At 70.5% G+C, this 113,640-nt stretch carries 107 protein-coding genes and 2 pseudogenes (2 of these 109 running past the window's edge); 66 read left to right on the top strand and 43 right to left on the bottom strand.

The genetic code is table 11. The features are described 5' to 3' along the window. Positions 1–833: the 3' portion of a hypothetical protein gene (locus BLU81_RS46500; protein ID WP_092558622.1), read on the top strand. Its footprint begins 109 nt before the window's first position; 833 of the gene's 942 nt are visible here — the last part of the coding sequence; its start codon lies off the left edge, out of view; the stop codon is at positions 831–833. 6 nt (positions 834–839) lie between these two features. Here the strand turns inward: BLU81_RS46500 and BLU81_RS46505 are convergent, their stop codons facing one another. From BLU81_RS46505 to BLU81_RS46525, 5 genes are read right to left on the bottom strand one after another with little or no spacing between them, the layout of a single operon-like run. Continuing rightward, positions 840–1,139 carry a metal-sensitive transcriptional regulator gene (locus BLU81_RS46505; RefSeq protein ID WP_092556042.1) on the bottom strand — a complete coding sequence of 100 codons (300 nt, stop codon included), beginning with the start codon at positions 1,137–1,139 and terminating at the stop codon, positions 840–842. Further along, positions 1,136–1,816, bottom strand: a complete 681-nt coding sequence (locus BLU81_RS46510; RefSeq protein WP_092556044.1) for a 4'-phosphopantetheinyl transferase family protein — start codon at positions 1,814–1,816, stop codon at positions 1,136–1,138. Before BLU81_RS46510 ends, BLU81_RS46505 begins: the two co-directional genes overlap by 4 nt. Next, complete coding sequence (locus BLU81_RS46515) at positions 1,813–3,246, bottom strand: alkaline phosphatase family protein (RefSeq protein ID WP_092556046.1); 1,434 nt, start codon at positions 3,244–3,246, stop codon at positions 1,813–1,815. Before BLU81_RS46515 ends, BLU81_RS46510 begins: the two co-directional genes overlap by 4 nt. Next, a complete protein-coding gene (locus BLU81_RS46520) occupies positions 3,243–5,168 on the bottom strand; it encodes a P-loop NTPase family protein (RefSeq protein ID WP_157752099.1) in 1,926 nt (641 codons plus the stop codon). The genes BLU81_RS46515 and BLU81_RS46520 overlap by 4 nt, the downstream gene beginning before the upstream one ends. Positions 5,169–5,203: 35 nt before the next feature. After that, the gene (locus tag BLU81_RS46525) at positions 5,204–6,037 is read right to left on the bottom strand and encodes an IniB N-terminal domain-containing protein (protein WP_092556050.1); all 834 of its coding nucleotides are present in this window, start codon (positions 6,035–6,037) and stop codon (positions 5,204–5,206) included. A gap of 244 nt (positions 6,038–6,281) precedes the next feature. Here BLU81_RS46525 and BLU81_RS46530 point away from each other — a divergent pair, with 244 nt between their 5' ends. Genes BLU81_RS46530 through pdxY form a run of 5 tightly spaced genes read left to right on the top strand, consistent with a single transcriptional unit; the run spans position 6,282 to position 13,144 of the window. Then, on the top strand, positions 6,282–7,310 hold the full coding sequence (locus BLU81_RS46530) for a hypothetical protein (RefSeq protein ID WP_092556052.1): 1,029 nt from the start codon (positions 6,282–6,284) through the stop codon (positions 7,308–7,310). Continuing rightward, positions 7,310–9,832, top strand: a complete 2,523-nt coding sequence (locus BLU81_RS46535) for a LuxR C-terminal-related transcriptional regulator (protein ID WP_157752100.1) — start codon at positions 7,310–7,312, stop codon at positions 9,830–9,832. The genes BLU81_RS46530 and BLU81_RS46535 overlap by 1 nt, the downstream gene beginning before the upstream one ends. Continuing rightward, positions 9,829–11,490 carry a sensor histidine kinase gene (locus BLU81_RS46540; RefSeq protein WP_157752101.1) on the top strand — a complete coding sequence of 554 codons (1,662 nt, stop codon included), beginning with the start codon at positions 9,829–9,831 and terminating at the stop codon, positions 11,488–11,490. The genes BLU81_RS46535 and BLU81_RS46540 overlap by 4 nt, the downstream gene beginning before the upstream one ends. After that, positions 11,487–12,248, top strand: a complete 762-nt coding sequence (locus BLU81_RS46545; RefSeq protein WP_092556058.1) for a cellulose binding domain-containing protein — start codon at positions 11,487–11,489, stop codon at positions 12,246–12,248. Before BLU81_RS46540 ends, BLU81_RS46545 begins: the two co-directional genes overlap by 4 nt. A gap of 44 nt (positions 12,249–12,292) precedes the next feature. Further along, entirely contained in the window at positions 12,293–13,144 is an 852-nt protein-coding gene (gene pdxY, locus BLU81_RS46550) for a pyridoxal kinase PdxY (RefSeq protein ID WP_092556060.1), read from the top strand. Between the two features lie 45 nt (positions 13,145–13,189). Here the strand turns inward: pdxY and BLU81_RS49015 are convergent, their stop codons facing one another. Beyond that, positions 13,190–13,411, bottom strand: a complete 222-nt coding sequence (locus tag BLU81_RS49015) for a hypothetical protein (protein WP_157752102.1) — start codon at positions 13,409–13,411, stop codon at positions 13,190–13,192. Positions 13,412–13,798: 387 nt separating this feature from the next. On the opposite strand from BLU81_RS49015, the gene BLU81_RS46555 reads away from it, so the two are divergent. Both BLU81_RS46555 and BLU81_RS46560 read left to right on the top strand, forming a co-directional pair. After that, positions 13,799–14,830 (top strand): neprosin family prolyl endopeptidase, encoded by a 1,032-nt coding sequence (locus tag BLU81_RS46555; RefSeq protein ID WP_231953857.1) that lies wholly within the window; start codon positions 13,799–13,801, stop codon positions 14,828–14,830. Between the two features lie 122 nt (positions 14,831–14,952). Further along, a complete protein-coding gene (locus BLU81_RS46560) occupies positions 14,953–16,503 on the top strand; it encodes a GGDEF domain-containing protein (protein ID WP_231953858.1) in 1,551 nt (516 codons plus the stop codon). A 71-nt stretch (positions 16,504–16,574) separates the two neighbouring features. Here the strand turns inward: BLU81_RS46560 and BLU81_RS46565 are convergent, their stop codons facing one another. Further along, complete coding sequence (locus tag BLU81_RS46565; RefSeq protein WP_092556064.1) at positions 16,575–18,338, bottom strand: metallopeptidase domain-containing protein; 1,764 nt, start codon at positions 18,336–18,338, stop codon at positions 16,575–16,577. 145 nt (positions 18,339–18,483) lie between these two features. On the opposite strand from BLU81_RS46565, the gene BLU81_RS46570 reads away from it, so the two are divergent. The 5 genes from BLU81_RS46570 (at position 18,484) to BLU81_RS46590 (ending at position 21,853) form a co-directional block, all read left to right on the top strand. Then, positions 18,484–19,296: a transporter substrate-binding domain-containing protein gene (locus BLU81_RS46570; protein WP_231953859.1), complete on the top strand. Its 813-nt coding sequence runs from the start codon at positions 18,484–18,486 to the stop codon at positions 19,294–19,296. Further along, on the top strand, positions 19,293–20,087 hold the full coding sequence (locus tag BLU81_RS46575; RefSeq protein WP_092556068.1) for an amino acid ABC transporter permease: 795 nt from the start codon (positions 19,293–19,295) through the stop codon (positions 20,085–20,087). Before BLU81_RS46570 ends, BLU81_RS46575 begins: the two co-directional genes overlap by 4 nt. Before the next feature lie 5 nt (positions 20,088–20,092). Beyond that, the gene (locus BLU81_RS46580) at positions 20,093–20,869 is read left to right on the top strand and encodes an amino acid ABC transporter ATP-binding protein (protein WP_092558625.1); all 777 of its coding nucleotides are present in this window, start codon (positions 20,093–20,095) and stop codon (positions 20,867–20,869) included. Between the two features lie 215 nt (positions 20,870–21,084). Further along, positions 21,085–21,393 (top strand): hypothetical protein, encoded by a 309-nt coding sequence (locus BLU81_RS46585; RefSeq protein WP_092556070.1) that lies wholly within the window; start codon positions 21,085–21,087, stop codon positions 21,391–21,393. A 94-nt stretch (positions 21,394–21,487) separates the two neighbouring features. Next, a complete protein-coding gene (locus BLU81_RS46590) occupies positions 21,488–21,853 on the top strand; it encodes a hypothetical protein (protein WP_157752103.1) in 366 nt (121 codons plus the stop codon). Positions 21,854–21,941: 88 nt separating this feature from the next. On the opposite strand, the gene BLU81_RS46595 is transcribed toward BLU81_RS46590, so the two are convergent. Continuing rightward, positions 21,942–25,103, bottom strand: coding sequence for a LamG-like jellyroll fold domain-containing protein (locus BLU81_RS46595; protein WP_092556074.1), 3,162 nt, complete (start codon positions 25,101–25,103; stop codon positions 21,942–21,944). Between the two features lie 210 nt (positions 25,104–25,313). Between BLU81_RS46595 and BLU81_RS46600 the strand changes: the two genes are divergently transcribed. From BLU81_RS46600 to BLU81_RS46610, 3 genes are all read left to right on the top strand, one after another. Continuing rightward, a complete protein-coding gene (locus BLU81_RS46600) occupies positions 25,314–25,793 on the top strand; it encodes a glycine zipper family protein (RefSeq protein ID WP_157752104.1) in 480 nt (159 codons plus the stop codon). A gap of 302 nt (positions 25,794–26,095) precedes the next feature. After that, a complete protein-coding gene (locus BLU81_RS46605; protein ID WP_231953860.1) occupies positions 26,096–26,902 on the top strand; it encodes an ABC transporter transmembrane domain-containing protein in 807 nt (268 codons plus the stop codon). A gap of 17 nt (positions 26,903–26,919) precedes the next feature. Continuing rightward, positions 26,920–27,933: an LLM class flavin-dependent oxidoreductase gene (locus BLU81_RS46610; RefSeq protein ID WP_092556078.1), complete on the top strand. Its 1,014-nt coding sequence runs from the start codon at positions 26,920–26,922 to the stop codon at positions 27,931–27,933. A gap of 71 nt (positions 27,934–28,004) precedes the next feature. On the opposite strand, the gene BLU81_RS46615 is transcribed toward BLU81_RS46610, so the two are convergent. The 3 genes from BLU81_RS46615 to BLU81_RS46625 form a co-directional block, all read right to left on the bottom strand. After that, the gene (locus BLU81_RS46615; RefSeq protein ID WP_092556080.1) at positions 28,005–28,658 is read right to left on the bottom strand and encodes a LuxR C-terminal-related transcriptional regulator; all 654 of its coding nucleotides are present in this window, start codon (positions 28,656–28,658) and stop codon (positions 28,005–28,007) included. A gap of 227 nt (positions 28,659–28,885) precedes the next feature. After that, on the bottom strand, positions 28,886–31,330 hold the full coding sequence (locus tag BLU81_RS46620) for an FtsX-like permease family protein (RefSeq protein WP_092556082.1): 2,445 nt from the start codon (positions 31,328–31,330) through the stop codon (positions 28,886–28,888). Continuing rightward, positions 31,327–32,076 carry an ABC transporter ATP-binding protein gene (locus BLU81_RS46625; protein ID WP_197686074.1) on the bottom strand — a complete coding sequence of 250 codons (750 nt, stop codon included), beginning with the start codon at positions 32,074–32,076 and terminating at the stop codon, positions 31,327–31,329. The genes BLU81_RS46620 and BLU81_RS46625 overlap by 4 nt, the downstream gene beginning before the upstream one ends. A 126-nt stretch (positions 32,077–32,202) precedes the next feature. Here BLU81_RS46625 and BLU81_RS46630 point away from each other — a divergent pair, with 126 nt between their 5' ends. Together BLU81_RS46630 and BLU81_RS46635 are read left to right on the top strand one after the other, a co-directional pair. Beyond that, the gene (locus BLU81_RS46630) at positions 32,203–33,339 is read left to right on the top strand and encodes a sensor histidine kinase (RefSeq protein ID WP_092556084.1); all 1,137 of its coding nucleotides are present in this window, start codon (positions 32,203–32,205) and stop codon (positions 33,337–33,339) included. Then, positions 33,336–33,995, top strand: coding sequence for a response regulator (locus BLU81_RS46635; protein ID WP_092556086.1), 660 nt, complete (start codon positions 33,336–33,338; stop codon positions 33,993–33,995). Before BLU81_RS46630 ends, BLU81_RS46635 begins: the two co-directional genes overlap by 4 nt. A 51-nt stretch (positions 33,996–34,046) precedes the next feature. Here BLU81_RS46635 and BLU81_RS46640 read toward each other — a convergent pair whose 3' ends face one another. Continuing rightward, complete coding sequence (locus tag BLU81_RS46640; protein ID WP_092556088.1) at positions 34,047–34,346, bottom strand: MerR family DNA-binding transcriptional regulator; 300 nt, start codon at positions 34,344–34,346, stop codon at positions 34,047–34,049. Positions 34,347–34,671: 325 nt separating this feature from the next. Between BLU81_RS46640 and BLU81_RS46645 the strand changes: the two genes are divergently transcribed. The 11 genes from BLU81_RS46645 (at position 34,672) to BLU81_RS46695 (ending at position 43,581) form a co-directional block, all read left to right on the top strand. Next, complete coding sequence (locus BLU81_RS46645) at positions 34,672–35,481, top strand: ABC transporter ATP-binding protein (protein ID WP_092556090.1); 810 nt, start codon at positions 34,672–34,674, stop codon at positions 35,479–35,481. Next, positions 35,478–36,281 (top strand): ABC transporter permease, encoded by an 804-nt coding sequence (locus BLU81_RS46650; RefSeq protein ID WP_092556092.1) that lies wholly within the window; start codon positions 35,478–35,480, stop codon positions 36,279–36,281. The genes BLU81_RS46645 and BLU81_RS46650 overlap by 4 nt, the downstream gene beginning before the upstream one ends. Before the next feature lie 57 nt (positions 36,282–36,338). Beyond that, complete coding sequence (locus tag BLU81_RS46655; protein WP_092556094.1) at positions 36,339–37,406, top strand: ABC transporter substrate-binding protein; 1,068 nt, start codon at positions 36,339–36,341, stop codon at positions 37,404–37,406. A gap of 23 nt (positions 37,407–37,429) precedes the next feature. Next, positions 37,430–38,479 carry an LLM class flavin-dependent oxidoreductase gene (locus BLU81_RS46660; RefSeq protein WP_092556096.1) on the top strand — a complete coding sequence of 350 codons (1,050 nt, stop codon included), beginning with the start codon at positions 37,430–37,432 and terminating at the stop codon, positions 38,477–38,479. Continuing rightward, positions 38,476–39,117 (top strand): cysteine hydrolase family protein, encoded by a 642-nt coding sequence (locus tag BLU81_RS46665; RefSeq protein WP_092556098.1) that lies wholly within the window; start codon positions 38,476–38,478, stop codon positions 39,115–39,117. The genes BLU81_RS46660 and BLU81_RS46665 overlap by 4 nt, the downstream gene beginning before the upstream one ends. Beyond that, entirely contained in the window at positions 39,114–40,448 is a 1,335-nt protein-coding gene (locus BLU81_RS46670; protein ID WP_092556100.1) for an NtaA/DmoA family FMN-dependent monooxygenase, read from the top strand. The genes BLU81_RS46665 and BLU81_RS46670 overlap by 4 nt, the downstream gene beginning before the upstream one ends. Beyond that, on the top strand, positions 40,448–41,653 hold the full coding sequence (locus BLU81_RS46675) for an MFS transporter (RefSeq protein ID WP_092556101.1): 1,206 nt from the start codon (positions 40,448–40,450) through the stop codon (positions 41,651–41,653). The genes BLU81_RS46670 and BLU81_RS46675 overlap by 1 nt, the downstream gene beginning before the upstream one ends. Continuing rightward, positions 41,650–42,048, top strand: coding sequence for a riboflavin kinase (locus BLU81_RS46680; protein ID WP_092556103.1), 399 nt, complete (start codon positions 41,650–41,652; stop codon positions 42,046–42,048). Before BLU81_RS46675 ends, BLU81_RS46680 begins: the two co-directional genes overlap by 4 nt. 41 nt (positions 42,049–42,089) lie before the next feature. After that, a complete protein-coding gene (locus BLU81_RS46685; RefSeq protein ID WP_092556105.1) occupies positions 42,090–42,512 on the top strand; it encodes a hypothetical protein in 423 nt (140 codons plus the stop codon). Positions 42,513–42,623: 111 nt separating this feature from the next. Next, positions 42,624–43,103 carry an NADPH-dependent FMN reductase gene (locus BLU81_RS46690; RefSeq protein WP_092556107.1) on the top strand — a complete coding sequence of 160 codons (480 nt, stop codon included), beginning with the start codon at positions 42,624–42,626 and terminating at the stop codon, positions 43,101–43,103. Then, positions 43,096–43,581: a flavin reductase family protein gene (locus BLU81_RS46695; protein WP_092556109.1), complete on the top strand. Its 486-nt coding sequence runs from the start codon at positions 43,096–43,098 to the stop codon at positions 43,579–43,581. Before BLU81_RS46690 ends, BLU81_RS46695 begins: the two co-directional genes overlap by 8 nt. Positions 43,582–43,634: 53 nt before the next feature. Here BLU81_RS46695 and BLU81_RS46700 read toward each other — a convergent pair whose 3' ends face one another. After that, positions 43,635–45,434, bottom strand: a complete 1,800-nt coding sequence (locus BLU81_RS46700; protein WP_092556111.1) for a glycoside hydrolase family 35 protein — start codon at positions 45,432–45,434, stop codon at positions 43,635–43,637. 76 nt (positions 45,435–45,510) lie between these two features. On the opposite strand from BLU81_RS46700, the gene BLU81_RS46705 reads away from it, so the two are divergent. The 8 genes from BLU81_RS46705 (at position 45,511) to BLU81_RS46735 (ending at position 54,311) form a co-directional block, all read left to right on the top strand. Further along, positions 45,511–46,515: a LacI family DNA-binding transcriptional regulator gene (locus tag BLU81_RS46705; protein WP_092556113.1), complete on the top strand. Its 1,005-nt coding sequence runs from the start codon at positions 45,511–45,513 to the stop codon at positions 46,513–46,515. Between the two features lie 113 nt (positions 46,516–46,628). Next, positions 46,629–47,918 carry a carbohydrate ABC transporter substrate-binding protein gene (locus BLU81_RS46710; RefSeq protein WP_092556115.1) on the top strand — a complete coding sequence of 430 codons (1,290 nt, stop codon included), beginning with the start codon at positions 46,629–46,631 and terminating at the stop codon, positions 47,916–47,918. Between the two features lie 44 nt (positions 47,919–47,962). Continuing rightward, a complete protein-coding gene (locus BLU81_RS46715; protein WP_231953861.1) occupies positions 47,963–48,853 on the top strand; it encodes a carbohydrate ABC transporter permease in 891 nt (296 codons plus the stop codon). 12 nt (positions 48,854–48,865) lie between these two features. After that, positions 48,866–49,726: a carbohydrate ABC transporter permease gene (locus BLU81_RS46720; RefSeq protein WP_092556117.1), complete on the top strand. Its 861-nt coding sequence runs from the start codon at positions 48,866–48,868 to the stop codon at positions 49,724–49,726. Position 49,727: 1 nt separating this feature from the next. Continuing rightward, positions 49,728–49,892, top strand: coding sequence for a DUF6903 family protein (locus BLU81_RS49020; protein ID WP_157752105.1), 165 nt, complete (start codon positions 49,728–49,730; stop codon positions 49,890–49,892). Then, on the top strand, positions 49,889–51,202 hold the full coding sequence (locus tag BLU81_RS46725) for an alpha-L-fucosidase (RefSeq protein WP_197686075.1): 1,314 nt from the start codon (positions 49,889–49,891) through the stop codon (positions 51,200–51,202). The genes BLU81_RS49020 and BLU81_RS46725 overlap by 4 nt, the downstream gene beginning before the upstream one ends. After that, positions 51,199–52,071: a peptidylprolyl isomerase gene (locus BLU81_RS46730; RefSeq protein WP_092556119.1), complete on the top strand. Its 873-nt coding sequence runs from the start codon at positions 51,199–51,201 to the stop codon at positions 52,069–52,071. Before BLU81_RS46725 ends, BLU81_RS46730 begins: the two co-directional genes overlap by 4 nt. Further along, positions 52,068–54,311, top strand: coding sequence for a discoidin domain-containing protein (locus tag BLU81_RS46735; protein ID WP_092556121.1), 2,244 nt, complete (start codon positions 52,068–52,070; stop codon positions 54,309–54,311). The genes BLU81_RS46730 and BLU81_RS46735 overlap by 4 nt, the downstream gene beginning before the upstream one ends. On the opposite strand, the gene BLU81_RS49025 is transcribed toward BLU81_RS46735, so the two are convergent. Further along, positions 54,302–55,462, bottom strand: coding sequence for a branched-chain amino acid ABC transporter substrate-binding protein (locus BLU81_RS49025; RefSeq protein ID WP_157752106.1), 1,161 nt, complete (start codon positions 55,460–55,462; stop codon positions 54,302–54,304). The two genes, BLU81_RS46735 and BLU81_RS49025, sit on opposite strands and share 10 nt — an antisense overlap. Before the next feature lie 219 nt (positions 55,463–55,681). Here BLU81_RS49025 and BLU81_RS46745 point away from each other — a divergent pair, with 219 nt between their 5' ends. The 4 genes from BLU81_RS46745 to BLU81_RS52230 all read left to right on the top strand — a co-directional run bounded on the left by BLU81_RS46745 (position 55,682) and on the right by BLU81_RS52230 (position 59,283). Next, the gene (locus BLU81_RS46745; RefSeq protein WP_092556125.1) at positions 55,682–56,806 is read left to right on the top strand and encodes a GGDEF domain-containing protein; all 1,125 of its coding nucleotides are present in this window, start codon (positions 55,682–55,684) and stop codon (positions 56,804–56,806) included. A gap of 97 nt (positions 56,807–56,903) precedes the next feature. Beyond that, complete coding sequence (locus BLU81_RS46750; protein WP_092556127.1) at positions 56,904–57,593, top strand: type IV toxin-antitoxin system AbiEi family antitoxin domain-containing protein; 690 nt, start codon at positions 56,904–56,906, stop codon at positions 57,591–57,593. Beyond that, positions 57,590–58,489 (top strand): nucleotidyl transferase AbiEii/AbiGii toxin family protein, encoded by a 900-nt coding sequence (locus BLU81_RS46755; RefSeq protein WP_157752107.1) that lies wholly within the window; start codon positions 57,590–57,592, stop codon positions 58,487–58,489. Before BLU81_RS46750 ends, BLU81_RS46755 begins: the two co-directional genes overlap by 4 nt. 371 nt (positions 58,490–58,860) lie before the next feature. Next, positions 58,861–59,283 carry a Tc toxin subunit A gene (locus BLU81_RS52230; protein ID WP_092556131.1) on the top strand — a complete coding sequence of 141 codons (423 nt, stop codon included), beginning with the start codon at positions 58,861–58,863 and terminating at the stop codon, positions 59,281–59,283. Here the strand turns inward: BLU81_RS52230 and BLU81_RS46765 are convergent. After that, positions 59,168–59,890: a S1 family peptidase gene (locus BLU81_RS46765; protein ID WP_092556133.1), complete on the bottom strand. Its 723-nt coding sequence runs from the start codon at positions 59,888–59,890 to the stop codon at positions 59,168–59,170. The genes BLU81_RS52230 and BLU81_RS46765 overlap by 116 nt on opposite strands. A 161-nt stretch (positions 59,891–60,051) precedes the next feature. Here BLU81_RS46765 and eccCb point away from each other — a divergent pair, with 161 nt between their 5' ends. Next, positions 60,052–63,432 (top strand): type VII secretion protein EccCb, encoded by a 3,381-nt coding sequence (eccCb, locus tag BLU81_RS46770; protein WP_157752108.1) that lies wholly within the window; start codon positions 60,052–60,054, stop codon positions 63,430–63,432. Here the strand turns inward: eccCb and BLU81_RS46775 are convergent. From BLU81_RS46775 to BLU81_RS49035, 4 genes are read right to left on the bottom strand one after another with little or no spacing between them, the layout of a single operon-like run. Continuing rightward, positions 63,410–64,801 (bottom strand): sensor domain-containing diguanylate cyclase, encoded by a 1,392-nt coding sequence (locus BLU81_RS46775; RefSeq protein ID WP_092556137.1) that lies wholly within the window; start codon positions 64,799–64,801, stop codon positions 63,410–63,412. The two genes, eccCb and BLU81_RS46775, sit on opposite strands and share 23 nt — an antisense overlap. Further along, positions 64,801–65,949, bottom strand: a complete 1,149-nt coding sequence (locus BLU81_RS46780) for an FIST signal transduction protein (RefSeq protein ID WP_092556139.1) — start codon at positions 65,947–65,949, stop codon at positions 64,801–64,803. The genes BLU81_RS46775 and BLU81_RS46780 overlap by 1 nt, the downstream gene beginning before the upstream one ends. Continuing rightward, on the bottom strand, positions 65,946–66,137 hold the full coding sequence (locus BLU81_RS49030) for a diguanylate cyclase domain-containing protein (RefSeq protein WP_157752109.1): 192 nt from the start codon (positions 66,135–66,137) through the stop codon (positions 65,946–65,948). The genes BLU81_RS46780 and BLU81_RS49030 overlap by 4 nt, the downstream gene beginning before the upstream one ends. After that, positions 66,134–66,520 (bottom strand): hypothetical protein, encoded by a 387-nt coding sequence (locus BLU81_RS49035; RefSeq protein ID WP_157752110.1) that lies wholly within the window; start codon positions 66,518–66,520, stop codon positions 66,134–66,136. The genes BLU81_RS49030 and BLU81_RS49035 overlap by 4 nt, the downstream gene beginning before the upstream one ends. A 192-nt stretch (positions 66,521–66,712) precedes the next feature. Here BLU81_RS49035 and BLU81_RS46790 point away from each other — a divergent pair, with 192 nt between their 5' ends. Further along, a complete protein-coding gene (locus tag BLU81_RS46790; RefSeq protein ID WP_231953863.1) occupies positions 66,713–67,876 on the top strand; it encodes a cytochrome P450 family protein in 1,164 nt (387 codons plus the stop codon). Here the strand turns inward: BLU81_RS46790 and BLU81_RS46795 are convergent. The 5 genes from BLU81_RS46795 to BLU81_RS46815 all read right to left on the bottom strand — a co-directional run bounded on the left by BLU81_RS46795 (position 67,873) and on the right by BLU81_RS46815 (position 71,186). After that, positions 67,873–68,265, bottom strand: coding sequence for a nucleoside triphosphate pyrophosphohydrolase family protein (locus BLU81_RS46795; protein ID WP_092556145.1), 393 nt, complete (start codon positions 68,263–68,265; stop codon positions 67,873–67,875). The two genes, BLU81_RS46790 and BLU81_RS46795, sit on opposite strands and share 4 nt — an antisense overlap. Next, complete coding sequence (locus BLU81_RS46800) at positions 68,262–69,422, bottom strand: MAB_1171c family putative transporter (protein ID WP_092556147.1); 1,161 nt, start codon at positions 69,420–69,422, stop codon at positions 68,262–68,264. Before BLU81_RS46800 ends, BLU81_RS46795 begins: the two co-directional genes overlap by 4 nt. A 3-nt stretch (positions 69,423–69,425) precedes the next feature. Continuing rightward, complete coding sequence (locus BLU81_RS46805; protein ID WP_231953864.1) at positions 69,426–69,938, bottom strand: hypothetical protein; 513 nt, start codon at positions 69,936–69,938, stop codon at positions 69,426–69,428. Continuing rightward, the gene (locus BLU81_RS46810) at positions 69,938–70,453 is read right to left on the bottom strand and encodes an aldo-keto reductase family protein (protein ID WP_092556149.1); all 516 of its coding nucleotides are present in this window, start codon (positions 70,451–70,453) and stop codon (positions 69,938–69,940) included. The genes BLU81_RS46805 and BLU81_RS46810 overlap by 1 nt, the downstream gene beginning before the upstream one ends. 253 nt (positions 70,454–70,706) lie before the next feature. After that, on the bottom strand, positions 70,707–71,186 hold the full coding sequence (locus tag BLU81_RS46815; RefSeq protein WP_157752111.1) for a hypothetical protein: 480 nt from the start codon (positions 71,184–71,186) through the stop codon (positions 70,707–70,709). Between the two features lie 64 nt (positions 71,187–71,250). Here BLU81_RS46815 and BLU81_RS46820 point away from each other — a divergent pair, with 64 nt between their 5' ends. Further along, on the top strand, positions 71,251–72,222 hold the full coding sequence (locus BLU81_RS46820) for an ABC transporter substrate-binding protein (RefSeq protein WP_092556153.1): 972 nt from the start codon (positions 71,251–71,253) through the stop codon (positions 72,220–72,222). A 15-nt stretch (positions 72,223–72,237) separates the two neighbouring features. Here the strand turns inward: BLU81_RS46820 and dctP are convergent, their stop codons facing one another. From dctP to BLU81_RS46845, 5 genes are all read right to left on the bottom strand, one after another. Continuing rightward, positions 72,238–73,245 carry a TRAP transporter substrate-binding protein DctP gene (dctP, locus tag BLU81_RS46825; RefSeq protein ID WP_157752112.1) on the bottom strand — a complete coding sequence of 336 codons (1,008 nt, stop codon included), beginning with the start codon at positions 73,243–73,245 and terminating at the stop codon, positions 72,238–72,240. A gap of 28 nt (positions 73,246–73,273) precedes the next feature. Next, the gene (locus BLU81_RS46830) at positions 73,274–75,217 is read right to left on the bottom strand and encodes a putative bifunctional diguanylate cyclase/phosphodiesterase (protein WP_172890764.1); all 1,944 of its coding nucleotides are present in this window, start codon (positions 75,215–75,217) and stop codon (positions 73,274–73,276) included. Positions 75,218–75,304: 87 nt separating this feature from the next. Further along, the gene (locus BLU81_RS46835; RefSeq protein ID WP_092556159.1) at positions 75,305–75,904 is read right to left on the bottom strand and encodes a hypothetical protein; all 600 of its coding nucleotides are present in this window, start codon (positions 75,902–75,904) and stop codon (positions 75,305–75,307) included. Between the two features lie 84 nt (positions 75,905–75,988). Beyond that, on the bottom strand, positions 75,989–78,787 hold the full coding sequence (locus BLU81_RS46840; protein ID WP_092556161.1) for a helix-turn-helix transcriptional regulator: 2,799 nt from the start codon (positions 78,785–78,787) through the stop codon (positions 75,989–75,991). A gap of 12 nt (positions 78,788–78,799) precedes the next feature. After that, a complete protein-coding gene (locus BLU81_RS46845; protein ID WP_092556163.1) occupies positions 78,800–79,732 on the bottom strand; it encodes a TIGR03619 family F420-dependent LLM class oxidoreductase in 933 nt (310 codons plus the stop codon). Positions 79,733–79,899: 167 nt separating this feature from the next. Here BLU81_RS46845 and BLU81_RS46850 point away from each other — a divergent pair, with 167 nt between their 5' ends. Genes BLU81_RS46850 through BLU81_RS46860 form a run of 3 tightly spaced genes read left to right on the top strand, consistent with a single transcriptional unit; the run spans position 79,900 to position 81,518 of the window. Next, positions 79,900–80,562, top strand: coding sequence for a TetR/AcrR family transcriptional regulator (locus tag BLU81_RS46850; RefSeq protein ID WP_092556165.1), 663 nt, complete (start codon positions 79,900–79,902; stop codon positions 80,560–80,562). Next, positions 80,559–81,002 (top strand): acyl-CoA thioesterase, encoded by a 444-nt coding sequence (locus BLU81_RS46855; protein ID WP_092556167.1) that lies wholly within the window; start codon positions 80,559–80,561, stop codon positions 81,000–81,002. The genes BLU81_RS46850 and BLU81_RS46855 overlap by 4 nt, the downstream gene beginning before the upstream one ends. A 39-nt stretch (positions 81,003–81,041) precedes the next feature. Next, positions 81,042–81,518, top strand: coding sequence for a hypothetical protein (locus tag BLU81_RS46860; RefSeq protein ID WP_092556169.1), 477 nt, complete (start codon positions 81,042–81,044; stop codon positions 81,516–81,518). Here BLU81_RS46860 and ispH read toward each other — a convergent pair. Next, on the bottom strand, positions 81,498–82,454 hold the full coding sequence (ispH, locus tag BLU81_RS46865) for a 4-hydroxy-3-methylbut-2-enyl diphosphate reductase (RefSeq protein ID WP_197686076.1): 957 nt from the start codon (positions 82,452–82,454) through the stop codon (positions 81,498–81,500). The genes BLU81_RS46860 and ispH overlap by 21 nt on opposite strands. Positions 82,455–82,559: 105 nt before the next feature. Between ispH and BLU81_RS46870 the strand changes: the two genes are divergently transcribed. The 6 genes from BLU81_RS46870 (at position 82,560) to BLU81_RS51330 (ending at position 89,455) form a co-directional block, all read left to right on the top strand. Continuing rightward, positions 82,560–83,972, top strand: coding sequence for a family 2B encapsulin nanocompartment shell protein (locus BLU81_RS46870; protein ID WP_231953865.1), 1,413 nt, complete (start codon positions 82,560–82,562; stop codon positions 83,970–83,972). Beyond that, the gene (locus tag BLU81_RS46875; protein ID WP_092556174.1) at positions 83,972–85,045 is read left to right on the top strand and encodes a family 2 encapsulin nanocompartment cargo protein terpene cyclase; all 1,074 of its coding nucleotides are present in this window, start codon (positions 83,972–83,974) and stop codon (positions 85,043–85,045) included. The genes BLU81_RS46870 and BLU81_RS46875 overlap by 1 nt, the downstream gene beginning before the upstream one ends. Then, positions 85,042–85,887: a geranyl diphosphate 2-C-methyltransferase gene (locus BLU81_RS46880; protein WP_092556176.1), complete on the top strand. Its 846-nt coding sequence runs from the start codon at positions 85,042–85,044 to the stop codon at positions 85,885–85,887. Before BLU81_RS46875 ends, BLU81_RS46880 begins: the two co-directional genes overlap by 4 nt. 79 nt (positions 85,888–85,966) lie before the next feature. Then, a complete protein-coding gene (locus tag BLU81_RS46885) occupies positions 85,967–86,797 on the top strand; it encodes an alpha/beta fold hydrolase (RefSeq protein ID WP_092558632.1) in 831 nt (276 codons plus the stop codon). A gap of 4 nt (positions 86,798–86,801) precedes the next feature. Next, complete coding sequence (locus BLU81_RS46890; RefSeq protein WP_197686077.1) at positions 86,802–87,131, top strand: hypothetical protein; 330 nt, start codon at positions 86,802–86,804, stop codon at positions 87,129–87,131. A gap of 983 nt (positions 87,132–88,114) precedes the next feature. Next, positions 88,115–89,455, top strand: a complete 1,341-nt coding sequence (locus BLU81_RS51330) for a putative bifunctional diguanylate cyclase/phosphodiesterase (protein ID WP_231954908.1) — start codon at positions 88,115–88,117, stop codon at positions 89,453–89,455. On the opposite strand, the pseudogene BLU81_RS50090 reads toward BLU81_RS51330, so the two are convergent. The 3 genes and pseudogenes from BLU81_RS50090 to BLU81_RS46905 all read right to left on the bottom strand — a co-directional run. Further along, positions 89,419–89,646: pseudogene (locus BLU81_RS50090) on the bottom strand (S8 family peptidase); the annotation flags it as partial. The gene BLU81_RS51330 and the pseudogene BLU81_RS50090 overlap by 37 nt on opposite strands. Further along, complete coding sequence (locus BLU81_RS50095) at positions 89,640–89,915, bottom strand: protease inhibitor I9 family protein (RefSeq protein WP_197686079.1); 276 nt, start codon at positions 89,913–89,915, stop codon at positions 89,640–89,642. The pseudogene BLU81_RS50090 and the gene BLU81_RS50095, both read right to left, overlap by 7 nt. Positions 89,916–89,938: 23 nt before the next feature. Next, positions 89,939–91,270 (bottom strand): vWA domain-containing protein, encoded by a 1,332-nt coding sequence (locus BLU81_RS46905; RefSeq protein WP_092556180.1) that lies wholly within the window; start codon positions 91,268–91,270, stop codon positions 89,939–89,941. A 155-nt stretch (positions 91,271–91,425) separates the two neighbouring features. Here BLU81_RS46905 and BLU81_RS46910 point away from each other — a divergent pair, with 155 nt between their 5' ends. Next, positions 91,426–92,409, top strand: a complete 984-nt coding sequence (locus BLU81_RS46910; protein ID WP_092556182.1) for a hypothetical protein — start codon at positions 91,426–91,428, stop codon at positions 92,407–92,409. Between the two features lie 105 nt (positions 92,410–92,514). Then, positions 92,515–93,213 (top strand): Crp/Fnr family transcriptional regulator, encoded by a 699-nt coding sequence (locus BLU81_RS46915; protein ID WP_157752115.1) that lies wholly within the window; start codon positions 92,515–92,517, stop codon positions 93,211–93,213. On the opposite strand, the gene BLU81_RS46920 is transcribed toward BLU81_RS46915, so the two are convergent. After that, the gene (locus BLU81_RS46920) at positions 93,210–94,151 is read right to left on the bottom strand and encodes a hypothetical protein (RefSeq protein WP_157752116.1); all 942 of its coding nucleotides are present in this window, start codon (positions 94,149–94,151) and stop codon (positions 93,210–93,212) included. The two genes, BLU81_RS46915 and BLU81_RS46920, sit on opposite strands and share 4 nt — an antisense overlap. A 122-nt stretch (positions 94,152–94,273) precedes the next feature. Here BLU81_RS46920 and BLU81_RS46925 point away from each other — a divergent pair, with 122 nt between their 5' ends. Beyond that, entirely contained in the window at positions 94,274–95,020 is a 747-nt protein-coding gene (locus BLU81_RS46925; RefSeq protein ID WP_092556187.1) for a hypothetical protein, read from the top strand. Here BLU81_RS46925 and BLU81_RS49045 read toward each other — a convergent pair. From BLU81_RS49045 to BLU81_RS46945, 4 genes are all read right to left on the bottom strand, one after another. Beyond that, positions 94,943–95,188, bottom strand: coding sequence for a hypothetical protein (locus BLU81_RS49045; RefSeq protein ID WP_157752117.1), 246 nt, complete (start codon positions 95,186–95,188; stop codon positions 94,943–94,945). The two genes, BLU81_RS46925 and BLU81_RS49045, sit on opposite strands and share 78 nt — an antisense overlap. 79 nt (positions 95,189–95,267) lie before the next feature. Beyond that, the gene (locus BLU81_RS46935) at positions 95,268–95,885 is read right to left on the bottom strand and encodes a hypothetical protein (protein WP_092556191.1); all 618 of its coding nucleotides are present in this window, start codon (positions 95,883–95,885) and stop codon (positions 95,268–95,270) included. A 152-nt stretch (positions 95,886–96,037) separates the two neighbouring features. Further along, entirely contained in the window at positions 96,038–97,024 is a 987-nt protein-coding gene (locus tag BLU81_RS46940; protein WP_092556193.1) for a permease prefix domain 1-containing protein, read from the bottom strand. Further along, complete coding sequence (locus BLU81_RS46945) at positions 97,021–97,398, bottom strand: PadR family transcriptional regulator (RefSeq protein WP_092556195.1); 378 nt, start codon at positions 97,396–97,398, stop codon at positions 97,021–97,023. The genes BLU81_RS46940 and BLU81_RS46945 overlap by 4 nt, the downstream gene beginning before the upstream one ends. Positions 97,399–97,706: 308 nt before the next feature. Between BLU81_RS46945 and BLU81_RS46950 the strand changes: the two genes are divergently transcribed. After that, on the top strand, positions 97,707–98,171 hold the full coding sequence (locus tag BLU81_RS46950; protein ID WP_092556197.1) for an Asp23/Gls24 family envelope stress response protein: 465 nt from the start codon (positions 97,707–97,709) through the stop codon (positions 98,169–98,171). Between the two features lie 98 nt (positions 98,172–98,269). Then, complete coding sequence (locus BLU81_RS46955; protein ID WP_092556199.1) at positions 98,270–98,860, top strand: hypothetical protein; 591 nt, start codon at positions 98,270–98,272, stop codon at positions 98,858–98,860. A gap of 102 nt (positions 98,861–98,962) precedes the next feature. Here the strand turns inward: BLU81_RS46955 and BLU81_RS46960 are convergent, their stop codons facing one another. The 3 genes from BLU81_RS46960 to BLU81_RS46970 all read right to left on the bottom strand — a co-directional run bounded on the left by BLU81_RS46960 (position 98,963) and on the right by BLU81_RS46970 (position 100,528). Continuing rightward, positions 98,963–99,466, bottom strand: coding sequence for an RDD family protein (locus tag BLU81_RS46960; RefSeq protein WP_092556201.1), 504 nt, complete (start codon positions 99,464–99,466; stop codon positions 98,963–98,965). 25 nt (positions 99,467–99,491) lie between these two features. Continuing rightward, positions 99,492–99,884, bottom strand: a complete 393-nt coding sequence (locus tag BLU81_RS46965) for a DUF2752 domain-containing protein (RefSeq protein WP_092556203.1) — start codon at positions 99,882–99,884, stop codon at positions 99,492–99,494. 245 nt (positions 99,885–100,129) lie between these two features. Then, positions 100,130–100,528, bottom strand: coding sequence for a hypothetical protein (locus BLU81_RS46970; protein ID WP_157752118.1), 399 nt, complete (start codon positions 100,526–100,528; stop codon positions 100,130–100,132). Between the two features lie 309 nt (positions 100,529–100,837). Between BLU81_RS46970 and BLU81_RS51335 the strand changes: the two are divergent. From BLU81_RS51335 to BLU81_RS51340, 4 genes and pseudogenes are all read left to right on the top strand, one after another. Further along, positions 100,838–101,329, top strand: a pseudogene (locus BLU81_RS51335) (AAA domain-containing protein); the annotation flags it as partial. A gap of 85 nt (positions 101,330–101,414) precedes the next feature. After that, on the top strand, positions 101,415–102,950 hold the full coding sequence (locus BLU81_RS46980; protein ID WP_157752120.1) for a DEAD/DEAH box helicase: 1,536 nt from the start codon (positions 101,415–101,417) through the stop codon (positions 102,948–102,950). Between the two features lie 30 nt (positions 102,951–102,980). After that, positions 102,981–104,381: a protein adenylyltransferase SelO gene (locus BLU81_RS46985; RefSeq protein ID WP_092556209.1), complete on the top strand. Its 1,401-nt coding sequence runs from the start codon at positions 102,981–102,983 to the stop codon at positions 104,379–104,381. A gap of 10 nt (positions 104,382–104,391) precedes the next feature. After that, positions 104,392–104,856 (top strand): winged helix-turn-helix transcriptional regulator, encoded by a 465-nt coding sequence (locus tag BLU81_RS51340; protein WP_231953866.1) that lies wholly within the window; start codon positions 104,392–104,394, stop codon positions 104,854–104,856. A 179-nt stretch (positions 104,857–105,035) separates the two neighbouring features. Here the strand turns inward: BLU81_RS51340 and BLU81_RS46995 are convergent, their stop codons facing one another. Then, positions 105,036–106,424 (bottom strand): aminotransferase-like domain-containing protein, encoded by a 1,389-nt coding sequence (locus BLU81_RS46995; RefSeq protein ID WP_092556213.1) that lies wholly within the window; start codon positions 106,422–106,424, stop codon positions 105,036–105,038. On the opposite strand from BLU81_RS46995, the gene BLU81_RS47000 reads away from it, so the two are divergent. The 4 genes from BLU81_RS47000 to BLU81_RS47015 all read left to right on the top strand — a co-directional run bounded on the left by BLU81_RS47000 (position 106,423) and on the right by BLU81_RS47015 (position 112,023). Then, a complete protein-coding gene (locus BLU81_RS47000) occupies positions 106,423–107,412 on the top strand; it encodes a DMT family transporter (RefSeq protein WP_092556215.1) in 990 nt (329 codons plus the stop codon). The genes BLU81_RS46995 and BLU81_RS47000 overlap by 2 nt on opposite strands. 270 nt (positions 107,413–107,682) lie before the next feature. After that, a complete protein-coding gene (locus BLU81_RS47005) occupies positions 107,683–109,347 on the top strand; it encodes an N-6 DNA methylase (protein WP_092556217.1) in 1,665 nt (554 codons plus the stop codon). A 2-nt stretch (positions 109,348–109,349) separates the two neighbouring features. Then, entirely contained in the window at positions 109,350–110,957 is a 1,608-nt protein-coding gene (locus tag BLU81_RS47010) for a TM0106 family RecB-like putative nuclease (protein WP_157752121.1), read from the top strand. A gap of 40 nt (positions 110,958–110,997) precedes the next feature. Further along, positions 110,998–112,023 carry an aldo/keto reductase gene (locus tag BLU81_RS47015; protein WP_231953867.1) on the top strand — a complete coding sequence of 342 codons (1,026 nt, stop codon included), beginning with the start codon at positions 110,998–111,000 and terminating at the stop codon, positions 112,021–112,023. Here the strand turns inward: BLU81_RS47015 and BLU81_RS47020 are convergent. Beyond that, positions 111,974–113,640 carry the 3' portion of a putative bifunctional diguanylate cyclase/phosphodiesterase gene (locus BLU81_RS47020; protein ID WP_231953868.1) on the bottom strand. It continues 565 nt past the right edge of the window, so the window shows 1,667 of its 2,232 coding nt (coding positions 566–2,232); its start codon lies beyond the right edge, outside the window; its stop codon occupies positions 111,974–111,976. The genes BLU81_RS47015 and BLU81_RS47020 overlap by 50 nt on opposite strands.

Genomic DNA, 113,640 nt, shown 5'->3' on the forward strand with positions numbered 1-113,640 from the left:
CCCATGACCAGCACGGGGAACCCGCCGCGACCGCCGCCACGATCCTGCCGGCCGGGTTGCAGGTCACCCAGGACGGCTACCGGCTCCAGCCGATCAGCACCGCACTCGCCGTCGGCGCGGCCGAGCCGTTCCGGTTCCGGGTCCTCGGGCCGGACGGTGCGCCGGTCACCGGCTACACCCGCGACCACGACAAGGACCTGCACCTGATCGTGGTCCGCCGGGACCTGTCCGGGTTCCAGCACGTGCACCCGGAGATGGCCGCCGACGGCACCTGGTCGGTGCCACTGGCCGTCGCCGAGCCGGGGCAGTACCGGGTCTTCGCCGACTTCCGGCCCGCCGCCCACGACGACGGTCTGACCCTCGGCACCGACGTCCCGGCACCCGGCGACTACCAGCCCCGCCCGTTACCGGCGGCTGAGCGCAGCACCACCGTCGACGGCTACACCGTCACCCTCGCCGGCGACCTCGTCCCGGGTGACTCCGCGCGGCTGACACTGTCCGTCAGCAAGGCCGGCTCGCCGGTCACCGATCTGGAGCCTTACCTCGGCGCGTACGGCCATCTCGTCGCCCTTCGCGCCGGTGACCTGGCCTACCTGCACGTGCACCCGGACGACACGACCACGGCCGGGCCCGGCATCGTCTTCCACGCCGACGTCCCGTCCGCCGGGGACTACCGGCTCTACCTCGACTTCCAGCACGGCGGCACGGTGCACACCGCCGAGTTCACCGCGACCGCCGGTTCGCCACCGGTCGCGCCCAGCTCGTCACCGGAGGTCCCGTCGGCACAGCCGAGCGCCACCGGACACGACGCCGACGGCCACACCCACGACTGAGGAAGGTCAGGACTTCACCAGGCGGGCGATCGCCGCGCTCGCCTCCTTGATCTTCGCGTCGACATCGCCTTCCGCGGCGGCGTGCACGACACAATGCCGCAGGTGATCCTCCAGCAGGCCGATCGCCACCGCGTGCAGGGCGCTCTTCGCGGCCGAGATCTGGGTCAGGACGTCGATGCAGTAGGTGTCCTCGTCGACCATCCGCTGCAGGCCGCGGATCTGCCCCTCGACTCGTTTCAGCCGGGCCGTCAGGGCCTGCTTGTCCGCCGAGTATCCGTGCGGCCCGGCCGGTGTCGCCTCACTCATGCCGTGCAAGATACCGGGTGTCCCGGCACCACGACCGCGGTCACCACGAGGCCCCGGCTGACCAGGAACCTTCCGTTCAGCCGGGTCAACGGGGCGCCGCCGTCCAACCGGGTGCCGTCGATCCGGATGCCGGCGGTGAACCTCTCGTGCACCGGGTCGAGGTCCACCCGGGCCTCGGTGAAGTCCAGTTCCCGCCGGGTGAGCGGGTACCACGCCTTGAAGACCGACTCCTTGGCACTGAACAGCAGCCGATCCCAGTGCACCGCCGGGTCGGTCGTGCGCAGCCGGTCGAGCATGTCCCGTTCCTCGTCGATGATCACCAGCTCGCCGGCGTCGTCGGGCAGCGGGTCGTTCGGCTCGGCGTCGATACCGATCGCGGCCGGGTCGCCGGACCGGGCCACCGCCGCCGCCCGGTAGCCGGGGCAGTGCGTGATGCTGCCGACCACCCCGGCCGGCCACCCCGGTGCACCGCGCCGCGCACGCGGGATGGCCACCGGCGCGTGACCGATCTCGGCCAGTGCCGCACGGGCGCAGCGGCGCGCGGTGACGAACTCCCGCCGGCGGCTGTCGACCGCGCGGGCGACGAACTGTTCCTCACCGGGGAACACCGGCTCACCGGGGACGTCGCCGAACGCCTCCACCGCCACGACGGCGGACGGCAGCAGCCGCTCGATCACGACGCGGTGGCGGTCAGGTCCGCCAGGATCGCCTCGCAACTGCGCAGCACCACCGAGGCGGCCCGGCGCTGTGCCGGAGTCCGGTCGGCGAGGGCGGACTCGTGCCGCCAGCGGTCGGCACTGTCGCCGGCCACCGTCCAGATGTCGTCGGCGGTGGCCTCGGTCGGCAGGCCGAGACGTTCACCCAGGCTGGTGCCGGTGCCACCGAGCAGCCGCCGGGCCTCCAGCGCGGTCTCCGCCGGCAACTCCACCCGGCCGGACCGCAACGCCGACAGCAGCCGCAGCTCGGTGAAGTCGTGCGCCCCGGCCAGCAGTAACTCCAGCTCGGCCAGCAGTTGCGCCGACGGCGGCCGTACCTCGGTGCGCAGCAGCTGGTCGAGAACGATCAGTGCCGACCGGGCCTTGAGGGCGGCCCGGCGGGCGGTGAACAACTCCGCGATCGAGGTCTGCAGATCCTTCAGGCCGCTGTGTTCGTGCATCCGGTCCGCCAGGGCGGCGGCCGTGCCGGAACCGGTGCGGGCCAGCGCGAGAGCGAGCCGGATGCCACCCAGCCCGAACCGCCCCAACAGGGCCAGCCGCACCTGCTGGTCGACGGCGGGCAGCGAACCGGCGGCGGTGAACCGGTCGGTGGACAGCAGGAACGGGTCCGCTTCCGCCTTCGGCAGGGCGGCCAGCGCGGTGATCGCCCGGAACTCGTCGGCGCGCAGCGTGCGAGCGGCGTGCCCGATCAACGGGGAGACGGCCACGACGTCCTGGCAGAGTGCCCCGATCGCCGGGTCCCGCCGTCGGCGCCGGGCGATCCGGCGGGCCTCCAGCAACCCGCCGGGCAGCCCGTCACCATGGGTGTCGGCCTTGCTCAGGACCACGATCGCATGGATCGGTGCGGTGGCCGGGCCGCGCAGGCCCCGGCCGGCCCGCAGGAAGTCCAGTTCCGTCTCGCCGATCCGCGGCGCGAGCAGCAGGACCGCGTCGGCCTCCGGCAGCACCTGGCCGGGTGGCGCCGACGGCCCGGTGTCGATCAGTTCGGTGCGCCGCAGCACCCGGCTCGGCCACTGCACGACCACCCGCGGGGCCGGGCCACCGGCGGGTGCCGCGCCGTCCACCCCGAGCCGCAGTCCGCCGGGGCCGCGCGTGACCGGAACCTCGTACGGCCGGCCCTGCCCGGGATGACACCAGGCCCGGGGCTGGGTGCCGTCCCGGTAGGTGACGGAGTCAGCCGGTTCCACCGGTGCCAGATCCTCGCCGACCAGCGCGTTCACCAGTGTCGACCGGCCGGTCCGGGACGCCCCGGCGACAGCCAGGCGCAGCGGTCCGGTGAACCGGTCGAGAGTGTGCCGCAGCCGGCCGGCCGCCCGCGGATGATCGCGGTAGACGTGGGCTGCCTTGACCAGCAGGCCGTGGGTGCGCCGCTCCAATTCCTCGCTGGTCAAGCGCGGGCCCGATCACCCAGGGCCTGCGCCTGTGCGTGCAGTTCGGCCAGCCGGGTCAGTTCCGCGCGCAGGGTCCGGGCGCGGGACTCGCGGGCAGCCGCGTCCCGGTCGGCGGCGGCCTTGGCGTTGCGCAGCGACTCCATGGCTTCCTCCTGGAGATCCTCGGTGACGGCGGTGAAGTGGTCCCGCAACGCGCGCTGCACCCGCCGGACGCTGTCCCGGGCATCCTTGTTGAGTGTGGTGAAGATGTCGTCGACGTACTGCCGGACCGCGGTGCGCGCCTCGGCCTGGCGACGTTTCAGCAGCGTCTTGCTCTCGTCCCGGACGCTCTTGCCGCCGAACAGCGCACCGCCGCCGATCGAGATCGGGTTGATCAGCGACATCCCGGCGAGGCTGGTCGCGAGCCCGAACATCACGATGCCGCCGTACGAGCCGCGTAGCCCGATGAACAGTTTCTGCCCGGGGGTGAACGCGGCCACCGGTGGCGCGTCCAGCCCGGAGACCTCGGCCAGCGAGCCTCTGGTGATGGCGAGCGCGGTCGGCGGCAGCACGTCACCGGCCTCCGCCGGGAACATGTCAGCGGTGCGCCGGGCCATCCACTCGGTGCGTTCGGTCAGCCAGGTCATGCTGGTCTGCGCCAGCTCCTGCAACGACTGCCGCAGCCATGGTTCGAACTCGTCCCAGCTCTTGGCCGGGTCGGCGGTGCTGAAGAACTCGTCCGCCTCGGCGAGCAGCGCCTTCACCCGGTCCCGCAGGTCGTGCTCGATGTCCGACATCAGGTCGGTGACCTCGTCGGACAGCCGGTTCTGCCAGCGGACCGTGGATTTGCGCAGTTCATCGAGCCGGCGATGGGTGGCCTGCAGATGCGCGACCGTCTCCGGGGCGCCATCGTCGTCCTGGTTCTCCAGCTCGGTGCGCAACGGCACCGCGAGTTCCTGGAGTGCGATCCGGCCGAGGGTCCCGGTGGTGGCCCGGGCCAGCCGGTCCGGTTTGGCCTCGGCCATCTGCCGCAGGTGCACGATCAGGTCGGTGAACCCGGACTCCCGGTTGAGGGCCTCGTCACCGGTGCGCACCGCGTGCGCCCGCAGCGCGGACGAGACAGCGGTCACCGGAGCCCCGATGCCGGCCCGGTTCAGCCGCTGGCGGCTCTCGGCCAGGTCACGGCGCCAGTCGTCGGCGTAGTCGGCTTTGGTGAGCACCACCAGCAGGCCGGGGAAGACCTGGCTCAGCGCGGCCACGATGCCCAGTTCGGTGTCGCTGAGATGCCGTCCGGTCTCGCACGTGTAGAGGACGAGGTCGGCACCGGCCCGGTCGGCGAGATCCTGCGCCGCGGCCACCGGCGGACTACCGGTGGCCGCGAGCGACAGGCCCGGCGCGTCGATCAGCACGAGTCCGCCGGCCAGCAGCGACCGGGGCACACCGATGTCGGCGTGCACCGGCGCGCCGGCCGGCAAAGCCCCCAAGGCCTCGGCCAATGACGTGCCCAGTCGTTGTGCCGCGAGCGGGATCCGCGACTGCATCCCGACGGCGGCCGTCCAGTCGGCGGTCGCCGAATCACGCCTGATCAGATGCGCCACCGGGGTGTCGGCGTGCCGGACCACGACCGGCACCGCCGCGTCGCCGTCCGGCAGCAGACCGGCCACCGGCGCGTTGATCAGCGCGTTGACGAGCCGGCTCCGGCCCTGCTGGGCGGGGCCGGTGACCAGCACCCGAAGCTGCGAGTCCAGTAGACGGGCCCGGCGGCGGGTGAGTCGTTCGGCGAGATCCGGCCGGCCGTGGGTGTGACAGGACCGGATCACCGCGTCCATGGTGTCCATCCACCACGGTTCGGCGCCGCGCAGCGGGTCGGGTGCCGACCGTGGACGCGGAGTCAGGGAAGTGGGACCCGTCGGTGCCGTCGTCCCGGCTTCCCAGTTCGTCATCCGTGCCCGTCAGCCTTTCCTCATGTCGCGCTCAGTCACCCGTCCCCGTACGTGCTGAAGGTGTCCTGCTCCTCCGCGGCCTCGCCGGTGCCGGACAGCAGGCCCCCGGTCAGACCGTGCAGCGTGCTGTCGACCCCGGTGACGACGCCGGTCACGGTGCTGTCGAGTCCGTCGACCGCGCCGGTCACGGTGTCACCCAGGTCCGGCTTGATCAGCGATCCGATCGAAGAGGTTGCCTCGTCGACCCCGGTGGCGTCAAGCAGACCGGAACCGGTGGACAGGACCGGCGACGAGATGTCGGTCACCGGGTCGAGGGCGCCGAAGTGGTCGGCCGGCCCGTTGTCGTACGAGGTCACGCCCGAGATCGACGCCGTCGTGCTGTCGCTCGCCACCGCGGCCGGAGTCGTCACCGCGACGTCCAGATCCAGTGCCGGATCGTGCTCGGCGGACAGCCCGCCGGCCGTCACCGACGTGCCCACACCCAGGTCGAAGACACCCGGCAGCGACACGTCCGCCAGGCCGTCGGCGTTCAGGCCGAGGACGGTGACGTTCGCGTTGCTCGTCGCGTGCAGATCGGCCAGTGTGTCCGGCGTGACCTGCGCGGTGATCGCCTGCAACTGCGCCACCGCCCCGGCCACGTCGAGGCTGGCCACACCGGTGGTGAGACCGTCCAGCCCGTCCGGCCCGGTCAGCCCGGTGACCGGTGCCGAGTCGAGGACCAGGGGGAGCACCTGCTGCACGTCGGCCGCGGTGACGTCGTCGAGCCCGGCGTGCCGCAAGGTAGCCTCGGGGTCGATTTCGAAGGCCGAGCGGGCCGCCGGGTCGTAGATCAGGTTGAGCACGAAGTCCTGCAGGGTGGGTGAGGTCATGGCGAACTCCTTGACGCTGCGTGCGGGTGAGAGATCGAAGTGCGGGTGAGATCGAACGGCGCGGGCCCGGCGCCGAGATGAACGTAGCGCGGCAGCCGATGCCGGTCATGGGGGCCGAGTCCCCCACCACACCCACCCGGTGGTTAGGGGATTAGGGGAAATCCGGCGCGAGATTTTTGGGGGGACGATTCTCACCCGCCCTTTGGTACGAACGTGAGGTACCGACATCTGAGGAGATGAACACGTGTCGTACGTGCTGGGAATTGACATCGGTGTCGGCACTGTCCGGGCGGCCGTCTGCCGGCGGGCCGCCGGCCGTGAGGGGTGGGGCCCGGCCCAGCCTCTCGCCCTGGGCGCCCGTTCGCCGCAGGTCGCCGCCGCGCTGCGGATGACCGCCGACGGCACCGTCGTTCCCGCCGAGGTGGGACAGTTCCCGGCCGACGCGGTACGCGGCTACCTGAACCGGGTCGGCGATCCGCTGCCGATGTTCTTCGCCGGTGGCTACTTCCCGGCGCACGGTTTGACCGCCGCGATGGCCCGGTGGGTGGTGGACCGCGCCTGGGAGCTGATGGGGGAGGCGCCGCTGCGGGTCGCGCTGGCCCACCCGTCCTCCTGGGGCGACGGCCGTCTCGGGCTGTTGCGGGCCGGCCTGGACGAGGCGGACCTGCCCGGCGCGGTGCTGGTGACCCGGGCGCGCGCCATAGTGGAGTGCCATCAGGCTGCCGGCCGGGCGCCCACCGGCGGCGGGCTGCTCGGTGTCTACCGGCTGGGCGGTTCGACCGCCGAGGTGGCGCTGGTGGCACCCCAGCAGCCGGGCCGCATCGAACTGCTCGCCTCCGCCGAACTCACCGACGCCGGTGGTTTCGAGGTGGACGGCCTGTCCCCGGCCGACGCGCGGGCCGTGCTCCGGCCCACCGTGGATCTCACCGCCGCCCTGGTCCGCAGCCGCGGCTACGGGCCGGAGGACCTGACCGCGGTCCTGCTCGCCGGAGCCGGCGGCGCCGCCGGCGATCACGTGTCCGAACTGCTCGGTGTGGTGTTCCCCGCCCCGGTCGTACGGGACCCGCAGCCGCACACCACGGTCGCGGCCGGTGCCGCGCTGGCCGGCCGTCCGGCTGTTCGCCCGACCGCTCCGGCCCTGGTCGGCCCCACCGACGCGTTCGCCGTCCTGCCGGCCACCGCGCCGCCGGAGATCGCCCGCAACCGGGGCGCCGCCGGTGAGTGCCCGCCCCGCCCGCCGGTCAACCGGGTGCCGGTCCGGGCGGAGAACTGATGAGCGCGCCCGTCCGCAACGGCCTCCCGATGTCCGGTTCGGCCGCCTCGGCCCTGCTCGACCGGGTCACCGCCGACCCGTCCGCCCCGATGCACGCGGTCGTCGGCGCTCCCGGCGGCTACGGCAAGACCGCCCTGCTGCGCCGCCTGGCCGAGGTGTACCGCGACGCCGGTGTGCCGGTGGCGGGGCCCTGGCCGCCGGTGCCGCCGCCCGCCGACCACGTGCTGCTGATCGACGACGCCCACCTGCTCGCGCCGGATCGACTCGACGAACTGCGCGGGCACGCCGAACATCCGGGCGCCCGGATCGTGGTCGCCCACCGGCCCTGGCCGCGCCGCCCGGTGCTGTTGCGGCTGGTGGAGGCACTGCGCCGCGGTGGCCCGTCGGTCGCTCTCCCGGCGCTGACCACCGGGCAGATCGCCGCCCACCTGACGGCGCGACTGCCGGGTCCGCCGTCCGCCGAGCTGATCGCCTTCGTGGCCGCGCAGACCGCCGGGATCCCCCGGTACGTGACCCGGATCGCCGACGCCCTGGCCGCCGGGCCGCCCGGTCAGCCGCACGTCCCGGTCGCGGCGCTGGCCGGGTTCGCCGCCGAACTCGACGAACTCGAACCCGGCGTCCGCACGCTGCTGCTGGCCGTCGAAGCCGGCGCCGGACTGTCGTTCGACCTGATGGCCGCGGTCCTGGACACCGGCGCCGACATCGACGGCCTGGCCGAGGCGGGCCGGTCCACCGGCATGCTGGCCCCCGACGGCAGCCTGGTCCCGCTGGCCCGCCGGGCGATCGCCGCGCTCGGCCCGATCAGCCAGCGCATCGACGTCCGCCAGCGTCTCGCCGCCCGGCAACTGGCCCGCGGCGGCCCGGTCCTGCCGCTGGTCCGCCCGCTGCTGCGGGTCGCCACCGGTCCCGGCCTGGTGCCCGGTGCCGCCGGCAGTGGTCTCGGCCCGGTCTACGAGGCGGCCGGTGAGGAAGCGCTCGGCGACGACCCGGCACTGGCCGCCGAACTGTTCGAGGCGGCCGCCGGGGCCGGGCGTACCACCGCGGTCCGCCGGGCCCTGGCCACCGCCCTCGCCGGCGATCTCGACCACGCCTCCCGTCTCACCGACCAGGTCCTCTCCGCCGGAACACCCGGACAACGGGCCGAAGCGGCGTACGTGGCGGCCGCGGTCCTGGCATACCGCGGTCAGACCGCCCAGTCGGTGCGGCTGTTCGCCTGGGCGGGCTCCGACGTGGCAGCCGGATTCGCCGCCGTCGGACTGATCGCCACCGGACGTCTCCCGGACGCCCAGCGCCTGATCCGGCCGGACGACCCGGCCGCCCAGCCACCGACCTCGCTGAGCGCGGCGGCCACCCTGATGGCCCGCGGAACAGCGGAGTCGGTGACCAGCCCGTCGGCCACCGCGCTGTCCACACTGGTGCAGGCGGCCACCCTGATCGGCCCGGCGGGCCCGTCCGCGCTGCTGCCGGACAGCCCGGAAGCGGTCGGCGCGCTGCTCGCCATGCACGGCAACGATCTCGACGTCGCCGACTCGCTCCTGGCCCGTGCCGAACGCCACGGCACCGGCGGCGCACCGCTGTCCGCCCGCCATCACCTGCTGAGCACCTGGGTCCTGCTGCTGCGCGGCCGCCTGGACGAGGTCGAGCAGCGGCTGCCCGCGACCGCCGGAGTGACCGCCCCGGAGGGCCGCGACAACCTGTTCGGCACCGCGCTGCGGGTCGGCCTGGCCCGCCGCAACAGCGATCTGGTCGGCCTGCGCAGCGCCTGGCCGGACGCCTGCCAAGCCCTGATCGGGCAGCCGGTGGAGTTGTTCAACCTGCTGCCGCTGGGTGAACTGGCGGTGGCCGCGGCCCGGCTCGGCGAGTTCCACCGGGTCGCCGGGCACCTGGCCGAGGCCGACCGGCTCCTCGCCGCACTCGGCGACCCGCCGCTGTGGACGGTGCTGCTGCACTGGTACCGGCTGCAGGCCGCGATCCTGTCCGACGACCACGACACCGCCCGCCGGCACGCCGACCACCTGGACGCGGCCCGGACCGCCGGACCGTTCGCCGCCGCGTACGCCGACGCCGCCCTGGTCTGGTTGGAGGTGCTCGCCGGGCGCATCGACCCGGAGCCGGTGCTGTCGGCCGCCCGGACACTGAGCCTCGCCGGGCTGACCTGGGACGCGGCCCGCCTCGCCGGGCAGGCCGCGATCCGCACCGCGGACCGTAAGGCGATGGCCCTGCTGCTGGAGTCGGCCCGCGCCATGCAGGACCGCGGCACCCGGCCCGAACACGCCGCGTCCGGGACTCCGGGCCGGGCCGTCGCGGCCGGGCAGCAACTGCTCAGTGCCCGGGAACGCGAGGTCGGCGCCCTGGTCCTGGCGGGGATGACGTACAAGCAGATCGCCGGCCGGCTGTACCTGTCGGCGAAGACCGTGGAGCATCACATGGCACGTATCCGGCAGCGACTGGGCTGCGCCGACCGGCACGAGTTGCTCAGCCGGCTCCGCGAGATCATCGGGGATCCGGAGACCACCGCGTGAACCGGCGCACCCGCCTGCTCGGTGCCGGACTGCTCGTGGTGTTCTGGGCCGCGGCCGCCGTACCGGCCGGAGCCGGCGCGGTCCGGGCGCTGGCCGACCGGATCGTCGCCGACCGGCTGGCCCGGCCGGTCGACGAGGCGGTGCTCGCTCTGGAGGCGGAACGACGGCTGTCGGTCACCGGGAGCCCGGTTGCGGAGCTGACCGCCCAGCGGGCCCAGACCGACGAGGTGGCCGGACGGTTGCGGCAGCCGGAGCAGTCCCGGTGGCGATGGCTGGCGACTTCGGAGGCGGAGCGTACGGCCGGAGAACTGCTCGCCCGGTTGGACGGCCTGCCCGCGCTGCGCGAATCCATCGACGACGGCCGCACCAGCAGACGGCAGGCCGTCACCGCGTACGCCGAGATGATCGGCTCGACCGGTGATCCGGACCCGGCCGCGAACGGCATCCGCACCCTGATCCGCTCCCGGGAGATCCTGGCCGAAGAGGACGCGCTGCTGGCCGCCACCTCGGCCGGAACCGGCCCGGCCCGCGCCGACCGGGTCCGGCTGTCCCAGCTCACCGGAGCCCGGCGCGCCCTGTTCACCGCCGCGGGCACCGCCCTGCCCAGCGAGGCCGCGGAACGCCACCGGGAACTGTCCACCGGCCCGGCCCTGACCGAGGTGCAGCGCCTGGAGGACGCCCTCGCGGCCGGAACCGGCGGCGTCCCGGACCCGTCCGCGTGGGCACCCGCGTTCAACACCCTCAACACGGCCCTGTGGGAGTTGCAGGACAGCGCCGCCGCCGAGGCCGCGGACGTCGCCACCGAGCGGGCGGTGACCGCCACCGTGTGGGCCGGAACGGTCGGCGGTGTCGGCTTCGTCGTCCTGCTCGGGCTGCTGGTGGTGACGTTGCGGCGCCGGTCCGCCGACGGCATGGCCCCGGCCCCGGCCACCCGGCCGGTCTCGTCCGGCCCGCGGCACCGCCCGGACGAGCTGCTGCGCGACCTCGACCGCCGTAACCAGGGCCTGATCCAGCGGCAGATGCGCCTGCTCGACGCCCTGGCCCGCCGGGCCGGTGACGAGCAGAACGCCGCCGACCTGCGCCGGGCCGGTGACTTCGGCGCCCGGATCCGGCGCAACGTGGAGAAGGGCGTCACCCTCACCGGTGGGATCCCGGACCGGCCCTGGCCACGGCTGGTGCCGATGAGTGACATCGTCGGTGAGTCGGCCGCCGAGGTCGCCGACCACGAACGGGTGGTGACCGCCGAGGTGGAGCCGGCCTATCTGGCCGGGACCGCGGCCACCGACCTGGTCCACCTGCTGGCCGAGCTGATCGACAACGCGGCCGGTTTCGGGCCGGCCGACTCCCCGGTCGTGGTCGCCGGCCGGAGCGAACCGGACGGCTATCTGGTGACGGTCACCGATGTCGGGCCGGGCATGACCTCCGACGACCTGGCCACCGGGCACGCGATGATGGCGGCGGCCGAGCCACCGGACGGCGGCGCCTGGTGGGGGCTGTGGGCGGTGGGCCGGTTCGCCGCCCGCCACGAGATCGCCGTCGAACTGCGGCCCGCTCCCGAGGGCGGGCTCGTCGCCGCGGTGTCGGTACCATCGACGCTCGTGACCGGAGGCTCGGACAGTACCGAAACGCGTTCCTATCTGCAGGCGGTCGTCGAGTGACGAAACGGCGCACCCCGGCGGACGTGGTCCGTGACGCCGCGTGGCGACTGGCCACCGCGATGCTGACCAGCCCGTCGCCCGAACCCCGTCTCCTCCGGCCGGCCGGCACTCCGGCCCGGCGCCCGATGGCCGGCCGGCTGATGCTGGTGGCCGGGGTGCTGGCCGCCGTGACGACCACGGCACTGCTGGTGGTGTTCCTGGTCGACCGGCCGTTCCAGGATTCGGTGCAGCCGGAGCAGGCCGCCGGGCTGCCCGGCCGGACCGAGGAGCCGATCGTCGCGGCGTCGTCCGGCCCACCGGCGCCGGACCGCACCCGGCCGGCCGCCGCCAGCCCGTCGGCGTCGGCGTCGGTGTCCGCGAGTGCCGGCACCACGCCGCTGTCGCCGTCGGCACCCGTCGGCAGCCCGGTACCGAGCCGCGGCGACACCGTGCCGCTGGCCGCCGGTTACACCACCACGCCGTACCTGGTGGGCCTGCTCGGGTACCGGACCCAGGTGACGGTCACGAACCCGGGCACCGCGGCCCGGACCGGCTGGACTCTTGCCGTGACGCTGCCCCGGTCCACGCTGTGGGTCGACAAGGTCGAGGGCGCGACCGCCAGTCAGCAGGGCGCGGTCTGGACGTTCACCCCGGACGAGACGACCGCCGAGATCAGCGCGGCCGGGCAGGTCGGGATCTCCTTCGAGGTGCACGGGGCGACGCTGCTCGACGCGGCGCCCGCGGACTGCCGCATCGACGGCGCCGCGTGCACGTCGTGAGGCCGGGGTCCCGTACCCCGCGGGAGGGTTTCTAGGCTGGGGGGATGAAGATCCTGTCCGTCCAGTCGGTGGTCGCCCACGGCCATGTGGGCAACTCCGCAGCCGTGTTCCCGCTCCAGCGCATCGGTGTCGACGTCGTCCCGATCCCCACCGTCAACTTCTCCAACCACACCGGGTACGGGGCGTGGCGCGGTCCGCTCATCGCGCCGGCGGACGTCGCCGAGATCATCCTCGGGGTCGAGGAGCGCGGGGTGTTCCCGCAGATCGACGCGGTGCTGTCCGGATACCAGGGTGGTGCGGGCATCGCCGACGTCATCGTCGACGCCGTGCGCCGGGTCAAGGCCGCGAACCCGGCGGCGGTGTACGCATGCGACCCGGTCATGGGTAACGCCAAGTCCGGGTGTTTCGTCGCGCCGGAGATCCCGGTGCTGCTGCGGGACCGGGTCGTGCCGGTGGCCGACATCATCACCCCGAACCAGTTCGAACTGGGTTTCCTGACCGGTACCGAGCCGGCCAGCATCGAGTCGACCCTCGAGTCGGCCGACCTCGCCCGCGCCATGGGGCCGTCGACGGTGCTGGTCACCAGCGTGGAACGCCCCGACCGGGCGGAGGGCACGATCGAGATGCTCGTCGTGGACGACGCCGGTGCCTGGGTGGTCGGCACCCCGCACCTGCCGTTCAAGGCGAACGGTTCCGGTGACGTCACGGCCGCCCTGTTCACCGCTCACTACGCCGGGACCAAGGATGCGGCGCTGGCGCTGGAACGTACCGCCTCCAGTGTCTTCGACCTGATCGAGACGACCTACCGGTCCGGCGAGCGGGAACTGCAGCTGGTGCGGGCCCAGGAGTTCTACGCCGCGCCGCGGATGCAGTTCACCGCCGAGCGGGTGCGCTGAGCACAGGGTGAGGGCCGCCCGAGGTTTCGGGCGGCCGGGTGGTGATCAGCTGGTGGAGCCGGTTCCGGACCGGGCTCCCAGCCGAGGGCCGGTGGAGTCCCCGTGAGTCCTACCGGGTTTGCGGGTGGCGCTGCGGTGTGCGGCGGCGTTCATCCGGTACGCCATCTTCGCCTGGGCGCGTGCCGCGGTGGGTGTCGCGGGTGGTGGCGGGGCCGGTGCCGGGCGGGGTTCGGCGCGGGGGCGGCGGGCGTGGATCGATGCGATCACGGAAACGGCGCGGGACAGGAACCGCCGGATTGACCGGGGGAGGATGCGATTCACGGCGTGGGTGCCTTTCTGCGATGCGTTCGAGGATCGTACGAAAGAACCGTATGTGGTTTTGGGTCTTTCGGTAATCGCTCGTCAGGGGTCGTCCGTAAGCGGACAGTCGCCTGTCGCCGCGCTGGCCCGACAGAGGCTCGCGAAGATAGCCTCTTTCTGGGGTTAGACCGACGTGACCGCTCACCGGATCGTACTAACTCGTTCGAATGTTCCGGAGAACAGGACTCCGTAGGCCGTTCCTGGCTCAGTTCGCAAGCTATACGGTGACTCGCATTGCCGGAGTATTCGTTTCTTTTGATCTCCCGGCTCCCGACAAATGCTGAGGACTGATAAGTGTCGAAATCGCGCCGAGGATTGTCAGCCGCCGCCCTGATCGCCGTCGTGGTCGGATCAGTGGGACTTGTCTCGACCCTGGACGCGGGTGCGGAACAGACGCCGGCTCCGGCGCCGGTCGAGCAGCCCGAGATCAGCCCGCCGCCCCGGTTGCCCTGGGGGTCGAAGCCGAGCGCGATCCAGCGGGGTGCCGCCGGTAGCAGTAGTCAGATGCTCAAGTCGGCGGGTCTGGACGCGGCTCCGCCGGACCGGTCCGGTGCCCGGTACGCCCCGAAGGGCCGCACCTCGCGCACCGGTGACCTCAGGTCGGCGACGACCGACGTGATCCCGCCGAAGCCCCCGGCTCTCGCCGCCAGCTCCGCTCTCGCCGCCAGCTCCCAGAACGTCCTCTTCCATTACAACGCCGGATCGCAGGCCGCGGTTACTGACGGCGCCTATGCCAACTTCACCATCGGCAAACCCACCCTCGCCACCTCCGACTACCACAGCCTGGCGGAGCTGGCCGTACAGTCGGCCGACACCGGGCAGGTCGTTGAGGTCGGCTGGACCGTGGACCGGGTCGTCAACGGCGACTCCGAACCCCACCTGTTCGTCTTCCACTGGGTCAACGGCCAGCCCACCTGCTACAACGCGTGCGGTTTCGTCCGGTACAGCCAGGCTGTCGGGCCCGGTGACACGTTGCCCCAGGACACCGCCAAGAAGCTGGGCATTCAGTACTACGACGGGGCGTGGTGGATCGCTTACGACACCGAGTGGGTCGGCTACTACCCGGCGTCACTGTGGTCCGGTGGTTTCACCGAGACCGGCATGATCCAGGTCTTCGGCGAGGTGGCGGCGTCGAGTGCCGGCCCGTGCACCGAGATGGGCAACGGGAAGTCCGGCGGCGGTGACAGTGCGGCGGCGCGGATCAGCAGCGTGACCTATCTCAACGGGCCTACGGTGGACCTGTACGTCCGTAGTACCAGCGATCACTACGATGTCGCCAGACTGACTGGCCGGACGTTCCGCTACGGCGGTCCGGGGGCCTGCTGACACCGAATCGGCAGTCGCTGTCCGCTCTTGTCTGAGAGCGGACAGTGACGTTCCCGCCGCTGGACACCTCATGTCCGGACCGGAACGGCCGACGGTAGGGCCATGGGAAACGGGGACTGCCGATGAATCGTCTGCCGGTGCTGGTGTCGCCGTACGGTCCCTACGCCGACCTTGCGCTGCACGTGCACGACCTCACCATCCGTGGGCACCACGCCGAGACGCTGCTCGCCGCGGACCAGGCGGAGGCGATCACGCTGATGCTCGGTGACCACCGCACTCACCGGGTCAGCCGGCTGGGGCGGATGTACGCGCTGCGGTCCCTCGGCCGGCTGGACGAGGCCATGCGCATCGCCGAGGACCTGATCGAGGACCAGGCCCGGCTGGGCGGCCCCAAGGCCACCGACGCCAAGATCATGGCGGACGCCGCCGAGGTGCTGATCAACCTCGGGCGTATCGACGAGGGCCTGCACTACGCGGCCCGGGCGATGGCCGTGCTGGAGGTGGCGCCCCGTAAGGGCCTGCGCTACTTCTCGGCGATGGCCTCGCTGGGGCAGGCCGCCCGCTGCGCCGAACTCTTCGAACTCGCCGACGACGCCATGCGCCGGTGCATGGAGTCGTTCGAGAACCCGGACGACCTGTACCGCTCGGCCGCCGAGCTGACCCACATCGAGCTGTGGCTGGAGTGGGCGCTGCGGCTGGAGCAGGTGGGCCGGGTCGAGGACGCGGCGAACCTCTTCGACAAGTGCGTGGCCGTGCTGGAGAACCTGACCGACGGGGGCATCGACTCTCCGCTCGGCTCAGCGGTGCTGGCCGTCTGCTACACCAAGTCCGGGCGTACCGCCGAAGCCTTTGAACTGGTCAAGATCTTCCTGCCGAAGATGCGGGAGGCCGGCCAGTCGAACGAGACCCGGCTGCTGCACCTGGCGCACGGGCTGGTGCTGCGGGCGACCGGCGAATGGCGGGCCGCCCGCCGGGAGTTCCGGGCCGCCCTGGAACTGTCGGTGCTGCGGTCGCAGCGGCTCCTCTTCCAGTACGAACTGGCGATCACGGCGGTCCTGGAGTTCCCCGGCGAGGCCACCCAGGCGGTGCTGGAGTCGCTGCGCGGCCACGTCGAGGCGCTGTGGCAGCTGCGGCTCGACCGGCGCACCATGCTGCGGCAGGCGTACCGCCGGGTCGAGCTGGAGGCCGCGCGGGCGACCGCCGACCTGGCTGCGGCATCCGACGCGTTGACCGGGCTGGGCAACCGGCGGATGTTCGACCGGCAGATGAGCACGGTCACGGCCGGCGGCTCCCTGCTGCTGATCGACGTGGACCACTTCAAGGACATCAACGACCGGTACTCGCACGGCGTCGGCGACCGGGTGCTCGGCGAGATCGCCGCGATACTGCGCTCACACTGCCGGCACGACGAGGTGGCCATCCGCTTCGGCGGCGACGAGTTCGCCCTGTTCCTGGCCACCGGCGAGGACGAGGCCCGGAAGGTCGCCGAGCGGATCCGCCGGGTGATCCTGGCCCGGGACTGGAACACGATCGTGCCGGGCCTGAAGGTGACCCTCAGCATGGGCCTGGCCGCCTGCCAGGTCGGCGAACCGGGCCGGGACCTGTACGACCGGGCCGATGCCCACCTCTACTCCGCCAAACGATCCGGCCGCAACCAGCTGGCCGCGGCCTGACGGACGTCGAACGAGCAGCCCCGCCCCGAGGACTTCGGGGCGGGGCTGCTCGCTGTGCCGGGCCGGGTCACCTACCGGACGGCGGCCGGGCCGATCCACAGCGTGAGCTCGGTCGTGGTGCCGGCGTTTCCGGCCGCGTCCGACGGGGTGACTGTGACGGTGCGTTGGCCGGCCGCGACGGTGATCGCGGCTGGGGACGCGGTCACCGTCCTGGTGAGTACGCCGTCGACCCGGACCGCGTACGAGCGGGCGGTGCCGGAGTCGGCCGGGGCGGTCCAGCTCACCGACCGGCCGGTGGCGGCCACTTTCAGATTGGTGACCGGGGCGGGCGCGATCGAATCCCGTACCACCGCCTTCGCCGTGCTGTTCTTCACCAGGCCCGAACCGTTGACCGCGACGACCGTGATCCGGTTGGCGCCCTCGGCCAGCGGCACGGCCGCGGTCAGGGTGGTGCCGGTGGTCTCGGCGACGGTCGCGCCGTTGACCGTCACCCGGTAGGCGGCGATGCCCGACTCACGGTCGGCCGCTGCGGTCCACGTGACAGGTGTCGACGCCGCGCGGACCGGGCCCCGTGCGGTGGTGACGACCGGGGCGACCGCCGGGGGTGTGGTATCGGCGGCCGTCGTGATCTCCACCTTCGCCGTGCCGTTCCCGGCCGAGGTCACCTTCACCGACTGGTTGGTGCCGGGGATCGGCCACACGCCGCCCACCGGCAGGTTCGCCGCCGAGAACGCGGTGGCCGAACCGGGCTGCATGTCGAGCAGCCGGGTGGTCGGGGGAGTGGTCGCCGTGCGCAGCCGGACCTGCACTCCGGCCCAGCTCGGGACACGGGTGTCCCGGCCGGTCGCCGGGCGGTAGTCGACGAAGACCGGGCCGGCCGTGGTGGTGATCTTCAGGCCGGTGGTGCCCGAGTGCGCGGACAGCGCCGACAACTCGGCCGGGGCCGTGCCGGTGGTCTGCTGCAGGCCGAGGTAGTCGCCGAACGCCGAGTTCAGGTTGCCGGAGGCGACACCGGCGCGGGCGTACCCCATCACGTCGGTGGTGTCCTCGTACTGTCCGACCGTGCACGAGGTGGACAGGGCGACCCGTTTGCCGTTCGCCGTGCAGGTCGTCTTGTTGGCGTGACCCAGGCCCAGGTTGTGGCCGAACTCGTGGGTGAGCACGTCCTCCAGGGGATAGCCGTTGATCCAGATGACCGGACCGTTCACCGAACCCAGCCCGGCCCAGGCACAGCTGGACTGCCGCGGGAAGTAGACCGCCACGTGATCCTTGGCGCCGGCCGGAGCGGTGAGACCGTGGGCCGCGATCGCGGCGTTGAAGATCGCGGTGGCGTTGCACGACCCGGTCGGCACCGCCGTCTGTTTCCAGTCGCGCACGTCCACACTGATGTCGACGGCACCGTTCGACTGCTCGGCCCAATAGTTCTTCGCCTGGTTCGCCAGGGTGGTGAGCGACGCCGTGGTCTCGGCGTCCTTCGCCGTCCAGAACACCGGCAGCACCGTCAGCCGGTGTGCTCCGCTCGCCACCACCCGGGTCCCGGTCACCGGCCCGGCCGGCTCGGCCGAGACGACGGTCGCTGCCCGCAGCCTCACCCTGGCCCGCCGGCCCGGCGCCACTCCGGTCAGCGATCCGGCGGGCACCGCCAGCAGCCGGCCGTCCGCCCGGACATACGTCAGCGTCTGTTCGGCCTGCGCCGGGGCGCCGGGCAGCGGATCCACGATGACCGACTCGACCGTGCCGAGGACCGTGCGGGTCCCGTCGGCCGGAGCCGCGACCGCCGCACCCGGCGCGAGCAGGACGGCCGTGACGAGTGTTACCAATCCACTGAGTGCCATGGGTGCAGGCATCGACCGGCATCGGCCGGACCTGAGGGATTACCCCCGCAGCGTGATCGAAACGAGAGCTGTATCGAAGGCGATCAGGGGCCCGGGTGGAATAATCTTCTCGGATCCACTACCTGGCCGGGGGAGATGTATGAGCATGCGGGCACGTACCCGAAAGACGATCATGCTGGCTGCCGCTGTGACGCTGGCGATCACGGGTTGCGCCAAGGAGGACACCGGAGGCACCACCGACAGCGGGGTTCCACTGATCAAGGCCGGAGCGCTGACCACCTGCACCCACCTGCCGTACGCACCCTTCCAGGCGAAGGACGCCAGCGGCAAGGTCGTCGGTTTCGACGTGGCGCTGATCGACCTGGTCGCCACGAAACTCGCCGTGACGCAGGAGATCATCGACACGCCGTTCGAGGGCATCAAGTCCGGCGCCGACCTGAACTCCGGCAAGTGCGACGTGGCCGCCGCCGGCATGACGATCACCGACGAGCGCAAGAAGGTGCTCGACTTCTCCGACCCGTACTTCGACGCCACCCAGGCGCTCGCCGTGCAGACCGGTAAAGAGGTCAAGACCCTGGAGGAGCTGGCCGGCAAGCGGGTCGGCACGCAGGGCGGCACCACCGGTGAGGACTACATCAAGAAGCAGGTCGAGGAGAAGAAGCTCGACATCGAGGTCGTCTCCTACAAGGACCTCGCCGCGCTTCAGCAGGCGCTCGCCACCAACCAGGTCGCGGCGGCCGTCAACGACCTCCCGGTCTGGAACGAGTACATCAAGGCCAACCCCGGCAAGGTCGTCGTCGCGGCCGGCTTCGACACCGGCGAGCAGTACGGTTTCGCCGTCAAGAAGGGCAACGCCGAACTGCTGAAGACCGTCAACGAGGCGCTCGCCGCGGCCCGGGCCGACGGTAAGTACGACGAGATCTACAAGACGTGGATCGGCGAGAAGCCCGCCGCATGAAGCTGAGCCCACGCCGCCGGCGGCTGGTCGCCCGGGTCGCCGGCTACGTCGCCTTCGCCGCGGTGCTGTTCGCCGTGGCGGGGGCCGCGGACTGGGGGCGTCTGTCCGAGGCGTTCTTCCGGCTCGACATCGCCCGGGGGATGTTCCCGGACGCGGTCACCATCGCGTTGCGCAACACCATCGTCTACACCCTGCTGGCGTTCGTCTTCGGCCTGACCCTCGGCCTGATCCTGGCGCTGATGCGACTGTCGTCGATCCTGCCGTACCGCTGGTTCGCGACCGCCTACATCGAACTGTTCCGCGGGCTGCCGTCGTTGCTGGTGCTCTTCATGGTCGGTTACGGCGTGCCGCTGGCCTTCCCGGACCGGGAGATCCCCGGCGGCGTCTACGGCTCGGTCGCGGTCGGTCTCGGCCTGACCGCCGCGGCGTACATGGCGGAGACGCTGCGGGCCGGCATCCAGGCGGTGCCGAAAGGACAGCTCGAAGCCGCCCGGACGCTCGGCATGTCACACACCCGGGCGATGATCTCGATCATCCTGCCGCAGGCGTTCCGGATCGTGATCCCGCCCCTGACCAACGAGATAATCCTACTGACCAAAGACACTTCCCTGGTGTACGTCCTGGGCGTCACGTCGACGACGATCGAACTGACCAAGTTCGCCGGTGACACCCTCAACCAGCGGGTCAACCCGACGCCGCTGGTGGTGGCCGGCCTGCTCTACCTGGTGATCACGCTGCCGCTGTCGCAGTTGGTCCGCGGGCTGGAGCGCCGCGCCGGACGGGAGAGGTGACCGGGATGTCCACCATCGAGATCAGTGGCCTGCACAAGTCGTTCGGCAGTCTGGAGGTGCTGCGCGGCATCGATCTGACGGTCGAGCCCGGTGAGGTCGTGTGCGTGATCGGGCCGTCCGGTTCCGGCAAGTCGACACTGCTGCGCTGTGTGAACCTTCTGGAACAGCCGACGTCCGGTTCGATTCGGGTGGCCGGAGCCGAGGTCACCGACCCGGACTGCGACATCGACGCCGTCCGGCGCGGGATCGGCATGGTGTTCCAGCAGTTCAACCTGTTCGGGCACCTGACCGTGCGGGACAACGTGACGATCGCCCAGCGCCGGGTCCTCAAACGCAGCCGCGCCGAAGCCGGCCGGATCGCCGCCGAGAACCTGCAACGGGTCGGCCTGGCCGAGAAGATCGGCGCCTACCCGGCGCAGCTCTCCGGCGGGCAGCAGCAACGCGTCGCCATCGCCCGCGCGCTGGCGATGGATCCGCAGTTGATGCTCTTCGACGAGCCGACCAGCGCGTTGGACCCGGAGCTGGTCGGTGAGGTGCTCGCGGTCATGCGCGGCCTGGCCGCCGAGGGCATGACCATGCTGGTGGTGACGCACGAGATGGCGTTCGCCCGCGAGGTCGCGTCGCGTGTCGTCTTCATGGACGGCGGCGTGATCGTCGAGCAGGGCCGGCCGGAGGAGGTCTTCGGCGCGCCCCGCGAGGAACGCACCCGCGAGTTCCTGCACCGGGTCCTGGAGCCGACACGCGTCAGCGAGAGCGAGATCGGCGTCCGCCCGGCGGAGTGATCGACCAGCACGGGGCCTGGGCGCTGAGCGCTCAGGCCCCGTTTTCATGCCTTGATTTGCATATTTGGCATCAAGCGCGACTTCTGAGAAATTCGTCCCCCATTAGGGGTTTATGGCGTGTTGTGTCCGGGTAAAGGGCGATTTTTCCCAGCTCATGCCTCAAGCTGATGTGGCAGCGCTCGACGAGCACTGCGAACCACCTTGAGGGAGAAATCATGAGCAAGACCATTCGTTACACCGCTGGCCTGATGATCGCGGCCGGTGCCGCCCTTGCGTTCGCTTCCCCCGCCGCGGCCGCCGGTGCTGGCTACAAGCCGGTCCCGACCTACCCGACGGTCACCTACCCGACCATCAGCTACCCGACGTTCACGAAGTACAACGCTGAGGTCAGCAACGCGCAGATCGCGATGGGCGGCTTCGGCAACATCGCCGGTGGCAACGTTGACACCGGCAACATCGGCAACAGCAACAACACGGTCGTGGGGCAGAACAGCACCTTCAAGTTCCCGTTCCCGATCTACTGATCTTGAGCGATCGGGCCAGGCGAGTGCCTGGCCCGATCCTCATGGCAAGAACCGTAGGACCCCCGGTAGGACCCCCCGAAAGTAAGGAAGCATCATGCGTCGTGCAGTTGTTTACACCGCTGGCCTGATGATCGCCGCCGGCGCGAGCCTCGCGCTCGCCGCGCCCGCCACCGCGGCCCCGGACCACCGGAGGCCGTCCAACGTCTCCAGCCCGGTCCGGTACAACCCGGGCAACTACAACCCGGGCAACTACAACCCGGCCAGCACCAACCCGACCCGGTTCAACCCGGCCGCCGGTCTGCTGTCCCAGAACCTGGTGACCACCAACGTGAACACCCAGATCGCGATGAGTGGCTTCGCCAACACCATCCTGGGCAACGGCAGCGTCAACTCCGGGCCGATCAACAACGTCAACGTCACCGGTCAGTCCCAGAGCGCCAGCTTCTGGCCGTTCGGCTGAACCGATAGTCAGGTTCGAGAGCGATGTGAGTCGCTGATGAACGAAGGACCCGTGGCGCGACTTCGCGCCCCGGGTCCTCGTTCGTTCGTCAGGCCGCGTACAGGGCCGCCACCTCGGCGTCGGTCAGTGCCCGGTCGTAGGCGCGGACCTGGTCGATCGACCCCGACCACCAGTCCGTGCGGGTGCCGGCGTACTTCGCGCGGCCCACCGACAGCGGGCCGGTGCTGACCACGTCCGGGCCGGCGGGGACCGTTGCGACGCGCTGGCCGTCCACGTACAACCGGATCTCTCCGGTCGCGTGATCGCGGACTCCGGCGACGTGGTACCAGCGGTTCAGGTCGGGTGCCACCACCAGGCGGGCCCGGTTGCCGCCGGGGGTGCTGAAGGCGAAGGCGCCCTGACCGTACTGCAGGTAGAACGGGTTCTCCCGGGCCCGGCCGTCCTGGCTGACGATGGTGGCGTAGTTGCCGGGCAGCTTGTCCAGGGTGACCCACGACGAGATCGTGTAGTCCTTCGTGGTGTCCAGGACCGGCGCGGCGGTGTCGGCGGAGTCGCCGGTTCCGTCGAAGCGCAGAGCCGTCCCGGACCTGCCGGGCGCCCAGGACGTGTCACCCGTCAGGGTGAGATCGCTGCCGGAGACGCTGTCGCGGGCGGTGGTTCCGCTGCCCTCGTCCAGGTTCCAGTCGCCGTTGCCGGGGAAGGTCGCGTCGGCACCCGCGGTACGGCCGGCTTCGATCACGGCGAGGTTGATCGCCCGTACCGGCGCGGGGTCGACCTTGATCTTGCGCCGGTCGTAGGTCCAGAGGCCGTTGAGTTCGGTCTCCAGGTCGGTGATCTGGGTGTAGACCGAGCCGGACAGTTCCGCTCCGGCGGCTTCCAGGTAGTACGTGCGGGTGTTGTCGACGTACTTCGCGGTCAGGGCCGCCTTGTCCGGTACACCGCTGTAGATCGCGGCGGGCGGTCCCGGCCACATGTGCCCGGGCGTGCGCAGCGTGAATCCGCCGTGCTCACCGTCCATCGCGATGCGGGTGGCGTCCGGGTACGGCGCGTCGTTGTTGACGTAGTCGTGGTGGTCGATCACGTCGCCCTTGCCGGAGTCGCCCTTGGACGAGCAGCAGTTGACGCCGCTGTGCGCGTTGAGGATCCGGGACGGGTCCTCGCTCTTGATCGCGGTGGCGATCTGCCCGGTGGCGGTCCGGTCCCACTCGCCCCAGCCCTCGTTGAACACGATCCAGCCGATGATCGACGGGAAGTTGTGCAACTGCCGCATCATCTCCCGGCCCTGGCTGAGGAACGCCTCCTGCCCGGCGGTGCTGTTGATGTCGGCCGACACGAAGTCCTGCCAGACCAGCAGGCCCAGCTCGTCGGCGTGCCGGTAGAACCGGGCCGGCTCGACCTTGATGTGTTTACGGACCGCGTTGAAGCCGAGCTTCTTCGTCTCCACCAGGTCGAAACGCAGGGCCGCGTCACTCGGCGGGGTGTAGAGGCCGTCCGGCCAGAAGCCCTGGTCCAGCGTGGCCAGCGAGAACACCGGCGTGCCGTTGAGCACCAGTTTCGGGAAGCCGCCGACCTTCTTGACCTCGATCTGCCGCAACCCGAAGTAGCCTCGCACGGTGTCGTCGCCGAGCGTGACCTTCAGGTCGTAGAGGTAGGGGTCGTCCGGGCTCCACAGACGGGGCTTGTCGATCTTCAGTCGCAGGTCGGAGTTGGTGACGCCGGCGGCTTTTCCAACCTTTCCACCCTTCTTGTCGTACGCGGTCGCAGTGATCTTGGATGACGTCTTTCCCTGCACCCGGAGCGTGATGGATCCGGTCGACACGTCAGGGGTGATCACCAGGTCGTCGATCGCGACCGGGGCGACCGGCTCCAGCCAGACCGTCTGCCAGATGCCCGACGTCGGCTCGTAGACGATGCCGCCCGGGTCGAGCGACTGTTTGCCCTTCGGCTGGTTCGGCCCGGTGGTGTCGGTGACCGCGACGATGATCTCCTGCGGGCCCCTCCTGGTGAGGGCGTCGGTGATGTCGGCGGTGAACGAGGTGTAGCCGCCGGTGTGCTCGGTGACCAGGGTGCCGTTGACCCAGACCTTCGCCTGGTAGTCGACCGCACCGAAGTTCAGCTTGATCCGCTTGCCGGTCCAGCCCTTCGGGACGGTCACCAGCTTGCGGTAGAACATGTGGTCCTCGCGCCGTTCGATCCCGGACAGCAGCGACTCGACCGGGAACGGCACGGTGATCTTCTCGGCCAGCGTCGCGCCGAAGACCGGTTGCTCCCCGGCCTGAGCCCCGGCGAACTCCCACGGCCCGTTGAGGTTGAGCCAGTCCGAGCGGACCAGCTGCGGGCGGGGGTACTCGGGCAGCGGCTTGCGCTTGTCGACCTTGTCACCCCACGGGGTGGTCAACCGGTGGGTGGACGTGTTGACCGCCGACCGGATGATCTGTGGAACCGTCTCACCGCCGACGATCAGACCACCGGCGCCGTCGTAGTTGACCCGTACCCGCTGGTCCTTCTGCACTTTCTCGGCGAGCGTGACGACCAGCTTCGAGCGGTCCCGCCGGTCCACCGCGACCGACGTGATCGGGAACCTGGTGGTGTCCACCTCGACGCTCAGGTGCTCGGCCACCTGTCCGGGGTTGTCGACGTTCGCGGCGAAATCAGCGACCACTGTGGTACCGGCGGTGTTGACGGTCAGGTCGACCGGGAAGATCTGGAAACCGTCCGGCGGGGTGAACGCCGACTCCGGCACGATCTGTCTCGCCAGCCCGTCGGCGGCCCAGCGCAGGAACAGGTTGGCGCCGCCGACGTCCTGGAACATCTCGATCCGGACGTCGTGGGCCTCGCCGGCCACCAGGCGCAGCGGCGCGGCGGTCTGCTCGCGGTCCCAGTCGCCGACCCAGTGGTCGATGACCGGCTGCCCGTCGAGCAGGAACCGGAACCCGTTGTCGCCGATCATGGAGAAGGTGTAGTCGCCGGTGGCCGGGGCGGTGATCCGCCCGGTCCAGCGGGCGGTGGTGTGCTCGGTACGCCCGGCCAGTGACTCGAAGGTGCCGGCCAGACCGGGCAGGTCGATGTTCGGATCGAGGGCGATACCGCCGAGTTCGGCGAAGTCGCGGGCGCCCGGTGCGGACATCCGGAAGTACTCACCCTTGAGGCCGTGCACGGGCGCGGCCTCCGCGGCTCCCGCCGGAACCACGAGCAGGGAGAGCGTCAGCAGGGCAGCGGAGAAGAGGGATCTCAGGGACGTTCGTGGCATCGAAATGTTTCCCTTCGCGCAACGACGTAACGAGATCACATTGGCTTATTTACGTATCTGATGTCAACGAAAAGCAACAGGATCCAACAGTTCCGCAACTTGCCCTGTGTGACGCTTGTGTCACTCCGATGACGGTTGCGCTGCAACCGATGGCGACGGCGCCCCGGCGGGCAACAGTTGACTCGAACCCGCTGCCCGAGAGGAGTGCAGATGCCCCGCCTACACGACACCGAGATGATCCACAGCGACAGCGCTCACCTCGGGTCCACACCCCAGGTCGTCGCCACCGCCGCCGACTTCGCCACCGCCGAGCGCGCGGTGGCGCAGCTGATCGACGGGGGAGTGCCGGCCGGCCGGGCCGTGATCGTCGCGTGCGGTCGGCAGCTCGCCGGCCGCCGCCCCGCCGCCCGTGCCGCTCGCCGTGGCGCCCTGTCCGGCCTGGTGGTCGCGGTTCTGATCGAGCACCTGCTGGCCTGGTTCGACCTGATCATCCCGCTCGCCGACATGACCTGGAGCACCCTGGTCGCCGCCGGGCTGGGCGCGCTGATCGGTGCCGGTCTCGGCCTGATCGGTCACGAGTTCGCCGGGGAGGACGGTCCCCCGGTGGTCCTCCCCGGCCACTACGACGTCCTGGTCGCCGGAGACGTCGCCGATCACGCCGTCCGGCTGCTGGGAGCCGAGCGGGTCTGAGTCACCCGTGGGGTGGGCCGGTCCAGGAGACCTGGACCGGCAGGCGCAGGCGGCGGCTCTCGCCGGGTGACAGCATCGCCTCGGCCAGCAGATCCATCGCCGCCCGGCCGAGGCCGGCGCCGGCCGGAGTCGGCGGCCTCGCGAACGGTTTTCGAGGCCGGGAAGACTCTGTTGCCTAATTCGGTCTATGCGGCGAGGGCGAGATCGAGTCTGCTCAGGTGGGTGGTTCGGGTGCGTTGCAGGGGTGTGCCGGTCCACCAGGTGTTGAGGCGGATGAGGTTGATCGTGGTGGCGGCGAAGGCGTGTTCCCGGGTGACTTTGTCCAGGCCGACATCCTGGCGGTCATGATCGTGGGCGCGGTGCTGGGCGCGTTCCAGCAGTTCCTGCTGCAGCGCACCGGCGAGGCCGTGGTCTTCACCGTGCGCCGCACGCTGGTCGCGCACCTGCTGCGGTTGCCGGTCTCGGCGTATGACGAGCGGCAGTCCGGCAACCTCGTGTCCCGGGTCGGCGCTGACACCGCCCAGGTGCGCTCGGTGATCACGTCCGGGGTGGTGGACCTGGCCGTCGGCGTCCTGCTCGTCGGCGGATCGGTCATCGGCATGAGCCTGCTCGATCCACTGCTGCTCGGCATCAGTCTGCTGCCGGTGCTGGCCGGCACCGTCCGGGACAACTTGACGCTGGCCGCGCCGGACGTCCAGGAACGGACGATCCGCCGGGTCACCGCGTCGGTAAACCTCGACGACCTCTTCGCCCGCGATCCGGCCGGCCTGAACGCGCCGGTCGGGGACGGCGGCGTGCTTTTCTCGGGCGGCGAGCGGCAACGGCTCGCCGTCGCGCGTACATTGCTCGCTCCGGGCGAACTGCTGCTCTTCGACGAGCCGACCGCCCATCTGGACGCGCGCAACGAAGAAGCACCGCAGCACAGGCTCACCGCACACGCGGCCGACCGGACTCTGCTGGTCGTCGCCCATCGGCTGGCCACCGTGGCGCAGGCCGACCAGATCCTGGTGATCGACGACGGCCGCTCGGTGGCCGCCGGACGGCACGAGGAGTTACTCGTGCGCGACCCGCTCTACCGCGAGTTCGCCACCCGGCAACTGCTGACCTGAAAGTCGAGGTGTCCGCCATGCTCAGTGTCCTGGACCAGGTGCCCGTGTTCCGTGGCGACGAACCCGCCGACGCGGTCCGCGAGGCCGTCGGGCTCGCCCGTGCCGTCGAATCGCTGGGCTACCACCGGTTCTGGGTCGCCGAGCACCACGGCAGCGCCGCCAACGCCTGTGCGGCGCCGGAGATCCTGGTGGCGGCCGTTGCGGGGGCCACCGAACGGATCCGGGTGGGCACCGGCGGCGTGCTGCTGCCGTACTACAGCCCGCTCAAGGTCGCGGAGACCTTCCGGGTGCTGTCCGCGCTGTACCCCGGTCGGATCGACCTCGGATTCGGGCGTGGCCGCGGCGGCCCGGCGGTGATGGCCGAACTGCTCAACCCGTACACGATCGCCACTACGGAGGCGTACAGCGAGCAGGTCGGCCGTCTGCTCGCTTTTCTCGGCGACGTCCGGACCGTCAGCCGGGTCTCGGTCACGCCGGCGTTGGCCGAACCGCCGATGCCGTGGCTGCTCGGATCCGGCGCCGGCAGCGCTCGCCTCGCCGGGATGCTCGGACTGCCGTTCTGCTTCGCACAGTTCATCGTGGCCGACGAGTGCCCCGAGGCGATCGAGGCCTATCAGAAGGCCTTCAAGGCCTCCCCGTGGCTGGACTCGCCGCAGGCGATGCTGGCGCTGCGGGTTCTAGCGGCCGACACCGCCGACGAGGCCGAGGAGTTGGCCACCTGCTTCTGGATGTCGTGCACCACCGGCTGGCGGGCCCAGGTACGGCCGGCAGACGACTACCGGGGTGGCGTGCCGACCCTGGTGGACGCGCAGCGGTACACGCTGACCGACGAGGACCGGGCGTTGCGCGCGAGCCGGCCGTATCTGCAGATCTCCGGCACGGCGGAGGCGGTCGGCGACGAGATCCGGCGGCTGCGCAAGGTGTACGACGTGTCCGAGGTCATGCTCACCACGAACTGTCCCGGCGGGGCCGCCCGGCGCCGTTCCTACGAACTGCTGGCCACCGAGTTCGCGCTGACCGCCTCGGCCTGACGGCGGCGGCTGCCCCGTTCCGCTCCCGCCCCGGAGGGAGCGGGACGGGCACACGTCCCATGGCCATCGTGTCAGGCGAGATCGTCCGCGGTGAGGCCGGCGGCGTACGCCAGCACGGCCGCCTGCACCCGATTGGCCACACCGAGCTTGCGCAGGATGACACTGACGTACTCCTTGACCGTGGAGTCGCTGATGAACAGCCGGCGCGCGATCTCCGCGTTGGTCAGCCCTTTCCCGACCAGGCCCACGATCGTCTGCTCCCGGTCGGAGAGCTGTTTGATCTCGTCGACGGACGTCTCGGAGGCGAGAGTGCCACGGCAGGCGGCCCCCAGCATGATCGACGAGGCCTCCGGCGCGAGCACGGTCACTCCGGACGCCAGCGCGCGTACCGCCGCCACCAGCTGCTCCGGCTGACTGTCCTTGAGCAGGAACCCGCACGCGCCGCCGCGGAGCGACTCCAGGACGGTGCTGGGCGTCGCCAGCGTGGTCAGCACGGCCAGCGCGGGGCAGGACTCCAGGTCGCGCAGCTGCGTCAGCAACGGCACGCTCTCGCGCAGCGTCACGTGGGTATCCAGCAGGACGACCGTGGGCCGATGTTCCGCGACCGCGGAGAGCGCGCGGTCCCGGTCGACGGCGACGACAGTAAAGCCGCCCATCATCTCGAGAATCATCTTGATGCCGATCGAGACCAGGGCCTCCTCGGCCACCACCAGTACGTCCGCCATGCCTCCCCCAGGCAATGTAGCCGTACGCGATTCCGGCAAGCCGGCTACCGACGCCGATCCTTCAGCTCCGCCTCGGTAGTCTCGTAGTGCACAAAAACGATCGAATTACTGCCGTTCCAAATTATACAGTTTTATAGGCAATTAAGTAGCTCTGCACTGCGGCGATCCGAGACACCCGGGCCGGCGTCTCGGATCGCCGCGGTACGACCGCGCGGTGCGACCGGTAGCTATCGCACGAGGCCTTCCGCGGGGGCGATCCGCGTGGCCCGGCGAGCCGGCGCGAGGCTGGCCAGAACCCCGGTGACCGCCGCGGCCACCAGCACCAGGCCCAGCTGTGGCCAGGCCGGCCGGATCACCGGATCCGCCTGCCGGCCCACCGCCGCGATCACGCCGACCAGCCCGACCGGCACCCCGATGACGATGCCGGCCACCGTGCCGAGCAGGGTGATCGTGACCGCCTCGATCGCGACCATTGCCCGCAGCCGGCTGCTGCGGGTGCCGAGCGCCCGCAGCAACGCCATCTCCCGGGCGCGTTCGATCACCGACAGGCCGAGCAGGTTCGCGATGCCGAGCAGCGCGATCACCACGGTGACCGCCAGCATGCCCAGCGACAGCCCGAGAAGGATTGACAAGACGTTCATGATGTCGCCGCCCTCGGTCAGGCCGCCTCCGACCTCCACCCCGGCGTCGCGTGCGGCCACGGCGTTGACGTCGCCTGCCAGCGATTCCCGGTCAAAGCCGCCCGGTGCGGTGCCCCAGACCGCGGTCGGCACGGTCCTGACCCCGGCGGCGGTCAGCGCGTCACCGGAGGCGACCCCGAGCAGTTGCCCGGTGGTGTCGGCCAGCCGGGAGCCCCGGGCGGTGAAGTGAACGTCGCGGTCATCCACCTTGATCGTGATGGGCGCGCCGTCCTTCAGCCCGCGAGCAGTCAGGTAGGCGTTGGGCAGCAGCAGAACCGGGCCGCCGCCGGCCATGCCCAACTCCGGCGCCAGCCTGCCGCCCAGGCCGGCGGGAATCGACGCGATTCGGGCCGGCGTGGGTTTGCCCGCCGCCGGGAACGTCGCGGCGGTCGTCTGCACCGTGGTCGTACTCAGCCCCGGTATCCCGGCCAGAGCCTGAACGGTACGGTCGTCGATCGCGGCACCGTCGGTGTGCACGCTGACCGCCACCGGATAACGCGCCTCGAGGTCGGCCTCCACCGTGGCACGCCCACTCGCGGATGCCACGGCCAGGCTGGTGATCAGCGCTGCGCCGACGACCACGGCCATCGTCGCCGATGCCGTCCGGCGCGCGTTCTGCCGAAGGCTGCCCCCTGCCAGGCCGGCCGCGACCCCGAACCGTTCCAAACCGCGAGCGGTCGGTGGCAGCAGCAGCGCGATGCCCAACGGTAACGCGATCAGCAGCCCGGCGGCGAGCAGCACCCCTCCGACCAGCGCCAGCGGGAGCGAGGCACCGACCCCGGCGCCGACCAGCGCACCAACGGCGAAGACGAGGAGCGCCAGCCCGACGGCAAGCCGGCGGCCGCCATGGACCTGCGCGGGAAGCGTTTCGGGAATGTCCTGCAGCGCCCGTACCGGCGGCACCCGGGTCGCTCCCCTGGCCGGCGCCCAGGCCGCGACGACCGTGGCGGCCACACCGGTGAGAACGCACAGCACCAGCATGATCGGGCTGACCGCCAGACCGCCGCCGTTGATGTCGAGCAGACCGGCTCCGAGATATCCGATCCCGACGCCGGCCACCGCGCCGAGAACCGCGCCGATGCTCCCGGCGATCGCGGCCTCGGTCAGCACCACCCGGCTCACCTGCCGGCGGTGCCCGCCGACCAGCCGCAGCAATGCCACCTGACGGATCCGCTGGGAGACGATCATCTGGAAGGTGTTGGCGATGACGAGAATCGACGCGAGCAGCGCCACCGCGGCGAAGGCCAGCATTATCACGACCAACTGGGTGTTGCCGCCGGCGAACCGGGCGGCGGCCATGTCGGCCGCCACCGACGCGTCGGTCGCCGTCGCCCCCTGGGGCAGAACCTTGCCGACCGCGCCGACGGTCTCGGCCAGCCGGTCCCTGTCAGCGACGGTCAGCAGGGCGGCAGGCGGCGTGTCACCGGCGAAGAATGCCGGAGCGGCGTAGAAGCGGTAGTCCGATCCGGTCAGCGGGCGGAAGCCGAGGTCGGCCGAGCCGACCACGGTAACCGTCACCGGATCGGCCGCGCCCTGCCGGAAGACGAGTGTGGCGCCGACCCCCACGCCCAGGTCGGTGAGCGTGCGCCGGTCGGCGACGACCTGGCCGGCCGCGCTGGGCCAGGCTCCTTCGTCGATGTCGAACCAGCGAACCTGCGGGGTCGCCGGGATGCTCTGCACGTTGGCCGATCCGCGCCGGGCACCGCCGAACACGCTGACCGTCCGCGCGAACTGCGCATCCACGGTCCGGACGCCCGGCACTCCGCCGGTCACCTGGTACCAGTTCGGATCGTGCACCGTGTCGCCGGCGTCGAGCACGATGTCCGCAGTGGTCAGCGGCGCGGCGGCGGTGAGCCGGAGGCCCTCGTCCGACGTGCTCGCGAACGTGGCCGTAGCGGCCAGGAAGCCGGTGGCGAGGACGACCGCGGCGACGATCGCGAGCAGGCGGCCCGGATTCGACCGGACCTGCGACCAGGCGAGCGTGAAGATCATGAGGGCACCGCCACCGAGGCCATGACGGCGACGATCGACTCCATCGTGGGCGCCCGGAGCTCTTCCCAGAGCCGCCCGTCGGCCATGATGAGGACCCGATCGGCATACGTGGCGGCCGCCGCGTCGTGCGTCACCATGATGATCGTCTGACCGGTCTGCCGGGCGGCGGTCTGCAGGCCGGCGAGCAACGCCCGGCCGGTGGCGATGTCCAGCGCGCCGGTCGGCTCGTCGGCGAACACGACCGACGGCTCGGTAAGAAGCGCACGGGCCACCGCGACCCGCTGCTGCTGACCACCCGACAGTTCGGCCGGGCGGTGACTGAGCCGATCGGCGATCTGCAGCGACGCGGCGATCCGCTGCAACCGGTCGCGGTCGACGGGCCGGCCGGCCAGCCGCAGCGGCAACACGATGTTCTGCTCGGCGGTCAGCGTCGGCAGCAGGTTGAACGCCTGAAAAATGAAGCCGACCCGGTCCCGGCGCAGGTCGGTGAGCGCGCGGTCGTCCAACCCGGCGAGCGGCACCCCGGCCAGGCTGACCTCGCCCTCGGTCGCCGTGTCGAGGCCGGCGAGCAGGTGCATCAGCGTCGTCTTCCCCGAACCGGACGGGCCCATGATCGCGGTGAACTCGCCCGCCGCGAAAGCGACCGACACCCCGTCAACGGCAACCACCGCGGCGTCCCCGGTCCCGTACCGCTTACGCAGGTTGTGGCAGCTGACCATCTCGCCGCTCGTCGTCTGCATCATCACTGTTTCGACGTTAAGGAGAAGGCGGGTACGCCCACATCCCTCCATGGCATCGAGACGACCGATACCAAGGTATCGACCTCGGGCTCGCATGGTGCCGCGAGCGCGTGCTGTCCCTAATCTGAAAACGTGTGGAGCTGGGACAGGAGAACGCTGACGGTCGACACCGCCATCGCGGCCGCCGCCGTCACGGCGTGCCTGCTGCTCGGGCTGGCCGGTCTGGCGGAGTGGTACTGGTCGGCGCTCGTGGCCGTCACCCTGGTCATCCGCCGCTCGGCGCCAGTGGTCTTCCTCGGGCTGGTCGCGGCGCTCTCCGCCATCCACATGACTCTCTCCGGAAGCTTCGCGTTCCCCGGTGACCTGATCGATCTGGTCGCGGGGCATGCGGTCGCCGCATACGGCCCGGCCCGGTTGCGCCACGCCGGCCTGCTGCTCGGCGTGGCCGGTGGTCTGGTGGTGACCGCCCGGGCGCTGAACGACCGGCTGCTCTCGGCCGCGATGCTGCCCGCCGCGCTGATCGTCGCGGCGACACTGGCCGCCTGGTCGATGGGCCTGATGCAACGCCAGCAGCGAGCCGCCGTCCTCGACGCGCAGCACCGCCGCCGTCTGGCCGAGCAGGACAGCGCGATGCGCGCCCGGCTCGCGACGATCGAGGAACGCACCCGCATCAGTCAGGAGATGCACGACATCATCGCGCACTCCCTGGCCTCCGTCATCGCGCAGGCCGAGGGCGGCCGGGTCGCCGCCCGCGCCGACGCGATCGTCGCCGGTCCACTTTTCGACCGCATCGCGCACATCGGACGGGAAGCTCTCACCGACGTGAAGCGGCTCCTGAACTCGATCGACTGCGACATGCAGGGCGACGACTTCGCCCAGGGACTGCGAGAGCTCCCCGACCTGCTGGGCGGGGTCTCTGCCGCCGGCCTCGACGTGACGCTGGAAGTGGCGGGGGAGGAGCAGCCGCTGGCATCCGGTATGGACCTGGCGGTGTACCGGGTCATCCAGGAGTCACTGACCAACGTGCTCAAACACGCGCCTCAGCGGCGGGCGCTTCTCCGGCTTGTGTGGACGCCGGCGCGCCTCGAGGTCACGGTGACCAGCCCGCTGGCCGGCGCCGGCGGCGGCTCGCCCCGGGAGGGTCGCGGGCTGTCCGGGATCCGGCAGCGGTGCTCGTTGTTCAACGGCGACTGCGAGATAACGGCCGGCCAGGACTTCAGCGTGGTCACCCGCTGGCCCCTCACTCGTCTGGACCTGCCCGTCTCATGACCGAGCAGATCGACGTGCTGATCGCCGACGACCAGGACCTCGTCCGCACCGGTTTCGCCATGGTCGTCGGCGCCGCCCCGGACATGCGGGTGGTCGCGACGGCCTCGGACGGCGCCGAGGCGGTCCGGCTGACCGCGGAATTCCGTCCCGACGTGGTGCTCATGGACATCCGGATGCCCCGTCTAGACGGTATCGCTGCGGCCCGCGCGATCCTCGACGGCACCGATCACCCTCCGAAGATCCTCGCGCTGACCACGTACGACAACGATGAGTACGCCAGCCGCATCCTGGCCGCGGGCGCCAGTGGATACCTGCTGAAGGACACCACAGCCGAAGGCCTGACTGCGGCGATCCGGACAGTCCACCACGGCGGTTCGGTCCTCGCCCCGTCGACGACACACCGCCTGGTCACCGCCCGCCGCCCGGACCCGCCACGACCGTCGGCGCTGCTGGACAACTTCACCAGCCGGGAGCGGGACGTCTTCGACCTGATCGTGGCGGGCGCAAGCAACGCCGAAATCGCCGACCGCCTGCACCTGGCCGAGGTGACCGTCAAAACCCACGTCGGCCGGGTGCTGGCCAAAATTGGCGTTCGCGACCGCGTGAATGTCGTCATCTGGGCCTACCAGAACGGCGCCGGGCAAAGGCCCGGCTAACTGCTGATACTGCGCATTCCAGTCCTGCGCCGTTCGAATGCTCGGTTTCGGCTACGCAGCCTGCGAATACTCGTTGATCAGCCCGTCGCGGACGCTGTGGGTGCCGATAACTCCATCCGCGCCCACATCAGCCTTGAGAGCGCGCAGCGCGAGCGCCCCAACAACCACGGGAACGTCCCCGCGCCGAGCAGTCAATCTGGACAACTCATCCGGATCGAACACCCGCCGACCACCCGGTGACCGCCGATCCGGCAACGTGCCGTCGGCGGTATACCGCCGCAAAGTCCTCGTCGACACACCCAGCCGCTGCGCCGCGGTCGCAGCGGACACCAGCCGTCCAGCAACGCCCATATCGCCATCATATGACCGGCCACGGCCGGCAACTCAGTCCACAGGCGTCAACTCGTGGTCGGCCGAGGCCCGCTTCCAGCAGGAGATCGCCGCTCTGTAGCGGGTGCTCGGGTAGGGCCGTCCGACCCTACCCGAGTTAACGATCCGGAAACTCCGGCTACTCCACGCCGACTCATCCGGTCCCTAGCTTCTCCTTCAGCTTGAGTCTCGCGACGCACATCCTCGTATTCGCCTCGCACGCTTCTCCGGCTCCATAGACATTTCGTGCTTGTCTGGAGACCGCATTGTTCGACATATTGATCGACATGATTCGCGAGCGTTTCACGTGAGTGCCGAGGCGATCCGGGTGGACCGGGTGCGGCGCGTCTACGACATCGGAACCGGCGGCTCGCTGACCGCACTCGACGACGTCAGCCTGACGATTTCGGCCGGCACCTTCGTCAGCGTGATCGGCCCCAGCGGCTGTGGCAAGTCCACGCTCCTGCGGGTGATCGCCGGCTTGGAACAGCCGGACGGCGGCGCGGTGCACGTCGGCGGGGTCACCCCGGCGCAGGCCGCCGAGCACAAGATGCTCGGCCTGGTCCCGCAGACCCCGGCACTGCTGCCCTGGCTGTCGGTGCTGAAGAACGTCTCACTGCCCGCGAAGGTCAACCGGTCGGCGGGCCGCAAACGGCGCGCCGCGGCCGGCACCGGCGCCCCGGACATGGTGGAACTGCTGCGCAAGGCCGGCCTGCACGACGTGATGCACAAGCTGCCGTCGCAGATCTCCGGCGGCATGCAGCAGCGGGCCGCGATCGTGCGGGCGTTCGGCCTGCACCCGGACGTGCTGCTGATGGACGAGCCGTTCTCGGCGCTGGACGAGTTCACCCGGGAGTCGCTGCAGGAGCAGCTGCTGGACCTGTGGGACGAGCTGAAGGCGACCGTGCTGTTCGTGACCCACTCGGTCAGCGAGGCGGTCCGGCTCTCCGACAAGATCGTGGTGATGGCGCCGTACCCGGGCCGGATCATCGACGTCCTGGACATCGATCTGCCGCGCCCGCGGGGGCAGGCGATCCTCAAGACGGCGCATTTCCACCACTACGAGGACCTGGTTCGCGACCGGCTCCGCGGGGCTTTCCAGGGAGCGGCCTCATGACGGCCGCGATCCGCACCCGCCGGCGACCCGACCTGTCGTTCCTGCGGCCGTCGTTCTGGCTGCCGCTGGTGCTGATGATGATCGTGCTGGGCCTGCTCTGGCAGTGGGGCGCACAGCGGATGCCGTACCTGCTGCCGCCGCTCGGTGACATCGGCGCCACCCTGGTCGAGGACGCCGGCTACTACCTGCGCAACGCGTACGTGACGTTGCGCGAGGCACTCGGCGGGCTGGTGCTCGGCGGACTGGGCGCTTTCGTGATCGGCGTGCTCGTCAGCGAGTTCACCCTGGCCCGCCGGGCGATCATGCCGGTGGCGGTGATCCTGAACGTGACGCCGCTGGTGGCGATCGCCCCGGCGCTGGTGGTGGCCTTCGGGTTCGGTGCCGCGCCGAAACTCATCGTCACCGGGCTGATCTGCTTCTTCCCGGTGCTGATCAACACGTCGGTCGGGCTGCGCGCGGTGCCGTTGCCGGTGCTGCAGGTCTACCGCACGGTGCACGCGTCCCGGCTGGAGACGCTCTGGTACCTGCGGATCCCCAGCGCGCTGCCGTACCTGTTCGCCGCCCTGCGCATCGTGTTCCCGCTGTCGGTGGTGGGTGCGGTGGTCGCCGAGTTGTCCGCGGCCGGATCCTCCGAGGGTCTCGGTACCGCGATCAGCCTGGCGTCCTCGATGAACCGGCTGTCCGCCGTCTACGCCTCCATCGCGATCCTCGCGGTGCTCGGCTCGCTGCTGCTGCTGTTCGTGACCCTGCTGGAGCGCCGTCTCCTGCACTGGCACGAGACCCAGAGCGCCGGCAAGTAAGAGTCACCCCGTACGCCTGTTCGGTTTGCCCTGCCCGGAAACCTAGGAGTGCATATCATGAAATTTCGTATCCTGTTCGCTGCTGTCGCCGCGTTGTCGATAACCGCCTGCTCCACCCCCGAACAGGAGCCGTCGCCCGCGGCCGCCACCGCGATCTCCAGCGAGCGGTGCGCGCAGAACAAGGCCGCCGGCAAGATCACTTACCTGTCCGGCTACCAGTGGCAGGCCTCGGCCTCCATCCTGGAGTACGTGGCGGCCGACAAACTGGGCTACTTCAAGGCGATGTGCCTGGACGTGGACATGAAGCCCGGTACCGGTGACACCAGCCAGAACACGAAGCTGCTGGCCAGCGGGCAGGTGACGGTCAGCCCGGTCAGCCAGCAGGACGTGCTGTCGGCCAACGCGAACGGCATCAAGGTGCAGGGCGTCTCCACGTACTCCCGGGTGGGTCTGGAGATCCTGATGACCATGCCGGAGATCGCCGACCTCAAGCAGCTCGACGGCACCACCCTCGGTCAGAAGGGCGCCATGCCGATCGGCGTGCAGGCGATGCTGAAGAAGGCCGGCGCGGACTACGACTCGATCAAGCAGGTGGTGGTCGGTTACGACCCGTCGATCCTGCCGCGCGGCCAGGTCAAGTCGCTGACCGGTTTCATCTCCAACGAGCCCAACCAGCTCAAGGCGGCGAACACCGAGGTCAAGGTCTGGCGTCCGTACGACTACGACGTGCCCGGTTCGCTCGGCGCGATGGCGGTCAACCCGAAGTTCGCCGCCGAGCACCCGACCGCGGTCCAGGACTTCCTGCGCGCCGGCCTGCACGCCTTCGCCTACTGCGAGACCAACGGCGCCGAATGTGTCAAGGCCGCCGGCGACCTCACCGGTGCGGGTTACGACGAGAAGCACAATCTGAACATCTGGCAGACCGAGGTCGAGGTGATCCGGGAGACCCTGAAGGCCGGCACTCCGCTGGGCACCATCGACACCGGCAACGTGCAGTCGCTGGTGGCGCTGCTCAACACCTACGGCAAAGCCGACATCGACCCGGCGACCGGCGCAGGCGAATTCAACACGTCCTACATCAAGGAAATCTACTCCGGCGACAAGCTCGTCTGGCCCGCCCCGTAATTCCCGCAATCGAAGAGGTATCGATGTCCGACAAAGAGTACGGGGTGTTCCTGCCGATCGGTAACGGCGGCTGGATGATCTCCGAGACGGCTCCGCACCCGGAGGCCACCTACGCCTACAACCGCAGGGTGGCGGTCGACGCGGAAGCCATCGGCCTGGACTTCATCATGTCGATGGCCAAGTGGAAGGGCTTCGGCGGCACCACCGACCACTGGGGCCAGACCCTGGAGTCGATGACCATGATGTCGGCCCTGGCCGAAGCCACCAGCCGGGTCAAGATCTGGGCGACCATGCACGCCAACATCCACCACCCGGCGATCGCCGCGAAGATGTACACCACCCTCCAGGACGTCTCCGGTGGCCGGGCCGGGATGAACATCGTCAACGGCTCGTACGCCGCCGAGTTCCAGCAGATGGGCCTCTGGGACGAGGCTCTGTCGCACGCCGACCGGTACCGGATGACCGAGGAGTGGACCGAGGCCGTCAACCGGCTGTGGACCGAGGACAGCGTCACCATGAAGAGCGACTTCTTCACCCTGGAGGACTGCGAGTCCCGGCCGCACCCGGCCAGCCGGCCGACCATCATCAGCGCCGGACGGTCCGACCGGGGACGCGAGTTCCAGGCGAAGTACGCCGACGGCGCGTTCCTTAGCGCCGACAGCCTCGACCAGATGCGCGACTTCTCCCGATCCGTCCACGACCGGGCCGCCGAGCTGGGACGGCAGTGCAAGACGTACTCGATGCTGACCGTCGTCCTGGACGAGACCGACGCGGCCGCCGAGGCCAAGGCCAAGGCCTACTCGGCGGGGCTGGACAAGCAGGCGCTGATCGGGATGCGCACCTCCTGGGGCATCCCCGCCGACGTGGCCCGCGCCTGGGCCGACGGGGCGACCGGGGCCGAGGCGTTCCAGACGCCGTACGTCACCGGCAGCCCCGACACCGTCCACGCCCACATCCGGCAGATCGTCGACACCGCCGAACTGGACGGCCTGATGCTGATCTTCCCCGACTACCACGCCGACATGATCCCGTTCGGCGAGACGGTCCTGCCCCGGCTGCGAGCCGACGGATGACCGAGTTGCGGGAATCCCAGCTGGCCGCGCTGACCGGCCGGCCGGCCCTGGTCGTCGTCGACGTCCAGCGGTCCTTCGCCGACCCCGAGGTCATCGCCGAGTACGGAGCGGACCTGCCCACCGTCGCCGCCGCGGTCGAGACCGTCGCGGAGCTGGTTGCGGCAGCCCGCGACAACGGCGTGCCGGTGGTCTGGGTGGCGCTCGGCAGCGATCCGGACCGCCCGTGGAAGGCCAGTGCCTGGCTGCGCCACGGCGACCCGGCCGCACCCTACGGACCGGACGAGCCCTGCGTACTCGGCACTCCCGGCGCCGACTGGTGGCAGGTCGCGCCCGCCGACGGTGAGATCCGAGTGGTCAAGCGTGGCTACAGCGGTTTCCTCGGCACCTCGCTGGAACTGCTGCTGCGGCAGGAGGGCATCGGCTGGCTCGCGGTCTGCGGCCTGACCACCGAGTGCTGCGTGGCCGCCACCGCCACCGACGCGTTCCAACTGGACTGGCCGGTGCTGATCCCTCGGGACGCGACCGCCGCGTACGACACCGACCTGCATCAGTCCGCACTGGACCAACTGGAACTCAACGTCGCCGTCCTCACCGACGCGGCCGAACTCACCAGCCTGTGGAAGGGGGTGCCCGCATGACCGGGATGCATCTCGCGTTCGATCTGTCGTTCACCCACACCGAGGGCCGCTGGGCACGCCGTGGCTCCTGGGTCGGCACCGACTTCCCGGACCCGCGGATCTACATGGAACTGGCCCGGACCGCCGAACGCGCCGGGATCGGCATGCTGTTCTTCGGCGACGGCACCGGCATCCCGGATACCTGGCGTGGCTCGATCGACGCCGCCGTGGAATGGGGCGTGCAATGGCCTCGGCACGACATGAGCCCGATCATCGCGGCGATGTCCACGGTGACCGACCACATCGGGTTCGGCCTCACCTACTCGTCGACGTTCATGCACCCCTTCTACACCGCCCGCCTGCTCAACTCGCTCGACCACGTCACCGGCGGCCGGATCGCGTTCAACGTGGTCGCCTCCACCCGCAGCGCCGACGCCGCCAACTACGGCTTCGACAAGCTGATGGCCCACGGCGAGCGGTACGAGCGGATGGAGGAGTTCATCGACGTCTGCCAGGCGTTGTGGGCGTCGGTGGCGCCGGACGCGGTGATCCGGGACCGGGAGACCGGGCGGTTCGCCGACCCGGCCAAGGTCTCCCGGATCGACCACCACGGCAAATACTTCGACGTACGCGGCCCGCTGCCCAGCATCCCCAGCCCGCAGATCGCCCCGATGCTGGTCCAGGCGGGCAACTCGCCCCGGGGCATCGCCGCCTCGGCCCGTTTCGCCGACCTGGTGTTCGGGTTCGGCGGCAGCGTCGCCTCCCAGCAGCGGCACCGTACCCTGCTGGACGCCGCGCTCACCACCGGCGGCCGTGACCCGGCGAAGGTCGGCATCCTGTGGGCCACCCAGGTGATCGTCGGCCGTACTCTCGACGAGGCCCGTGCCCGCCGCGACGAGGTGCTCGCCTTCTGGAGCGAGGAGGCGGTCGGCGCGTTCCTGTCACACAACGCCGGCATCGACTTCTCCAAGCTGCCCGCGTCGTTCCCGCTCGGTGAACTGCGCCAGCAGGCCGAACAGGCGCAGGCGTCACCGTCCGGGCTGATCGGCACCCTCCTCGCCGAACACGGCGAGGACTACCAGATGAGCCGTACCGAGTTCTTCGAACACGGCTGGACCAGCGCCACCGGCCTGGACCACACCGTGATCGGGGACCCGGCGGCCGTCGCCGACCACCTGGAGGAGAACTTCGCGCAGACCGGGGAGCGGGGCGGCTACATGCTGTCCAGTCCGCTGGCCATGCCGTCCGGGCTGGCCGACGTCGCCGAACTGCTCGCACCGGAACTGCGCCGCCGCGGTGCCCTCGCCCCGCGCTACCCGGGCCGGACCCTGCGCGAGAACCTGGCGATCTGATGAAACCCCCGGCCGCTTTCGAACAGACCGTGCTGATCTGCGCACTCATCGGCACCGCCCAGATGACCTGGGGTGTCACGGTGCCGGTGCTGCCGCTCTACCTGGACGAGTACGGGATCGCTGTCGGTGTGCTCGGCCCGGTGGTGGCCGCGTTCGCGGTCGGCCGGGTGATCGCCAACGTCCCGGCCGGGCTGGCCCTGCGGCGGCTGCCGGCCCGTGCCTACCTGTGGGCCGTGATGCTGGCGCTGGTCGTCGTCACGGCCCTCACCGGCCTGGCCGGCTCCACCGCCACGCTGCTCGGCTTCCGCCTGGTCGCCGGGGTGTTCGGTGGCGCCGCGGTGACCATCGGGTTCGCTCTGCTCGTCGCCGGAGCCCCGGCCGGGCGGCGCGGCTCGGTGATGGCCACCGCCACGGTGGTGCAGATGAGCGCGGGCGCGGCCGGAGCGGTCCTCGGCGGCTCGGTGGTCGGGCTGGTCGGCCCGGCGTGGACCTTCGCGATCGCCGCCCTGCCCGCGGTGGCCTGCCTGCTCTGGGACGCGGCCCGTCCGGCGCGTCTCTACTGGTCGGCCCCGGTCGCGGCGGCCCCGTCCGCCGCGCCGGCTTCGGGTTCGGGTGCCCGGAACCCGAACCGGGCGCTCCTGGTGGCGTTGTGCGGACTGTCGTTCGCCACCTTCCTGGTCCGGTTCGCGGGGGAGCAGGGCCTCGTTCCGGTGCTCGCCTACGACAGCGGTGGCCTCACCCCCTTCACGCTCGGGCTGGCCACCGCCGCCGGGACGATCGCCAGCCTGGCCGCGATGCCGCTGATCGGCCGGTGGGTGGACGGGGGCGCCCGCAACAGCCTGATGCTGCCCGCCGGAGTCGCCGGGGCGATCGCGCTGGCGGCTCTCCCCCTGTTGCACGCGCCCCTCGGGTTCAGTGCGGCGATCGTGGTGTACTCGCTGGCTACGAGTGTGATGGGGGTACTCCCGGGGGTGGTCACCGGCGAAGCCTTCCCGGCGGATGCGGCCGGTGCGGTGATCGGCCTGACCCGGACCGCGGGTGACGTCGGCGCCGCTGTCGGGCCACTGGCCGTCTTCGGCGTCGCCGGTCTGGCGGGCGACCTGGCCGCCTGCGTTCTGCTGGGAGTGGTCTTCCTGGCGGCCGCGCTCGCGATGACCGGGGCCCTGATCCGGCGCCCGGTTCGCCCGCTGGTGGAGGTGCCGTGACCGTGATCATCGGCGAGGTCGTGCACGGTGCGGGGCGGGGCCGGCCGATGGGCTTCCCCACCGCCAATCTGGACGTGACCGATCCCGGGTCACTGCCGCCGGACGGTGTCTACTTCGGCCGGTTCACCGTTGACGGCCGTACCGATGCGGCGTTGGTGTCGATCGGCACCAACCCGACCTTCGGCTCCGGCGCGCGCAGTGCCGAGGCCTACGTGCTGGACCGGGACGAGGACATGTACGCGAAGACCGCCCGGGTGGAGATCGTCACCCTGATCCGCGGGCAGACGCGGTTCCGGGACGCCGCGGCGCTGGTCGACGCGATGCGCACCGACGAGCGGTACGCCCGGCGGCTCGCCGGCGGTGAGACAGTGGAGGAGTTGCCGTGGTCCCCCTGATGGGCACGAGATCGCCGGTGTGTGGACGTAGGGTGGTACCCATGTCTGACGGCGACGAACGTGGCTGGCGCCGTTTCGGCCCGGAGAGCATCGAGCGCGCGATGCTGCTGGCACTGGGTGACGAGTTCGGTGTCTCGCTGCGGCCCCGCTCGATCGACCTCGGGGACGGCACCCGCCTGGAGATCGAGGGCGCCGACGAGGGCTGCGATCTGCTCGTGCAGATGGTCGGCAACCAGGGCACCTTCCGGTCCCTGCACCGCAACAAGGTGATGGCCGACATGTTCAAACTGACCTGGCTGCGCAGTGCGATGTTCCCGGAGAGCCGGGCCGTGCTCTGTGTCAGCGAGACCGTCGCTCAGGTCTTCACGCCGTCCGGGTGGACCACCCGGGCCGCCCGTGACCTGGGCATCGAGGTGTGGATCTTCGACGCCGCCGGTAAGCCGGCTCCGTTGCAGCACGCCTGACCCCGTTGATCTCCGCAGGATTCCCCGGTCTCATCCCTAACCGATGTGCCTGGCGACCATTCCGGACGGCTCCGCGGTAGCTGAAATTCCCGGCAACTGTGAAGGAAAGTCATGAGAATCGCGATCGTGGTGGGCAACCCCAAGCCCCGCTCCCGAACCTTGGCGGTGGCCGAAGCCGTCGCCGGTGTGCTGCCGGGCGACGTCGTCGAGACGATCGATCTGGCCGACCACGCTGAACGGCTGTTCACCTGGGGCGACCCGGTCCTGGACGAACTGACCGCCAAGGTCGCCGCCTGTGACCTGCTGGTCGTGGCGTCGCCCACCTACAAGGCCACCTACACCGGGATGCTCAAGGCGTTCCTGGACCGCTACCCGAGCAACGGCCTGGCCGGCGTGGTCGCGGTGCCGGTGATGACCGGTGGCGCGCCGGACCACGCCCTGGCCGTCGAGGCGTACCTGCGCCCGCTGCTGGTGGAGCTCGGTGCCTCCGTACCGACCCGGGGTCTTTATCTGGTGATGTCCCGGATGGCCGAGCTGACCGAGATCACCGCGGCGTGGGCGGCCGAGAACACGGCGGCCCTGAATGTCTGACCAGTCCCGCGCGCGTGAGTTCCGCCGTGTCCTGGGCGGTTTCGCCTCCGGCGTCACCGTCGTCACCGCCGTCGTCGACGGCGTCCCGGTGGGGCTGACCTGCCAGTCCTTTTTCAGTCTGTCGCTGGATCCGCCGCTGATCGCGTTCTCGCCGTCGCGCACCTCGCAGTCGTACCCGCTGATCCGGCGGGCCGGCGCGTTCTGCGTCAACATCCTGGAAGCCGGTCAGGAACAGTTGTGCCGCCAGTTCGCCCGCAGCGGCACCGACAAGTGGCAGGGCGTCGGCTGGCGTCCCGGTGTCACCGGCAGCCCGGTCCTGGACGGCGTGCTGGCCAGCATCGACTGTGAACTGGAACGCGACCTGGAGACCGGCGACCACTACCTGACCATCGGCCGGGTCGTCGACCTGGAGAGCACCCCGGGCCGCCAGCCGCTGCTCTTCTTCAACGGCGCCTTCGAACGCCTCCAAGCCGCCTGACCCGCCCTACGTGCCGAGTCGTTGTGCTCAACTCGGCACGTGGGGGCTCCGGGTCAGTCGAACTCCTCGATGTACTCCTCGGTGGGGCCCAGTTCCGGGCGGGCGCGTAGTTCCAGGACACCGCCCGGTTGATCCAGTTCCAGGACCGTGACGGTGTTGGCGCCGGGACGCAGCAGCGGGGCCGGGCAGTAGAGGGTGACCTGCGGGCCGATCTTCCAGTACCGGCCGAGCAGGAAGTCATTGATCCAGATCAGGCCGCGCCCGGAGCCGGGCAGGGCCAGGAACGTGTCGGCGGGTTCGGGGACGTCCAGGTCGCCGGTCCAGAAACCCGGGCCGCTGTCCTCGACGGACCCGGCTGTGGTCATCGAGGACAGGTCGGCGGCGGTCCACTCGGGGACCGGGATCGGGGCGTTCACCCAGTTCTGCACGATGCGACGATCGAGCAGCACCGGGCCGAGCAGGCCCTTGTGCGCGCCGACACCGGGGCCGTAGTTCACCCGGCCCAGGCTCTCCACCAGGATCTCCAGCCGGACCGGGGTGCCGGTGCCCCGGATCGGGACGGTTCCGGTGCCCGGTCCGACAGTGCCGAGCAGGTGGCCGTCGGCGAAGACGAGTGCGATGTCGCGTACGTCAGCAAGGGTCACAGTGTGGTCGCCGGCCGGGACCCGCGGATGTGCCGTGTGCAGCGCGAATCCCGCGTCCAGGCCCATCTTCTCGAAGGAGGCCGGCCGGGTCGAAGACGACACCTGTGCCGTGCCGTGCCGCAGAGCGGCGAGAAGACCCGAGGTCTGCCGCAACGTCACGGTCCGTGGGGCCAGGGTAGGCGATCGCGGTGGTACGCGTAACTCGCCCCGCGCCCCCAGCACCTCGCGCATCGCCCAGAACTTGGGAGTCAGCGTGCCGTCCTCGGCGATCGGCGCGTCCGAGTCGTAGCTGGTGATCGTCGGCTGCAGGACCCCGCCGGTCTCGTTGGCGCCGGCCCACAGCCCGAAATTGGTGCCGCCGTGTGCCATGTAGATGCTGACGCTGCCGCCGTCGGCGACGATGCCCCGCAGGGTGCCGAGCGCGCTGTCGACGCCGCGCACGTGGTGGCGTTCGCCCCAGTGGTCGAACCAGCCGTTCCAGAACTCGGCGACGATGAACGGCTCGCCGTCGCGGCGGGCGGCGAGCAGGGCCCGGGCGGCTTCCGGTTTGGAGCCGAGGGTGGCGGCGGCGAGGGTGCCGGGCAGGGTGCCGCCGTCGAGCATGAGTTCGGTGGGGCCGTCCGCGGTGAACAGCAGTTCGGTGATGCCGCGGTCGGTCAGCGCGTCGCGGTTCCAGCGCAGGTAGGCGTGGTCGTCACCGTAACTACCGAACTCGTTCTCCACCTGCACGGCGACGATCGGCCCGCCATTACCTGCCTGAAGTACGGCTAGCCGAGGGATGAGCATGTCAAACCAGCGACCGACCGGCGTAGTGAACCCGGGGTCGGAACTCCGCAACGCGACGTCACGCCCGGTGAGCCAACTGGGCAGCCCACCGTTGGACCATTCGGCGCAGATGTACGGCCCGGGCCGCACGATCGCGTCGAGCCCCTCCGCACCGATCATCTCGAGGAACCCGGCCAGGTCCCGCCAACCTTCGAAGTCCGGTGCCCGGTCCGATCGCGGCTGGTGGAAGTTCCACGGCACGTAGGTGTCGACGGTGTTGAGGCCCAGGTCGGCGAGCCGCCGGATCCGGTCACGCCACAGCCGCGGGTGGACCCGGAAGTAGTGCAGGGCGCCGGAGAGGATCTGGTGTTCGGCGCCTCGCCGATACAGCCGGCGACCGGACCAGGTGAGCGCCGTGGTCTCCGGCGCGGAAAGCTCGATCACGGCGCGAGCCTATGTTATCGATGCCATCCGTAACAACGGCAGTATTATCGACCGGCACCGAGCAGTGGGAGGGCGCATGAATGGCGGACGGCAGCCGAGCATGGCCGACGTGGCCCTGGCGGCCGGGGTCTCGGCGCAGACGGTGTCCCGCACGCTGCGCGGCTCGCCCAACGTCAACCCGGAGACGAAACAGCGGGTGCTGGCCGCCGTCGAGCAGCTCGGCTACCGGTTCAACAACGCCGCCAAGATGCTCTCCTCCGGGCGCAGCCACACCATCGGCCTGATCGTGCTGCAGTCCGGCGGCTACTACTCCCGCTCGGCGGTCACCGCCGGTGTCGAGGCCGCCGCCGGCGAGGCGGGGTATGCGGTCAGCATCGCGACCATAGCCCGCCTGGACACCGGACTGATGGAGCGGGCCCTGACCAAACTCGCTGATCAGGGCGTCGACGGCATCGTGATCGCGGTGCCGCTGATCTCGGTGACCCAGAAGATGGAGGACATCACCCGGGACATCCCGACGGTCACCGTGGACGGCTCACGGACCGCCGGCGCCCGGGTGCTCGGGATAGACCAGCGGGCCGCCGGCCGGGTCGCCACCCAGCACCTGCTCGACCTCGGGCACCGCCAGGTCTGGCACGTGGCCGGGCCGGACGAGTGGATCGAGGCCCGGCAGCGCCGGGAGGGCTGGCGGGAGTGCCTGGCCGCGGCCGGGATCGAGACGCCGCCGGTCCTGGAGGGCGACTGGTCACCGGCGTCGGGGTACCGCCAGGGGCAGATCCTGGCGATGATTCCCGAGGTCACGGCGGTTTTCGCGGCCAGTGACGAGATGGCCTTCGGGATCATCCGGGCGCTGCGCGAGCGGGGCCGTTCGGTGCCCGGCGACGTGTCGATCGTGAGTGTGGACGACATCGAGCTGGCCGCCTACTGCGCGCCGCCGCTGACCACGGTCCGCCAGGACTTCTACGCCTCCGGCGCGGCCGCGGTCACCCTGCTGCTGCAAGGGGCCGGGGAACCGGAGATCGAACCACCGTCGCTGTCGGTGCGGGAGTCCACCACGGCACCGCGGGTCACTGATCGATAACTAGGTCTTGCGTGTTCATGTTATCGATGCCACCGTAACAACATCCGGCCCGCCGGATCGGTTCTAGCACGGATGACGTGGCATGCCCCGGCCACGGGAAGGACCACATAGACATGAAGAAGTCACTCGCCATCGCCGCCGCGGCGGTCACGGCGCTCGGCCTTCTGGCCGGTTGTTCGGGTTCGGACACCGAGGAAAAGAAGAAACTGAGCGTCGCCGCCCTCGAAGGCGGATACGGCAAGGACATGTACACCCAGGTCATCGCGGCGTACAAGGCCAAGCACCCGGACCTCGACGTTCAGTTGCAGATCTCGAAGAGCATCGAGGACGAGATCAGCCCCAACATGAAGGCCGGGAAGTTCCCCGACGTGGTGGTGCTCGGACAGGGCCGCAAGGCCGGGCTGACCGAGACGCTGATCAAGGACAAGGCCCTCGAAGACCTGACCCCGGTCCTGGCGACGGTCAAGGACCGGCTGACCGAGGGCATCGTCGGCAACCTGAACACCGACCCGTACGGCGACGGCAAGACCTTCCTGATGCCGATGTACTACGCGCCGACCGGCCTGTTCTACAACAAGGGCCTGTTCACCAAGAACGGCTGGACGGTCCCGGAGACCTGGGATCAGATGTGGACCCTGGCCGAGGACGCCAAGGCCAAGGGGGTCGCGCTGTTCACCTACCCGACCGCGGGTTACCTGGACTCCTACTTCTTCTCGCTGCTGGCGGGGGTCGGTGGCGAGCCGTTCTACACCGACGTGATGACGTACAAGCAGGACGTCTGGAAGACCCCGCAGGCCAAGCAGGCGCTGGACATCACCACCAAGCTGCTGAGCTACGCCGCACCGACCACCGTCGGGTACGCCAACGAGCAGGACTTCACCAAGAACCAGCAGAGCATCCTCGACAACAAGGCGCTGTTCATGCCGAACGGCACCTGGATCGTCGGCGAGATGAAGGACGCCCCGCGCGCCGAGGGCTTCGAGTGGGGCCTCACTCCGCTGCCCGCCGTCACCGCCGGGACCAAGCGCTACCTGACCACCTCGGTCGAGTCGGTGTGGATCCCCTCGGCTGCGAAGAACAAGGATGCCGCCAAGGACTTCGTCGCGTTCCTCTACTCCGACGAGGCCGCGAAGATCTTCGCGGCGTCCAACGCCATCCAGCCGGTCAAGGGCATCGCGGCGAGCGTGCCGGCCGAGAACGCCGGATTCTTCAAGCTGTACGAGGACCCGAACGTCGCCGCTCTGGTCGGCGGGTTCGCCAGCACCGCCCCGGTCGAGGGGGTCGACATCAAGGCCGTCCTCTTCGACACCGCGAACAGCATCATCAGCGGTGACAAGACCGAGGACCAGTGGCAGACCGCGCTCCAGGACGCGAGCGAAAAGCTGCGCCAGGCCGGAAAGTGACCCGGAAGCCAGACCGGAAGATGACCCGGAAGACAGGCAGGCAAGTGAGCCGGAAGCCCGGCGACGGCCGCTTCGTCGCGCTCTGCCTGATCCCGGCGCTGGCTCTGTTCGCGCTGTTCATGATCTGGCCGACCGTGAACGTGTTCCGGATGTCGCTCTACACCTGGAGCGGCTTCTCCCCGGACATGCGGTTCGTCGGGCTGGACAACTTCGCCAAGCTGCTCGACGACCAGCAGTTCCTCCGTGCCTTCCAGAACACCGTCGCCCTGCTCGTGGTGGTCACCGTGATCACCATGGGCATGGGCCTCTTCCTCGCCGCGATCATGACGAGGCAGAACCTGCGCGGGCGCAACCTCTACCGGTTCGTGTTGTACATCCCCAACGTCCTCAGCGTGGTGGTGATCGCGGCCGTCTTCTCGGCGCTCTACGACCAGGAGAACGGCCTGATCAACGGCACGCTGCGGGCGCTGTCCCTGGACGGGTTGCAACTGGTCTGGCTCGGTGACCAGAAGGTGGTCCTCTGGTCGGTGGCGATCGCGATGGTCTGGCAGTCGCTGGGCTACTACATGGTGCTCTACATGGCGAGCATGTCGAGTGTCCCCGAGGAGTTGTACGAGGCGTCGTCCCTGGACGGTGCCTCGGCGTCCCGCCAGTTCTTCGCCATCACCCTGCCGCTGATCTGGCAGAACCTGCGCACCACGCTCACCTTCTTCGTGATGAGCGCGGTAAACCTCAGCTTCGTGCTGGTCCGCGCGATGACCGGCGGCGGACCGGACGGATCCAGCGAGGTACTGCTCAGCTACATGTACAAACAGGCCTACACCAATTCGTCGTACGGGTACGGCATGGCGATCGGTGTCGTCATCTTCATGTTCTCCTTCCTCGTGTCGCTGCTGGTGAGCCGCGCGACCCGGCGTGAACCCCTCCAGTTCTAAAGAGGCCTTGGTATGACGCACAAGCTGGGCCGGGGCCTGACGTACGCGCTGGTCAGCGTGATCGCGCTGCTCATCGCGGTGCCGGTCGCCTGGGTGCTGTTCGCCTCGGTGAAGACCAAGGGCGAGTTCTACGGCAGCCCGTGGGCGCTGCCCGGGGCGCTGCACGTCCAGAACTATGTGGACGCGTTCGTCACCGCGAAGATGGGGCAGTACTTCCTGACCTCGGTGCTCGTCACCCTGTTCGGGCTGGTCCTGGTGCTCGCCGTCTCGGTGCCGGCCGCCTACGTGGTGGCCCGGTACGACTTCCGCGGCAAGAGCCTGGTCGAGGTGCTGCTGATGGCGGGCCTGTTCATCAACGTGAACTACATCGTCGTCCCGATCTTCCTGATGCTCGTCGACTGGGACCGGGCGCTGATCGACGTGCTGCCGGACGGGTTCTTCATCGACAACCCGGCCATGCTGTCGCTGGTGTACGCGGCCACCTCGATCCCGTTCACCATCTACCTGCTCACCGCGTACTTCCGGACCATCCCGAAGGAGTACGAGGAAGCGGCCGCGCTGGACGGCGCTTCCCGGTTCCGGATCATGACGCGGGTGATGCTGCCGATGGCCCGCCCGGCGGTCACCACGGTCATCCTCTTCAACTTCCTGGCGTACTGGAACGATTTCATCATCTCGCTGACCCTGCTGCCCGGTGACGGTAAGACGCTGCAGGTCGGCCTGCTCAACCTGATGACCGCGCAGAAGGCCGCCGCCGACTACGGCCGGCTCTACGCCGGAATGGTCATCGTGATCGTCCCCGTCCTGATCGTGTACGCCCTGATCCAGCGCAAGCTGATCGAGGGCATGGCCGCCGGTGGGGTGAAGGGCTGACATGTCATATCTGATCGTCGCCGCGCGGACCGTCGTCGTCGGAATCTGTCTCGGCCTGGTGATCGGCTACCGCGCCGACGTCGGCTGGACCGGTCTCGGAATCATGCTGGCCGCCCTGCTCGGGCTGCTCGCCGTCCTCGCGTCCTACAACCGGAGGTACCGGTGAACGACAAGCTGATCGCGGTCCGGCCGAGCGCCCGCCAGCTCGCCTGGCAGCGGATGGAGTTCTACGGCTTCGTGCACTTCGGGATGAACACGATGACCGGCCGGGAGTGGGGCGACGGCACCGACCGCCCGTCGGTCTTCGACCCGGCCGCCGTCGACGCCGATCAGTGGGTGGCCGAGCTGAAGAACGCCGGGATGACCGGCGTGATCATCACCGCCAAGCACCACGACGGCTTCTGCCTGTGGCCGACCGCGACCACCTCGTACTCCGTGGTGTCCTCGCCCTTCCGCGGTGACGTCGTCGGGCTCGTCGCCGAGGCGGCCCGCGCCCACGGCCTGAAACTGGGGATCTACCTGTCGCCGTGGGACCGCAACAACGAGTCCTACGGCACCGGCAAGGGCTACGACGATCTGTACGTCGCCCAGCTCACCGAGTTGCTGACCGGCTACGGGCCGGTGTTCACGGTCTGGCTGGACGGCGCCAACGGCGAGGGGCCCAACGGCAAGGTGCAGGAGTACGACTGGGACCGGTACTACGCCGTCGTGCGTGACCTGCAGCCGGACGCCGTGATCAGTGTCTGCGGCCCGGACGTGCGCTGGTGCGGCAACGAAGCCGGCGAGACCCGCCCCGACGAGTGGAGTGTCGTCCCGCGCGCGCTGCGCAACGTCGAGCGGATCGCCGCGAAGTCGCAGCAGATCGACGACGGCGAGTTCTCCCGCCTGGTCCGCAGCGACGACCAGGACCTGGGCAGCCGGGCCGTCCTGGCCGGTTGCGAGGACGACCTGGTCTGGTACCCGGCCGAGGTCAACACGTCGATCCGGCCCGGCTGGTTCTACCACTCCGCCGAGGACGACGCGGTCCGTACGCCGGACGAACTTTTCCAGATCTACCTCAAGTCGGTGGGCGGCAACTCGACGTTCCTGCTCAACGTGCCGCCCGGACCGGACGGCCGGATCCACGACGACGACGTGGTGGCGCTGCGCGGGCTGGGGGAGCGGATCGCTGACTTCCGGGCCCGTGCGATCCCGGCCACCCGAGGCGGCGACCTGACCCTGCACCTGCCCGAACCGCGGGCCGTCGAAGCGGTGGTCGTCGGCGAGGACATCACCCAGGGGCAGCGCGTCGAGAACCTGGTGGTACACGGCCTGGTCGACGGCGACTGGACCGTGCTGGCGTCCGCCCGGTCGGTCGGTCACCGGCGCATCCTCACCTTCGACCCGGTCACCGTCGAGGCCGTGTGGGTGGAGATCCGCGAGACACGTGGTGAACCGGTGATAAGCCGGCTGGAGGCGATCGGGGCGGCCCGGTGAAACGGTGGGCGTTCCTCGTCGCGGCAGTCGTCGTCGCGGCCCTGGTAACCGGCGTGATCCTGCTGAACCGGCCGGATCGGGTCGCCACCCTGAACGGGCACCCGATCACCCAGGACGAACTGGTCTTCCACATGGATCGCCTGGAACGCACCACCTCGGGTGACTCGCCGCTCAGTGACCGGGTGCTCGACGAGATCAAGCACGACAAGACGCTGTGGCTGCTGGCGCAGGAACAGGGGCTCGTCGACTCGGTGGACCACGCTGATCTGCTCGCCTCGCTCGACGAGGAGAACAAACGGCGGGCCCGGACCGCCGCCGAGGGTGGGGTCGTGCACGGGCTCGTCGAGTTCGGTGCCGAGGAGTACTACGCGCACCGGCTCGCCGAACTGACCACGGCACTGCGCCAGGCTCTGAGTGATCAGTTGCCGGTCACCGACGCCGAGGTGCGGGCCGCTTTCGACGCCGACAAAGCGCAGTGGAGTGCGAACGCGACTGTTTACACGTACCGCGAATTGGTGGTGCCCGAAGCTCTTGATCTTGAAGTTGTCGCCTCTCGTCTCGCCACTCTCGCGACCGTCACCGTGCGTGGGGAGAGCCGGCACGACCAGGATCTCCTGGCGGTGCTCAGCGCACTGGGGCCGGGGCAGATCTCCGCCCCGGTCATCGGCGCCGGCCAGGTCACCTACTACGAGCTGACCGGCCGGACGGTGGATGAACGGGCGGCGTTCGCCACCTACGCGAGCCGGATCCGGCAGTCGCTCGTGGAAGAGAAGTTCCAGCAGTTCCTGCAGCGCCGGGTGGACGGGGGCGACTTTCGGGTCGACACCACGGCGGTCGAAACCATCAACGCAGAGGATGGGAACGGATGAGAAAAGGGTTGATCGCCCTGCTCACGGCGATCGTCGCGGTGCCACTGGTGCCGGGAACTCCGGCTGCGGCCGCTGTCGCCCTGTCGTGGCCGGGCGACAGCGCGAACCAGACCGGCGGCAAGGACTACTACCTGGACGCCACCGGCGGGCGGGACACGGCGGCCGGGACCACGGCCGCGACCGCTTGGAAGACTCTGGCCAAGGCGAACGCGACCACGTTCCAGCCCGGCGACCGGATCCTGCTCAAAGCCGGGGAGACCTGGCAGAACGAGCAGCTGTGGCCGAAGGGTTCCGGCTCCGCCGGGAAACCGATCACGATCTCGGCGTACGGTACGAGCAGTAAGCGGCCATATATCGCGACAAACGGTAACGTGCCCAGTCCGTTTCTCGCCAACGGCACCAAGAACCCGCAGACCGTCGGCCTGACCGGGGCGATCGTGCTGCGTAATCAGCAGTACTTCGCGATCAACAACGTCGAACTGTCCAACGACAACGACTTCAATACGAACATCACGACCGGTACATATGTACGCGACGGTATCGCCGTGTCGATCAATGCTGATCTGCTGCCGGCCGGTGCCGACAACGTGATGGACTACTTCCGGATCAACGACGTGTACGTGCACGACCTGGACGGGCCCAGCAGCTGGCAGAAGATCCACTACGGTGCGGTCAACTTCCAGGTGTTCGGCGCCAAGTCCTACAAGGAGTACTCGGCCGCCGGCTGGTACTTCAAAGACGTACGTATTGAGAACAACACGTTCATCAACGTTGAGTTGCACGCGATCCAGATGGCGTTCAACTGGTTCAACGCCGACGGGACGGCAGCGGGTCAATACGACGAGGCGGGCAAGTTCCACGAGGGCTGGGAGCAGCTCTGGGTCCGCACTCGGGACCTCTACAGCCGGGACGTGTACGTCGGCCACAACTACTCCGAGAGCATCGGCCAGGGTGCCATCCAGCTCGCCAACCTGCTGCGGGCGACCGTCGAGTACAACGAGGTCAACGGCTTCCTGGAGCGGTACGACGCGGTGTCCTGCGGGCTCTACCTGTGGGCCGGCGCCGACTCGGTGATGCGGTTCAACGAGGTGTACGGCGGGCCCGCCAACGAGTACGACGGCACCCCGTGGGACCTGGAGTACACCAACTTCAACGTCACCTACGAGCACAACTACTCGCACGACAACGCGGCCGGGTGGATGGCCTACATGGGCAACAGCTCCAACTCGGTGGCGCGCTACAACCTCAGCGTCAACGACAACGGGGTGCTCGTGAAGAACATGCTGTCGACGAACTACTCGCCGACCTATTTCGCCAACAACACCTTCGTGTACGACGGCGCGGCCATGGACTACGTGCACGACGAGACGTTCCTGAGCCGCGTCTACTTCCTCAACAACGTCTTCCACAACACGTCCACCACGACGGCTACCCCCTGGTACCGCCGGACCGGAGCACTACGGCAGGCGGTGTTCTCCAACAACGCCTACTACGAGGCGAGCGGCACCCACTCGGCCCAGGAACCGGCCGACCCGCGCGGAGTGCGGACCGATCCGCGCTTCACCGGAGACCCCACCGCCCGCGTGGACGGGGAGGGCATCCGTACGGCGGCCCAGCGTTTCGTCCCCCGCGCCGACTCCCCACTGATCAACGCCGGGCGCTACAACCCGCACCTGGGTTCGGCGGACGCCCTCGGCACCCACCTCTACTACGGTCCGGCCCCCGACATCGGCGTCGTCGAGACCCCGGCCGGCACGAAGGTCGAGAACCCGGTGGACACCGACCCGATCGAGGAACAGGACGGCACCCGGGTCAACCTGGCCCTCGGCAAGCCGGTCACCGCCAGCTCCACCCACTCCGGCGCGGGCGGCACCCTCGGCGCGGTCAACCTGACCGACGGGAACCTGTCCACCCGGTGGGCGGCCGCCGACGCCGCGACCTACCCGATCACCCTGGACATCGACTTCGGTAGCCCGGTCACCTTCGACCAGGTCTACCTGGACGAGTACACCGACTCGGGCACCAACCCGCGGGTCTCGACGTTCAACCTGCAACGCTGGGACACCACCACCGGGGCCTGGGCGACGATCGCGTCGCTCACCGGCGGCATCGGCCACGACCGGACCGTGACCGGGTTCGGCACGGTCACCAGCAGCCGGTTGCGGGTCGCCCTGACCAGCAAGATCGCCTCCGAGCAGTACACCCCGACGATGACCGAGATCGCGGTCTATCAGTCCTGATCAACATCGGTCAGCGCGTCCCGGACGAAGGTCTGCCCGTCGGCGCGCAGCAGTAGGAAGGTCGGGACGGTGCGGGTGCCGTCCGGATTGAACGAGACCTGCCCGGACACCACGGTGGTGTCGGTGGCGGCCAGTGCCTCGCGAACAGCCGAGGGCCGGTCGTCACCGGCACGCCGGATCGCGTCGACCGCCACCCGCACGGCGTCGTACGCCTCCACTGTCGACGGGCCCGGCGCGGAACCGAAAGCCGCCTGATAGCGGGCCGACCAGTCGCCCAGTTCCGGCATCAACTCGGGGAACAGCAGCGCCGTGCCGTACACGCCGGTGCTCTGCGCCCCGCTCAGATCGGCGAGCAGCGGCCCGTCGGTGGCACCGTCACCGACCACGATCCGGCCGGTGAAACCCTGCCCCCGCAGATCCTTGATGAGCTGGTTCGCCTCGGCGTAGTAGCCGGTGAAGTAGACGGTGTCGGCCTTACCGGCGATCACCGTGTCCGCGATCCGCCGGAAGTTGGGCGCGCCCTGGCTCAGCTTGATCTCCTCAGAGATCACCACCGCTTTGGTACGGGTGGCCACGGCGACCGTCTCGTCGGCCAGGGTCAGCGGGAAGCTGGTGCCGTCGTGCACCACCGCCAGGCGTCTCCCACCGAGCCGCTTGATCCGGTCGACGGCGAACTCGGCCTCGGCGGCCACCGTCCCGCACATCAGGAAGACACTGTCGTACTTCGGTTTGATCAGGTCCGTCGAATTGGCCTGCGAGATCACCATCGGGATCCCGGCGTCCCGGAAGATCCGCAGGGTCGGCACCACGGCGCTGCTGCAGTACCCGCCGACCGACACCACGATGCCGTCGTCGACGATCTGCTGAGCCGCCGTCACCGCGGTACCCGGATCACAGGCGTCGTCCGCGACGACCATCTCGACCGGCCGGCCCAGCACCCCGCCCGCCGCGTTGATCTCCTCGACCGCCAGTTGGGCACCGTTGCGCATCGCCTCACCCGAATGACTGCTCCGGCCGGTCAACGGCAGCAGCGCGCCCAGCCGGACCGTCGCCGCCTCCGACGCGGTGGGTTCGCCGCTCTCCTCCGCCGATCCGCAGGCTGCCAGCGTGACCGCCGTCAGCAGAACGGTCAGTAATCTCCGACCCGGCACCCGAGGACTCCGTTCGACCCGTTCGATCCGTTCGCGCGGTTCGGCAACCTGTTCGGCGTACCGCCGCTTCGCCTGAGAGGTTTTCCGCACCGGATCGCCGCGAGCGCGGGAGGTTTCCCTGGCCGGAACGCCGCGAGCGTGGGAGGTTTTCCTCACCGGAACGCCGCGAGCGCCGATCAACCGGATGTGACCCGGACCAACCGTCGGTACAGCGTGCTGATGCCCGTCGCGCTGGCCGCCGTCCTGCTCACCCTGGCCGCCTACGTCATCCAGGGCACCGTGCACACCACCCGCGCGACCAGCCAGCAGGGCGACGCGCTGGTGGTCGACATGCTGTTCACCGAAGCCCGGATCGCCGTCGCCATGCAGGAGGTCAACCTGCGGCACTACCAGGTCGAACCGTCGGTCGCCGTCAAACAGCGCTTCGACCAGGTCGCCGCCGGTGCCGACCGGGTGCTCGCCGAAGTCGCGGGCAAGAACGACCAGCAGGCCCGCGCCGACGCCGGCCGGCTGCGCGCCGCCCAGACCCGGTACCGCAAGCTCGCCGAACAACTCATCACCATGGTCGCCGACAGTGACCCGGAATCCATCCAGCTCGACCGGCTCGAGGTGACACCCGCGTTCTACTCCCTGCAGAACGACGTCGACGAAGTGTCCCGCGCCTACCACGAGTACGCCCAGCAGCAGGTCAGTGCGTTACGGCTAACCCAGGTGCGGCTGCTGTTCGGCACGTCGGCCGGGTTCGCCATCGGCCTGATCCTGGTCGCGATGATCCTGAAGATGGTGGTCGGCTACCAGCGCCGCCTCGTCGACCAGGCCACCGAGAGCCGGCACCGCTCCCTGCACGACCCGCTGACCGGCCTGCCCAACCGCGACCTCTTCCACCGCGAACTCAGCCGGTCACTGGCCGCCGCCCCGGTCGCCATGATGGTCATCGACCTGGACGGTTTCAAAGCCGTCAACGACACCCTCGGCCACCAGGCCGGCGACCTGCTGCTGATCGAAACCGGCCGGCGCCTCAGCACCACCGTCGCCGACCACGGCCTGGTGTCCCGCCTCGGCGGCGACGAGTTCGCCGTGCTGCTGCCCCACGCCACCCTGCCCGAAGCCGCCGAACTCGCCGGCGAACTGGTCGCCGTCCTGCGCCACGAATTCCTGCTGAACGGCAGTCCCGCAACGATCAGCGGCAGCCTGGGCATCGCCCTGGCCCCGGCCGGAGCCGACGGCGACGAACTGTTCCGCCACGCCGACGCCGCCATGTATCACGCCAAGACCACCGGCGGCGGCGTCGCCACCCACGACCCCGACCACCACACCCGGGACGCCCAGAGACGCGCCTCCTGACGAGGAGGACTTCTTTCTATAGCATATTCGCGATATTTTGCAGTAACCCCCGGATGTGGAGCTGCAATCTGTCACTTTTCCGCTATAGATTGAAGGTATGAGTGGCGGGTGGTCTGATGTCCTGACGGTTGCCGACGAGCAGTGGGGGCTGGTCACCAAACAGCAGGTCGAATCGACCGGAGTCGCCTGGGCCACGCTGGCACGTGGGGTGCACCGAGGTGCCCTGGAGCGGGTCGCGCACGGCGTCTACCGGGTTCGCGGCGGCGGTGGGACCGACCATCTGGAGCTGCGTGCCGCCTGGCTGCAGCTCGAACCCGGGCTGCCGGCCTGGGAACGTGTTCCGGAGTCCGGGGCCGTGTCGCACCGATCCGCGGCGATGCTCTTCGGGATCGGGCATCTGCCGGCCGACACCCACGAGTTCACCCTTGCGACCAGAAAGCAGACCCGGCGTACGGATGTCCGGCTGCATCGTGGTGACGTGGCGGCGGACTGCGTCACCCTGGCCGGCCTTCCCGTGACACGACCCGGCCGGATCGCGGCGGACCTGCTGGCGGACCGGGAGGATCTGGGCGCGGTGGGTCAACTGGTGGCCGACGCGCTGCGGCTGGCCCTGGACGGTCCCGCATCGGTTGCCGCGGCCATCGCCCCGCATGCCGCGGCGTTCGAACTGCGCCGCCAGGACGGCATCGGCCTGCTTCGCTGGCTGCTGGATCTGTCCGGAGACCCCGAGCAGGAGAGGTGGCTCGCCGAAGCCGCCGCCGCCGCCGCCAAGGAATGTGCCGGATGACACGGCCGAACCCGTGGCACCGGACACCGGACGCCATGCGCCGGGCTGTCACCGACAAACTTCGCGTGGAAGCGTCAGGCGGCTCTTGGCCGTTGCCGGACCTGCAGCGCCAGTACGCCTACGACCAACTGATCGAACGGCTGTACCGGACCGATGACGGTTGGGTGATCAAAGGCGCCACGGCACTGCTGGCCAGGCGCGTCTCCGCCCGCCACACGATCGACGTCGACGTGTACCGGGCCGGTGCGATCGCCGACGTCGAGCGGCAGCTGCGGCTCGCCGCGGCACTCGACATCGGTGACTGGATGAGGTTCGAGGTCGGTCCGGCGGCCCGGATCCGGGCCGCCGGTGCCCAGGCGGCGCAGGTGCGGGTCAGATCGTTCATCGGTACGAAGGTGTGGACCGCCTTCCAGGTCGACATCGTGGCCGACGGCGTGGAGATGAGCGCCGAGCCGGATTCCGTCCCGCCGCTGACCTCGCTGTTCGCCTCGGAGAAGAGGCTGTGGCGGGCCTACCCACTGGTCGACCACGTCGCCGACAAGGTGTGCGCGATTTTCGAACGGCACGACGGGCGGCCGTCCACCAGATTCAAGGACCTGATCGACCTGGTCGCGATCACCGAGCGGGCCACCGTCGACGCGGAACTCCAGATGCGGGCGCTGCGTAAGGAGGGCCGGCGCCGCGTTCTGGAACTGCCGTCCGAGTTCGGCGTTCCTGATCGTGGCCTGTGGACGGCCGGATATCGGGCCGAGGCGCGCCGGGCGGTCGGCCTGACGGCGCTCGACCTCGACGGCGCGCTCGCCGTGGTCGGGCCGTTCCTGGATCCGCTTCTGGACGGGAGCGCCGGTGGCGCCTGGGACTTCGTGCGCCGTGAGTGGGCGCGGTCCGCCGGGTGAGCTATCTGGCCGCAACGGCTTGGGCGGTGCTGAACAGCCCCGCCTGATGTTCTGCCATGGCCGCCAGTATTGCGAGGCGCCGCGCTTCCACGCAGCAAATGTACTGCTCACCGTTACAGAAGTCCCCAAGTAGGGAATCCGCTGGCGCCTCAGGGCCTGTCGAGCATCGGATAGACAACAGTTAAGTTTGTCCACAGTGGAAGTATGCTGATCCGCGCTCGGGCGGTAGTGCCGTGTTCCCCGGCGGAAGAGGCTTCCATGTCGCGTGATCTGCCTTCCTGCCTGCGTCTGTTCGGTGAACTCGACCTGCGGCCGGTGGACGAGGCGCGGACCGTCTACTCGCCGGGGTCTATCTGGCCGACCTGTTGCGGATGATCCTGGCCGACCAGCCCACGGTGACGAAGGACCAGCTGTTCGCGCGGCGGCCGGATCTGAAGACGCTGCTGCTGGACGGGCCGAACACGGTCGGTGAGGTGCCGTACCTGGAGATCGTCACCGAGGTGCTGGAGGCGGTGCTGCGCGGGCGGCTCCCGGAGGACGCGGACCTGTACGCGTGGCTGGCTGAGGCCCGGTTCCCGGCCGCAGCGCCGTTTCATCTCGCTGATGTGCGGATGCGCCGCTACCTGGCGGGATTCGCGGTGCCACCGGCCGACCTCTACCGGGCCGCGCCGGGGTCGGTCAGGACGGGAGGCCGCCGACCTGGGTGTTCACCCAGGCCCGGATGGACGGGAGGTCGCCGTAGATGGACGGAGCGGTGGCGCAAGTGGAGCTGCTGTTGCCGGCGCGGCTGGTGACGCCGATCAGGTTCCAGCGGCCGCTCACCTGACGGACCTGCGGGCCGCCGGAGTCGCCGTAACACGCGCCGGCGGTGCCGTTGGTGTTGTTGGTGCAGATCTCGTAGGCGGCGTTGATGCCGGCGCAGCGGCTGTCGGCGACGATCGAAGTGTCCAGCTGGTTGGCGACGCGCGGGGCGGAGCCGCATCCGGGGGTGGGGCAGGTCTGGCCCCAGCCGATGATGCGGGTGGCGGTGCCGACGGCGCCGGATGTCGTCGGGATGGGGGCGGGGGCGTATGACACCGAGCTGGCCAGTTGCAGCAGCTTCACGTCGATGGTCGGGTGGCTGACGGCCCTGGTGACGGCGACGACGATGCCACCCGCGGCCCGGTCGGTGCTGCCCACCCGTACCGAGGAGGGGGTGGTGCAGTGTTTTGCCGTGACGGCCCAGTTGGCTTTGATCAGGGAGCCGGTGCAGCCGGACACGTAGACCATGAACGGGTAGTTCTCACTGGCGGGGGTGCCGCCGACCACGAACGGGCCGGGGATTTCGGCGGCTGCTGCCGCGGTGGACGGGGCGAGCAGGCCGGCCAGAGCGATCGCGGCGGTCAGGAGGAGTCGGCGCATGAATCGGCCCTTCTGTTCGGGGAACGGGCTTCTACCTGCGAACAAACCTTGCCAGATAATTACGAATGTCGATACATGTCAACTGGGGGCTCTACCGGGCGGGATGCCGGAGAGCGGCCTCCTACGATGGGCGTCGGTTCGTCGGTCACTGGGAGGACGCGTTGGACACCGGGATGTTCCGTAGGCCACCACGGCAGGCCGGGCCGGAGCCGGTGACCGGAGAGTCGCCGGTCGATCACCTGCGGCAGTTGAGCCGGCAGCGGACCGCGCTGCTCTGGCGGCATCCGGAGCCGGCGGCGCTGCCGTCGATGGTGGGGTCGTCGCGGATGTGGGAGCGGCGTACCGGCGACGAGGACTTCGCCGAGGTCCGGGTGGCGGTCGACGCCCGCAAGCCGACCGTCGACATCGCCGCGCTCGAACCGTCGGCCATCGAGGACCTGGAGACCAGCACCGCGATCGCCGTGCCGCATCTGCCGCTGTCGGTGCGGCTGCGGGCGTTCAGCCGGGTGACGTTGCGGGGCGAGCGGGAACCGGTGACCGGCCTGACCCGGGCCATGATCGCGCAGCTCGCGGTGTTGCACTCGCCGGAGGAGTTGCGGATCGCGGTGGTCGCCGAGCCCGGCCGGCTGGCCGCCTGGGACTGGGTGCGGCAGCTGCCGCACACCCGGGCCGCTGCCGGGACGCTGGTCTTCGAGACGCTGCTGGACCTGGAGAAGACGCTCGGCCGGGACCTGTCCGACCGGCCCCGCTACGACCCGGCCGCGAAGACCCCGGAGTCCGGCGCGCATCTGGTGGTGATCCTGGACGGCGGTGAGGTGGCGCCGACCTGCCGCCTGGTCGGGGTCGGCCCGAAGTCGACCACTGTCGTCGACCTGTCCGGCCAGGCGCCCGGAGGTGCCGGCCGGTGGCTGCTGCGACTCAACGTCACCGCCGCCGCGGTCGCGATCGACACCCCCAAGCAGACCACCCAGCTGGGTACGCCGGACATGCTCACCGTGGCGCAGGCCGAAGACCTGTCCCGCCGTCTCTCCACCCGGCAGCTCGCCGGTGAGGAGAAGGAACCGCCGGTGGAGAACGTCCGGCGGCTCGGCCACAGCGCGGTGCTGACCGACCTGCTCGGCATCCCGGACGCCGCCGCCCTGGACCCGCGATCCACCTGGCAGCCCGGCCCGGATCGGCACCTGCTGCGGGTCCCGATCGGCACCGGGGCCGACGGCGCGGTCGTCGAGATCGATCTGGGGGAGAACCCGCACGGCCTGATCGTCGGGGCGACCGGCACCGGTAAGACCCAGCTGATCCGGACGATCCTCATCGCCTTCGCGGTCACCCACTCGCCGTCGGAGGTCAACTTCCTGCTGATCGACCGGGCCGGCGGCCTGACCGGCGGGCACCTGGACGACCTGCCGCACACCGGGGCGGTCCTGAGCTACGTGGGCGAGTCCGAACACGACGACAACCGTCTGCTGCAGGCGCTCCTCGGCGAGATCGAACGCCGCCGGAATCTGATCAAGGACGACCCGCGGATCCCGATGCCGCGGCTGCTGGTGGTGGTCGACGAGTTCCAGGACGCGGTCGACCTCCGGTCGAACTTCATCGACGCGTTCATGACGATCGCCCGGTCCGGTGCCGAGGTGGGCATGCATCTGCTGCTCGTCGCACAGCGCCTGGAGGAGGGCCGGCTGCGGGGCCTGGACACCCACCTGTCGTACCGGATCGCCCTGCGCACCGCCTCCGAGCGGGAGAGCCAGGAGCTGATCGGGGTCCCGGACGCCTTCGAGCTGCCGAAGACGCCCGGCGCCGGGTTCCTGAAGACCGGCACCTCCAGCCTGCAGTGGTTCCGGGCCGCCACGGTCGACGGCGCCTACCGGGAGGAGGGTGGTGCGAGTCTGCTCGACGTGATCGCCGTCCGGCTCGCCGTCGAGGGCCCGCCGGCCCATCAGATCCTGCTGGCGCCGCTGGTCGTGGCGCCGAACATCGTCGACCTGCTCGGCGAACAGCGGCGGGCCCGGCTCACTGTGCCGGTGGGTGTCACCGACCGGCCGTACGAACAGCGGCAGGAACCGTACCTGCTGGAACTCGGCGGTGCGGCCGGCAACATCGCTGTGGTCGGCGGCGACCGGTCCGGCAAGAGCACCCTGCTGCGCACCCTGATCGCCGCGCTGGCCCTCACCCACGACCCGCGTGAGGTGCAGTTCCTCTGCATCGACCTGGGCGGCGGCGACCTGAACGCGATGGCCGGCCTGCCACACATGTCCGGGATGGCCGGGCGGTCCGACACCGACATCATCCGGCGGACACTGGCCGAGGTCGATGCCCTGATCGGCGCGCGGGAGGCCCGGTTCACCGGCCGTGCCGACTCCGACGACCCGTTCGGTGAGGTCTTCCTGGTGGTGGACGGGTGGGCGGAGCTGTGCGAGGACCACCGGGACATCGACCGGACGGTGCTGGACCTGGCCACCCGCGGGCTGGACTACGGGGTCCACGTGGCGATCACCGCGACCCGCTGGGCCGAGATCCCCGGTGACATGCGGGACCTGTTCGGCACCCGGATCGAACTGCGGCTCGGTGTCGCCGCCGAGTCGGAGATCGACCGGCGGGCCGCGCGCACCGTGCCCACCACGCCCGGCCGGGGACTGACCCGGGAGGGACTGCACTTCTTGACCGCCGTACCGCGCGTCGAAGGTCCGAATGATCTCTTCGATTCGGCGCGGGGCTCCGCGGAGCTGGTCGCGCGGGCCAAGGCCATCTGGCCGGCCGAGCGGGCACCGAGACTGCGGCTGCTGCCCCGGCTGTTGCCGGCCGCCGATCTCACCGGTCCGGGCATCCCGATCGGGCTCGACGAGGCGAACCTGGCGCCGGTCCGGTTCGACGACGCGGAATCCTCGTCGCATCTGGTGATCTTCGGGGATCAGGGATGCGGCAAGACCAACCTGCTGCGGCTGATCGCCCGGTCGGTCACCAGCCGGTACACACTCGACGAGGCCCGCCTGGTGCTCGTCGACTACCGGCGTGGCCTGCTCGGCGCGGTCGACGGGGAGCACCTGCTGACCCACGCCACGTCCGGGACGGTGCTGAACGACGCGATGGGTTCGATCATCGCCGCGATGTCCCGTCGGCTGCCCGGCCCGGACGTGACCCGGGAACAGTTGCGCGACCGCAGCTGGTGGCGGGGCCCGGACCTGTTCATCCTGATCGACGACTACGACCTGGTGGTCACTCCGGGTAACAATCCGCTGTCCGGGCTGGTGGAGCTGATCCCGTACGCGCGGGACATCGGCCTGCACCTGATCATCGCGCGCCGGGCGGGCGGTGCGGGCCGGGCGACGTACGAGCCGCTGCTGCGCCGTCTCGAACAACTCGACAGCCCGGTTCTGGTGATGTCCGGCAGCCCCGAGGAAGGCAAGCTGTTCGGCAAGGTCCGGCCCCGGCCGCAGCCTCCGGGCCGGGGTGTCCTGTCCCGGCACAGTGACGGGACGACGGTGCTCCAGACCGCCTGGAGCGATCCGGAGATGCCGTCGCTCAACGCCCGGACGAACCCTTGACCCGGTACATGGCACTGTCGGCGGCCCGCAGCAGCGCCTCCGGGTCGTAACCCACCTCGTCGGTGATCGCCACTCCGAAGCTGGAACCCGCCGACAGGCGCAGACCGCCCAGCGCGAACGACGGTTGCAGTGCCCCGGCCAGCCGCCGGGCCAGGGCACTCGCCTCGTCCGGGCCGGAGACCGTGCAGAGGACCACGAACTCGTCGCCGCCGAGCCGGGCCACCAGGTCGTCCTTGCGGACCGCCCCGGCCAGGCGCCGCGCCACACCGGTCAGCAGGGCGTCGCCGACGTCGTGGCCGTACGTGTCGTTGACCGCCTTGAACCCGTTCAGGTCGGCAAAGATCACGCCCACCGAACCGCCGGTGTTCTCGGCCGCGGTGACCGCCTGTTCGAGGCGTTCCATGAACAGGGCCCGGTTCGCGAGCCGGGTCAGGGAGTCGTGCTGGGCCTGGTCCTTGACCCGTTCGAACAGCAGCGCCTTGGAGACAGCCAGCGCCGCGATGTCGGCCAGGTGGATCAGCAGGGCGTCGGCCTCGCTGCCCTCCGGCGGGGCGCCGTCGACCACCAGGCTCCCTAGGTCGCGCCCTCCGGCGCTCAGCGCCACGACCCGGCCGGTAGCGGGTTCCCGCCCGGGGGACAGGTGGAGGGTGGCGGCGGTGACCGGGACCTCGGCGGTCACCATCTGTTCGACCTCCCGGACCACCTGGGTCAGGTCGAGGATGCCGACCAGTCGCTGGGTCAGCTCGTGCAGCCGCCGCAACCGTTGGAGCTGCTGCTGGGTGCGGCGCTGCAACCGGTCGTTGTCCACCGCCAGGGCCAGCCGGGTGGCGACCGCGCGTAGTTCCAGGGTGTCGGCGCCGTCGAACGGGGTGTCACTGCGGCGCATCAGCACCATGTAGCCCAGGGCCTCGTCGCCGGTGGCCAGCCGGGCCCAGGCGGCGTGCCGGACGCGGTACCCGGACAGCCACTGAGGTACCGGCACCGGGCCGGCCGGGCCGGCGAGCAGCGGATCGGCCGCGGTCGCCGCGACCACGGCCGCTGGTACCTCAGGATCGCCGGCCGGCATGTCGCGGTCGGGGACGCCCCAGGAACCGGCCGGTTCGGTACGCCCGTCGCGCACCAGCCAGAAGAACGCCACGTCGGCGGCGAACAGTTCGGCCACCTCACCGGTCGCGCTGGCCAGGATGTCGTCGGCGTCGCTGAGCCGGCCGAGCATGCTCACCACCTGGGCGATCCGGGTGGCCCGCGACAGCGCCTGCGCCGACGCGGCGTGCGACGCGGCGATCCGCGCGCGCAGGTCACGGACCTCGTCGCGTAGCCGGGTCAGTTCCTGGTCGTCGACAGAGTCGTCAACAGAGGAGTCAGCCATCAGAACGCCAGCACCGCCACCGTCGCGTTGTGGAAGCCACTCGACCCGGCCACCCGGGCGAACTCGCCGTAGGTGAACAGCCCGGCCGACGGCGCACCGGACAGGGCGGCCGTCACCGCCTCGGCCTCGGCCGACGCCCGGTCGCCGAACAGCGCGGTCCGCGCGGTGCAGCTGAACACCAGGGCCCCGCGCGGCGGCCCGGCGAGCTGGGCGACGGCATCCGCGGTGGCCTGCCCGGCGGCGTCGATCAGCTCCGCGAAGGTGCTCTCCATGATCTGCACGACCGCGTAGTCGCTGACGTGACCGAACATGGTCAGCCCGCCGTCCGGGGTGCTGCCGAGGATGTGCCGGACGTCGAAGTGCCCGGACGCGTTCGGCAGCCCCAGCGGGCGGTCCATCACCAGCCCGGCGAACGACATCCCCTCGACCTCCCGGGGGTCGCAGCCGCGCATCGCCAGGTAGGCGTCCCGGGCCGGGCGCCCGTCCAGTTCGCGGATCACATTGCCCTCGGCGCGGGTCACGAACATGGCCTTGCCGGTCGGCCGCCAGCCGTGCGCGGTGGCGACACCGAGCGGGACCGGCGAGTCGATCCAGACGGCGACCACCCCGTTGTGCAGGACCCGGTCCTCGGCGAGCTGGTAGGTCCGCACCATCCGCAGCGGTTCGGCCGCGGTGCCACCGACGATCGGCACGGTCGCCCCGGCCACCGCGTAGGCGCCGCGCATCACCTCACGCTGGTCGCCGGCGAGACCGTCGGAGAGGATCATCAGCACCGAGTACGGGTGACCGCCGCCCGCCCGCACCCGGGCCTGTTCAGCCGTCCGGCGGGTGGCACCGGCGATGTCGTCACCGAGCGGTTCGCCGGCCGCGACACCGATCGACGCGCCACCGGCGGGCAGGTACAGGGCGACACAGCCGGACGGCACGTGCCCGTCGATGGAGAACGACTCGAACGACGAACAGCCGACCGTGGTGGCCGCGCCCGCGACCGCCCGGGCGTCGTCCAGCACCGCCCGCGGGTCCTGGTCGCTGGTGGGGAAGACGACGACCAGGTCACCGGGCGCCGGGGTCCGGCCGCCCAGGGCCGCCGCCACGGCCGCGGTGGTGGCCGCCGGGCCGCGGCTCGTTCCGGTGCCGATGGCGTTCACGTCTGGTGCACCCGGCCACGGCCGGCGGCTTTCGCTGCGTACATCGCGGTGTCCGCTCTCTTGATCTCGTTCTCCGGGTCGGCGCCCCCGGGCGCCGTGATGACGCCGATGCTGGCGCCCACCCGGACCGGCACCCCACCGACCGGGATCGGTTCGGCCACCGCCTCGACGATCCGGGCGGCGATCACGGCTGCCTGCTCGTCGGTGGCGCCTTGAAACCGTCCAGGTCGACGACACCGTGCAGCCGGGCCATCACCAGCAGGAAGAGCAGGACGCTGCCGCCGACCACGACCGGCACGTCGAGCTGTTCGTCGTCGGGGAGCCATTCGATGGTCAGCACCAGCGGGGCCATCAGACCGGCGATGGCCAGCGAGACCAGCCGCCACCGGCCGATCATGCCGTCCTGGGGCGGGGTGGCCGGCCGATACCGGCGGACCCCCAGGTGGATCGCGGCCACGCCGGAGAAGTGCACGATCGAGACGATCACCGCCTGTGCCGGGCCCGGCGGCACCAGGTTGTGGACGACGGCACCGACAGCGCACACGGCGAGATACCACCGCCACCCCGCCATCGCGCCTTCTTCCCTCGCGGTCCGTCCTTCTGACCAATCGGCGCGCCGGGGCCGAACGTGAGAAGACCGGATGATGCTCCCGAGTAGCGGAACCGGGTATGAATGTGATTCGATTTAAGACGAAAGGCCGGGCATCTTCCCCCGTGGATGCCCGGCCTTTCCTTGTTCACTTTCTTCGTGCCAGGAGGATGCGTGCAGCTACCGGTCTCCGAGGAGTTCTTCCGCGACCCGTACCCGGTCTGGGCCGGCCTGCGCGACTCCGCGCCCGCCAGCCGGGTGGACCTGCCCGACGGTTCCCCGGTCTGGCTGGTGACCAGGTATTCCGACGTTCGCGCCCTGCTCGGCGACCCCCGGCTGTCCGTCGACAAGAGCAACGGCGACGGCAGCTGGCGGGGCTTCTCGCTGCCTCCGGCGCTGGACGCCAACCTGCTCAACATGGACCCGCCGAACCACACCCGGATCCGCCGTCTGGTGTCGCAGGCGTTCACCCCGCGCCGGGTGGAGAACCTGCGGCCGCTGATCCAGCGCACCGCCGACGACCTGCTGGACGCGCTGCCGGGCGACGGCGAGGCGGACCTGATCCGCGGGTACGCCGGTCCGCTGCCGGTGGCGGTCATCTGCGAGCTGCTCGGGGTGCCGGAGACCGACCGTGCCGACTTCCGGTCGTGGACCGACGTCATGCTGGTCCCGCCGCGCGACGATCCCCGGGCCGGGCTGCGGGCCGTCGCCGCCATCCACGCCTACCTGGTGGACCTGCTCGCCCGCAAACGCGCCGAACCGGCCGACGACCTGCTCTCCGCGCTGATCGCCGCCCGCGAGAACGGCGACCGGCTGTCCGAGGACGAGCTGACCTCGCTCGCGTTCCTGCTGCTGCTCGCCGGTTTCGAGAACACCGTGCACGCCATCGGCACCGGCGTCCTCACCCTGCTGACGGTGCCGGACCGGTCCGGCATGGTGGCGGACATCGGGAAGACCGTCGAGGAACTTCTGCGGTACGAGCCACCGGCGACCGTTCTGCTGCGGCGGTTCACCACCGAGGACGTCGAGGTGGACGGCGTCGTGGTGCCGCGGGCGGAGACCGTGCTCCTCGTGGTCGGCGCGGCGAACCGGGACCCGGCGGTCTTCACCGACCCCGGCACGGTGCTCCCCGGCCGGTCCGGCGGTCACCTGACCTTCGGGCACGGCATCCACTACTGCGTGGCCGCCCCGCTGGCCCGGATCGAGCTGGAGATCGCCATCGGCACCCTGCTGCGGCGTTTCCCCGAGCTGCGCCTGGCCGTCCCGGCCGGTGAGCTGCGCTGGCGGCCGTCGTTCCGGGCCCGTGGCCTGGTCGACCTGCCGGTTCGCCTGACCTAGAAGCGGACGCCGCCGTGGCGGTAACCGCCGAGGGTGTCGGCGGTCTTCGCGACCAGGGCGGCGCCGAGGTCGACACCCAGGTACTCGGACAGTTCCAGGGTCCGGATCAGGATGTCGGCCAGTTCCAGGCTGAGCGCGTCGTCCGGGCGGCGGGCCGCCGGGTCCAGGTCCAGGTCGCGGCTGCGGATCTCCTGCAGGGCCTCACTGACCTCGCTCTGCAGCAGCGCCATCCGGGTCGCCGCGACGTAGGCCCGCCCGCTGGGATGCGCCGCCTCGACGTCGCCGGACCCGGAGAACAGATCGATCTTCCGGGCGTACGCGTGGGCACTGCGCTGGGCGTCCGGCAGCAGCGCCGCCAGCGCTTCGATGTGCCGCAGAGTCTCGCTCACGAAACCACCACCTGTTTGGTCGGTGCGGGCCCGGCCGCCCGCAGGTGCCGGGCGATGCGCAGCAGATGCGCGGTCTCCCCGGCGATGTCGGTGCCGCCCCGAGGGTCGGCCGTCCAGCGTTCGGCGGGTTGTTCGCCGCGAGCCTTGGCCCGGATCGCGGCCGCCAGCACGGCAGCCTGCACCCGATAGGGGTCGCCGTAGTCCGCCTCCCGCGCCACCCGGGCGTCGAACCACGGGCGCAGCGCCAGCCAGCCGTCGCGGATCTCGACCACCAGCCGGACCAGGCGGTAGTCGATGTCCCGGACCGCACCGCGGCGGGTGTGGCTCGGGTCGAGCGCGATCTCCGGGGTGGCCCGGCTCAGCAACGCCCACAGCGGGTAGAGCCGGTGGTAGGTGCGCAGCCGCTGCAGCCAGGCTGCGGCGGCGGCCACCTTCGGACCCCAGGAGGGGATGGTGAAACCGATCAGGATGAGCACGCAGCCCGGCCCGGTGAGCAGCGGCGACATCTGCTGCTGCACGGCCGCCGGGATCGGTTCCCAGCCGATGTTGCGAGCGCCGATGTAGAACGCCTTCTCGGCGCAGTAGGCCAGCCCGAAGACCGCGCCCCAGCCGACCAGCCGCAGACCGAGGCGCAGGAACCGTTGCCGGGTCCGGCGGGCGAACCGCCAGGACAGTCGCAGGATGTCGGCCAGCGCGATCACGAAGTAGCCCAGGTACACCATCATGTACTCGGCCATGTAGGGCGCGTCGCCGTACCGGGTGGTGAACTCGCTGGTCAAAGTGGTGTCGAGGGGCGCGAGCGCGAAGAGGACGGCCATCGCCGCGGCACCGGCGGCCACCGCGAGGAACCGGAACCAGGTGCTGCGCCGGGGCGGGTCGGTGACCGTCCAGTGCAGCAGGAGCAGTTGCACCGAGACAGCGAACCCGATGATCCCGTAGTGGGCGATCAGCCGGGCGATGTTGGGGACACCGAACAGTTCGTCGATGCGCACGTAGACGAACGGGGTGTTCGCGGCCGGCGCCCAGACCAGGCAGGCCAGCATCGTCACCAGCGCGCGCCGGGTCGCGCTGCGCGGATCCCGGATCAACGGCGGGATCTTGTACGCCAGCGCGATCAGTGCCAGTGCCGCCACCAGCGGATAGATCACCGAGGACATCGCTCACCGCCCGCCGGGGTCGATGAGCGTGTGGTGCAGGCGGTTGAGCACCGGGTCCTCGGTGGCGGCGGGCCGGGGCCGGGCCAGCACCGAACGGCGCAGCAGCAGGGAGGCGATCATCTCGGCCTCCTTCTCCTGGACCTCGCTGTAGTCGGTGCGGCCCAGCACGGCCTGCACCAGCGACGGGTCGAGGTCGGGCAGCAGCAGGCGGGAGGCCTCGGCGTCGAGGACCGGCGCGGTCAAATGGCCGCAGATCAGATGGCCCAGCTCGTGCCGGATGATGTGCTCCTGATGCATCCGGCTGGTGCCGGCCTCGTAGAAGACGACGTCGAACCGCTCGGTGCGCACCGCGAGCCCGCACGGGCTGGAGGTGGGCAGGTGCTCGCCGATCAGGTGGATCGGGCGGCCCTGCCGGCCGGCCAGGACGTCGCACAGCTCGCGGACCCCGGCGGCGTCCGGCAGGCCGAGGTCGGCAAGGATCCGCTCGCACCGGCGGCGCAGCGCGCGATCGGCCATCAGGCGGTTCTCTCGTCGCTCTCGTCGCTCTCGTCGAGCCCTTCGAGTTTGCGGCAGCGGTCGACGAGTAGTTCGATCAGGTGGGTGCTGTCGTCGGAGAGCCCCTGCTGGCGCAGCACCCGGCGGAGCGCGACCTGCTGGACCTTCATCTGCCGGAGTTCGTTGAGCATGTCGATCTGCTCGCGCACCCGCCGGGTGACCGCGTCGTCCACGAAGAACCCCGGATCCACCCCGAAGGCCCGGGCCAGGGCCTGTACGTGGGAGGTACGCGGATCGGTGGTGATGCCGCGGCGCATCTCCCCGACGTAGGCGGCGCTGATGGTGACTCCGGTGCCGTCCCGCCGCCCCAGCTCGTTGATCTTGTTGGCGATCTCCTTGGTGGTGTACCGCCGGCCGGACTCCTCGCCCGGCCCCAGTTCACCGGCGGTCGGCCGGACCCGGTCGAAGAGGAACTCCAGTCGGGCCGCGAGTGTCTCCGGAGCCGGTGAGTCGTGTCCGGTCTGGTGCGGCGCCACCGGTCCTCCTAGATGGACGTGCGGTAAACAGTCGTGTCGCGGAATCGCCCGGCGGTACACGCTCGTTGACACCAAAGTGTAAAGACAGCGTATAGTCGCGACGGCGGGACAACGCATGTAGCTCGATGTCGCAATGTAGAGCACGGGCGTGTTCCGGGCCAGCGCCACCCCACGGGGACTGAGGGGCAGTGATGCGCCTCCGGGGGCACGGCGACCGGTGGGAGGAGAATTCCACCGGTCGCCCGGCGTCGTCCTACCGGGCCCGGGCCTCCTTGTGCGCGTCGGCGAGCTGGACCGCCAGGATGCCGGCGAACTCGACCGTTGCCATCCGTACCGCCAATGCTCTGGTGGGGTGGGGGTGGCTTTTTCTGGTCAGCCGGGCCAGCCAGCGCTTCTCCAGCTGACGGCGGCCGACGAGCGCCGCCACCGACAGGGCGAGCGCTCCCGCGGTCAGGGCGGCTTTGCGCTTGTCGAAGACGAACTCCGGCTCCTGGGTGGCAGCCGGCGGATCGGAGACCGGGAACGGGTGCGGGGCGAGCGCGATCTCGTCGCCGGCGGCACCGGTCTTGTCCGGCGTGACGGCGTAACTGACGGCGGCCAGCGCGGCTACCGTGCCGGCGCGGGCCAGGCGGCGGCGGGCCGGCGACAGCTCGCGGGCCGCGATCCAGGTGCCGCTGACACCGGCTTGCAGGACGGCCATGCCGACGGCGCGCAGGTACGGAGAGGTAGGCATGGCCAGACCTTATCGAGGCCCGGCTACCGGCACGCTTTGGTGCGATAAAGGGTAGATTGCATGGATGAGGCGGACGTCGACGGTCCTGGCCATGCTGACCGCGGTCTTCTGTTCGGCGTGCGGCGGCACCGGCACCGAGAGCGCCCCGGCCGACGACGGCTCGGTCAGTCTCGGCTTCGTGCAGGTGGGCAGCGACGGGGCCTGGCACCGGGCGAACACCCGGTCGATCGTGCAGGCCGCCGCCACCGCCGGAGTCGCCCTGGACGTGCGCGACGACGGGCGCACCCAGGAGCAGCAGATCGCCGACCTGCGGGACCTGATCGCCCGCGGGGTGGACGTCCTCGCCCTCTCCCCGGTCGTCGAGTCCGGCTGGGACGGGGTGCTCCAGCAGGCCAAGGACGCCGGAATCCCGGTCATCCTCACCGACCGGGCGGTCGACACCACCGACACCTCGCTCTACGTCTCGGCGCTCGGCTCCGACTTCACCGCCCAGGGCCGCAAAGCCGGCGAGTGGATGGTCGGGCGGTTCCGCGACACCACCGGCCCGGTCAAGGTCGTCGAGATCGAGGGGACCACCGGATCGGCCGCCGCCAACGGCCGGCTCGCCGGGTTCCACACCGCGATCAAGGCCGCCCCGCACCTGGAGGTGATCGCCTCCCGCGACGGTGACTTCAGCCGGGAGGGCGGGCAGAAGGTGATGGCCGGATTCCTCACCAAGTACCCCGACATCGACGCGGTCTACGCGCACAACGACGAGGAGGGCATCGGTGCCGTCGCCGCCATCGAGGCAGCCGGGAAGAAGCCCGGCAAGGACATCGCGCTCGTCACGGTGGACGCCAGCCGGGACGGGCTCACCGCTCTCGCCGCGGGCAAGCTCGACTTCGTCGTCGAATGCAACCCACTGTTCGGCCCCCAGCTGCTGGATCTGGTGGCCAAAGCCGCCGCCGGCGAGACCACGCCCCGGCACGTGCCGGTGACCGAGACCGTCTTCGACGCCGAGGCCGCCCGCAAAGCCCTGCCCACCCGGGAGTACTAGGGCCTGGCCGGCGCACTAGCCCAGTTCGGGCAGCAGGCTGGCCAGGTCACCGAAGGTGCCCCGGTGCTCGCGCAGCATCGGGGCCAGGGTCTTGCGGAACGCGGTCGAGTCGACCTCGTTCGTCCACGCACCCTGCGCATCCGCCGCCGCCACCTGGTCGAAGGTGGCCGCCGTCCAGAGCCGCAACTGCTCGTCGCGGGTGAGCACTCCGGCCTGCATGATCGCGTCCCGGTCCTTGGCCGGCAGCCCGGCCAGCCAGGTCTTGCTGGCCAGCAACACGTCCACGGTGTGCTGGTGCCGGGTCCAGGAGAAGTACCGGGCGTACTGCGCGTGCTGTTCGGTGGCGTAGAAGACGGCACTGTTCTCGGCACCGTCGACCAGCCGCTGCTCCAGCGCCGAGGCGATGTCGTTGGTGGCCAGCGGCACCGCCATGGCTCCGAGCGCGTTCACCATGTCGATCGACACGATGTTCTGCGGCACCCGGATCCGCATTCCTTTGAGGTCGGCCGGGGTGTAGATCTGACGCAGCCGGTTGTAGACGTTGCGGTCCCCGCCATAGAAGAACGCCAGCACCGTCAGACCGTGCTCGTCGAGGATGCTGGTGCAGCGGCGGCCCAGTTCCCCGCGGATCGCCTCCAGACAGCTGCCCTGCCCGCGGAAGACGTATGGCAGGTTGACCACGCCGAGCCGTTTGTCGTACGCGGTCAGGTTCGCCAGCAGCGTCTTGCAGAACGCGACCTGACCGGTCCGGACCATCTCGGTCACCCGGTTGTCGTCGCCCAGCGCCCCGCCCGGTTTCACCTCGACCGTGTACTTTCCACCGGTCAGCGCATTGACCTGGGTGCCGAAGAAGTTCTCGGCCACCACCATCGGGCTGTTGCCCTTCACCGGCTCGCCGAGCTGCACGGCGACCGGCCCGTCGGTGCCGCCGCCACCCTCCGACTCGCCGCAGCCGGTCACCAGCGCCAGCCCGACCGTCCCGGCGACCGTGCACGCCGAGGTCAGCAGAGATCGACGGTTCACCTGACCCACGGTAATCGGGCCGGACTTCTCAGACCGCGGTAATCGCCAGATCGGGAGATCCGGCCCGGTCGAGCCAGACGGTCAGATCAGCGGCCGGCAACGGACGGCTGATGTGGTAGCCCTGCGCCTCGTGACAGCCGAGGTCCCGCAGCGCCCGCATCGCCGACTCGTCCTCGACACCCTCGGCGACGACCCGCAGGTGCAGGTTCTTGCCCAGGTCGACGACGGCTCGCACGATCGTCTCGTCGCGGGAGTTCTCACTCATCCGCATCACGAAACTCCGGTCGATCTTCAGCTCGTGCGGGGGCATGTCCCGCAGGTGCGCGATCGAGGAGTAACCGGTGCCGAAGTCGTCGATCGAGATCTTCACGCCGTACGCGCGAAGCTCCTGAAGCACCTCACCGGCCCGCTGGGTGTCCCCGATGACGGCACTCTCGGTGATCTCCAGGGTGAGCAGGCCGGGCCGGACCCCGTGCCGGGCGAGCGCGTCGACGATCATCAGCGGGAACGTGTCGTCGGCCAGCGACCGGGCCGGGATGTTCACCGACACCGGCAGCTCGTGGCCGGACCGCTCCCACTCGGCGATCTGCGCCAGCGCCTGCTCCAGCACGTCGGCTGTGATCAGGTCGATCAGCCCGCTCTCCTCGGCCAGCGGTACGAACACCCCCGGCGCGAGCAGTCCTCGCTCCGGATGCTGCCAGCGGACCAGGGCCTCAGCCCCGCACGTCGCACCGGTGGCCAGCTCCACCTTCGGCTGGTAGTAGACGACCAGCTCACCGCGCTCGACACCCTGCCGCAGCTCGCTCAGCAGGGTCAGCCGGTTGGTGTCACCGCCGTCCAGCGACACGTCGTAACCGACCACCCCGTCCCGGCGGCGTTTCGCCGCGTACATCGCGACGTCCGCGTGCTGCAGCAGCTCCGAGGCGTCGGCGCCGTCGGCCGGGTACATCGACACCCCGATGCTCGCGTCGATGTCGACCATCAGCCCGCTCAGCTCGATCGGCTGGCGCAACGTCTCCAGCAGCCGGTGCCCGGCCTCCAGGGCGGCCTCCGGTTCCGCGGTGGCCGGCAGCACCACGGCGAACTCGTCGCCGCCGAGCCGGACCACCGAGTCACCGGCCCGGCAGGTCCGGGTCAGCCGCTGCGCCACCTCGCACAGCAGCTTGTCCCCGGCCTGGTGCCCGAGCGTGTCGTTGACCTCCTTGAACCGGTCCAGGTCGATCAGCAGCAGACTGAACGGCTCGCCGGTCCGCTCGCCCTCGTGGACCGCCGCGGCCAGCCGGTCCTGGAACATCGTCCGGTTGCCGAGCCCGGTCAGCGGGTCGTGGGTGGCCTCGTGCAGCCGCCGCTCGGCCTGCCGTTCGGCCCGGCGCTGATAACCGATCAGTACGAAAGCGCACACCGCGAACAACAGCACCACGACCGGGATCATCAGCTCGGCGAGGGTACGGACCAGGATCGTGCGCCGGTCGACACCCCGCAGATAGTCCGCCAGCTCCTGCTGGTTGCTGTGCACGTTCTCGAGCACCTCGTCACGCAGCGGGGCGAAGGTCAGCTCCGCCAGCTCGCCGTAGCCCTGCACGTTCGAACCACGCTCGGTCCGCGACATGATCTCGACGACGATCCGGCTGTAGTTGGCGTACGCGCCCCGGATCGCGTCCAGCTCCACCTGGCCGACGGCCCGGTTACGCTGAAGCCAGTCCAGGTCGGCGCGGGCCGAGTCGAGGGTCGCGGCCAGCTGCTCACTGCGGTAGTGGGTACCACCGGTGGCCAGGTACTCGTGCAGCGCGGCGTCCTGCGCGTTGATCCGGACCGAGATGTCGTTGAGGACCTTGGTGGTCTCCTGGGTCCGGCGGACCTCCCGGGTCGCGTCGGCGGTGACCGTGGAGGCGAAGACGGCGGACCCGGCCAGGATGGTGATGCCCACGGCGGTGCCCGCGATGGCCGACCGCGCCACCGCACGACTGGCCATCAGACGGCGCCACCACCCGCGCGGCGCCATCCGATCCGATCCTGCGCTTCCGGTCACGGAGACAACTTCGGCCACCCGGCGCCGAAGTTAAAGGGTTATCCGCCGCACGACCTCGGTGAGCCGCTCGGCGGCCTGTATCCCGGACACCCGCAACCCGTGGATCACCGTCAGGTCCTCCACCGCGCAGGCCGGCGGTGTCTGCCCGACCGCCTGGGCCAGCGCCGGCGTCCACCGCGCCCACTCCGCCATCTCGGCGAACAGCTCGTCCTCCATCTCACCGGGGGACATCGCGGTGGTCAGGCGCTGGGTGAACCGCTGCCGGAACGCCCAGAACGACCACACCTTCGCCTCGTCGATCAGCTGCTCCACCGGGTCGGTCCGCAGATAACGCAGGGCGATCTGCAACGACTCGGACCGGCCGTCCCCGATCAGGGCGTCGATCATCCGGTGCCGCGCGTGCGCCCCGGCCACCTCGTAGAAGGTGCTGCGGCAGCCGCGCGGCTCGGCGGCGGCGACGATCGTCTTCCAGGTCATGTCGGACCGTGGCCCGCTGTTGAGCACCGTGGCGGCTGCCCGGTAGTAGGTGGTCTTGGTGTTCCAGTGGTTACGGCGTGGCGAGGTGTTACCGGCGAGCCGCCGCACCCACCCGCCCACGACCGTCCTGTCGAGACCCGCGAATGCCGTCATCGTCCTCAGTCCTTCTGGTGCCTTCTCATCGGATCCAGCGCCAGACGAGCCTCGCGGGACGGGCCCGGTGACCGCATCACGTGTTCACGTGATCCTGCGGTCGCGGGTCTCCCGTGCCACCCGGGCGGCCAGTTCCACCCGGCTGTGGATCTCCAGTTTCATGAAGACCTTTCGCAAGTGACTGTCCACCGTGTGCGGTGACAGATTGAGCCGCCGGGCCACCTCGATGTTGGTCATCCCCTCGGCCACGAGCAGCGCCACCGGCCGCTCGGCCTGCGACAACCCGGGCAGGACCGGCTGCTGCTCCGCGGGCCGCCCGGTACCGGCCGGGCCCAGCCAGCCGCCGAGACCGTCCCGCAGCCGCCGGTGCACCCCGTGCGCGCCGGCCGCGATCGCCAGCAGTAGCGCCTCGTCGTACCGATGCCGCGCGGTCTCCCGGTCCCCGGTGTCCCGGGCCAGTTCGGCCGCGTCCTCACCCGCCGCGGCCACCGCGAGCGGCCGCCGGCTGTGCCGGAAGGCCGCCATCGCGGCCCGCAACCGGGCCGGATCGCGGGTCAGCACCCCGGCCGCGTGCTCGGCCGCCCCGGCCGCCGCCCACGAGTCCGGGTTCGTACGGGCCAGCCGGGACGCGGCGGCCACGGCCACCGCCGCCCGGTCCGGGTCACCGGCGGTCAGCGCCAGCCTGACCAGGACCGCGGCCACGGCCGGCTCCTGCACCAGCAGGGCGGGCCGGTCGCCGACCGTGTCGTAGACGCCGTGCATCAGCCGGAACGCCCCCAGCATGTCGCCCTCGGCGGCCAGCAGCGACGCCCCGGCCCACGCCACGTGCTCCGGCGGCGCGGTCACCCCGGCCGCGGTCAGTTCCCGGATCCGGTACAGCAGATAGCGCCCCTGATCCAGGTCGCCGCGCAGCACCGCCAGCCGGATCAGCGTCCCCAGCAGCGGCACCACCAGCTGATAGGTGCTGTGCTGTTCGGCCTGGGCCACCCCGGCGTCGGCCTCGGCCGCCGCGTCGTCGAGACGGCCCCGCGCAGTCAGCAGCGCCGACCGGTAGTGGTGCCAGAGCGGCTGCGCCCACGCCGTACCGAGCGCGTCGCACTCCCGGTGCCCCTGGTTCAGGGCCCGTTCCGCCTCCTCGAACCGGCCCAGCGAGGTCAGCGCGTTCGCCAGCCAGATCCGCGGATGCCGGTGCAGGGCCTGCCCGCGAACCCGGTCGGCCAGCGCGGTGGCGGCCTCGGCGTGCGTGAGGGCGCCGGACAGCCGGCCCTCGGCGTGGGCGACCAGGCTGCGCGCGGTCAGGCCGGCGACCGCGGCACCCGGCTCGTGGTCGCGGCCCAGCCGGTCGGCTTCGGCGCCGGACTCGTCGGCCGTGGCCAGGTCGTCCAGGGCGACGGCGGCGTGCGCGCGGATCGCGTACAGCCGGGCGCGCACCTCCGCGGGCACCTTCGGGCCGGCGAGCCCCGCGTCGGCGTACCCGGCGGCCTCGATGTCCTGACCGGCGTGCTGGAACGCCTCGGCCAGGCCGAGCCGGACCCTCGCCCGGGTCGCCGGATCCAGGTCGGCCCGCAACGCCTCCTGGCCCAGCTGGTTCGCCTTCACCAGGCGCCCGGCCGACGCGAGCAGTCCCACCGTCCCGGCGATGACCGCCGGCCGCTGCGGGTCCTGCTTGCCGATCGCCCGCAACGCCTGCAGCATCAGGTCGGCGGCGGTCGCCGGAGCGGTCGCCGCTACCCCGGCCGCGGTGCCCCGCAACATGCCGATCGCGGCTCCGGCCCCGGTCCGCCCGCTGCGCAGCAGATGACCGGCGATCTCGGCGGCCGGCCGGTTCTGCTCCCGGGCCAGTACCGCGGCCCGGCCGTGCAGATGCTGCGACTGGGCGATGCTCAGGGTGCTCTGCAGCGCCTGATGCACCAGGGCGTGCCGGAAGACCAGGCCGGTGTGGTCCTCGACGAGCAGCCCGGAGGCCACCGCCTCGTCGATCGGGCCGAACAGGTCACCCGGGTCACGGCCGCCCATCAGCCGGGCCGCCGCCTCGATGTCGATCGGCCCGTCCAGCACCGACGTCGCCCGCAACAGCCAGCGGGCGTCCGGGGACAGACTGCCGGCGATCTCCCGGACCGTGGTGACGAAACTCGACGGCAGACCGTCGCCGACCACCGTGGCGACCCCGTCCGCGATGATGATCTGCCGGGTGGCCAGCAGCGCGCCGATCAGCTGTTCGATTCGCAGTGGAACCCCACCGCACCCCTGCGCCAGCGCCAGCACGGTGTCGTCGGCCCTCGCCCCGATCCGGTCCTCGCACAGCCGCCGGACCGCGTCGTCGTCGAGCACGTCCAGATGGATCGGGGTCACCCGGTGCGACAGCCAGTCCAGAGCCTGCCAGCCCGGGGCGTCGGACTGCCCGGGACGGCTCGCCAGCAGCCACCGCACCGGGAACGACGCCAGCGCCGGCACCAGCTCCCGGACCGCGAGGGCACTCAGCTCGTCCATCCAGTGCGCGTCGTCGATCACGATCAGCAGCGGCTGGACGGCGGCGAACCGTTCCAGCGAGTCCCGCAGCCGGTGGATCTTCGCGTAGTTGCCGGCCGGCTCGTCGTCCAGCCCGGCCAGCCAGGCGAAATCCGCGGCCGGCGGACTGCACGCCCGCAGCGCCCCGGCGAGCGTGACCAGCGGCGCGCTCCGGTCGTGTTTGAACGCCTCCCGCGCGGCCACCGCGACGTCCAGGTCATCGGCGTGGTCACCGGCGGCGAGCAACAGTCGCGACTTACCGATCCCGGGCCGTCCGAAGATCACATGACAGCCCCCGCGGCCCTCCTTCGTCTCGTCCAGCGCGGTGCGGATGACCTTCAGTTCCCCGGTCCGCCCGACGATCCGGTCGCTCACCGCGGCCTCCCGTCAGCCGATCGTGGCCCGAACCCGTTCGTGCAGCTCAGCCGCCCGGTCGATCAGCTCTTTCACGTCGCTGGTCGCGCCCGGCAGCGTGACGTAGACGTGATCGGCTCCGGCCTCGGCCAGCGCCTCGACATCGGCGGCCAACTGGCGCACGTCCCCGGCGTACGGCGGCCGCGGGTCGGCCTTTGACGTGGTCAGGTCCATGGTGCCGATCTGGACCGTGCAGCTCACCGTGGCCGGATCGCGGCCGGCGTCCTCGGCCAGCCGGCGGATGTGCGCCAGCTTCACCGCGACCTGGGCCGGATCGGTGGCGCTGGCCAGCCAGCCGTCGGCGCGGCGGGCGACCCGCTCCAGGGCGCGCCCGGCGGCGCCACCGAGCAGGACCGGGATGCGGCGGGCCGGTTTGGGGCCGATGTCGAGGGTGTCCGCGTGATGGTGGGTGGTCGCGAAACTCACCGGGTTCGGGCCCCAGACCCCGGCGGCGATGTCCAGGAAGTCGTCCAGGGCGCGCCCCCGCTCGGTGAGCGGGACGGCACCGGCCGCCGCGAACTCGTCGGGGGACCAGCCGGTGCCCAGCCCGGCGACGACCCGGCCGTCGCTTGCCGCGTCCAGGGTGGCGAGCTGCCGGGCCAGGCGCAGCGGCAGGTGCAGCGGAACCACCAGGACACCGGTGCCCAGCTCGATCCGCTCGGTCACCGCTGCCGCCATCGAGAGCGTGACGAGCGCGTCGCTGACCCCACGATAGCGGTCCGGCCAGGGCAGTCCCGGCACGCCGTAGAGGCCGTGCGGCCCACTCTGATCCTCCGGCACGACCACCCGCTCGAACACCCACAGGCTGTCGTAGCCGATCTCCTCCATCGCCCGCGCCGCCGCGACCACATCCACGCCGGGCCGGAAATGCTGGTACTGCGGCAGACTGACACCGATCTTCACCATGGCGAAGACAATTCCACAAACGACATTCATCCGGTACGCCCGTCGAAGGTCCCGCCGGGTCCGCGCGAGGCCCGCGAGGGTCCGGACCGCCGGCGCGACCGCCGGGCGGGGGCGTTGTGACCCGGTTTATATTTACGAACGGTCGGTCGTTTTGTAGGTTGGTCGGTATGACCCAGGACGGCAGGCTGATCCGCGGCGAACGCACCCGCAGCGCGGTGCTGGAGCAGGCCCTCCGCCTGGCCACCGTGTCCGGGCTCGACGGCCTGTCCCTGAGCCAGGTCGCCGACGCGCTCGGCGTCAGCAAATCCGGCCTCTTCGCGCACTGGCGCTCGAAAGAGGCCCTGCAGCTCGCAGTCATCGACCAGGCCCGCGCCCAGTGGACCGAGCTCGTCATCCGCCCCGCCCTCACCGCCCCCGCCGGGGTGCGCCGGTTGTGGGCCGTGCACCTGAGCCGGCTCGCCTTCTACGAGGCGCGGGTGCTGCCCGGTGTCTGCTTCTTCGCCAACGCCCAGTTCGAGTTCAACGCCCGCCCCGGCACCGTCCGCGACCGTCTCAACGCCGAGCAGACCGCCTGGATGACCTTCCTGACCGGCCTGGCCACCGAGGCCGTCACCTGCGGTGACCTGCGCCCCGGCACCGACCCGGCGGTCCTCGCCTACCAGACCGAGGCCCTCGGCGTCTGCGCCGTCATGCAGGCCCCGGTCCTCGGGTTGGAAACCGCCTACCAGCACGCCCGGCAGGCCCTGCTCGACCACCTGCGGGCCATCGGCACCACCCAGGCAATCCTGCTCGAGCAACTTCCGCAAGCCTGTCCCGAAGGAATCCGATGAGCACTGCAGCACTCCCGATCACCTACGGCGATGTGGTCCACACGCCGGTCCACTTCGACGACCTCGACGCCATGGGCGTGCTGCACAACTCGCGCTACGCGGTCCTGGTCGAGCGGGCCATCGGCAAATGGTGGACCGCCCGCGGCGTCAGTTTCACCGGCGGCCGCCCGACGTCCCCCGACGCGTTCAACGTGGTCCGGGAGTACGGCATCACCTTCCACGTCCCGGTGACCACCATCGGCGACATCGCCGTCCACTTCTGGCTGGCGAAACTCGGCACCACCAGTGCCGACTACCGCTTTCGCGTCACCACCCTGGACGGCTCCACGGTCCACGCCGACGGCCGCCGCGTCAACGTCCGCCTCGACCCGGCCACGATGCGCCCGGTCCCGTGGACCGACCACGCCCGGGACGTGGCCCGGCCGCTCGTGAAACCCTGACACCCACACGGCACCGTCGTTTCGGTATCTTTCCCACCCGTGGCGGTCATCTTTGAACTTGTGGTCAATTTCGGTCAGGACGTCGCGGGTGCCGAGCGGGCGCGGGAGGCCGCCCTGGCGGCTGCGCCGCTGGTGGCCGGAGCGCACCGGATCGGGGTGCACGCGCACGTCGATACCCGCGGTGCCTACGCCGAGCTGAGCGTCATGCCGGTCGCGGTGTCCTGGGGGTCCACGTTCGACGAAGGGCTTCCACACCTCGAACTGTCCGCCGCCGAGCTGACCGAACTCGGCCATGGGCTGTATGGGCTGCTCAGCACGTTCAGTGGTTACCGGGCGGCGGCCGTGGGCTGGGACTGTGAGCCGTACGCCGACACCGAGGACCTCGAGGACGCCGAAGCGCCGGGCCGGGTCTTCGCCGAGGGCATCGTGAGCGGGCCGTCGTTCACGCCGTTCGCCCCGGGCTACGTGTGGGTGCCGTACACCGGTGAGAACTGGTCACCGGCGGCCTTCGGCTGAACCCCGCGCGGCCGCCTCGCGCGGGGTCGCCGGTTGTGCTTCCCGTAGAGCCGGGGGCAGCAGGAAGGTGATGTTCTCCTCGGCGACCCGGTGTTCGGTGACGCGGGCCGGGGCCAGGACCGCGATCACCTCGTCGACCAGGTGCGGCGGCGCGGAGGCACCGGCGGTCAGGCCGACGGTCCGGACGCCGTCGAGCCACTCCGGCCGGATCCCGCTCGCGTCCTCGATCAGGTGGGCGGGCGTGCCGTGGCGCCGGGCGACCTCGGTCAGCCGCAGTGAGTTGGAGGAGTTCGCCGAGCCGACGACGAGGACCAGATCGCAAGCGGCCGCGATGGCGACGACGGCCGCCTGCCGGTTGGTGGTGGCGTAGCAGATGTCGTCCGGCCCGGAGATCTCGGGAAACCGTGCGGTCAGCGCGTCGATGATCTCGCCGGTCTCGTCCGCGGCGAGCGTCGTCTGGGTGATGTAGGAGACCCGGCCCTCGGCCCGCACCGAGCGGGCCGCCGCGACGTCCGGGATCAGCTGGATGCCCGGGGCCTGACCGAGGGTGCCCTCGATCTCGTCGTGCCCGGCATGGCCGATGAGCAGCACGGTGTCGCCGCGGGCGGCGAACCGGCGCGCCTCGGTGTGCACTTTGGCGACCAGTGGGCAGGTGGCGTCGATGACGTCCAGCTCACGACGGGCGGCGTCGGCGCGGACGGCCGGGGCGACGCCGTGCGCGGAGAAGACGACGACCGCGCCGTCCGGAACGGTGTCCAGTTCGTCGACGAAGATCACGCCGCGGGCTTCGAGACCGGCGACGACGTGGGCGTTGTGGACGATCTGGCGGCGTACGTAGACGGGCGGCCCGTGCTGTTGCAGGGCCCGGTCGACCATGTCGACGGCGCGTTCGACTCCGGCGCAGAAGGAGCGAGGGGCGGCGAGCAGGACTTCCATGATCTCGGAGCTTAGGTTGGAGAGTTCAGTTATCTGCAAAAACCGGTAAAGAAGTCGTTCGCTGGGATAAAACGGGCTGAAGGGAAGCCATATTAAGGATGAAACGTGACTAGTTCTGTCAAACCTGTCGAAACTCGCGAACTGCAGGACCATCAACAGCGGCAGAGCCTGAGCACTGCCGCCGCCCGCAACCTCGCGCACACCACCAAATCCGTACCCCAGATGCAGGAGATCTCCTCCCGGTGGCTGCTGCGCAAGCTGCCCTGGGTCGAGGTCGGCGGCGGCACCTATCGGGTGAACCGCCGGATGACATACCGGCTGGGGGACGGCCGGCTCACCTTCACCAACACCGGCGCGTCGGTGCACGTCGTCCCGGCCGAACTCCGGGAGATCGCGATCCTCGCCGCGATCGACGACGAGGACCTGCTGCGCGGCATCGCCGAACGGTTCGTCCAGCGGGAGTACGAGCAGGGCCAGGTCATCGTCGAGTTCGGTTCGATGTCCGACAACCTGTACCTGATCGCGCACGGCAAGGTCGACAAGATCGGGGTCGGCGCGTACGGCGACCCGGTCAGCATCGGCGTACTCGCCGACGGGGAGATGTTCGGCGACCGGGTACTCGTCGAGGACGACACCATCTGGGACTACACCGCCAAGGCGATGACCGCGGTGACCATGCTGGAGCTACCGCGGAGCGCGTTCGCCGAACTGGTCGGCCGCAGCGAGACTCTTCGCCGGCACGTCGACGGGTTCCGCGACAAGAGCCGCAAACCGCAGAACAAACACGGCGAGGCGGAGATCGCGGTCGCGGCCGGTCACCGGGGCGAGCCCGTCCTGGCCGGCACCTACGTCGACTACGAGGCCAGCCCCCGCGAGTACGAACTGAGCGTCGCCCAGACCGTCCTGCGGGTGCACACCCGGGTCGCCGACCTCTACAACGAACCGATGAACCAGATGGAGCAGCAGCTCCGTCTGACCGTCGAGGCGCTGCGCGAGCGCCAGGAGTACGAACTGATCAACAACCGCGAGTTCGGTCTGCTGCACAACGCCGACCTGCGGCAGCGCATCCACACCCGCGGCGGCCCGCCCACCCCCGACGACTTCGACGAACTGCTCAGCATGCGCCGGGCCACCAAGTTCTTCCTGGCCCACCCGCAGGCCATCGCCGCGTTCGGCCGCGAGTGCACCAAACGGGGCATCTACCCGCCGACCGTGGACATGGACGGCCACACCGTCCCGTCCTGGCGGGGTGTGCCGATCCTGCCGTCCGGCAAGATCCCGATCAGCCACACGCACACCACCTCGATCATGGCGATGCGGGTCGGCGAGGCGAACCAGGGCGTGGTCGGCCTGCACCAGACCGGGATCCCGGACGAGTACCAGCCCGGCCTCAACGTGCGGTTCATGGGCATCAGCGAGCAGGCGATCATGTCGTACCTGGTCAGCGCCTACTACTCGGCGGCGGTGCTGGTGCCGGACGCACTCGGCATCCTCGATCACGTCGAGTTGTCGCACTGATGTCCGTCGTCACCGATCTTCGGGGGGCGCCGCCGTCCGATCTACGGCGCCTACTGCCGACCTTCGGGATGTCCGCGGCCAGGGCATTCCTCGGCCCCCTGGTCTCGCCGCCGTCCGACAACACGCTCTTCTGCCCCGACGCGGTCCGGGACGACCCCGCGCTGGGCGACCTGGTCGACGACATGCTCGTCGACTGGGCCCGGCAGGTCGGGATCTATGAGGGGCGACTGGACAAACTGCGGTCGTACGGGTTCGGCCGGTACATGATGCTCGCCCACCCGGCGGTCAACGACCCGGACCGCCTGCTGATGGCCTCGAAATGCCTGGTCGCCGAGTGGGCCACCGACGACTACTACGTCGACGAGATCGAACTGGGCGCCGACCCGGCGGTCGTCGGCTCCCGGCTGTCCCGGCTGCTCAGCATGATCGACCCGGCGCGGCTGGTGCCGCGGTACGCCGCCGACATGGACGCCTACCACCGGCTGCAACCGATCTCGGAGGCGTTCCGCAGCGCCGTCGAACATCTGGGCCGGTACGCGTCCCCGTCGCAGATGGGCCGCTTCCAGCACCAGATGGCGATCCTCTTCCTGGCCTGGACCCAGGAGGCGGACTGGCACGTCAACCGGCGTACGCCACCGGTCTGGGAGTACCTGGTCCAGCGCCACCTCAACAGCTATCTGCCGCCGATGATCCTGATCGACGTGCTGGCCGGCTACGAACTGCCGGCCCACGAGTTCTACCACCCGGACGTACGCCGCGCCTTCACCACCGCCGGCAACGCCGCGGTACTCGTCAACGACCTGCACTCGGGCCCTGCGGAGTCGGACACCGACTACAACCTGCCGCGGGTGCTGTCCCTGCAGGAAGGACTCTCCGGCGCCGAGGCACTGGCCCGGACCGTCGAGATCCACAACGAGTTGATGCACGACTTCGTCGGCCTGGCCACCCAGCTCAGCGCCGTCGGTTCACCGAACCTGCGGCGGTTCCTCGCGGACACCTGGGCCTGGGTCGGCGGAAGCCGGCGCTGGCACGCCACCACCGGCCGCTACCACAACCACGGGAGTACACGATGACCAGCACGATCCTGCGTACCGACTTCGAGAAGTCCGTCGCCAACTACTGGAACACCAACCAGGACGACCCGGTGAACCTGCGCCTCGGCGAGGTCGACGACCTGTACCACCACCACTACGGCGTGGGCCCGTACGATCCGTCGGTCCTGGACGGCCCCGCCGAGACCCGTGAGAAGCGGATCATCGCCGAACTGCACCGCCTGGAATCCGCCCAGGCCGACCTGCTGCTCGACCATCTGGGACCGATCCGGCCCACCGACATGATCCTGGACGGCGGTTCCGGCCGCGGCGGCACCAGCATCATGGCCAACCAGCGCTTCGGCTGCGAGGTGGACGGCGTCTCGATCTCCGAATACCAGGTCGGTTTCGCCAACGAACAGGCCGCCCGCCGCGGCGTCAGCGACCGGGTCCGCTTCCACTTCCGCAACATGCTGCAGACCCAGCTGCCGTCCGACACCCGCCAGGCGATCTGGACCAACGAGACCACCATGTATGTCGACCTGCACAAACTTTACGGCGAGTTCGCCCGTCTGCTGAAGTTCGGCGGCCGCTACGTCTGCATCACCGGCTGCGCCAACGACGTCAAGGGCCTGCGCTCGAAGGCCGTCAGCAAGATCAACGAGCACTACACCTGCGACATCCACCCGCGCAGCGACTACTTCCAGGCCTTGGCGGCCAACGGCCTGGTCCCGATCAACGTCGTGGACCTGACCGAGGCGACCATCCCGTACTGGCAACTGCGCGCCGAATCCGAAGTGGCCACCGGCATCGAAGAGGCCTTCCTGACCGCCTACCAGGAGGGCAGCTTCCACTACCTCCTCATCGCCGCCGACCGGATCTGATCACTCCGGGCGCGGCCCCCCAGGCCGCGCCCGGTTGTCCTCGGCCCGCGCCCGGGACCGCGTCTGGGAGGATTCCCGGATGCCCCGGTACCGGGCCCGCGACGGGCTGAGCCTCTTCTACGACGTGGTGGGTGCCGGGCCGCCGCTGGTGGTGCTGCCCGGCGGGCCCGGTATGGACGTGCGGTACCTGGGGGATCTCGGTGGCCTGGCGGCGACCCGGACGCTGATCCTGGCCGACGCGCGGGGCGGCGGGCGGTCCGAGGTGCCGCCGGACCCGGCGACGGTGTCGTTCACGGCGCAAGCCGGTGACGTGGAGGCGCTGCGGGTCCATCTCGGCCTGGCGCGGATCGATCTGCTGGCGCATTCGGCGGGTGCGCTGACCGCGCAGGAGTACGCCGTCCGGTTTCCCGCCCGGGTCCGGAACCTGATCCTGGTCACCCCGATCGGCCGGGCCGGGCGGGACGTCGACCCCGCGGAACTGGCCGGGATCCGGGCCGCCCGATCCTCGGAACCGTGGTACCCGGGGGCCGCCGCGGCGGTCGGTGACCGGAGCCCGTTCGCGCAGGCCCGGCTGGTCCCGTTCCACTGGCACCGCTGGAGCCCGGCGCATCGCTCCCACTACGTCGCCGCGCACGGCAACCCGCTGCGGTGGTACCGCGAGGCCTTCTACTCGGGAACCGCCCGTCCCGGCTCGGTGCCCGCGCCGGTCCTGGTGCTCGCCGGCGCCTCGGACGGCATGATCGGAACCGCTCCGGCCCGAGTGGTGGCCGCCGCTCATCCCGGCGCGCACCTGGAGATCCTGGCCGAATCCGGGCACCGCCCGTGGGCCGAGCAGCCGGTTCCGTTCCGATCCGTGATCGATACTTTCCTGAACGCCGGGGTTGGAGTGGACCGGACCGGGCAATCTTGATGTTGTGAACTGGCTCGAATTCGCTCTGCGGCATGTCGGCGAGCCGATCACCGTCCGGGTGGAGGCGCCCGGCCGGGAACCGGTGCCGATCGGGCCGTGTGTGGTCGCCCGGCACGACCACGGGACCACCCTGTTGTGCCCGCCGGACGTGGTCGCGCCGCCGGGGACCCGCATCACCCTGCCCGCCGGGGACACCGTCGAAGTGGTGGCGACCGTGCATCTGGACGCCCACGGCACCCGGCTGCCGGCCCATCAGCAACTGGACGTGCGGATCAGCGCCGATCCGGGGGCGGTCCGGCGGGGACCCTGCCGTCCGAGCGGGCGGCTCCGGTAACCGCAACACCTCAAGATCCGGCGGTCGGCTCCGATAGGTCGGAGGTGCGGCTGGGTGGCCTGTTCGCGGGGATGTCACGGCGTGAGAGAGCGGCGTGGTGGACGCTGGCCGCCCTGGTCACGGTCGAGGCGGTGGTCTGCGTCCTCACCGATCTGGGGTCGGCGATCGGGGACACCGTGTTCGCCGGGGTGCTCTACAACGTCTGCTATCTGCTGCCCGGCCTGATGGTCGCGGCTCGCGCCCGCCGTTCGCCCGGTCCGGTCCGCAGGGCCTGGGGTTTCCTCGCCGCCGGGATGATCTCCTACGGGGCCGGCAACCTGTACTGGTACCTGTTCGTCCGGCAACTCGACCCGGAACCGCTCGTCACTCCGGCCGACGCGCTGTGGCTGACGTTCTATCCGGCGTTCGGGGTCGCCCTGGTGATGCTGTTGCGGCACCGCCTGCCGGTGGTCAGCGTCCCGGCCCTGCTGGACGGCGTGATCGCCGCGGCGGCCGTGTCGGCGCTGGTGTCGATCGCGGTGCTGGCCGTCGTCGAACCGGCACCGCACAGCACCCCGGCCGGAATGGTCGTCAACGCCGCTTACCCGCTCTGCGACATCGCGGTGACCGGCTGCCTGCTCGGCGCGCTGGCGTTGTGCGGCTGGCGGGCCGACCGGGTGACGGGTCTGCTGCTCGGCGGGATGGGGCTGTTCGCGGCCTTGGACACCGCCAACATGGTGCTGCTGTGGCAGGGCGCCGACCCGGTGCCGTCGGTGCTGGACGTGCTGTGGATCATCGGGTTGCTGATTCTGGCGCTGGCCGCCGGGCAGCCGTTCGGCCGGACCTGGGCGGGACAGCCGAGCCTGTGGCTGAGCACCGCGATCCCGATGGCCCTCGCGGTGATCTGCCTGGGTGTGCTGATGTGGGCCGCGCTCACCACCCACGACGTGGAGAAACTCACCAGCTGGCTGTCCGGGGCGGCGGTCACCGCGGCGATCGTCCGGATGGCCGCGAGCATCCGGACCGCGGAGGCGCTGGGCACCGCCCGCCGGCAGGCCCGCACCGACGAGCTGACCGGCCTGGCGAACCGCCGCTGTTTCGTGGAGAGGCTGGAGACCGAGCTGGCCGGCGGCGGTTCCCGGCTCGCCGTCGCGTACCTGGACCTGGACCGGTTCAAAGAGGTCAACGACAGCTTCGGCCACGACGTGGGGGACAGTCTGCTGCGGCTGGTCGGGGCCCGGCTGCGGGAGTCGCTCGGGACCGACGTGCTGCTGGCCCGGCTCGGTGGTGACGAGTTCGGGCTGGTCATGCCGGGGGCGGGGCGGGAGGAGGCGGCCGGGATCGTGGCCGCGGTGCTGCGTACCCTCCGCGAGCCTTTCGTCCTGCCGGAGGTGGACCTGCACGTGGACGCCAGCATCGGCGTCGCCGTGCATCCCGACGACGGTTCCGACCGGTCCACCCTGCTGCGCCGCGCCGACGTGGCGATGTACGCGGCGAAGAACGGTCACGGTGGCGGCCCGGTCTTCGCCACCGGCCTCGACGACCACGCGAAGGCCCGCCTGACCATGCTGGAGGAGCTGCGCACCGGCCTGGACCGGGGCGAACTGGTGCTGCACTACCAGCCGAAGGTGACCGTCGACGACGCCCGCCGGGTGATCGGGATGGAGGCGCTGGTGCGCTGGCAGCATCCGGTGCACGGGCTGGTCTACCCGGACGCGTTCCTCTACACCGCGGAGAGCGCCGACCTGATGGGCCGGATCACCACGACCGTGCTGGAGATGGCGTGCCGGCAGAGCCGCCGCTGGCAGGACCAGGGCCTGCCGGTGCCGGTGGCGGTCAACCTGTCGGTGTCGGACCTGCGGGACCCGGACTTCCCCGACCAGGTGTCGGCACTGCTGCTCCGGTTCGGGGTGCCGACGACCGCGATCGAACTGGAGGTGACCGAGAGTGTGCTGATGACCGACGCCGACACCGCGCTGGTGCAGCTCGGCCGGCTGCGGGACATGGGTCTGCGGATCGCCGTCGACGACTACGGCACCGGGTACTCCAGCCTCAGCTATCTGCAGGTGCTGCCGGTCGACGATCTCAAACTGGACCGGAGTTTCGTGGTGCGCTGCGGCACCGACCCGCGCAGTGCCGCGATCGTGCAGAGCACCGTCGGTCTCGCCCACTCCCTCGGCATGCGGATCATCGCCGAGGGAGTGGAGGACATGGAGATCTTCGAGCGGCTCCGGGTCTTCGGCTGCGACCTGGCTCAGGGGTACGGGATCGCCCGTCCCGACGACGCCGCGACCGTCACCGCGTGGCTGCTAGAACGCGCCGGTGTAGAGGAGCCGATTCGGTGAGCCGGTCCCCGGGCCGGTGACTGGGTGCAGGCGTCCAGCGCGAACAGGTCGAGGAAACCGTTGCCGGCCGCGATCGAGTAGGAGACTCCCGAGGCGATCGACGCGCTGACCGCGTTGTCCAGGACCGTGTCGGCGCCGCCGCCGAGGCTCATGTTCGCCACCGCGGGCTTGACGGCGTTCGCGGTCACCCACGCGCCTGGCGCGCCGTCAGGGTGGCGGCGAAACCGTTGAAGGCTTTGCGGTACGACCGGAGCACGGTCGCGTCGTGTTCGGCGGCGCCGGTCCGGCTGACCTTGCCCGGCTTGAGTACGACGAGGTAGCTGTCCGGAACCACTTCGGCCCCGGGCACCGCCAGCACGGCGGCCTCCGGCGGGGCGGCCTGGGCTCCCGAGACGATCCCGAAGGTGGACAGGACGACGGCGGCCGCAGCGGCGACGCCTCGGCGAACGGACGAACGCATCGAACCCTCCTGACGTAGGGTGGTCACGCAATCACGTCAGGTGAAGTTAGCGGGCGAATCGATTCCTGTGAATGCGCCGTGGTGCTGTGCCGCCGGTGCAGAGCCGGCACCAGCAGGGCGGCCACCAGGAGGACGGTCAGGAGCAGCGCCCCGAGCCACCGCCAGAGACTGCCGCGCTGGGCGGTCAGTTCCCGTTCGCCCGGCGCGGCGGCCAGCGCGAACCGCGGCGTGAGACCGAGATCGCCGGTCAGGACCGGAGTCCAGGGTGAGGAGACGGTGGCGGACAGGCGCAGGGTGACCCGGTCCCGCACGGTCCTGCGTGGGGCGAGGGCCACCGGGCCGGCGTTCCAGTCGATCGTCACCGGGAGGGTGATCTCGCGTCCCGGCGGCAACTCGGCCGGACCCGACGGCACCCGCACCGACACGCTGGGGTTGTCGCTGCTCACCGACACGTTCTCCAGGATCAGCGGTACGTGCGGCATCGGCGACTCCACCCGTACCGCCGCAATCGTCCGGCCCGCACCGCCGGCCGGAAGCGGCCAGGAGACCGTGACCGGCAGGGTGATCTCCTCCGTCAGGAGGGTGCGGGCCTTGGCGGCCCGGGCCGCCGCCCCGGCCCGCGCCAACGGCGTGGTGAGCCGGTCGGCCGGCGTCGGGGCCAGGACCCGGGCGTGCGGGAAGACCTTCGTCAACAGGTCCGCGCCGGTCCCTCCGGAGAGCGGCACGGCGTACGCCGCCAGCGAGGTCTTGTCCAGTCCGGCAGCCCGCCGGGCGAGTACGTTCCAGCCGTTTCCCCGAGTCAGCGGGTAGGCGCTGCCGGGCCCCGGGTCGTGCGGCCCGTCGGTCAGCAGCAGCACGGTTGCCAGCGGCGGAGCACCGCTGCGGGCGAGCGTGGTGACCGCCTTCTCCAGGGCCGCGCCGATGTCGGTGTGCGGCCGGTCCGCCTCCGCCGGGAGCCTGGCGGTCAACGATCCGGGTTCCCGGCCGACCTGCCGGGTGGTGGCCGTCGCGTCCCCGCCGAACGGGATCAGCGTGACGAAGTCCTCCGGGGCGAGAGTCGTGAAATACCTGGTCAGGCTCCGGCGCAGGGACGCGTACCGGGCACCCCGCAGGGAACCGGACACGTCCACCAGCACCACGTGGTCCGCCGCCACCGCATCGACACCCAGCGCGGAGTAGATCTCGTTGAGAACCGGAGCGGGAGCCGGTTCCGGAGCCGCCCGAGCCGGCAGGGCGCCGGCGAAGACGATCAGCAGGAACAGCGCCAGCGCGCTCCGGGTATTCACGTTCGTATCTGACGGACAGCGCCTGCGCTTGGACGGCCGGCGCCTCCGTGCACGCGTCGGCGCCTCCATACACGCGAGGATTAGCCGGAATGGGTCGACTGTCCACCGGAGGGCGGTCTCCGCCGATCATGTCGATTCGTGCCTCGGACGGTCCTTCCGGTCTTCGGCGTCTCCCCGGCGGAGGTCGTTTGGAGCAAGCTTCCGAATGTCGGAAGGAGTCCACGGTGGTCATCTCGCCCAGCCCGGTGGTGCGGCTGCGGGAACTCGCCGCCACCGGCCGTCTCGCCGTGACAGCGGCGGGCCCGGAACGTGGCGGCCTGGTCGCCGCCGCCTACGAACTGGTGTGGCCGATCGTGTTCGCCCGGGTGACGTGCCGGTTCGAACGGCAGCGCGGGCACAGCGTCTGCGCCACCGGCGTCGGCAACCTGGCCGACGAATGCCTGGACCGGTTCCACGACGACGTCGAAGCGGTCGTCGACGACCTGCTCGGCCACGCCCGGCAGCCGATCCGCCAGCTGGAGGCCTGGATCACGCCCCGGCTCAACGCCGCGACGGTGAACGCGCACCGCCGCCGCCGGGGTGCGCGCGGCGCCCTGCAGCGGCCCCGGCTGCCCGGCTGGCTGGTGACCGGGCTGGACCGGGACCCGTGGCTCACTGCCCTGGCCACCGACATCCTGACCTGGGCCGGCACCAGCGGCACTGCCGGCGGACGGTTGTGGCCGGTCGAGTCGTGGTCCCAGAAACGTGGCCTGGCCACCGGGGACTGGACGGGCAGCGACCCGGTCACGGTCGGCCGGGAGATCGAGGAGGTGCTGTCGGTGATGCGCACGCACCCGAAATGGTTCGAGTCCTACGTGGAACGCCCGCTCGGCGCCAAACAGCCGCCGGTGGTGGCGATGGCCACCGACTCGTACGGCGAACCGCTGTTCCCGCTGGCACCCGGCGACGCCGCCGACCGGATCGAGTCGGAGTTGCGTGACCTGGCCGGTGCCGCGGTCCGGGTGATCGCCGACCGGATCGGCCGAGGCGAGGCCGCCGGTCCGGTGGTCGTCGAGGTGATCCGGACGATCTTCGGCGGCGCCGGTGCCGGCACCCTCGAGCAGGTGCCGCACTCCGTGGCCGACCCTATCGCCGGGATCCTCGGCGACCTCACCGAACCGGACCGGGTCGCCCGGATCGTGGCCGCCGTCCTGGAGACGGCCGGATGATCGTCTATCGATGTGATTCCATGGCGGCATCCGATCGCACACCAGGGCCGGAGATTCCGGATATCTCCGAGTTCCGGGCCGCCACCACAGCGACAGGTGTCCACCATGGTGATTGAAGTCGATCCGGCCTGGGCTCCCGGGTCCTTCCTGACGCTGCTCAGCGACGCCGAACGCGACGAACTGCTGAGTCTCGGCACCACCCGTAAGGTCCCCGGCGGTCGGCACCTGCTCGTCGAAGGCCGGCAGGACACCCAGGTCGAGGTGATCCGGCAGGGCCACGTCAAAGTCACCACCACGGTCGGAGGCGCACCCCGGCTGCTCGCCATCCGGCTGCCCGGCGACCTGGTCGGCGAGTTCGCCGCCCTCACCGGCAACGGCCGCGTCGCCACCGTCACCACCTGCGGTGACGTGGTCGCCACGGTGATCCGGCAGGCCGGGTTCCTGCGGTTCGTCAACGAGCACCCGACCGTCGCGACCCAGCTCACCGTCGCGGTGGGGCGGCGGCTGCACTGGGCCAACCGGCGCCGCACCGAGTTCACCGCGTTCCCGGTCCAGGTACGGCTCGGCCGGGTGCTGCTCGACATCGCCACCAGCTGTGGTGAGGCGGTCGGCGACGGCGTGCAGATCCGGGTCGAGCTGAGCCAGACCGAACTGGCGTCACTGATCGGGGCACGGGAGGACACCGTCCAGCGGGCGCTGCGTGACCTGCGCCGGGCCGGTCTGGTGCGCACCGGCTACCGGCGGATAGTCGTGCTGGACGAGGCCGGCCTGCGGGCCCTCACCGAACAGGCGGAGTGGATCTAGAACGGGGTCCAGGCGATGCCGTAGCCGTACCCCTCGCGCAGCCCGTGGAACTCCCGCGTCACCTCGCCCAGAGCGGACGGCTGGATCAGCGCCCGTTTCTCCGGGGGCTCCCGCAGATCGGTGTACGGCACCTCGTCGATCAGCCACACCTCGTCCGGCAGCTCCGCCCCGAACCTGACCCGCACCGTCCCCGACTCGCACGGGTCCAGCGGCACGATCGCGTAGTGCGGCCAGGTCGGCTGGCCCGGCGGCAGCACCACCCGCAACCACAGTTCGTGGACGTCGCCGGGCAGCATCCGCTCCGGCAACCGGAGCACCACCTTCTGGCTGCTCGCGCCGTTACGCGGCTCCACCGCGCTGATCCGGGCACCGAACAGGGCGTCCACCTCGGCCGCGCCGACCCCGGCCGGGGCCTCCGGCAGGCCGATCCGGATGGTGATCTCGTCGATCTCCCGGGTGGCGGTGATGGTGCGCATCTCGTACAACTCGGGGGTGTGGGTGTCCAACCGGAACAGCACCCGCAGCGACGACACCCGCCAGCCCGAACCGGCCGCCGGATCGTCGGCCGGCTCCGGCGCGTCCTCACCGGCCACCGCCAGCGCGGCCAGGGCCTCGTTCATCCGGCGCCGGGCGGTCCGCACCGAAACCCTCTGCAGATCGGCCAGCCGGCTCTCCCGTTCGGCCAGAGTGGTCAGCCGGAACTCCCGGTCGAGCCCGAACGCCAGCTCGGCCGCCTTCCGCAGGTCCGGAGCGAGCCCGGCGGCCAGTTCGGCGAGCATCGTCACCACCGCGGCGCGCACCCGCGACTCCCGGTCCCCGGAACCGAGACGGCATCGGCGGCGGGTCTCCGGGCCGATGTAGCGGCCCAGATCCGGCCGGTCCACACCCCGCCCTCTGCGGAGTCTCTTCAGCTCCTGGTACAGATCGGAGTCGGGCACAGACAGACCGTAGTCCATGTCTGTGCCGGACCCGCCGTGGCGTTGCGGTGGCCACCGCGACGGCCAGAAAGCTGGCCACTCAAGGGCCGCAATCCTCAAACGGCAGACGCCAGGATGGTTCGATGATTTGGGGGGATGGGATCACCGACAGTGCCGACAAGACGTCGTCGCTCTCCCGTGCGCGTTCGAACACCGGTCCGGCCCTGCGGCCACGCGTTCCACGCCGGCGTGACGGTGCCGTCGAGGACCGGGCCCGGCTGCGGCATCTGGCCGCCGAAGGACTGCTCGGGGCGCTCAGCACCCAGGAACGGCGCAGGCTGCTTCCGGCCGCTTTCGAGGTGGCCTACCCGATCGTCTACGACGTGATCACCCGCCGGGTCGCCCGCAACCGTGGCCACAACGCGTGCGGCCACGGCCCGCACCAGATGGAGGACACCTGCCTCGACGGTTTCCAGGACGATCTCGAGACGGTGATCGACCACCTGATGTCCGCCACCGCGCCGATCAGTGATCTGGAGGGCTGGCTGGCCCGCAGCGCGCAGAAAACCGCCGTCGACGGTCACCGGCGGCGTCAGGGCGCCCCCGCCGGCGAACCCCGGCCGCTGCTCGCCACCGATCCCGCCGAGGTCCTCCAGGCGCGGATCGGTGATCTGGCCGGTCCCGCCGTCCTGGCCCTTCAGACGCAGCTGCGGCGCGGCGACGACCCGACCCTGGCCGTCATCGAGGTGCTCACCACGCTCTTCCTGGGCGGAGCGGGCGAAATCGACCATGGACCGGATCGCGAGCGGGTGTCAACGCTGCTCGCCGACCCCGCCGCCCTCTCCGTCCTGGTCCAGCACGTCCTGGGGATCGTGCGCGGCACCGGGTGACATCCGTTCCAGCGCGCGGCGGCGGTCAGCGACGAACTCGCTGACCGCCGCCGCGTCATGCCGTTCGAGGGCGGCGCGGGCGGCTTCCCGCAGCGCCTCCTCGAGAAGGCCGCGGATCCGATCCTGCTGCCCCGGCGTGAGTTCCATGTGACCGGCTACCGAATGCATATCTTGATCATGAGTGTCAGGGCCTCTTTTTCCGATACTCGGGCTCGCACACCGGTAACTGGCGGACAGTTCCGCCGATTCAGCCCTGAGTGAGCGCCGGAACCCGCCGGACCTGGTACTCGACCATCCGGGTCGCGAACTTCTGCACCTCGTGCAGCCGCCCCGCCGGGCTGAAGTCCCGGCCCGGCTTGTGCTCGGCCACATGCCGTTCCGCCCGTTCCACCAGCCGCAGCAGATCGGTGACCGCCCCCGGGTGGTCCCGGCAGAGGTCGACGGCGATCCGCAGCCGCCGCTCCGGAATCCCGGCCAGGTAGTGCGGCAACCCCGCCTGCCACGCCAGCGGGTGCACCAGATAGCCGGCCGGCAGGTTGCCCGGACCGCCCATCGGCGCCAGGATCTGCAACGGATCCGGCCGCAACGGCGGTGCCTTCACCCCGGTGTACGCCAGACCGCCCAGCGCGAGCGCCACCACGACCATGACCGCCAGCAGCGGATTCCCGCTTCCGGCCGACAGGATGATCCCCAGCGCCACCAGAACCATGCCACCGCCGACCAGCGTTCCGGCACTGCCGGTGGTGTCGCAGACCTCGTTCCTGGCCTCGTCGATGTACTTCCGGATCACACTCTCCAGCAGCGGGTTCGACGGCTTCCACCGGTCGTTCCGTACCGGGACGGGGAGTTGTATCAGCTTGCTCATGGGGGGTCGGGTCCTTCCCGCTCGTCCGTGTGCGGTTGTCGGACCGGCTCGTCAGCCGGGGCCATCTCCGGTGGTGCCGCGAGAATCGGCATCCCCCACACCCACCTGAGGTCTTCCGGCCACGCTTGCGGCGATCGCGATCACCGGAGCGGTCAGGACAGGGGAGCGGTGAACTCGCGGCCGGTTCCGGGGACTCGGGTCGGCAGGCCCCGGCGGGCCCGTTCGGTGCGGATCGCGACCTCGGCCACGTCCCACACGGCGCCGGCCACCGCGAGGATGATCACCGCGTTGGTCAGCCAGCGCTCCGGGTCGGCGGTGCCCCAGTTCAGCGTCGTGAGGAACTCCGGGTTGAAGAAGGCGCCGGTCGCCGCCAGCCACACGATCGGACCGGCGAACAGGGCCGCCAGGACCGCGTTCACGACAGTCACCGTGTGCCCCCACGATCCGCGTCGGAAGAGCCACACCGCGTAGAGACCTTCCAAGAGCAAGACCACGATCAGGTACGGCCACCAGAACGTCCAGTTCGCCGGGGTCAGCACCGGCTGCTCGGTGAACGCGAACTGCTGCAGCACCAGAGCGGCGATCACCAGGACCGGCCACAGCACCGCCGCCGCCAGTTGCCCGGGAGTCATCACGCCGGGCTCGTACCGTGGCAGATCGTCCAGCGACCACGGGCGCCCCCGCAACTCGCCCCGCCCGACCCCGGCCCGCTCGATGATCGCGAACGTCAGCGTCACCCAGAACACCAGATGCGCCCCGACCGTGAACAGTGTCCCGAAGACGGTGCCGATCACCTCACCGAAACTCGCGCCGTCGAGCACCCGGAGCACGACGGCCACGATCACCACGATCGGCAGCACCGTCGACACCAGCGTGACCAGCAGCCGCCGCCACACCGGGTAGAACTCCGGCCCGATCAGATGGGGCAGCCGTTCCGCGTAGCCGTCGGCCAGCCGGTCCGGGTCGCCCAGGTCCAGAAGTGTCCGCTCGACGGCCGGCTCGCGCTCCTCGCCGCCGTCGATCCGGGCGTCCACCGCGTCCTCGATGGAGGTGCGCAGCTCCCGCTCGATGTCCGTCCGCTGCTGCTCCGGCACCCGGCGCAGAACGGTGTAGACATACCGGTCGATGATGGTCGTCATCGGTTCTCCCCCTCGCTGATCGCACTGTGTCCGCTGTCTGGCGCCGGTGCTTGCAGGTCGTTGATCGCCTTGTCGAGCCGCCCCCACTCACTGCGCAGTGCGATCGCGAGTGCGTCGCCCTGAGCGGTGGTGCGATAGAACTTCCGCGGCCGTGCCTCGTCGGTGTTCCACTCGCTGGTGAGCAGCCCCTGCGTCTCCAGGCGCCGCAGCAGCGGGTAGAGCGTGTTGGCCTCCACCTCGAACCCGGCCGCGCTCAGCGTTTCGAGCAGCGAGTACCCATACCCCGGCTGTCGCAGGACGGTGAGGCTCGCGACCACGACCGTGCCGCGCCGCAGCTCCTGCAGATGCCCGGCGAGTGTGGCATCGATTGTCATGCCACTCACGATACTGTGTCTCACACACCATCGCAACACCCACACCATTGTGCGAAGCGGGTTCGGGCTCGGGGGCGAGTCGGATTGCGGACAGGCTGCGCCGTATCAGGCGGGCCGGGGCGGCATCGGGGTATCGATATCCCTTCCTCTGTGGAGTCGGCTGCACACGCACGGTGTGCGGTGGGCGTGGCGGGAAATCGTGGCGCGTTTTCGCGAGTAGACCGAGGAACTTTCACTAGTAGTCTTCGAATCGGTTCCGATTCAGTAGGGCGAGAAGGCCACGGCAAGAAGGCGCGGTAGAGACGGATATGAGTGACAAGGCCGAGTTCCATGCGGACCGGACGCAGGAGTTCTACCTGCCGGCCATGGTCGCGCCCGTGCCGCCGGCGCACGGCGGTGCTGAGGTGATCGAGGTCGCGGCGTTCCGCGGCCAGACGAAGTTCGAGCGCGAGGTCGTGGAGAAGATCGCGTCGGCCGCGGCCCGGTCGGTGCCCGGTGTCACCGAGCTCGGCGGTGACGTGGCCCGGTTCTTCAACTCGGTGCTCGACAAGATCGGCCTGGACAAGGTCGGTGACGCCACCCGTGGCGTCTGGGCCAAGGTCGACGGGACGGACGTCGAGGTCACCGTCATCCTGGTGATCTCCGCCGGTGAGGTGGTCGCCGACGTGACCGCCGAGGTGCGGACGTCGGTGATCAAGGCGATCGAGAGTTACGGGCTGCACGTGATCGAGTGCACCGTGAAGGTCGACGACATCAAGCTCCCGGAGAACTGAGAGCTTCCGGGGGACTCAAAGCTCCCGAACGGCGGTGAAGTGCGCCCCGGTGCCGGTAATGTGCGGTTCGACGGCCGCGAGCGCACCGGGGAGGATTCATGATCACCGTGCCTGCGGGGAGCAGTCTGACGTTGCGATGCCCCGATGTTCAGGGCATCGTCCTCGTCTCGCTGGCCGAGGTGGAGGCGCCGTTCATCAGCGAGCTGCCACCGATCCCGGTGCTCAGTCTGGACGGGCCCGGCGTACGGCGGATCGGTGTCCTGGAACTCGTCACCGGCTCCGGCGTGACCTGGGTCGAGGCGGAGCTGCGCAACGATCTGCTGACCGTCATCGGGGACGCCCCGACCGACGTGGTCCAGCGGCGGACGGCGGCCCGGCGGCCCGGCACCTATCCGGCGGTCGGCACCGCCCAGATCGAGAACGTCGAGGGCCGCCACCTGGTCCCGCTCAGCGGCCGCGTCGAGGACATCTCCACGGCCGGCCTGTTGTTGAGGGCGACCGCGGACGACAATCTGCCGTCCCTGCCGTACGGCATCGAGCGCACTCTCCTGCACGTCACGATGCCGTGGGGCGAACTGACCGCCGCCGTGGCCACCGTCGACCAGCGGGCTGACCTGCTCCGCGGGACCTATGAGTGGCTGGAGCCGCACGGCGGCGAGGAACTGGCCCGCTTCTGCGCCGGGCGCTGAGCTGTCAACGACGGCTGAGCTTTCAACGACGGCTGATTTTTCAACGACGGAAGCCCCGCCGCCGCTGGGTAGCGGTGGCGGGGCTTCCGGTTGACGCTGGTGTCAGCGGACCACGACAGTCTTGACGATCTTGTCGGAGAAGGTCTGCTTCTTGGCGTCCCAGAGCGGGAACAGGAAGCCGATGCCGCAGGGGGCGGAGTCCAGGATGTGGGCAAGGTCGCGCACGAACGCGTTGCCGGGGCCGATCGGCTGGCCGGTGTTCTCGCTGACCAGCTTGATGCCCAGCGCCTTGCGGCCCCACGACTGACCGGTCTTGCCGCCGAGGAACCAGCGGTTGTAGCCGGACACGACGATGCCCACCAGGTAGAAGACGTAGTACATCGCGTTCACGGTGGGGAGGCCGGTCGCGGCGTCGGTCGAGGTGCCGAGCACGAAGGCCAGGATGGCGAACGGCAGGAAGACCAGGCTGTCGATCAGGTAGCCACCGAGGCGGGAACCCCAGCTGGCGTACGCGGCGACGGGCTGGCCGTACGGCTGCTGGCCGTAAGGCTGCTGCGGCGGCTGGTTGGAGTACGGGTCGCCGGCGGGCGGGGGCGGGTAGCTCATTCTGGTTCCTTTAATCGGGGCGGCTCTAGAGGAGCCGATGTAGTTGATAAAGCCAGCTCGCGACGGCGAGCAGCCCAGCGATCCAGCCCATCTGTCGCCGTCGCTCGGACGACCACGGACGCGGCGGTCCCAGGACTCCCGCGGCACGCAGTGCCACGAGTGGGAACGCGGCGACGGTGAACGCCGCCAGGCCGAAGATCAGAGGATTGGCGTGGATCGCCGCACCGAACTCCCCGCGCACGAGCGCCACGGCGGCGGTCGTCAGGCCACAGCCGGGGCACGGTATGCCGGTCACCGTCCGCAACGGACACGGCAGAGCCGCCCCGGTGTGGTCGACGAGCGCGGGCCACACCGCAGCCGCGACCGCGACCAGCGAGCCGAAGCCGCCGATCCGCTCTGGCACGGAGAACAAGCGCAACGAAAACACCTCTGATCAGGAAAGCCCGGGAAGCATAAGGGTGCGACCCCGTTCGGGGCGACCCCTAATCCGATCGATTGAACCTTTCAGTGAGGGCGTTGGCCTGCGAAGACTCCGATGCACGCTCCGTCACCGCCGCAAATGGCAGCATTCCGGTCATCTTCGCGGGAAACTCGAATCCGCAAACGTGTCCGGTACGTGATAGAGCCCACCACATCCGTCCCGCCCAGCGGGCATTATCGAAATCAGTCGCTGGTCCGCTGACGGGCGACCCGCAGACAGGCCCGGACGCTCTCCGCCGGTATCCGCATGGCCGCGGCGAGCGTGGTCACCGCCTCGGCCCGCCCGTCAGAGTCGATCTTGTCGTGCAGGGCGAGCAGCCCTCGATGGAACCCGTCGGCGGGCAGTTCGGCGAGCCGGTCCTCCGCGTACTGCCGGACCATCACCCGGAACGCCCCCGCTGACGGCATCTCGTGCAGCTCAGCGGCCATGTCGTCGACCAGTCGCCCCACCTGCCGCAACGTCCGCGAGCTGATCTCCGCCCCGGAGATCGTCACCCGCTGTGGCCCCTCGATCTCCTGGTCGTCCCACTCGGCGACGACATTCAATCCCGATCTCGTACGTTCGAGCCGACTCGCGTTCACCGCAGCCCCACCTCACCGATAGCTCACCAGTTGTGAATCAATTCTCATTTAGTCTGGCGAGACTGTCAACACAAGATTTTGAGCTGTTCACGTCAAGGGAAGCGCTCCCATAGAATGTGAATCAACTTCGACTTCGCTGGTGCGGGTGGACGGCTGAACGGATTGTGATGGTTCCAGGCAGCGTCGACCACTTGGTCAACCTTCGTTCACATCTCCCGCCAAGACATCTGACCCGCCCGTTTACATTGCCAACCGGGCTGGCTTAGGCTGCCGTTCCTGGCTGAACCTGGCCGGGGAGAGGGGCACGGGATGAGACTGGCGCCATCCTCGGGGACACCGGTCGCTGCGGAGCAGCCACCGCCGGGTGCCGTGCCCGCCGCGTGGCCGGGAGTCGCCCAGTCCGCGATCCGGGCGCTCCAACACGAGTTCCACCACGCCGACAAGCACCGCACCCGGGTCGACCACCTGTGGCTGCTGCGTCAGCAGTCCCGGCGGCTGCGGGAACTCGTCGACGGCGGCCCCGGTTTCGACGCCGCCGCCGCGCTCGCCGTCGCCTCCCCGGACGCGCCCCGCCCACCACGGACGCCGGCGCCGTACATCGGTGGCAGCGCCGTTCACCTCAACGGCGATCAGCGGTACGCGGTCGGCCTCGGCGTCACCCCCGGTGTCACCTGGCTGTGGGGCCCACCCGGCACCGGCAAGACCGCGACCCTGTCCACCCTGGTCAGCCAGCTGGCCGAGAAGGACCTGCGGGTGCTGCTGGCCGCGCCGACGAACGCCGCCCTCGACGTCACCGTGAACGCCGTACTGAAGCAGTCCCCGGCCCTGGCCGGTGGCCCCCCTGGTCCGGCTCGGCCGGCCCGGCGACCCGGCTCGCGGCGGGGCGGTGCCGGTCGACGAGATCGCCGGCATCGAGGTCCGCCGCCAGATGTGCCGGGACGCCGGGATCGTGGCCGCCACCGCCCACCACGTCGTCCTGGAGACGCTGCGCGAGCTGACCTTCGACGTCGTCGTCCTGGACGAGGCCAACATGACCTCGGCGGTCCTCGCCATGCTGGTGGCCGGCGCGGGCCGCGGCCACACCGTGCTGGCCGGTGACTTCCGCCAGCTTCCGCCGGTCGCCCGGGCCGAGACCCTGGACGTGCTGGACTGGCTGCACCGGAGCCCGTTCGAACGGTCCGGCATCGCGCAGGCGGTCACCCGCGGGGAGCAGCCGCCCGGCCTGGCCGTCCTCACCGAGCAGCACCGGATGCGCGACGACATCGGCCGCGTCGTCAGCCGGGCCTTCTACCCGGACAGCCCGCTGCGGACCGCCGTGTCGGTGGCCAAACGCCGCCGCCCCCGCCGGGCCCCATGGGCGACCAGCGAACTGCTGCTCCTGGACACCTCCGGCCTGCACCCGCGAACCACCGGCCGGCAGGGCGCCCACTCCCGCTACAACGTCGCCCACCTGCAACTCGACGCGGCCCTGGTCCGCGACGGCACCGCGATCCGAAGCCTCGGCCTGGTCACCCCGTTCGCGCCACAGGCCCGGCTGCTCGAATCACTACTGCCCGGCAACCGCGGCGACGCCTGGGTGGCCTCCACCGTGCAACGTTTCCAGGGCGGCGAACGCGACGTCGTCATCTACGACACCGTCGACACCGGGTACGGCATCCGGCAACTGCACGAGTGGTACACCGACGGCCACGACGGCAGCACCGGCGCCCGCCTGCTCAACGTCGCCGCCAGCCGCGCCCGCGAACACCTGCTGATCGTCGGCGCGATGGACAGCCTGCACTGCTGGGACACCGACCGCGACGCGGTCTGGACGTTCTTCGAGGAACTGGAGGTACGCGCCGAGCACCTCGACTGGCAGGACCTCCTCTACGACTCCCCGGTCACCGAACACGTCACCCAGCACCTGATCGACCGTCTCCGCAACGATCTGCGCCGGGCCGCCACGCTGGACATGTGGCTACCCCGAGCCGACCTGGTCAACCTGCCGCCGCTGCTACCGGGCTTGAAAGCCGTACCACCCTCGAGATCGACGATCTGGGTGGAGCCGGACGCGCACGGCGACCTGGCGCCGCAAGCCCGTCAGGCCAGCCGTGAGGGTCTCAACATCCGTCCGGTGACGCCCATGCTGGAGTCTTTCGCCGTCATCGGCGACGTGGTCTGGTCCGCCGCGAACAGCCTGCTCGGCCCGGCCCCCGGCCCGATCCTGCGCACCGAACACCCGGCCCTGGCCGTCGCGATCCGCCAGGCCCAGCACCGCCCGTCCGGCCTGGCCCCCGGCTCGAACCGCCCAGCCCGGAGATGCACCCGCTGCCGCCGCCTGTTGATCCGCTTCGAGACGTCGATCCGTGGCACACCGGAGATCCGCCACGAGTGCCAGTCCTGCGACCGCGCGGGCGCCCGGCACATTCGCCAGGTCATCTGATCGCGACGTAGCTTTGGTGCGGTGAGTGGGATGCCGATGCTGGGGACCAGGTTCGCTGACGAGCTTCCGGAGATGGGGGTGTCGTGGCGGGCCGCCGAGCCGCCGAAACCGGAACTTCTCGTGCTCAACGAACCGCTCGCCGCCGAACTCGGACTCGACCCGGAATGGCTTCGCAGCGACGACGGTGTGCGGTTCCTGGCCGGGGTGAATCTGCCGGACGGAGCCGAACCTGTCGCTCAAGGTTATGCGGGGCATCAGTTCGGGGGATACTCGCCGCGGCTCGGGGACGGGCGGGCGCTGCTGCTCGGGGAGATCGGCGGGCGGGATCTGCATCTGAAAGGGTCGGGCCGGACACCCTTCTCGCGCGGTGGGGACGGGCTCGCCGCCGTCGGGCCGATGCTGCGGGAATACGTGATCAGTGAGGCCATGCACGCGCTCGGGATTCCCACCACCCGGTCGCTCGCCGTCATTCGCACCGGGAAGACGATCGTCCGGGAGAACCTGGCGCCCGGAGCGATTCTCGTGCGGGTCGCGGCCAGTCATCTGCGGGTGGGGAGTTTCCAGTTCGCCCGCGCTTCCGGCGACGCCGAACTGTTGCGGCGGCTCGCCGATCACGCCGCCTCCCGGCACTATCCGGGCGTTGATCCGCTCGGGCTTCTCCGTGGAGTCGTCGAGGCCCAAGCCGAGCTGATCGCGCAGTGGATGCTGACCGGATTCATCCACGGCGTCATGAACACCGACAACATGACCATTTCCGGGGAGACCATCGACTACGGGCCGTGCGCGTTCATGGACGCCTTCGATCCGGCGACCGTGTTCAGTTCCATCGACGAGGGCGGGCGTTACGCGTACGGCAATCAGCCCGCCATCGCCCAATGGAACCTGGCCCGGCTCGCCGAATCCCTGCTCCCGCTCCTCAGCGACGCCGATGCCGCCACCGCCGACGCGGATCAGGAACGCGCCATCGAGAAGGCCACCGCCGAACTCGCCCGTTTCCGCAGCCGCTACGTTGCCGCCACCCTTGACGGATTCCGCGCCAAACTCGGGCTCACCGCTGCGATCGACGACGTCACGGTCACCGCCCTCACCGAGGATCTGCTGGCCCTGCTCAAAGATTCGGAAGCCGATTACACGTCGTTCTTCCGGAAACTGGCGGCCGGTTCGGCGCCCGAGGCGTTCGGCGACTGGGAGAGACGCTGGCGGGCACTCGAACCCGACATCGCATCGATGAATCGCGTCAACCCCGTCTACATTCCCCGCAATCATCTCGTCGAAGAAGCCCTGACCGCGGCCACCGACGGCGACCTGGCCCCGCTGCACGAACTCCTGGAAACGGTCACCGCCCCATTCACCGAAAAGCCGGGCCGGGAACGATTCGCCTCACCCGCCCCGCCCGGCTCCGGCGTCTACCGAACCTTCTGCGGAACCTGATCTCGTACGAATGACAGAACGGCCCCGTGGCATCCCCGCGACGTCCGCGCGGTACGGGGCCGACGGCGCGGCCGCCGACCAGCGAGTCCCGGCGCTGCGGATGCCGCCATCCGACGCGCCCGAGGAACGACGGCTTTCGCCGCTGCGGGTGCTGCTACTCGGGCAGGTACTGCGTGGCGCCGCCGCTGGGGACGATGCCCATCAGGGCCTCGATCTGACCGAGTCCGGCACTGCCGATGGCCGCGAACGCCATGTCGGCCGCCACCACGAACTCGGCCCCGCCGCCCCGGGCAAACGCAACGGGATGATCGAGCGCCGCGTGCTGCCGACCTCACCGGTGGGCGTCGAATACTCGTTGACCCCACTCGGCGAATCACTGCGCGAGCCGTTCGGCCGCCTCTACGACTGGACAGTCGCCAACGCCACGGAGATCCAGGCGCGCCAACGCGACTACGACCAGCGCGCCCCGCGTTGATGTCCGTGCTCGCGCTGCTGCCCATGCCGTGTTTGAGGTGGATTGAACGGAACGGGCGGCGTGAGGCGGTGAGGGGCGCATCGGCCCGGCGGCCGCGGGGTGGCCGGGAGGGACCGCGGGCCTCGCGGGGACGTGGCGGGGTGGGTGGGTGTGGTTGTGGAGGTGTTCGGCGTACGGCGTCAGAAAGCTTTGACCAGGCGGCGGATCGCCTCGTCCATCGTGTCGGGTGGGGTTGCGGCGTAGGTCAGGCGGAGGAAGGGGGCCGGTGGTTCGGCGGCGTGCCAAGGGCTGCCGGGGAAGACGACGACGCCCTGGGCCGCGGCGGCTCGGGTGAGGGCCGCGTCATCGGTGCCGGGTGGGAGCGGGGACCACAGGTGCAGGCCGCCTCGGGGGATCGACGGGGGGACCAAGGCCGGCAGGTGGCGGTGCAGGGCCGTCAGCAGGGCGTCTCGCCGGGAGCGCAACGACGACTGGAGGGTGCGCAGGTGCCGGGTCCACGCCGGGCTCGTCACGAACTCGATGGTGGCCTGCTGCAAGGGGCCGGCCACGAAGAAGTCGTCCAGCAGGCGGGCGGCGCGGAGGCGGGTGCCGGCGGGGCCGCGGGCGGCCAGGGCGGCGACTCGGAGGCCGGGGGCAGCGGATTTAGTCAGCGAGCGCAGGTAGATCACGTGGCCGTGGGGGTCGGCGGCGGCCAGCGGGGGTGGTGGGTCGCCGTCGATGGTGAGGTCGCGGGCGTAGTCGTCCTCGATCAGGAACGCGCCTGCCGCCCGGACCGCTGACATCACCGCGGGGCGGCGGGACGTGGACAGGGTGGCGCCGGACGGGTTGGCGTGTAACGGCTGGCAGTAGAACAAGCGGGCGCCGGTGTGGGTGAAAGCGGCGGCCAGCTGGTCGGGGCGGACACCGTCGTGATCGGCGGGGACCGGAACCACCCGCAGGCTGGCGGCGTGCGCGGCGGCCAGGGCGCCCAGGTAGGTGGGGGACTCGACCAGCAGCGTGTCGCCGGGGGAGGTCAGGGCGCGCAGCGTGGAGGCGAGTGCCGTCTGGCCGCCGGAGCAGATCACCACGTCGGACGCCTGGACCGTGCCGAGCGGGCGGGCGAACCAGGCCCGCAGGTCCTCCCGGCCCTCGACCGGGCCCCGCTGCCAGGCGGCCGGCTGACGGGCGACCCGGGCCAGGGTGGCACCCAGCGCCGTGGCGGGCTGGAGATCGGCGTCGAGATAGCCGCCGGAGAGCGGGATCGCGCCGGACGGGGGTAACGCGAGTAACGCCTGCATCTCCTCCTCGCCGGACCGGCGTGGGCCCAGCGCCACCGTCTGCCAGGACAGGTCGGGTGGGGAGTCGTCGGGTGCGGCGGGGCGGGCGGCGACGAAAGTGCCCTGCCCGGATCTGGTCTCCACCAGGCCTTCCGCGACCATCCGGCGGATCGCGGCGGCGATCGTCACGGGAGACGCGCTGTGCCGGGTCATCAGCACACGCACCGAGGGGAGACGGGTGCCAGCCGTCGCGGAGGTCGCCAGGAACCGCAGATCTTGGCTTACTCGGTCTGCTGCGTTACCGTCTCCCATGAGAGAAGAGAGTAGCACTACTCGCTCGGGGGCGATGACACTCGGCGCGCTGGGAGTGCTCGCGTTCAGCATGTCGCTGCCGGCTACCCGGGTCGCGGTCGGGCATCTCGATCCGTGGTTCGTCGCGTTCGGGCGGGCGGTGGGCGCGGCGGCGCTGGCCGGGGGCTACCTGTGGCTCACCCGGGCGGCCCGGCCGGTCCGTGGGCAGTGGTGGCGGTTCGTGATCGTGGCGATCGGGGTGGTGGCCGGGTTTCCGCTGTTCACGTCGCTGGCTTTGACGAGTGCGACGTCGGCCCACGGTGCGGTGGTGGTCGCCCTGCTGCCGGCGGTCACGGCGGTCTTCGCGGTGCTGCGCGCCGGGGAGCGGCCGCCGGTGCTGTTCTGGCTGGCCAGTGGTGGTGGGCTGGTCGCGGTGCTGACGTTTCTGGTGGTCAGCGGTACGGTGCGCGGTTCGGCGACGACGGCCGACCTCTATCTGCTGGCCGCTGTGGTGCTGTGCGGGCTGGGGTATGCCGAAGGTGGCGTGCTCGCCCGTGATCTCGGTGGGGCCCGCACGATCTGCTGGGCGTTGCTGGTCGCACTGCCGGTGACCGTGCCGGTCACGCTGGTGGCCGCGGTGACACATCCGCCGTACGCCCCGGCGCCGGCCTGGGGCGCGTTCGGTTACCTCACGGTGGTCTCGATGTTCCTGGGATTCTTCGCCTGGTACGCGGGACTCGCCCGTGGCGGCATCGCTCGCGTCGGGCAGATCCAACTCGCCCAGCCGGTACTGACCCTGCTCTGGTCGGCGCTGTTGCTCAGTGAGACGGTAGGAGCGGGTGCGCTCGGTGCGGCCACGGTGGTTCTGGTCTGCGTGGTCCTGACCCAGCGAGCCCGAAACCCGGCCACACCCCGTCCGGCCGAGGAGGCGACCCGTCCCGTTCAGCCTGAACCCACACCCCGGCAGGCGAAAGAGGCAGCTCCGGCCCGCCCATCAAGCGCGTCGTAGCCCGTCAGCCGTGGAGAGGTGGGGTTCGATTCGCACCCGAACTCACCACGCAAGGCGGCGACGGGGCGGGTGTGGTGAGGCGGGGTTCGGGTCGCACCCGAACTCACCACTAAAGCGGATGAGGTGGGTGGGCGTCAGTGACTGGTCATGAGGGTCCCCTGGTGAACGATGTGACGATCTGCATCGATCCTCTAACAGCGAGTTGGCACTGTCAACGAAAATCTTGCATGGTGAGTGTTAATCCGCTGGTCAAGCGTGTATGGTCGGCCCGTGACCGCCCCATCCCCAGGCAACGACGGCCGCTTGATCTCCGCTGCGGAGGTGGCGCGCCTGGCCGGCGTGACCCGCGCCGCGGTCTCCAACTGGCGCCGGCGGCACCCGGATTTCCCCGAGCCGGTCGGCGGCGGCCGTAACGCGCTCTTCGCGCTCTCCGAGATCACCGGCTGGCTGGATCGGCAGCGCAAGAACACCGAGGTCTCCGACGAGGTCCTGGTCTGGCAGGAGTTGCGGGCCCGCTGGGGTGACGACATGACCAGCGCGGTCGCCGAGGTCGCCGCCCTGTTCGGCGGCGGCGGTCGGGAACAGGGACGGCTGGACGAGGCGACCCGGGCCCGGCTGCGCGCCATGGCCGAGGAGACGTCGGCCGATGCTGTGGTCACCTCCTTCACTGACCGGCTGATCGCCTCCGGCACCGCGATGACCACCACCCACCTGGCGCGGGCGGTCGCCCACTTCGCGGGAAAGGTCAGCGGCACGGTCTTCGACCCGGCGTCCGGCGCGGGCACCCTGCTGCTGGCCTGCACCACGTCACCGATCAGCGCTGCGACCAGCAGGACACGCGGCAAGGCGGGTGCGGACGGCAAGGTCAAGCTGGCCGGGCAGGACGGCAATCCGGCCGCTGCGGGGCTTGCCGAGGCGCGGGCCCGGCTGGCCGGGGTGGAACTGGAGATGCGGATCGGCGATTCGTTCCAGGGGGATGCCTGGCCGTCGCTGCGCGCTGATCTGGTGGTCTGCGATCCGCCGGTAGGGCTCACCGACTGGGGCCGGGACAGTCTGCTGCTGGACCGGCGCTGGGAGTTCGGCATCCCGACGAAGGCGGAAAGCGAACTCGCGTGGCTGCAACACTGTTACGCGCACACCGTACCGGGCGGGAAAGTGGTTTTCGTGATGCCGCCGTCGGTCGCCTATCGCCGGGCCGGTAAACGAATTCGCGCCGAATTGCTACGGGCCGGAATCGTCGAGCACATCGTCGCCCTGCCGCCCGGAATGGTCGCCTCACACGCTCAGCCGGTTCATCTCTGGGTTCTGCGGCGTCTTCTCGACGGCGAACGACCCCCTTCCTCGGTACGCATGACCGACCTCTCCACTGCCGATCCCGACGGTCCGTTCGTGCCCGATCCGGCCCAGGTCGCCGAGATCCCGGTGATCGACCTGCTGGACGAGACGGTGGATCTCACCCCGGCCGCGCACACCCGAGCCGGCCGGGTCGACCTGGCCGGGGAGTATGCCGAGGTCAGGCAGCGGATCCGGGAGATGGCCCAGCGGATCGCCGACCTGCTTCCGGACCTGCCGGCCGGTACCGGGGCGATCGACGGCGGCACGCTGCGGATGGCCGATCTGTCCCGAGCGGGTCTCGTCGACATCGGTGAGCGCACGGCGACGTCCGCGAGTGATCAGCTGGACACCGATTATCTGCGCGGTTTCCTGCGGAGTTCCGCGAATTCGTCGAGGAACACCAGCAGCAGCGGAACCCATCGCGCCGACGTGCGCGGTGCCCGTATCCCGCAGATGGACATCGAGGAACAGCGCCGGTACGGTGCCGCGTTCCGTGCTCTCGACGAAGCCGAGGAGACGTTGCGGACCTTGGCGGAGATCGGGGTCGGCACCATCGCGCGGGCCCGCGACGGGCTCACCTCCGGAACACTCCGGCCCTGACCTTGCGCCCTGTTCTGCTGAGTGGTTATGCGGCCAAGTCGTGCCCGCGAGCCGTGCACAACGAATACGACGAGACCATCGCGCGCCCCGATCAGCCGGTACCTGCCGAATTGCAGGCGCTCTTCGACACCGGTATCCGGTTCGAGGCCGACGTCTTCGACCATTGGGCGGCGCTCGACGTGCCCGGTTACGTCGACCTGCGTGATCTCGACGGCGACAAACGGGTCCACATCGGGGCCACGATCGGCGCGATGCGGGCCGGTGCCACGGTGATCGTCGGCGGCCGGCTGCCCGACGATCACGAGGGCGGCCGTACCGGAAAGCCGGATCTCCTGATCAGAGCCGACGAAGGCGGCTACCACCCGGCCGACATCAAGGCCCATCACGTACTGGACAAGAAGTACGACAACGCCCCCGCCAGCAGCCTCAAGACCCCGGCCTTCCGGGACGCCGCCCCGCTGCCGGCCGGCGGCGCGCGGCACCGCGAGGAGGACCTGCTCCAGCTCGCCCACTACTGGCGGATGCTTCAAGCGTGCGGCCATCAGGCGGCCCACCCGCACGGCGCGATCATCGGCGACGACCAGCCGGACGACCCCCGATTGATCTGGTACGACCTGGCCAGCCCGGCCTTCCGTACCTTCTCCCGCACCAGCGGCGTGGCCACCCGCAGCGCCCTGGAACGCTACGACCACGAGCACGAGTTCCGCCGTCGGGTCGCCGACACCGCCCGCCGTGGTGACGAACCGCTGGTCCGGCCGGTCGGTCAACAGGAGTGCGCCACCTGCCGCTGGGCGACGGCCTGCGTGACGACCCTGCCGGGCGACGATCTCAGTGGCACACTGCGAGGGACCCTGGGCGTACGCGAGTATCTGGCTCTGCGGTCGGCCGGTATCCATACCACCGCTGATCTGGCCGGCAGTGACCCGGCGGCCCTGCTGGCCGGAACCTACGGCGGTGAGGTCACGCATCTTCGCAATCGTGGTTTCCGCCTGCGGAAGGCGGTCGTCGCCGCGCAACTCGCCCGGGACGGGGTGATGGTGCGGCGGCGCGCGACGGCCGACGTGCCCCGCGCCGACATCGAGATCGACATCGACGTGGAGTGGGGCGCCGACGACCTCGTCTACCTGTGGGGTGTCCTGGTCACCGACGGCGGCACCCGCACGTACACCCCCTTCTTCGACCCGTCGATCGACGGCCCCGGCGCCGAGGCGGATCTCGCCCGCCGCTGCCTGGATCATCTCGGCGCGCTGGCCCGCGACGCCGCTGTGCGGGGCCGCAGCCTGCTCGTCTTCCACTACGCGCAGCCGGAACCGCGGCACGCCCGCCGGTTCCCGCCCCTGCCGTCCGGCGCCGCCCACCCCGATCAGTGGGTGGATCTGCTGCCGCTGGTGCGGTCCACGGTCGACTCCCGCGCCGGTCACGGCCTCAAGGCGGTCGCCTCGCACGGTGCCGGGCACGCCTGGCGCGACCCCGATCCGGGCGGTCTCCAGTCCCAGCAGTGGCACACCGCCGCCCGTCTCGGTGATGCGAGCGCCGCGACCCGCCTGCTCACCTACAACGAGGACGACGTGCTGGCCACCGCCGCGATCCGTGACTGGTTGCGATCCTGAGGTTGACCTGGAGCGCGCTCCAGGAAATAGCGTTCGGTTCATGAGTGAGACGCGCATCGGGACGATCGAACTGGGACGAACCGGCGAGCAGGTCAGCAGCCTCGCTCTCGGCGCCATGCAGATGGGCCACGCCACCGCCGAGCCGGAGGCGATCCGGATCCTGGACCGGTACCGGGAGCTGGGCGGATCCTTCGTGGACACCGCGGACTGCTACGAGTGGTGGCAGCGGCCGGGCAGCCGGGGCGGGGAGAGTGAGGAACTGCTCGGCCGCTGGATGCGGGACCGCGGCAACCGGGACGAGATCTTCCTGTCGACGAAGGGCAGTGCCCTGCCGGTGTACGACGAGGCACTGTGGGCGGCCGACGGGACCCCGGACTGGGAACTGGCCCGGCGCACGTTCGCCGGGGCGGGCGCGGACACGCTGCGGCACGCGCTGGACGGCAGTCTGCGGCGGCTCGGTACCGACCACGTCGACCTGTACTACGTGCACGTCGACGACCGGTCCACCCCGCTGGAGGAGACCCTGGAAGCCCTAGCCGGGCTGGTCACCGCCGGCAAGATTCGCTATCTGGGCTGGTCGAACGTGCGGACCTGGCGGCTGGAGCGGATCCGGCAGCTCTGTGACCGGTACGGCTGGCCGGCTCCGGTGGCACTTCAGCAGCAGCACTCCTACCTGCGGCGGCGTGCCGGGGCGACCACCGCGTCGATCGTCGACGACGAGCAGCTGGACTACCTGACCGAGCACCGGGATCTGAGCCTGGTGGCGTACTCGCCGATCGTGAAGGGAATCTACGACGATCCGGCGCGGCGGGCCGAACACTGGATGATGGAGTCCTACGCCGGTCCGGACGCCGACGCCCGTCTTAACGTGGTGACCGGGCTGGCCGCCGAACTGGGCGTGACCCCGAACCAGCTGGTGCTGGCGTGGCTGCTGCATCAGAGCACGCCCCCGGTGCTGCCGCTGATCGGGCCGCGGACCCCGGAACAGTTCGAGAACCTGGTGCCCGCGATCGGCCTCAAGCTGAGTGTCGAGCACCTGGCAGCACTGGATGCTGCAGGGGCGTGAGCATGTCGCTGATCCCGGTGGCGTCGACCGGGTGGGCCAGCAGGTAACCCTGGGCGTACTCGCAGCCCAGTTCGGCCAGCACCGCCAGGTCGGCGTCGTCGTCCACGCCTTCGGCCAGTGACGACATGCCGAGCGCCCGCGCCATGCCGATCATGGCGTCGGCCAGGGCGCGGCGGGCCGGGTCCCGGGCGATGCCGTTGACGAACGTGTAGTCGATCTTGACGACGTCCCAGCCGTGGTCGGCGACCCGGGCCGCCGACGAATATCCGGTGCCGAAGTCGTCGACCGCGATCTGCACCCCGGCGCGGCGCAACGAACCCAGGGCGGCCTCGATGGTCTCCGGCATGGCCAGGCCCAACTCGGTCAGTTCCAGGGTGAGCGCGCCCGGCGGGGTGCCGGTGCGGTCCAGAGCGGCCAGGACCATCCCGGCGGTGGTGGCGTCGAGCTGCCGCGGGGACAGGTTCACCGCCACCGGGATCCAGCGGCCGGTGTAGTGGTACCAGGACCGCTGCTCCGTCAGCGCCTGTTCCAGGACGAGCGCGAAGAGCTGGGCGACCGTGCCGGTGGTCTCGGCCACCGGCACGAACGAGGCCGGCAGCAGGATCCCGTCCACCGGATGCTGCCAGCGGGCCAGCGCCTCCACCGAGCTGAGACTGCCGTCGTCGACCCGGAACACCGGCTGGTAGACGCAGAACAGCTCGCCCGGCTGCGTGAGAGCACGGCGGAAGTCGGCGTCGCGCCGCAGCCGTTTGACGGCCTCACTGCGAGTCTGCACGTCGAACCGCACCAGACGGCCCCGGCCGGCGGCTTTGGCCTGGTACATCGCGGTGTCGGCGTCCTGCAGCAGGGTCTCCGCGTCGGCGTCGAGTTCACCGGTGGTGCGCAACCCGATCGAGAGCGAGGCGAAGAACTCGCTGCCGTCGGTGAGCCGCATCGGCCGGGCCAGTTCGGCGGCGACCCGTTCGGCGACCGTACCGGCCTCCTCATCGGTGACCGCCGGCATCAGGATCACGAACTCGTCACCGCCCAGCCGGCACACCACGTCACCGTCGCGGACCGCGCCGGTCATCCGCCCGGCGATCGCCACCAGCAGCTGATCGCCGGCGTCGTGGCCGAGGCTGTCGTTGACGTTCTTGAAATGGTCCAGGTCGCAGAAGAGCAGGCCGACCCGGGTCCGGTCGTCGTCCGGCAACGACGCGAGAGCCAGCGCCAGCCGGTCCATCAGCAGCGCCCGGTTGGCCAGCCCGGTCAGCGAGTCGTGACCCACCCGGCGGCTCAGATCGTGGATCGGCGCGACCAGCCGCAACGCCACCAGCAGCATCGACACCCAGGTCCCGATGACCAGCGGAGCGTCCGCGGCCGCCGCCCAGAACAGGTGCAGAGTCGGCAGCACCAGGGCCGCCCCGAACAGGGTGAGCGCCCGGGTCAGGGTGAGCGTGGTGAGGGTCGACAGACGCGGCACGGTGTGGACCATCGACGGATGCAGACCGGCCGTGGCGATCAGGATCGGCATCGCCATCCAGCCCAGGTCGATCAACTTCCCTTCGGTGTACGTGCCGGTCAGGCTCTGATGGGTGTAGAACGCGTCCGACACGAACCAGGCGATCAGCCCGGCCA

The sequence above is a fragment of the Actinoplanes derwentensis genome (assembly GCF_900104725.1).
Lineage (GTDB): Bacteria > Actinomycetota > Actinomycetes > Mycobacteriales > Micromonosporaceae > Actinoplanes > Actinoplanes derwentensis.

Coding starts and splice junctions, on each gene's coding strand:
- BLU81_RS46505 (WP_092556042.1), bottom strand. CDS start 1,139: ATGAGTGAGGCGACACCGGCCGGGCCGCACGGATACTCGGCGGACAAG.
- BLU81_RS46520 (WP_157752099.1), bottom strand. CDS start 5,168: ATGACGAACTGGGAAGCCGGGACGACGGCACCGACGGGTCCCACTTCC.
- BLU81_RS46525 (WP_092556050.1), bottom strand. CDS start 6,037: ATGACCTCACCCACCCTGCAGGACTTCGTGCTCAACCTGATCTACGAC.
- BLU81_RS46535 (WP_157752100.1), top strand. CDS start 7,310: ATGAGCGCGCCCGTCCGCAACGGCCTCCCGATGTCCGGTTCGGCCGCC.
- pdxY (WP_092556060.1), top strand. CDS start 12,293: ATGAAGATCCTGTCCGTCCAGTCGGTGGTCGCCCACGGCCATGTGGGC.
- BLU81_RS46560 (WP_231953858.1), top strand. CDS start 14,953: ATGAATCGTCTGCCGGTGCTGGTGTCGCCGTACGGTCCCTACGCCGAC.
- BLU81_RS46565 (WP_092556064.1), bottom strand. CDS start 18,338: ATGGCACTCAGTGGATTGGTAACACTCGTCACGGCCGTCCTGCTCGCG.
- BLU81_RS46570 (WP_231953859.1), top strand. CDS start 18,484: ATGCGGGCACGTACCCGAAAGACGATCATGCTGGCTGCCGCTGTGACG.
- BLU81_RS46575 (WP_092556068.1), top strand. CDS start 19,293: ATGAAGCTGAGCCCACGCCGCCGGCGGCTGGTCGCCCGGGTCGCCGGC.
- BLU81_RS46580 (WP_092558625.1), top strand. CDS start 20,093: ATGTCCACCATCGAGATCAGTGGCCTGCACAAGTCGTTCGGCAGTCTG.
- BLU81_RS46585 (WP_092556070.1), top strand. CDS start 21,085: ATGAGCAAGACCATTCGTTACACCGCTGGCCTGATGATCGCGGCCGGT.
- BLU81_RS46590 (WP_157752103.1), top strand. CDS start 21,488: ATGCGTCGTGCAGTTGTTTACACCGCTGGCCTGATGATCGCCGCCGGC.
- BLU81_RS46595 (WP_092556074.1), bottom strand. CDS start 25,103: ATGCCACGAACGTCCCTGAGATCCCTCTTCTCCGCTGCCCTGCTGACG.
- BLU81_RS46600 (WP_157752104.1), top strand. CDS start 25,314: ATGCCCCGCCTACACGACACCGAGATGATCCACAGCGACAGCGCTCAC.
- BLU81_RS46610 (WP_092556078.1), top strand. CDS start 26,920: ATGCTCAGTGTCCTGGACCAGGTGCCCGTGTTCCGTGGCGACGAACCC.
- BLU81_RS46615 (WP_092556080.1), bottom strand. CDS start 28,658: ATGGCGGACGTACTGGTGGTGGCCGAGGAGGCCCTGGTCTCGATCGGC.
- BLU81_RS46620 (WP_092556082.1), bottom strand. CDS start 31,330: ATGATCTTCACGCTCGCCTGGTCGCAGGTCCGGTCGAATCCGGGCCGC.
- BLU81_RS46635 (WP_092556086.1), top strand. CDS start 33,336: ATGACCGAGCAGATCGACGTGCTGATCGCCGACGACCAGGACCTCGTC.
- BLU81_RS46640 (WP_092556088.1), bottom strand. CDS start 34,346: ATGGGCGTTGCTGGACGGCTGGTGTCCGCTGCGACCGCGGCGCAGCGG.
- BLU81_RS46650 (WP_092556092.1), top strand. CDS start 35,478: ATGACGGCCGCGATCCGCACCCGCCGGCGACCCGACCTGTCGTTCCTG.
- BLU81_RS46655 (WP_092556094.1), top strand. CDS start 36,339: ATGAAATTTCGTATCCTGTTCGCTGCTGTCGCCGCGTTGTCGATAACC.
- BLU81_RS46660 (WP_092556096.1), top strand. CDS start 37,430: ATGTCCGACAAAGAGTACGGGGTGTTCCTGCCGATCGGTAACGGCGGC.
- BLU81_RS46665 (WP_092556098.1), top strand. CDS start 38,476: ATGACCGAGTTGCGGGAATCCCAGCTGGCCGCGCTGACCGGCCGGCCG.
- BLU81_RS46670 (WP_092556100.1), top strand. CDS start 39,114: ATGACCGGGATGCATCTCGCGTTCGATCTGTCGTTCACCCACACCGAG.
- BLU81_RS46675 (WP_092556101.1), top strand. CDS start 40,448: ATGAAACCCCCGGCCGCTTTCGAACAGACCGTGCTGATCTGCGCACTC.
- BLU81_RS46685 (WP_092556105.1), top strand. CDS start 42,090: ATGTCTGACGGCGACGAACGTGGCTGGCGCCGTTTCGGCCCGGAGAGC.
- BLU81_RS46690 (WP_092556107.1), top strand. CDS start 42,624: ATGAGAATCGCGATCGTGGTGGGCAACCCCAAGCCCCGCTCCCGAACC.
- BLU81_RS46695 (WP_092556109.1), top strand. CDS start 43,096: ATGTCTGACCAGTCCCGCGCGCGTGAGTTCCGCCGTGTCCTGGGCGGT.
- BLU81_RS46705 (WP_092556113.1), top strand. CDS start 45,511: ATGAATGGCGGACGGCAGCCGAGCATGGCCGACGTGGCCCTGGCGGCC.
- BLU81_RS46710 (WP_092556115.1), top strand. CDS start 46,629: ATGAAGAAGTCACTCGCCATCGCCGCCGCGGCGGTCACGGCGCTCGGC.
- BLU81_RS46720 (WP_092556117.1), top strand. CDS start 48,866: ATGACGCACAAGCTGGGCCGGGGCCTGACGTACGCGCTGGTCAGCGTG.
- BLU81_RS49020 (WP_157752105.1), top strand. CDS start 49,728: ATGTCATATCTGATCGTCGCCGCGCGGACCGTCGTCGTCGGAATCTGT.
- BLU81_RS46735 (WP_092556121.1), top strand. CDS start 52,068: ATGAGAAAAGGGTTGATCGCCCTGCTCACGGCGATCGTCGCGGTGCCA.
- BLU81_RS46745 (WP_092556125.1), top strand. CDS start 55,682: ATGCCCGTCGCGCTGGCCGCCGTCCTGCTCACCCTGGCCGCCTACGTC.
- BLU81_RS46750 (WP_092556127.1), top strand. CDS start 56,904: ATGAGTGGCGGGTGGTCTGATGTCCTGACGGTTGCCGACGAGCAGTGG.
- BLU81_RS46755 (WP_157752107.1), top strand. CDS start 57,590: ATGACACGGCCGAACCCGTGGCACCGGACACCGGACGCCATGCGCCGG.
- BLU81_RS52230 (WP_092556131.1), top strand. CDS start 58,861: ATGATCCTGGCCGACCAGCCCACGGTGACGAAGGACCAGCTGTTCGCG.
- BLU81_RS46765 (WP_092556133.1), bottom strand. CDS start 59,890: ATGCGCCGACTCCTCCTGACCGCCGCGATCGCTCTGGCCGGCCTGCTC.
- BLU81_RS46775 (WP_092556137.1), bottom strand. CDS start 64,801: ATGGCTGACTCCTCTGTTGACGACTCTGTCGACGACCAGGAACTGACC.
- BLU81_RS49035 (WP_157752110.1), bottom strand. CDS start 66,520: ATGGCGGGGTGGCGGTGGTATCTCGCCGTGTGCGCTGTCGGTGCCGTC.
- BLU81_RS46800 (WP_092556147.1), bottom strand. CDS start 69,422: ATGTCCTCGGTGATCTATCCGCTGGTGGCGGCACTGGCACTGATCGCG.
- BLU81_RS46805 (WP_231953864.1), bottom strand. CDS start 69,938: ATGGCCGATCGCGCGCTGCGCCGCCGGTGCGAGCGGATCCTTGCCGAC.
- BLU81_RS46815 (WP_157752111.1), bottom strand. CDS start 71,186: ATGCCTACCTCTCCGTACCTGCGCGCCGTCGGCATGGCCGTCCTGCAA.
- BLU81_RS46820 (WP_092556153.1), top strand. CDS start 71,251: ATGAGGCGGACGTCGACGGTCCTGGCCATGCTGACCGCGGTCTTCTGT.
- BLU81_RS46830 (WP_172890764.1), bottom strand. CDS start 75,217: ATGGCCAGTCGTGCGGTGGCGCGGTCGGCCATCGCGGGCACCGCCGTG.
- BLU81_RS46835 (WP_092556159.1), bottom strand. CDS start 75,904: ATGACGGCATTCGCGGGTCTCGACAGGACGGTCGTGGGCGGGTGGGTG.
- BLU81_RS46845 (WP_092556163.1), bottom strand. CDS start 79,732: ATGGTGAAGATCGGTGTCAGTCTGCCGCAGTACCAGCATTTCCGGCCC.
- BLU81_RS46850 (WP_092556165.1), top strand. CDS start 79,900: ATGACCCAGGACGGCAGGCTGATCCGCGGCGAACGCACCCGCAGCGCG.
- BLU81_RS46855 (WP_092556167.1), top strand. CDS start 80,559: ATGAGCACTGCAGCACTCCCGATCACCTACGGCGATGTGGTCCACACG.
- ispH (WP_197686076.1), bottom strand. CDS start 82,454: ATGGAAGTCCTGCTCGCCGCCCCTCGCTCCTTCTGCGCCGGAGTCGAA.
- BLU81_RS46875 (WP_092556174.1), top strand. CDS start 83,972: ATGTCCGTCGTCACCGATCTTCGGGGGGCGCCGCCGTCCGATCTACGG.
- BLU81_RS46880 (WP_092556176.1), top strand. CDS start 85,042: ATGACCAGCACGATCCTGCGTACCGACTTCGAGAAGTCCGTCGCCAAC.
- BLU81_RS46885 (WP_092558632.1), top strand. CDS start 85,967: ATGCCCCGGTACCGGGCCCGCGACGGGCTGAGCCTCTTCTACGACGTG.
- BLU81_RS51330 (WP_231954908.1), top strand. CDS start 88,115: ATGGCCGCGAGCATCCGGACCGCGGAGGCGCTGGGCACCGCCCGCCGG.
- BLU81_RS50095 (WP_197686079.1), bottom strand. CDS start 89,915: ATGCGTTCGTCCGTTCGCCGAGGCGTCGCCGCTGCGGCCGCCGTCGTC.
- BLU81_RS46905 (WP_092556180.1), bottom strand. CDS start 91,270: ATGGAGGCGCCGACGCGTGCACGGAGGCGCCGGCCGTCCAAGCGCAGG.
- BLU81_RS46915 (WP_157752115.1), top strand. CDS start 92,515: ATGGTGATTGAAGTCGATCCGGCCTGGGCTCCCGGGTCCTTCCTGACG.
- BLU81_RS46925 (WP_092556187.1), top strand. CDS start 94,274: ATGATTTGGGGGGATGGGATCACCGACAGTGCCGACAAGACGTCGTCG.
- BLU81_RS49045 (WP_157752117.1), bottom strand. CDS start 95,188: ATGCATTCGGTAGCCGGTCACATGGAACTCACGCCGGGGCAGCAGGAT.
- BLU81_RS46935 (WP_092556191.1), bottom strand. CDS start 95,885: ATGAGCAAGCTGATACAACTCCCCGTCCCGGTACGGAACGACCGGTGG.
- BLU81_RS46940 (WP_092556193.1), bottom strand. CDS start 97,024: ATGACGACCATCATCGACCGGTATGTCTACACCGTTCTGCGCCGGGTG.
- BLU81_RS46945 (WP_092556195.1), bottom strand. CDS start 97,398: ATGACAATCGATGCCACACTCGCCGGGCATCTGCAGGAGCTGCGGCGC.
- BLU81_RS46950 (WP_092556197.1), top strand. CDS start 97,707: ATGAGTGACAAGGCCGAGTTCCATGCGGACCGGACGCAGGAGTTCTAC.
- BLU81_RS46955 (WP_092556199.1), top strand. CDS start 98,270: ATGATCACCGTGCCTGCGGGGAGCAGTCTGACGTTGCGATGCCCCGAT.
- BLU81_RS46960 (WP_092556201.1), bottom strand. CDS start 99,466: ATGAGCTACCCGCCCCCGCCCGCCGGCGACCCGTACTCCAACCAGCCG.
- BLU81_RS46985 (WP_092556209.1), top strand. CDS start 102,981: ATGCCGATGCTGGGGACCAGGTTCGCTGACGAGCTTCCGGAGATGGGG.
- BLU81_RS51340 (WP_231953866.1), top strand. CDS start 104,392: ATGACAGAACGGCCCCGTGGCATCCCCGCGACGTCCGCGCGGTACGGG.
- BLU81_RS47000 (WP_092556215.1), top strand. CDS start 106,423: ATGAGAGAAGAGAGTAGCACTACTCGCTCGGGGGCGATGACACTCGGC.
- BLU81_RS46995 (WP_092556213.1), bottom strand. CDS start 106,424: ATGGGAGACGGTAACGCAGCAGACCGAGTAAGCCAAGATCTGCGGTTC.
- BLU81_RS47015 (WP_231953867.1), top strand. CDS start 110,998: ATGAGTGAGACGCGCATCGGGACGATCGAACTGGGACGAACCGGCGAG.